Below are 94,224 nucleotides of genomic sequence, written 5' to 3'. Positions count from 1 at the left end.
ATCCGCACCCCCGGCGGGGTTCGCGGTCATCCGGAACCGGCGGACCTTGCCGACGCTCGTGCGGGGAAGTTCGTCGATGAGGTGCCAGGCCCGGGGACGCGCCTGGGGGGCCAGGTGCTCGGCCGCCCATCCGGCAAGTGTGCTGGGGGCCGGTGGTGAGGCGGGGTCCTTGGCGACGACGTAGGCGACCGGGACCTGGTCACGGACGGGATCGGGTCGCGCGACGACCGCGGCTTCGAGGACTCCGGGGGCCTGGGCGAGCACCGCTTCGATCTCGGTGAGGCTGACGTTCTCCCCGGAGACCTTGATGACGTCGTCGGCGCGGCCGACGAACCGCAGCGCACCCGTGGTCCCGTCGGCTTTGACCAGGTCTCCGGTCCGGAGCCAGGAGCCGTCGTCGCCGCCCGTGAAGCTGCGGCCCGTCGTGGCGGGATCATCGAGATATCCCTCGAACAGGTCCTCGCCGCGGACCCCGTGCACCAGCAGCATCCCCGCCTCGCCCGCGGCCACCGGCCGGCCTGTCACCGGGTCGACGACGGCGATCCTCCGCCCGCCGATCGGGTGGCCGATGACGTCGTGACGCAGCGGGTCGCCGGTATCGGCGGTCACCGCCGCCACCGTCTCGGTCATCCCGTACAACTGCCGGGGCCGGCAGCCGACGAGCCTGGCGAACTCCTCGTAGTGGTCCTGGCCGAGGCTCTGCGCGAACCAGACATGCTGCATCCTCAGCGGCGGCGGGTCGGCGGCCCGGCGCGCAAGAATCATCCGGATCGGCGCGGCGAACAGGCTCGCGTGGGTGGCTTCCAAAGCGTGTGCCTGCGAAAGCCACCGTGAGGCGGAAAAGCCGTGGGTGAGCGCGACGCCGGCACCCACCGCGATCGCCGGAGCGAAGCAGTAGTACTGAGCGTTCGCGTGGAAGAGCGGCAAGGTGACCAGCCAGCGGTGCTTGCCGCGCAATCCGGCCGCCGCCGACATCGTCTCGGCCACGTGGGCGTAGTTGCGCTGGGTGAGGACGACTCCCTTGGGTTCGGACGTGGTGCCCGAGGTGAACATGACGGCGAGCCGGGCCCCGGGATCGGCCGTCTCTGCCGTGGCACCGATCGGCTCACCGGTGAGAAGGGCACCGCCCGCCTGCACGTCGCCGGCGGTCTCCCGCAGTTCGAGCACCACCGGGACCGTGTCGCCGGCTCCGGCGCGGTAGGCCGCGGCGCGGTCGGTGGCGCAGATCCCCAGCACGGGTGCGGTACGGCGTACCTGGTTGGCCACGTCCCGAGCGGTCGACGCGGGGTCGACCGGGACCATCCAAGCCCCGAGCCGGGCCACCGCCAGCCAGGTCGCCACGAAGGCGGGGCAGTTGCGCAGAGCGACATGAACCGCGGCGCCCGGGCGTACACCGAGGTCGTGAAGCGTGCCCGAGGTGCGGGCGACCACGGCGTCGAACTCGCGGTACGTCCACGTCGTGGTGCCGGTTTCGTCGTGGAACAGCAGGAAGACCGAGTCGCCGTGCCGCCGGACGGCGGTCGACCAGCACTCGTGGAACGTCGTCGGGTGTCGGGGAACCATCGGTGCGCCTCCAGTCGGTCACCACGGATTGGCCGAGACGGCGGGACGGACCGCCCGGGGACGGCACCCTCCCGCCGGTGCCGCGTCAGTCCTTGTAGCCCGGGTCGGTTCGGTCGAGCTTGCGGATCAGGGACGGCCACTCGCGGTCCCCGGAGACGCCGAGGTCGTCCAGCCACTGCTGGACCGTCAGTTCTACGATGTCGGCGCCGGGCACGCGCAGCGGGCGGCCAGTGGCCTGCGCCATGAGCTGGGTCCTGGCGGCCTTGTCGAGGTAGAACATCTCGGTGAAGGCGTGACCGACGCTGCGGCCCACGGTCAGCGTTCCGTGGTTGCGCAGAATCAGGGCGGCGTTCTCGCCGAGGTCGGCGATGAAGCGCCGCTGCTCGTCCATCGTCAGGGCGATGCCCTCATAGTCGTGGCAGCCGATGCGGCCGTGGAACCGCATCGCGTGCTGGGTGAGGGGGAGCAGCCCCTCCTCCAGGATGCTCAGCGCCATTCCCGCCTCCGTGTGCAGGTGCATGACGCACCCCGCGTCGGCGCGGCTGCCGTGGATGGCGCCGTGGATGACGAACCCCGCCGCGTTCGGCCGGTAGGGGCTGTCCCCGATGACGTTCCCGGCCATATCGATCTTGACCAGGCTGGACGCGGTGATCTCGTCGAACCCGAGCCCCAGCGGGTTGACGAGGAAGTGGTGCCCGGGACCGGGGACGCGTGCGGAGATGTGCGTGTAGATCAGGTCGTCCCACCCGAACAGGGCGCACAGCCGGTATGCCGCGGCGAGGTCCCGGCGGACCGCCCGCTCCGCCTCGGTGATCGGACCGGTGTCCGGTACGTGCCCGCCAGGCAGGTCGAAGGTCGTGAAGTCTGCGGCGCCCGTGGTGGCCATGACGTCCCTCTCCGGCCGCCCGCCCGGCAACCAGTTGAACTAAACGTTTAGTTCAGTTTAGAGGGTTCGGCAGCGCTGTCAACGGTGTGCCTGCCTGCCGCCGCGAACTGCTCGACCGCACGTTGATCTGGAACCAGCGGCACCTGCTGCTTCACGCACTCCGCGAGTTCGAGACCCTCTACAACGAGCATCGGCCTCATCAGGGCAGGGTCGGCGGCACCCTCGCGGCGATGTGGGCCCTCAATGGTTGGGGATCACTGGCCGGGTCGGCGGATGCGCAGCGCCTCGACCACTGCGACCGCCTCATCCAGCATGTCGATGGGACAGCCCCAGTAGTCGTAGATGCCGCCGCGGGCCTGGTTGCTGCCGCAGATGACGAACACGCCGGTCCCGAGCTGGGCCTTGAGGTGAGTGGCCAGCCAGCCGACGAAGCCACTGTTGTCCTGATCGGCAGGGAAGTGAAAAGAGAAGACCCCGAACCGTTCGGCGCCGCTGTGCCCGTGCACGTGGGGGACCAGGCGGCTCCAGCTCTCCTCGTCGCGGATCACGGCAAGGGTGTCGGCTGTGAGCTCGGGGGCCTGGGCGGCAGGGAACTCCTCAAAGCACCAGGCGCCGTCGTGCACGATGACGTCGGCTTGAGCGATCACATCGCGCAGGCGGGCCTCCGTCTGCTCCGCGGTCTCCACACTGACGCTGACCATGGATGCCCCTCTGCAACCCGGCTTGCCCGACGATCGACCTCAACTCTGAGTACGGCTCGTTCATTTCGTCTCGGCCGGGTTCATCAAAGATGACGCTGCATGCACACCTCACCTTCCTCCTCCGACCGCTCCTGGATACAGCGACCTTCACAGGCACGGTCGGGTCGCCGAGAGACGTTCCGGTGGTGGGCAGAGCGTCGTCGAGAGCACAGCGGCCGCGCGGGACGTTGGCATGACACACCCGGCCCGACTTGCTTAACTATGGACGATCTTCTCGTTACTGTCGTACCCCAGGGTCGGCGAAGCGGTCACCGGAGGTAGCGATGAGGTCCGGACGGTGGATGCTCGTCGCCTGGCTGATCGTAGGAACGCTCGCTGCGGGACAGCGCGACTACTACACCCGATTTGACGGCAGCTGCGCCACAATCGCCACCATCGGAATCACCTGGGCCTCCGGTCCGCTCAACTACATCGGTCTCAACCCCACCGCCGACTGCAAGGTTCCCCAGCCGAGCGAATGACATGTCGGGCCCTACGACCGCGTCATCGTGATGCCGTCTAACGACATCTTGAGCTTCCCCCGTTGCGCGGACACCCGAGCTGAGTTGACCTTGATCAACTTGGACGATGCTCTCTGCCCGTGGGAGGGCGGGGTGCCGTCGGTAGGCGCGGCTCTCGTCACCTTCGGCGGCGCTTCTGGCGGCGTTGCTTGGAGGCGGGGCGCTGCGGCGGTGGCTTTTTACGGGCGGGCTGTTGCCGGGGATTGCGGCCGCGGGAGCTGTTGGGGGTGCGGCCGCGGACGATGCCGATCAGTTCCTCCATGAGGTCGGTCGTCTCGGCATCGAGCCAGGCCAGGCCGATCTGGGACTGAGGAGCGTCGGTCACGGCTCGGTAGGTGAGGTCTTTGCGGTGGTGGAGGCGGGCCAGAGACTGCGGGACCAGCAGGACGCCGGCTCCCGACGCCACCAACTCGATCGCGCCGGCGGTGCTCTCAGGACGGGTGAAGGCAGGCTGCCCGGGGCGGTCGTCCCAGGTCAGGACCTCGTCGAGTGGCTCGAACACGTCCTCGTCGGCGAGATCGGCGAGCTCCACCTCCTCCACTGCGGCCACCGCGTGATCCTTGGGCACCACGACGACGGTCGTCTCCAGATACAGCGGGATGACATGGAGGCCCTCGCGGTCGACGGGCAGGCGTACGAACGCAGCGTCCACGCCACCGTCCCGCAGCAGGGGGACGACCTCGGCCGCCGGCATCTGCAGCAGGCGAAGCGGAACCTCCCGGACCCGCTCGGCCCACACCCCGGCCCACTTCCCGGGCGTCACCCCCGGTACGTAGGCCAGCCGGAACTCACCATCGCTCACTCCGCCACCCTAGTCACGTCCAGGCAGTCCCCTCCCGCTGGCTACCCTTGAGGTCATGGGCACGTCCAAAGCAAAGACCCCGCAGACCATGAAGTCCGCGACCGCGGCCAAGAAGCTGGGGATCCTGCTGTCGGCAGCACCCGCCGAGTTCCAGGAAGGTCCTGTCTCCCGGGACGAATTGAACGCGCTCCAGGCCGACCCGCCCTCATGGCTGGCGAACCTGCGCCGTGAAGGCCCCCACCCCCGCCAGGTCGTCGCCGCCAAGCTCCGCGTCTCCGTCTCAGGTCTGGCCCGCGCCGGCATCACGGGCCCCCTCACCACGGCCGAGATCGAGGACCTGAAGGCCGAAAGGCCCGACTGGCTGGAACGCGAGCAAGCCGTCCAAGCCGAAGTCCGCAAGGAGGAACTCCGCCTCAAGCAGCAGCGCACCAAGGTCTGACACAGGGGATGCCCCCGGCCGCGCGCACCGCCGCCCCGCTGCTCGCAAGGTAGGCCGCGTGGGTCAAGACGCCTGCGGGGGCGAGGGCGCCCAGCGGTCTGCCAGCAGCCTGAAACTGGGCACATCGTCGAGCGATATCGAGTATTCGTAGGTCCGTTCATAGCCGATGCCACTGATGCGCCATCCGCCGTCCGCGCAGCGCCGATACGTCTCCTCGTAGAAGGCGGATCCGCGGATCAGCACCCGGAACGCCTTGGCGATGACGGTGTCCTCCAGGCACCAGGTGCCCTCGGCCCTGTCGCCGTCGACCCGGATCTCGGGTTGGCCCGCGAAGTGCACCGTGATGATCTCGGGACCGAGATTGTCGCGCATGTAGTCGACGATGGCATCGCGGCCTTCCAGACGCAGCGGCTCGCCGACCGCGTGTGTTCCGTAGGCGCCCAGAGCGTCCTCCGTGAGGGTGTCGGCGAACCCGTCCCAGTCCTTCAGGTCCAGGCAGCGCAGGTAGCGGTACTTCACCTGACGGATCTCTTCCAGGGCATTCAGATCCATGCGACGTAGCTTGCTCGACACCGCCGCCGTTGACAAGAACGCGTTCTAATTTCCGAGGCGTCCCTTCCGCTCGGCGTTCGGCAGACCGGATCACCCAGGCGAGACAACACCACCTCGACCAAGCCAGACCTCACCGATGCCACCCGCCACGTCCACTCCCGAGCATTTGGCCGGGAGCGAACCTACGGCGCAACGCCGGCCGATCTACGCCACTCCGGTGGTGTAGGGCGTGCGCCTTTGATGTCCCGCGCGGTCTTCAGCCATGCAGGGTGGGCCGGTAGATGAGCTCTTGGGTGTGGCCGTCGAGCGTCCGGCTCTCGATCAGCTCCAGGTCGAAGTCGGCCGCATCCTGGAAGATCGGGTCCACCCCGGTCTGACCTGTGATCACAGGGAAGAGCGTCACCTGGACGCGGTCGACCAGGCCGGCGGCCATCAGCGCCCGGTTCATCCGCTGCATGCGGGCGTACGCCTCGCCGAGCACCGCCGCCACCGCGGGCAGCGCCTGGTCGGGCATCTCGTTGGACGACAGCTTTACCGCGGTGGTCAGGCCGTACTCGGCCATCACGGCCTCGGGCGCGCAAACGGAATGGGTGTCGGGCCGTGAACCCGCTGGTCGCTCTCACTTCTCGATGCCATGCGGGCCTCGGCGTTGGCGGCAGTGCCGACTTCATCGTCCCGCTGCCCGGCACGCTGTCCCCATGGCCATGGGTCACACCCTGGCCGGGACCAAAGTCCCTACCGCGGCGAATCAGCGGACGGAAATTTCGGTCATCGCACTGTCGCGCACCGCGGACCTTTTCTGCGGATGCCGTTGCCGACGGTTGCGCAGGGTTGTCTTGGGCGCCGTCCGCATGATGCGTGCGGCGGCGGAGGCGTATGCCATGCCGGCCGCCAGGGAGACGAACAGGGCAAGGAGCCGGGAGTGCCCGTCCAGTAGCGGATAGACCTGCCAGTGGACGAGGTAGATGTACAGCGAGGCGCCGGCGAGGAGCCCGGCGAGGCGGTTGAGCGGGGCGCTGCTCGGCAGCGCGGGGACCCAGATCAGCAATGTCACGCCGCCGATGACGACGATCTCGCGCAGCGATTCGCCGGAGCCGAAGTATCCCGGGACGGTGGCGAGCGCGGTCACGGTCACCAGCGATCGTTGCGCGGCGGTGCCCGCCTTCGCCGCGGCCCACCCGAGGGGGAACAGCCACAGGGCGGTGACCGCGTCCGGGAGGTTCGAGAGGCCGAAGAAGTCGTAGCGGACGACAATGGCGGCAGAAAGCAGCGCGAGGGCAAAGCCGAAGGGCGCGCGGCGCTCCGCCCGGTCGAGGGCCGGGACGCTCAGCCACGCGGCCATCGCGAGCAGGAGGTAGACGATGACCTCGATGAACCAGTAATTGCTGTTGTGTCCGAACGCGCTCTTCAGCAGCAGGGCGTCCACCAGGTGGTAGTCGGTGGTGAGGAGTGCCGCGAGGACGAGCCAGACGACGCTCGGCACCGCGATCCGGTTGAGGGCGCCGAGCACGTGCCGGCGTCGTTCGCCGCGCCCGGACGAGGTGAGGTGGAACCGGGCGAAGTTGAAGCCCGCCACCGCGAGCAGCACGTGCGCCCCGCCCCGGACGGTGAAGAGTGAGATGTGCGATCCGGCTATGAGGACGATCGCGACGGCGCGCAGCAGGATGCCGGTCTCCAGGGTACGCCGCCGTGAGCGCCCGGCCGGGCGCCGCAACTCGCGGATGGGCCGGGTATGCCAGTCGGCGGGCAGCGTCCCGAGCACCTGCTCCAGCTTCAGCGACATCTCGACGTAGGACAGCGAGTCGCCGCCGAGGTCGACGAAGCTGTGATCCTCGGTGACGTCGGCCCGGTCGAGGATCTGCGCGTACAGGCGGACCAAGTCGGTGGCCGGCACCGGTTCGGGTCGCGCCAGTGCCAGCACGGCCCGGTGGTCGGGCTTGCCGGTGTGCAGCCGGGGCAGCTCGGACACCGGGTGCACGGCGATCACCCGTGCGGGCAGGCCGCACTCGGTCGCGACGAGCCGCGTGACGCGCCGGGCGTCGGCCCCGCCGGCCACTGCCACGGCCAAGCCCCTGTCGTCACCCGCGCAGAGCGCGGTGAAACCGTGCCGGGCGAGCATCGCCTCGATGCTCTGCGGGTCGATGCGCAGGCCGTAGAGCTTCAGGAACCGGCTGCGCCGCCCCACCACCTCGTACAGGCCGCCCGGCAGCAGCCGGGCGACGTCGCCGGTGCGCAGTTCGTGGACGGTGCGGCCGAGGGCGAGGTCGGCGGGGCCTTCGGCGTAGCCGAGCATGACGTTGGGGCCGCGGTAGACCAGTTCGCCGGTATCGGCGCCGGGCCAGTCGGGCAGCGGTTCGAGCCGGAACGCGCCGCCGGGAATGGGCACACCGATGGCCTGGGGGCAGGACGTCGCCAGATCGGGCGGAAGGTACGCCATCCGGGCCGTCGCCTCGGTCTGCCCGTACATGACGACCAGATCCCAGCCGCGCCGCCGCCCGAGGTCCGCGTAGTGCGCGACGCGGTCGGGCGCCAGCCGGCCGCCGGCCTGGGTGACGTACCGCAGATGCGGGAGCCGCATGTCGGCGAAGCCCACGCGGTCGAGGAGGTCGAAGGTGTAGGGAACACCGGCCAGCGCCGTCCCGCGCGCGTCGCGGAACAGCGTCCAGAAGCGGTCGTCGGTCACCGAGAAGTCGGTGAGGATCAGCCCGGCGCCGCGCAGCAGATGGCTGTTGATCACGGACAGGCCGTAGCAGTAGTACATCGGCAGGGTCGTGGCGGCGCGGTCGCCGTCGCGGATGTCCAGGTACTCGGCGATGGAGGCCGCGTTCGCCTGCAGGTTCTGCTGCGAGAGCCGGACGAGCTTCGGCGTCCCGGTGGACCCGGACGTGCTGAGCAGCAGCGCCAGCTCGGGGTGGAGGGTGTGCGCCGAGACCGCGCGGCGTTCGTCGAGCGTCCCGTCCGGAAAGGCCACGACGTCCGGGTCGTACCGGTCGACCAGGGACGACAGGGAACGGTCGTGCGGGACCAGCAGGACGGGATGCCCGGCCATCAGCGCCGCCAGGTAGACGACCAGCGCGTCCACCGTGTTGGCCCCGGCGAGCAGCACCAGGCGGCGTTCAGCGCCGAGCCGCTCGGCGGTGGCCGCCGCCCGCGCCGCCAGCTCGCGGTAGGACAGCACCCCGGCCACGGTGACGATGGCCGTTCGGTCCGCGTGCCCTCCCAGGTCATGGGCGAACGGGACCGGATGGGGCTCCAGATGGGGGCGACTCACACGCGCATCTTAAGTAAGGCTAACCTACATACCAACACCACCCCCCGAACGGCATCCCGAGGTAGGCCATGCGACACCCCCTGCGACGTTTCACCACCGCACTCGCTCTCGCGGCCGTCATCCTGCCGATGGGAGCGGCCTGCGGCCTCGGGTCCGACGCCGGCCTCATCATCTACTCCGGCCGCAACGAAGGACTCATCAAGCCGCTGCTGGACAGGCTGGAGGACGCCGTCGGCACCGGCGTCGAGGTCCGGTACGGCGCCAGCTCCGAACTGTCGGCGCAGATCCTTGAGGAGGGCGACGGTACCAAGGCGGACCTGTTCCTCTCCCAGGACGCCGGGGCGCTCGGCGCCCTCGCCAAGGCGGGACGCCTGGAGAAGCTTCCCCAGCCGACCCTCGACAAGGTCGCGGGGCGGTTCCGCTCCGGAACCGGCGACTGGGTCGGCCTCTCCGGCCGGGTCCGCGTCATCGCCTACAACCCGAATCTGGTCGCCAAGGCACCCGACACCGTCCGTGACCTCGTCAAACCGGAGTGGAAGGGCAAGATCGCCTACGCGCCGACCAACGCGTCCTTCCAGGCGTTCGTCACCGGCATGCGGGTCTTGGACGGCGACGACGTCACCCGCAAGTGGCTGGAGGGCCTGAAGGCCAACGGTGTGAAGGCCTACGAGAACAACATCGCCGTGCTGGACGCGGTGGATGCTGGGCAGATCGGCCTCGGGCTGATCAACCACTACTACTGGTACGAGCGGGTCGCGGAGAAGGGGGAGAGCGGTGTCACCGCCAAGCTCCACTACCTTCCCGGCGCCGACCCCGGTGCGCTGATCAACGTGGCGGGCGTGGGCGTGCTGAAGGGCGCCGCGCACCCCGCGACGGCGCAGAAGGCCGTCGACTTCCTGCTCTCCAAGGAGGCGCAGACCTACTTCAGCGACGAGACGAAGGAGTACCCGCTGGCGTCCGGGGTCACCAGCAACGTTCCTGGCCTGCCGCCGCTGGACTCCCTGAAGGGCCCCGAGATCGACCTCGGCGAGCTGGAGTCGCTTCAGGAGACCCTGACGATGCTCCGGGAAGCCGGCATGGTCTGACCCGATGGCCACCGCCCGCGCACCCTGGATGCTCCTCGCCCCGGCCTCCCTGGCCGGGGCACTGGCCTTGCTGCCGCTCGGATATCTCGCCGTCCGGGCGCTGGAGCGCGGCTTCGGTTTCGCCTGGAGCGTCGTCACCACCGAGGGCACCGCGCTGCTGCTCGGCCGGAGCCTGGCGCTGGCCGCCGCCGTCGTGCTGGCGTGCCTGGTCCTTGGCATCTCGCTGGCGTGGCTGACCGTCCGGACGGCGCTGCCCGCCGCCCGCGCCTGGTCGATCGTGGCCACACTTCCGCTGGCCGTGCCGAGCTACGTGGCGGCGTTCGCCTGGCTGTCGGCGGTGCCGGACCTGGCCGGGTTCGCCGGGTCGGCGGTGTCGCTGACGCTGGTCAGCTACCCGTACGTCTATCTGCCGGTCGCCGCGGCGCTGCGCGGCATCGACCCGGCGCAGGAGGAGGCGTCCCGGTCGCTCGGCATCGGCCCGGGCCGGACGTTCTTCCGCGTGACCCTGCCCCAGCTCCGCCCGGCGGCGGCCGGGGGTGGGCTGCTGGTCGCGCTCTACGTGCTGTCGGACTTCGGCGCGGTGTCGCTGATGCGGTACGACACGTTCACGCGCGGCATCTACACCTCCTACCAGGCCAGTTTCGACCGCACCCCGGCAGCGGCGCTGAGCGTCGTGCTCGTGGTGCTGACGGTGGCGCTGGTCGCGCTGGAGACCCGCACCCGCGGACGCCGCGGGCACGCCAGGACCGGGACGGGAACGGCCCGCCCGGCGGCGCCGCTGCGCCTCGGCCGCTGGACGGTCCCATCGCTGGGCTGGTGCACGGCGGTCGCCGCCGCGGCCGTCGTGTTCCCGCTGGCCACGCTCGCGTACTGGCTGGCGACGGGGAACCGCTCCACCTGGGACCCGGCGGGCCTCGTGCACACCGCCGGGGCCACCCTCGGCGCCGCCGCCGCCGGGGCCGCGCTCACCACCGTCCTCGCCCTGCCCGTCGGCGTCATCGCCGCCCGCCACCGGGGGCGGCTCCCGGCCCTGCTGGAGCAGGCCGCCTATGCCGGCCACGCCCTGCCCGGCATCACCGTCGCCCTGGCGCTGGTGTTCTTCGCCGTCCGGTACGCCAACCCGCTGTACCAGGAACTGCCGCTGCTGGTCTGCGCCTACGCGGTGCTGTTCCTGCCGCTCGCGGTCGCCGCGACCCGCGCCGCGGTCCTGCAGTCCCCGCCGGTGCTTGAGGACGTCGCCCGCTCCCTCGGCCGCGGCCCGCTGCGGGTGCTGCGCTCGGTCACCGTCCCGCTGGCCGCGCCCGGCGTCGCCGCCGGCGCGGCCCTCACGTTCGTGGTCTGCATGAAGGAACTGCCGGCGACCCTTCTGCTGCGCCCCACCGGGATGGACACCCTCGCCACCCGGCTGTGGACGGAGACCAGCGTCGCGTCCTACGCCGACGCCGCGCCGTACGCGGCCGCCCTGATCCTGCTCGCGGCCGTCCCCTCATACCTCCTCGGGAGGCGCACATGACCGATCTGCAGATCAAGGGCCTGACCAAGGCGTACGTCGAGGACACCAAGGTCCTGGACGGGCTCGACCTCACCGTCCCCGGCGGCTCGCTGGCCGCCGTCCTGGGCCCTTCGGGCTGCGGCAAGACGACCCTGCTGCGCGTCATCGCGGGCTTCCTCCGCGCGGACACCGGGACCGTCACCGTGAGCGGACGTCTTCTCACCGGCCCCGGCACTCACGTCCCGCCGGAGCGGCGCCGCATCGGCATCGTGCCGCAGGAGGGAGCACTGTTCCCGCATCTGAGCGTTGCCCGCAACGTCGCCTTCGGCGTCGCCGACCGGGCCGCACGCCGCCGGCGCACCGAGGAGATGCTCGAACTCGTCGGCCTCGCCGAGTACGGCGACAGGATGCCGCACGAACTGTCCGGCGGCCAGCAGCAGCGGATCGCCCTGGCCCGTGCGCTGGCGCCCGAACCTGCACTGGTGCTCCTCGACGAACCGTTCAACGCATTGGACAGCGCGCTCCGCGCCGGGGTACGGGCGGACGTCCGCGCCGCCTTGCGCGCCACCGGTGCGACCGCCCTGCTCGTGACCCATGACCAGCAAGAGGCGTTGTCGATCGCCGACCTGGTGGCCGTCGTCCGCAACGGACGCGTGGTGCAGTGCGGCTCGTCACATGACGTGTACAGCCACCCCGCCGATCCCTGGGTGGCCGGGTTCGTCGGCGACGCCGTTCTTCTTCCGGGGGACGCCGCGAACGGGACGGCGACGACCCCCCTCGGCCCGGTCGAGTTGCGCACCTGCGACGCGACCGTCCAGGGCACCGTGATCCTGCGGCCCGAGCAGCTACGGCTCACCGACCCCGGCGGCACCGCACCCGCCGGGACGGTGACCGACGTCCACTACTACGGTCACGACGCCATGATCACCATCGACGTCGATGGCCTTGACGCACCGGTCGACGTCCGCACCAACGGGCAGGTACACCTGCGCGTCGGCGACCGCACGGGCGTCCGCATCACCGGCCAGGCCACCCTCCACCCGGCGCCGCCCACCGCGAACGGCGCGGGCGAAGTGCGCACCAACGCCGTTTCGGGTTAGCACTCCCCGACGGAAGCATGACCGTTACCAGGAGATGAACAGGGCGTCCTGCGCCGGCCGACCGTTTGCAGACAGCGATCACCGAAGCGACCAGCGCAACCCGTGTCCCTTCTCGGCAGCACATGGGCGGCCGAGGACCGCCGCAGCGGCCTAATGAAAGCTGAGCCTCGATTCACCGTTGGTGGATCGGGGAGCCGCCGCTCCGCTCACTCGGGAGCCACCTGGGGACGCCGAGCGCCCGTGACCGGCGTGGAGGATCTCCTGTCTGGTTGCCGGGTGCGATGCTGGTCATCTGGTCCTCCCCCTCCTCATGAGCCGACGGCAGGTTCCATTTCTTAGGTATCCGTAAGAGCGCGGTCCCCAGGGACGCGCTAATCCTGCTCTCAGGTTGATCGGGGACAATGAGCGGCAAAAGCCTTGACTGGAAGGGGGCGGGCCGGCGTGCGAATCATGATCGCGGATGATGAGAGGGCCATCCGTGAATCGCTGGAGCGGGTGCTCCAGGTCGAGGGTTACGACACCAGCACCGTCGCCAACGGTCTCGCCGTGCTCGACGGGGTCCGGGGGGCCGGCGGTGACACGCTGGATCTGCTGATCCTCGACGTGATGATGCCCCGCCTCGGCGGGTTGGAGACCTGCCGGCGGTTGCGGGCCGCGGGTCGGGATCTGCCGGTGCTGATGCTGACCGCCCGTGATCAGGTCTCCGACCGGGTCGCGGGGCTGGACGCGGGCGCCGACGACTACCTGCCCAAGCCGTTCGCCACCGAGGAGTTGCTGGCCCGGGTGCGGGCCCTGCTGCGCCGGCGCACGCCGCCCGACGGGGAGTCGCAGGTCCTGTCGTTCGCCGACGTCCGGATCGATCCCGACAGGTTCGAGGCGTGGCGGGGCGAGCGGCCGCTGCGCCTGACCCGGACCGAGTTCTCCCTCCTGGAGGTCCTCGTGCGCAACGCGACCCGGGTCTTGACCCACGAGGCGCTGTTCGAGGCGATCTGGGGCTTCGACATGTGCGCCAGCGCCAACAACCTCCAGGTATACGTGAGCTACCTGCGCCGCAAGATGGAGGCCGAGGGTGAGCCGCGATTGATCTACACGCTGCGCGGCCTGGGATACACGTTGCGGGAGACTCCTCCGTGAGCAGGCCCGCCGGCCGGGAACCGCGCCGGCCGACCCGATGGTGGCGCCGGCGGTCCCTGCGGACCAGGCTGACGATGATCGCGGCGACGGCCATCGCGGTCAGCGTGTTCGTGGCCTTCCAGGTGGGCATCGAGCTCCTGAACTGGGAGCTGCAGGACACCGCCGAGAATCAGCTACGCGCCGACTCCCGCGTCCTGGCGACGGACGCGGAGCGCGCCGGTCTGGCGCAGGTCCAGCTACCGCCGTATCCCGGATCCGGTCAGCTGGTGCGGGTCATCCTGCCCGGCGGCTCGACCCGGACGCCGGCCGGCCAACCCGCGCTGCCCCCGGTCAGCGAGCACGCCGGGCGCGTGGCGCAGGGCGCGTCGGCCGACCTGATGGAGTCGAACGACAGCGACGGCTACTTCATCTACACGCTGCGGGCGGGCGACGGCGCGGTCCAGGTGGCCCGCGTCGCCGACGACAGCCCGATCACCCGGTTCGGGTTGGGCATGCTGCTGATCGGGCTGCTCTGCGTGGTCGGCGGCGCCCTTCTCGGGTGGGCCGTGGCGCGGACCGGGCTGGCACCGATCGACCGGCTGACCGCCGCCGCGGTACGTGTCGCGCGCACCCGGGATCTCGACGCCGACATCCCGGATGAGGGTGGTGGGGAGATCCGGCGGCTGATTCAGTCGATCAACGACATGCTCGCCGCGCTCCGGGACTCCCGGCGGGCCCAGCGGCTGCTCGCCGAGGACGCCGCCCACGAGCTCAAGACCCCGCTCACCAGCCTGCGCCTCAACGTCGAGCTGCTGGTCCGGCTCGATCGGCGCGGCACGCTGGACAGCGCACTGCCGGCGGAGAGCCGGACCCGGCTGCTCAACGATCTCGGCGCCCAGGTGGCCGAGTTGAGCACCCTTGCCGCCGAGCTGACCGACCTGGCGCGCGGTGACGTCAGCGACGAGAGCACCGAGCTGCTCGACCTCGCCGACGTGGTGGTGGCCGCCGCGACCCGGGCGCGTTCCCGCGTGCCCGACATCGAGGTCGCGCTCGACGAGACCTCCGTGTGGGTGAGCGGGCGTCCCGCTGCGCTCCAGCGGGCGGTGCTCAACCTCATCGACAACGCCGGCAAGTGGTCCCCCGCGGACCAGCCGGTCCAGGTCCGGCTCCGTGCCGAGGGCGCGTCGGCGGTGCTCGAGGTCGACGACGCCGGGCCGGGCATCGACGCCGCCGACGTACCGCGGGTGTTCGACCGGTTCTACCGTGCCGACAGCGCCCGGGCTTTGCCGGGATCCGGTTTGGGGCTGTCGATCGTGCAGCGGGTCGTCGATGCCCACGGCGGCCGGGCCACCGTCGCCCGCTCCGCACGCGGTGGCGCGCTGCTTCGGGTCGACCTTCCGGCCGCGGCCCCGCCCGCCCCGACCGCGCGGCTCACCGCCGGGTAGGACACCGCGGTGCGCTGACCCGCCCCGGGGGGCGCGGCGCAGGACAAGGGACGGCGGCCCTCGGGCATGGCCCCGCGCGGCTCACCGTCGGGGCAGGACACGGTGCGCCGACCCCAGCCCCGGCGCGCGGCGCAGGACCGAAGGGCGGCGGCCGTCGGGCCCATGAAAAGATCCGGGACGGGTCTGGGTCCCCGCCCCGGATCTCGTCCGTGCCGCCGCGTTTACCGTTGCAGCGCGGGCTGCTCGTCGTCGGCGAGCGACTGTTGACCGTCCGGCAGCTCCGCCGCTGGACGGGACAGCCGGCTCGGCCACCAGATCCGCCGGCCGATCAGCAGGGTGAGGGCGGGCACCAGGACCGACCGCACCAGCAGGGCGTCGAGCAGCACGCCGAAGGCGACCAGGAACCCGACCTCGATCAGCATCACCAGCGGAAGTGTGGTGAGGACCGCGAACGTGGCCGCCAGGACCACGCCTGCCGAGGTGATGACGCCGCCGGTGGCGGAGAGGGCTTTGAGCATGCCCTTTCTGGTGCCGAGACGCACGGTCTCCTCCCGGGCCCGGCTGGTCAGGAAGATGTTGTAGTCGACGCCGAGCGCCACCAGGAACAGGAATGCCAGCAGCGGCACCGAATAGTCGATGCCCTTGAACCCGAGGATCGTGTCGAAGACGAACACGCTGCCGCCGAAGGCTGCGGCGAATGAGACGATCACGGTGGCCATCAGGACCAGCGGGGCCACGATCGCGCGCAGCAGCAGCCCGAGGATGATCAGGACGACGGCGAGCACCAGCGGGATCACCAGCTTCTCGTCGCGGCTGGTGGTCACCTCGGTGTCAAGGTTCTCCGCACTCGGCCCGCCGACGATCGCGTCCGCCCCGCTCACCGCGTGCACGGCGGTGCGCACCCGCTTGATCGTCTCGTACTCTGCGGCGGTTTCCGGCGCGTCCGTCGGGAACGCGGAGATGTTGGCCCAGCCACCGCTGGTCTCCTCCGGGACGGCCAGGGCCACACCGCGAGTGTCCTTGACGATGTCGAGCACCCGCTCCTGGTGCGCCGGCCGCGTCAAGATCGTCATCGGCTGGCCGCCGAGCTCCGGGAAGTGCTGGCTGAGAACGGTGAAGCCGGTGACCGACTCCGGCGCGGACAGGAACTGGTCCTGCTCCCGCAGGGTGCCGGTGTTGCCCGCCAGCCCGATGGCGAGCATGCCGAGGATTCCGAACGAGCCGAGCGTCGCAACCCACCGGCGGCGGTTGATGGCGGTGCCGAGCCGTCCCCACAGCCCCGGCTTCTCCTCCACGGCCGTGCTGAACCGCGGGATGGCCGGCCAGAAGATCCGCCTGCCGAGCACCACGAGCACCGCCGGGAACAGCGTCAGCATGGCCACCAGCGCGCACAGGATGCCGGCCGCACCGATCGGGCCCAGCCCGCTGGTGCTGTTCAGGTCCGCGACGAGCAGGCAGAGCAGGCCAGCGACCACGGTTGCCGCGGACGCGACGATGGCCGGCGCCGCGCTGCGTAGCGCGTGGACCATCGCGACCCGGACGTTCTCGTGGTGGTGCAGTGTCTCCCGGTACCGGGAGATGAGCAACAGTGCGTAGTCCGTGCCGACGCCGAATACCAGAATCGTCAGCAGCGCCGAGTTCTGGCTGTTGACCACGATGCCGAAGCCCTTGACGAGCAGGTAGACGGTCGCCATCGCGGTCAGTGCGGCCGCGCCCACGGCCACCAGCGGGATCAACCACAACACCGGGCTGCGGTAGGTGAGGATGAGCAGGAGCGTGACGACGACGACGGTGGTGAGGAGGACCTGCAGGTCGATGCCGTCGAAGACGGCGTCCATGTCGCCGTCGATTGCGGCCGGGCCGGTCACGTCGAGTTCCAGGCCGGCGGGGCGGTCCTTCGCGGCGTCACGCAGCGGGCCGACGATGGCCTCCGGTTCGCCGTGGGTCGTGCTCACCGGGAGGGTGAACATCATCGCCTTGCCGTCGGTGGAGGATCTCGTCGGTGGGCCCTCGTCCTCGCCGCCGGCCGGGGCCGCCTCCTTCGGCGGGTACCGCTTGGCAAGGGTGCTGTAGTGGCGCTCGACCGTCGCGCGGTCGGCGTCGGTCATGCCGCCGGCGCGGTGGTACACGAAGACGAACGTGTTGTCGTCACCCCCGGGGAGACTGTCCTCCAGCACCGCCACCTTGGTGGACTCGGCACTGGCCGGCAGGGTCTCCGCGGCGCTGTCGGTGGTGACCGAGCTCAACTTTCCGCTCAGCGGCACCATGAACGCCGCCAGCACCATCCACAGGCCGATCACCAACCACGGCACCCACCGGCCGGCCAACCGACCGGCCGGCGCTTCCCCGGACGGCGCTGCGTTGACTGCCATCACTGGCCTCCTACATACGGGCTACATCGCTGATCTGACGCCTGCTTCCTACCGAGCGAACCTGAGACGACGGTTAAATACGGCGCTCAGGCCGGTTGGCCGAACCTGGAGTGCCCCTGCTTGGTTTCCTCCCTGCCAGACCCCGTGTGACACAAGGACGAACGAGTCGTAAGCAGGGCGAGGGGGATCTTCTTCACAGTGACGTTGAGGATGACCGACCTGGCCGGTTCGGCCGGGCATGGTAAAGCATTCAGCTCGGGTGCTTTGAGATGTCCCGCATCCGAGGGGGTTCGCGTTTGTGTCATATGCCATGGTCTCCTGTGGCAGTTCGCCGTAGGCTCCGGCGATATGACTCGCCGTGTCGGGCTCGTCATCGCACCGCTGCTGATCGTGGTTCTCGTTGGCCTGACAGGATGTGGAAGCGGTGGCAGCGCCCAAGGGTCGTACAAGCCGACGTTTCTTCCGTTCAAGATCAGCTATAGCCCCGGAAGCGGGTTGGTCGTCTCCGGAGACAAGTCGGTGGTGACGCCCCTGGGGGAGTTCTCGATCGGTGCCAAATACACCCTGCCAAAGCCGCCCGCCGATGCCATTCGTGTGGTGCTCCGTGACCGGTCCGCCGGCTTCGACGAGATTTACGATCTTGGTGGCCACGCCGGTGAGTTCGAGGCCACCCTGGACGGTACGACGAAGATCCAGGTTCATGACCGTACGGTGAGGATCGACGTCACGCAGGCTCAGGTAAAGAGCATCGAGTTCAAACCTGCTCAGGTGACGGCCGAGGAAGCCTCGCCCAATCTGCTGAATCAAGGAATCGACAGGTGGCAGCGCTACTGGGATGATGGGTTCTACAGTCCGCTGGCTTTGAGTCGATGGGCCTACGACGACTCGACCATGGGGAAGTGGTACGGCCTGGGCTTCGTTTGGTTCCTGATCCGGCTTTTGCTCGCACTCATCCTGGGAATTCTGGACATCGTACTTGTCTTGGTTTGCGTATTCGCGGCGTGCTTCTATGTCTTCTTTGGTGACACCGGGCGAAATATTGCCTACGGATTGTCGTGCCTGTTCGGATGCTTCGTCTTCTATTCCGTTCGAGTTCTCAGATGAGCATTGATGGGCATCCGCGGTGGCCTGCGTAAGGGGACGCCTTGGCTGCGCGGGACCGCGGGAGCGCGCTGGCCCTGTGGCGTTCTGCCACGGTCCACTGCGCGCTCCCGCGGTCCTCACGAGGCTGTGTTCAGCGTGGACTCAGGCGACCTGGACCGGGCGCACTTCAGTCCTTTGCCTTCCCATCGGCAGGTCTGCGGTAGTCGGAGCGGAATGGGGCGGGGGGCCAGGTAGGACTCGACCAGGGCCGCATCGTCTTGGGCGGTGACGGTCGTAATCTGAGCGCGTCAGGTCATCGGCGGCGATCGCGAAAGCGGTCCGCGTCACTTCGATGGCAAGCGCCTCGGGTCGTCGCTACCGCCTGCGCACCCCCCGTCCTCGTCAGCCGTGCGTTTCGGGTTCTTGCCGATCTCTCCGAGATGGGTGTTCCTGAAAGAGTCCGGCAGCTTCAGTCCGTACCCCAGGGCGCGGTCGACGCCGACGTGGAAGGCCCACGCGCAGGCGAGCACTCCGGCTGCCGTCGAAGTACCCGGGGACACCGGCTCGGTGGCGAGCGCGACCAACCCCGCCAAGGCCGGGAACGCGTAGTTGTGGACCGCGTTGTAGGTCGTGGCGCCGGCGGCGGTCGATCGCGCGTATCCCAGCATCGAGAGGTCGAACGCGAGAAACGCCGCAAGAATCACCCACCACCATTCGGGATACAGCATGACGACCGCGACGAGGGCGATGAGGGCCGCACCCGCTGCCTCGACCCGTTGTGTGATGTTGATCTGTCTGGTCATCGGTCAGCCGAGGAAGGCGAGCAGCGCGCTGTTGACCTCGTCGGCATGCGTCCAGAGCAGCCCATGCGGTGCTCCTTCGATCTCGACGTACTCGGCGTCGGGGAGAAGCGTGCGGAAGCGGCGCGCGGTGGCGTTGATCGGCAGGATGTTGTCGGCCGTTCCATGCAGGATCAGCGCCGGCTTGCCGCTGGCGCGCACCGCCTCGACGTCGTCGCGGAAGTCCTCGATCCACGATGAGACCACGGCGTACGCCGCCACGGGGGCACTGGAGACGGCCACGTTCCAGCTGCCGGCGACGGCGTCCTGGCCGATCCGCCCGCCGAGGTTCTCCTCGAGGTTGTAGAAGTCGGAGAAGAACTGGTTGAACCAGGCATAGCGGTCACCTCTCGCCGCTTCCTCGATGCCGTCGAACACGTCTTGCGGCAGTCCCTCGGGGTTGTCGTCACGGGCGAGGAGGAACGGCTCCAGCGAGGCGAGGAACGCGAGCTTGGCGACTCGCTCGTGGCCGTACCGCGAGACGTAGCGAGCAAGCTCCCCGGTGCCCATGGAAAACCCCATCAGCACGACGTCGCGGAGGTCGATGGTCTCCAACACCGTGTTCAGGTCGGCGGCGAAGGTGTCGTAGTCGTAGCCGGAGCCGACCTTCGACGACCGGCCGAATCCGCGACGGTCGTAGGTGATGACGCGGTATCCGGCGGCGAGGAGCTCGCTTGTCTGGCGCTCCCAGCTGTGGCCGTTCAGGGGGTAGCCGTGGATGAGGACGATGGGCTGACCCGTTCCCTGGTCCTCGTAGTAGATCTCGATCGGGGTGCTGTTCTCTTCTCCGACGTTGATGAATCCCATGATGAGTTCCTTCCTGGTTGACGTGGTCGGCCTGTTGTTGTGGATCAGCGCGAGGCAATGACACCGCCTGCGCGGCTGCCGCTCCGCGTTGAGGCCCGGACATCTCTCCGCTCGTCCAGGCGCTCATCGGCGTGGCTCCCAGCGGAAGAGCTTGCAGGCCAATGCGACAGCGACGGCGACCCAGGCCAGCGTGGGGACCAAGAGGGGCAGCGAGTCGGCGAGTGCGGTGCCCCCGTTCCAGGCATCCACGACCAGCTCGGTGGCGGCGCCGCCCGGGAGTGCCCGCTTCAGCAGGGTGAGCCCCTCGGTGCCGGTGATGCCGACCCAGCTCGCGATGGCGACGACTCCCAGGCTCACGGGCAAGGTGGTCACCTGTGCGTGCTCGGGGGAGCTCGTGAGCCCGGCAGTGGCCAGCGCCAGCCCGACCATCATGGCCAGGGTCGCCAGGATCGCCACCGCCAGCAGCGGGATCTGGGTGGGGCTGCCCGCGACCGCGCCGAACACGGCCAGGATCACGACGACCTGGACGAGCGCGATCACCGTGACGGGCAGGACCATCCCGATGAGGATGTCGGCGTCCCCTGCGGCGGTGGAGCGCAGCCGCTTGAGGAAGAGGTTCTGCCTGCGTGAGGCCAAGGTCGTCACCGCCGTGGTGTAGAGCCCGAACGCCATCACGGTGAACACCACTATCGCCGCGATGTAGCCGAGGCTCGCGCCATCGGCGAAGATCTCGTGTCGGTAGACGAAGAACCCGCTGACAGCAACCGGGATGAGCAGACCGGTCACCAGGACCAGCCGGTTCCGGAAGATCTGGATCAGCTCGCTGCGAGCGATCTCGAGCATGGCCGCTGTCCCTTCTTGGCGACGGGTGTCGTCATCCCGTTCGTGTGGTCGACCGACTCGTGGGCTCCGCGGAGTCGAGGGCGCGGAAGACGTCGTCGAGCCGGGTCGGGCCGGCTTCGAGCTCGCGCAGGTCGACCCCGTTGTCGTGTGCCCACTCCAGCAGCCGGTACAGGTCGTCCTGCAGGTTGAAGGTCTCGATGTGGAACGCCCCGTTAAGCGCACCCACGGTCGGCGGCTCGGGCGCGCCGGGCGGAAGTGCGAACCGGATGACCGCGGGAAGGGACTGGGTGAGCTCGGCGACCGTGCCCTCCTGCCGCAGCGCGCCCTCGTGCATGAGTCCGATGCGGTCGGCGCGCTGCTGGGCTTCCTCGAGGTAGTGGGTGGTGAGCACGACCGTGGATCCCTCGTCTCGCAATCTGTCCACGGCCGCCCAGAGCGAGTCACGGGACTGGATGTCCAGGCCCGTCGTGGGCTCGTCGAGGATCACGAGGTCGGGTCCGCCGTAGACGGCTGTGGCGAAGTCCAGACGACGCTTCTCGCCACCTGACAGCTGGGACACCCGGGTCGCGGCCTTGCGGGAGAGGCCGGCGATGCCGAGCACACGGTCGACGTTGTCGCGCCGTCCGCTCAGCCTGCCGACCAGGCCCACCGACTCCCGCACCGTCAGGTCCGGGGAGAAGCCGCTCTCCTGCAGCATGATGCCCATGCGTGGGCGCACCGCGCGCCGATCCCGTGGGCTCCCCCCGAAGATCCGCACCGTGCCCGAGGTGGCCCGACGGTGACCTTCGACGACCTCCAGGGTGGACGTCTTCCCCGCACCGTTCGTACCGAGCAGCGCGTAGAGCTCACCGGGCTCCACCTGGAAGGAGAGGTCACGGACGGCGGCGAAGTCACCGTAGGTGACGGTGAGACGTTCGACGTCGATCACGTGCGATGCGGGCATGAAGCCGTCCCTTTCGTTTCACGGTCGCCGGTGGCTCGCGGGTGAGCCCACTCCTCGGTCGAGGAGCCCCACTCCCGGGCCGGAGGGGCTTGGCGAACCGGTCAGCCCTGGTCTCGCCGCGGTACCATCAGGCTCGGGCATGATCGGGTGCCCTCGCATCGGTGGAAATCCCTGATGTCGTGCCCGGTGGGTCCCGCTCAGCACCGGAGCCGGGCCTCACAGCGAGTGCTCGCATCGGTGACAATCACGTAGTCCCTGTGCGCCGGGATGGAGAGGTACGCGTGGTGGACCTTGTCGGCCGGCGCACCGAACTTGAGGCGGTCGAGCGGCTGCTCGCCGAGGCGCGGGCCGGGCGAAGCGGGGCGCTCGCGGTGTTCGGCGAGGCGGGTGCCGGTAAGACGGCCCTGCTTGAGCATGCCCGCGCTGTCGCAGCCCAGTCGGGGTTCCGGGTGGAGAGCTCGGTTGGGCTGCAGGCCGAGACGCAGTTCGTGTTCGGAGCCCTCCACCAGTTGAGCACGCCACTCCTGGAACGGCTGGACGCATTGCCCGGGCCCCAGCAGACCGCCCTGCGGGTGGCGTTCGGGCAGGAGGCCGGTGCTGCGCCGGATCGGTTCCTGGTGGGGCTGGCCGTCCTCACCCTGCTGGCCGAGGTCGCCGAGGAGAGGCCGCTGCTGTGCGTCGTCGACGACGCACAGTGGCTTGACGAGGCGTCCGCGCAAGTGCTGGCGTTCGTGGCGCGCCGGGTGGCGGCCGAGCGAGTGGTGCTGTTGTTCTCGCTGCGCGACCCCGCCGACGACGGCGACCTCCGCTCGTTCGCCGGATTGCCCGAGCTCCGGCTGAGCGGGCTGACCGAGAGCGACGCGCGGGCACTGTTGGCCGCTGCGGTCCCGGTACCACTCGATGACGGTGTGCGCGACCGGGTAATCGCCGAGGCGCGCGGCAACCCGCTCGCGCTGTTGGAGCTGCCTCGGAGCGGTCCGCCCATGCGTCTGGCCGGCGGCTTCGAGCTGCCGGACGCCCTGAGCGTGCCGCGCCGCATCGAGGACGGCTTCCGGCGCCGCTCGGAGGGCCTGCCGGCCGAGACGCGGTTGCTGCTCCTGCTCGCGGCCGCCGAGCCGACCGGGGACGCGGCCACGTTGTGGCGCGCGGCCGAGGATCTGGGGATCGATCCCGCGGCGGCCGCACCCGCGGAAGCGGCCGGACTGCTGGAGATCGACAGCCGGGTGCGGTTCCGGCACCCGCTGGTGCGCTCAGCGGTCTACCAGGCCCGCGCGGAGCCGGACCGTCGACGCGTGCACGGCGCGCTGGCCGCCGCCACCGACCCGCGATCCGACCCGGACCGGCGCGCCTGGCACCGCGCGCGGGCAGTGCTGGGCACCGATGAGGCGGCCGCTGCCGAGCTGGAGAGCTCGGCCGACCGGGCGCGCGCCCGGGGCGGATCGGCTGCCGCGGCCGCGTTCCTGCAGCAGGCGGCCGCGTTGAGTCCGGAGCCTGCTCCACGAGCAAGCCGGGCTTTGGCGGCCGCGCAGGCCAAGCACGAGGCCGGTGCGTCCGAGACCGCCTTGGAGCTGCTGGCGATCGCCGCAGCCGGACCTCCGGACGCGCTGCAAGCCGCTCGCCTCGAGCTGCTGCGCGCCCAGATCGCCTTCCATCTCACGCGCGGCATCGAAGTTCCGGGGATTCTGCTGGATGCGGCGACGATGCTCGCCCCGCTCGACGCCGCGCTGGCCCGTGAAACGTACCTGCACGCTCTCGATGCCGCGATCATCACGGGCGGGGGCGCCGGGCACGGCGTGCGGGAGGTGGCCGAGGCCGCCCGCGCGGCACCGCGCCCGCCTGGGCCTCCAGGACCGTCGGACCTGTTGCTCGACGGCCTGGTGACGACCTTCACCCAGGGCTACGAGGCGGGCGTGCCCGGATTGCGCCGCGCACTGGAGGCGTTTCGCGATCACGAGCCCGGCGCCGGCGGCACGAACGGTGTCGAAGATCGCCGCTGGCTGTGGCATGCCGGCCGAACCGCGACCGCGCTCTTCGACGATGAGAGCCTCCACGTGTTGGCCGCGCGCCACGTACGGCTCGCCCGCGAGGCCGGTGCGCTGGTCACGCTTCCCGCCGCGCTCCTGTTCCAGTCCGTCGCGATGACGCTCGGCGGCGAGCTCGAGCGCGCGGGTGAGCTGGCCGCCGAACAGGCCGCGATCGCGGCCGCGACCGGGGCCGTCCCCCTGCTCCACGCACAGCTCATCCTGGCTGCCTGGCGCGGCCGTCGGGACGAGACCGCCGAGGTCCACACGGCCATCGTCCGGGACGCCGCCGACCGTGAGCGCGGCACCGAGACCTCCCTCGCGCAGTACGCGTTGGCGGTGCTGCACAACGGTCTGGGCGACTACCCCGCGGCGCAGGAGGCTGCGGCGCGCGCGTGCGAGTCCGACGAGCTGAGCCACAGCAACCTGGCGCTACCGGAGTTCATCGAGGCGGCGTGCCGTGCCGGTCGGCCGGAGCATGCCATTGGCGCGATGGACGAGCTCAGCTCGAGAACCCGCGCCAACGGCACCCCGTGGGCGCTGGGCCTCGCGGCCCGGTCGCGAGCCCTGATCACGGCGGGTCCCGCCGCCGAGGAGCACTATCTCGAGGGGATCGGACAACTCGGCGCCAGCACGATGGTCGGCCATCTCGCCCGCACCCACCTCGTCTACGGCGAGTGGCTGCGCCGGGAACGCCGACGCCAGGACGCCCGCGAGCAGCTCCGCATCGCGCATGAGCTCCTGGTGAACATGGGGGCGGAGGCGTTCGCCGCCCGCGCCGCCCGTGAGCTGCGCGCCGCCGGCGAGCACCCGCGCAAACGCACCGCCCAGCCCACCGACGCCCTCACCCCGCATGAGCTGCAGATCGCGCGGCTGGTGGCCACCGGGGCGACCTCGCGCGAAGTGGCCGCGCAGCTGTTCCTCAGTCCCCGCACGATCGAAGCCCACCTGCGCAACATCTTCCGCAAGCTCGACATCACCTCGCGTCGACAGCTGAAAGACCTGCGGCTCACCTGAAGGCCGTCGACACGCGGCAAGCCTGGTCGAGGACCCCGGGTCGCCGTCGCCACCGGGCAACGGGTCCCCGCAAGCCGGCTGACCACCCGATCAGTCCCACCTACCTAACCACCCCGGTCTGTCGGCATCAGGGACGTTCACCGACGCGAAGCGTCCGCCCTGCGCAGCAGCATCACCACTGAGACGAACCGCCGACCAGGAGGTGCGAGCATGACGAGGGGACTCACCGCGACCGGACGGGGGTGGCCCCGGCTGCGGGTCGATGACTGGACCGAGACCCGCGACACCCTGCACATGTGGACCCAGATCGTCGGCAAGATCCGGCTGTCGCGAGCACCGCTGGTCAACCATTGGTGGCAGGTCACCCTGTACGTCACCCCGCGGGGCCTGACCACCGGCAGCATCCCCGACGGCAACGGCCTCTTCGAGATCGAGTTCGACTTCGTCGGCCACCGGCTGGCCGTCCGCAGGAGCGACGGAGGCGCCGAGACCGTCCGGCTCGAGCCGAAGCCGGTGGCCCAGTTCCACCGGGAGACTCTGGCGGCGCTGAGCCGGCTGGGCATCCAGGTCGAGATCCAGGACCGTCCCAACGAGGTCGACCCGGCGATCCCGTTCGCCGAGGACACCGAGTACACCTCCTACGACCCCGAGGCCGCGCGCCTGTTCTGGGGTCAGTTGATCCAGGCCAACCGGGTGTTCGGCGAGTTCCGATCCCACTTCGTCGGGAAGGTCAGCCCCGTGCACTTCTTCTGGGGCGCGATGGACCTGGCCTGCACCCGGTTCTCCGGGCGGCCGGCGCCCGAGCATCCCGGCGGAGCCCCCAACTGCGGGGACTGGGTGATGGTGGAGGGCTACTCACGTGAGCTGAGCAGCTGCGGCTTCTGGCCCGGCGGAGGAGAGGAGGGCGCCTTCTACGCCTACGCCTACCCCGAACCCGACGGGTTCGCCGACTACCGGGTCGGACCCGAGGCGGCCTACTACAGCACCGCGAACGGCCAGTTCCTGCTGCCCTACGAAGCGGTGCGCACCGCCGAGGACCCCGACCAGGCGCTGCTGGAGTTCCTGCACAGCACCTACGAGGCCGCCGCCGAGCGCGCCAACTGGGACCGAGCCAGCCTTGAGGACGAACCCACCCGGTGGCAGGACCAACAGCGGCAACACTGACCCGATCCGCTCGACATGGCAGGCCCGGACATCTGCGCCGCGCACCCCCCATCCACCACGCAACAGGAGCACGACCATGGGTACGACGACACCGAAAGCAAAGGAGCATGCTGATGGCCACCCCAGCAACCCATGACAACCTGCCCGCCCCCGTCGAGGGGCTGATCCTCACGCACTTCCTCACCGTCCGCGACGTAGCCACCTCCCGGGACTTCTACGCCGACATCTTCGGCGGCGAGGTGGTGTTGGCCGAGAACCCGGGGATCGTGAAGATCGCCAACAGCTGGATCATCATGAACCCCGGCGGCGGCCCCACCCCGGACAAGCCGGACATCAGCCTGGCCGCCCCAGCCGCCCCGCAGCCCGGCGACACCGTGTCCAGCTTTCTCAACGTCCGCGTCGCCGACATCGGCGCGTTCTACGCCCAGGCCACCGCCAAGGGCGCCGAGTTCCTCACCGAACCCCTGGACCGAAAGGCCGAGCTCCGCTGCTATATGCGCGACCCCGACGGCTACCTGATCGAGATCGGCCAGGCCACCGGCATGCTCGAAGGAGTCTTCGCCGACCCGCCAGCCGACTCCGGACAGTAGACCCACACGGGCGTTACCTGCCCCCCATGGCCGGCGCGACGACGCCGAGCAGCACCACCACCCGCCTACCACCGCGGAAGGCCGAGACCGATGAGCAACGACGACACGAGCGACGGCGCCGCCGATAACACGCGCGACCGCGCCACCCAGGCCGCCGAGCTGGGGTGCGCGGCACTGGTGGACGCGATGGGCAGGGTCCACGGCCACCGGGCACACATCCTCGCCCTGACCAGCCCCGACCCGGCTCGACCACTGTTCGGGCCGGCCTCCACCCTCGCCTACCTGCCCTACCGCGACGACCTGCCCCAATCCGAGACCGGGTTCGCCGAGCTGTTCTACCAGGCCCTCGGCGCACAGCCGCAGGGACGAGTGCTGGTGCTCTCCAGCGGCGGCTACCCCGACGCATCCCTCGGAGGCGGCACCAAGCTCAGCCGCGGCGACCACCAGCAGATTGCGGGAATCCTCGCCGACGGGCGACTGCGCGACTTCACCCAACTGCGCGGCTACCGGTTCTCCACCTGGTGCCGCGGCGAGGCGACCCGGTGGGGCGGGGACACCGTGATGCCCTACGCGGCGGACGTCGCCGTCGAGATCGCCGGCGTCACGATCACCCCAGGCGACTACATCTACGCCGACACCGCCGGCGCAGTCGTGATCCCAGCCGTCAGCATCGACCGGGTCCTGGCCGAAGCACACACCGTCGAGGCCGAGGACACCCAGAGCGCCGAAGCAATCAGGACCGAGAAAGCCGAGGACTTCCGCCCCTGAGCGTCATCCGGCTCACCGCCATGACCAGCCGTTCCCCGGCCGGGCGCCCGGCAGGCCGGCGCCGGCGCGATCGCTCGCAGCGCGTCACCGGCCGCCACCGACCGGAACCCGCCGGAGATGATCAGCGGTATTCGGGATTGGCATCGTCGGGGCGCCAACCGGCGTCCCAGGCCGTGCGCTGGTTGCCGTAGGCCGGGACCCCGCCGGCGCGCCGGATCATCGACGCGAGGTGGAGCAGGTTGTAGGTCATGAACGTGATGTTGCGGTTGGTGAAGTCGTTGTCCGGGCCGCCGGAGCCCTCGTCGAGATAGGAGGGGCCGGGGCCGACCTCACCGAGCCAGCCCGCGTCGGCCTGGGGCGGGACGGTGAACCCGATGTGCTGCAGGCTGTAGAGGATGCTCATCGCGCAGTGCTTGAGGCCGTCCTCGTTGCCGGTGATCAGGCAGCCGCCGACCCGGCCGTAGTAGGCGTACTGGCCGCGCTCGTTGAGCACGCCGGAGTAGCCGTAGAGCCGCTCGATCACCCGGCGGGTCACCGAGCTGTTGTCGCCGAGCCAGATCGGTCCCGCGATGACCAGGATGTCGGCCGCCAGGACCCGGGCCAGCAGTGCGGGCCATTCGTCGGTGTCCCACCCGTGCTCGGTCATGTCCGGGCGGACGCCGGTGGCGATGTCGTGATCGACGGCGCGGATCTGATCCACGCCGACCCCGTTCGCCTCCATGACGGCCACGCTGCGGTCGACCACACCCTGGGTGTGGCTGCGCTCGGGGGAACGGTTGAGGGTGCAGTTGATGTACATCGCGCGCAGCCCGGTGAAGTCCGGTTCCTCGGTCACGGATGCGGTCATGGGTCCCTACCTTCTTCCTCGGGTGGTTCTCGGCATTCGTCGTCGACGCGGCGTCCGAGACCCCGGTCGCTTTCCTTCTGGCCGAGGCCGTCTCTGAAGAACGGCCTCCTGGTCTCCTCATCCGGGCTGCCGACCATGACGCGGCAGAAACGCGCCGGCGGACCCGCGACGTGCGCCTTCAGGTACCGCCGTCCGCGAGTCGGTACTGCAGCGCGCCCGAGGGGCAGCGCCGCACGACTTCGGACAGGCGGTCGGCAGGGGCACCGTCCGGCCGGATCCACGGGCGCCGGGCCGTGTCGAACACCTCGGGCAGACCACGGACGCATTCGGCGGCGTGCAGGCAGCGCATCGCCTCGAAGGTGACCGTGATCGACCGCCCCTTGTACACCTTCTTCTCGTTTCCACTGCTCATACCCGCCTCCGTCTATGTCGTGTCCGGCTGTTCAGTCGCTGGCCCTGGACGGTGCCGCGTTGTAGAGCAGGTCGTGGTACTCGGGGTGCTTGCGCAGCCAGCTGATGATGTAGGGGCAGATCACCAGCGCTTTCAGTCCTCGTTCGCGGATCTCGTCGAGCGCGGCGCGGGCCAGGGCGCCGCCGACTCCCCGCCCCTCGAAGGTCGGGTCGACCTCGGTGTGAGTCAGGACGATCAACTCGCTGGTCTCCTGGTAGTCGATGAATCCGGCGACCGTCGTCTCGCCGACGGACGCTTCGTAGCGTCGCCGGTCCGGATTCCTGGTCACGTTGACGTCGATGGACATCGTTCGTTGAACCTCCTGTTTCGGTGCTGTGACAGGTCGTCATCTCGGGTCGGCCGTTGGTTGCCCGGTGGCCGGACGAATCAGTCGGTAGCGCTTCCCGCCCGCCACGTGGAAGGTCAGATACTCGTCGGGCCAGAGGTCGTCCAAGCCCACGTTGCATTCATCGACCTCGATGACGGGACTGGCCAACACGACTGCCCTCTCACTTCGGAGCGTTGCGGTGTCCCCCAGACTTGCGCAGCTGACGCTCGTTCGCGTCGGGGAGAACTACCTAGCCCGGTCGATCCGAACTGGTTTCCCGACCTGGTTCGGGTGGACGGCCTGCCCTGGCCCCGGACCGGGCGGCCTTGGATCCGGAGTCCGGATCGCACGTCGGAACACGACCGGACCGGGGCCTGGTCGGGCCCCTCGCCACCCCTCACGCGGCGATCGTCATCCGGAGCTTCTGACCGTGGTCTGCCCGTCTGGTCAGGGAAGCTGCAGTTCTCTGAGCTGCCGGCGGGAGGTGATGCCCAGCTTGCGGAAGATGTTGCGGAGGTGGGCTTCGACCGTGCGCGGGCTGAGGAACAGTTGCGCAGCGACCTCCCGCGAGGTCGCCCCGGTGGCCACCAGCCGCGCGATGTGCAGCTCGTGGGCGGTGAGGGAGTCGGTCGGCTGGGCGGTCCGTTTGCGGGGATGCTCACCGGTGGCGCGCAACTCGCGGGCGGCGCGCTCGGCGAACGCCTCCATGCCCATGTCCGAGAGCTGCCGGTGGGCGGTGCGGAGCTGTTCACGGGCGTCCTGGCGGCGGCCCTCGCGGCGCAGCCACTCGCCGTAGACGAGGTGGGTGCGGGCGAGGAAGACGGCCCAGCGGCAGTTGGTGAGCCGTACGACCGCCTCGCGGTAGTGCTCCTCGGCGGCAGGACCGGTAGTGGTCAGCGCACGCGATCGCGCGGCCAGCCCCAGCGCGAAGTCCGTCCCACTGGCGCTGGCCCGGGAGCTGAGCTGCTCCAGCGCGGCTGCCGCACGCTCCGGCTCACCAGCGCGGGCTGCCGCTTCGACGAGCTCGGGAAGGGCCAGGCTGCTGTACGCCAGGTCGTCGTGCTCGCAAGGCGGTGTCGCGGCGGCGAGAGCGTCGTCGTAGTTGCCCAGGCCGTTGTGCAGCGCCGCCAGTGTGGCCTGGGCCAGATTGACCGTTGCGCCCTCACCCCGCTCCGTCGCCTCGTTGACCATGGCTGCGTACAGTTCCAGCGTTTCGGGCTGTTGGCCACGCCAGGCAGCCAGCATGAGCCGGGCGTTCGGCAGCGGCGGGGCACCGGTCGCCTGCGTGATCGCGGCCTCCTCGGCGGCCAGCTCGGCGGCACGGGCGAGCTCACCGGTGAGCACGAGTATCGAGGCGACGGCGTTGAGCGCGGCGGGCAGCGTGGACAGCGCGCCGGCCTCACGGGCGAGCCGGACCGCGCGGCAGGCCAGTACGTAGAGTGCCTCGTCATCCCACAGCATCGACGCGACATGGCAGGCCAGCCACAGCCAGCGGCGGTCGTCGTCGACGACTCGGGATTCGTGGTCGAGAAGTATCGCCAGTGACCGCTGCAGGGTGGGAACACTCGCCTCGAACCCTTGCGTGAACCTCGTGGCCAGCCCGTCCAGCAGCAGATCGACCGGCCGCGGCGGCGTCGGTGGTGAGGGCGCGTCGTGGGCGGCTTCGGCCGCCTCAAGGAGCCCGCAGCCGCGGGCGAGGTGACCGGCGTGGATCGCGGCATCAAGCGCGTGCAGGTAGGTTTCGCGGGCCAGCGTCGGGTCCAGGGGGGCGAGTGTCCTGGCGGCGTCGAGCAGCATCCCCGGAATGTCGCTGCCTCGCGTCAGGTGGAACGCGATCTGGGCGCGTAGCAACTTGAGCCGCGCCTGTTGCAGGGCGTCCAGTGGCCCGGTCGCGGCGACCGCCAGCAGTTTCAGGGCGGCCTCGGATGCGCCGGCGTCGTGCTTGGCGTGCGCGGCTTGGAGTGCCCGTGTCGCACGGGCGGCGGGATCGGGGGTCAGCTCGGCCGCGTGCTGCAGGAACGCGGCCGCAGCGGCCAACCCGCCGCGGGCACGGGCCCGGCCGGCAGAGCGCTCCAGCTCCGCGGCGGCTTGCTCGTCGGTGCCCAGCACCGCCTGTGCGTGGTGCCAGGCGCGCCGGTCGGGGTCGGACACCGGGTCGGTGGCGGCGGCCAGTGCGCCGTGCACACGACGCAGGTCCGGGGGCGTGGCCGCCAGGTAGACCGCCGAACGCACCAGCGGGTGACGAAACCGCACCAGGGTGTCGATCTGGAGAAGCCCGGCCGCTTCCGCCGGCGCGGCCGCCTCGGGGTCGATCCCCAGCCGTGCCGCGGCGCGCCACAGCAGCGCCGTATCGCCGGTCGGATCGGCCGCCGCGACCAGCAACAGCAGCCGCGCCTCGGCGGGCAGGCCGGCCGATCGGCGTTGGAAGCCGTCCTCGATGCGGCGGGGAACGCTCAGCACAGCCGGCAGCTCGAACCCTCCGGCCAGCTTCGCCGGGGGTGCCCCTCGGGGCAGTTCCAGCAGCGCCAACGGGTTGCCGCGCGCCTCGGCGAGGACACGCTCGCGCACGGCGTCATCCAGCGGTGTGTGCACGCCGGCGGTCATCAACGCCCGGGCGTCGGTCTCCCCGAGCCTGTCCAGGCGCAGTTCCGGCAACCCGGCGAACTGCTCGACGTCACCCTCGCCGGGGTCGCGCACCGCGACCACCAACGCCACCCGCTCGGCCTCCACCCGCCGTGCCACGAAAGCCAGGACCTGAGCGGACGCTTCGTCCAGCCACTGCGCATCGTCGACGAGGCACAGCAGAGGCCCCTCCTCGGCGACCTCGGCCAGCAGGTTGAGGACGGCCAGCCCGACCAGGAAGCGGTCCGGCGCGGTACCGGCTCTCAGTCCGAACGCCACGCCCAGGGCGGCCTGCTGCGGGTCGGGCAGCGCGTCCGCGCGGCCCAGCAGCGGCGCGCACAGCTGGTGCAGGCCCGCGAACACGAACTGCGTCTCGGACTCGGCTCCGACCGAGCTCTCCACCCGGAAGTCCGAGGGGGCCGCGGTCTCGCGGGCGTACTCGAGCAGGGCGGTCTTCCCGATGCCGGCTTCCCCGCGCAGCACAAGCGTCCCGCTGCGTCCGGCCCGTGCCTGCGTCAGCAGTTGTTCGACCGCCTCGCGCTCCGCACGCCGGCCCAAGAGGTCCGTCAGCTCCGCTCCCTTCGAGCGCGCACCGAATTAGGTGATTCTTACCTATGCGAACCACAGCACGCCAGGCCAGGGCTCGGAATACGGGCGTGATGACCGGCGAAAGACATCGGGGCTTCCACCGACGCGAGGGCACCGTGCCCGGCGCGACTCTGATGACACGGCACGAACCAGCGTTGACCGGGTCAGCAGAACCTTCTCGGCCCGGGCCTGACTCGTGACGCCACCGGCTCGTGAACACGGAAGGAAACACCATGCCGGCCACTCCCGTCATCGACGTCGAACGTCTGAACGTGACCTGCGATGACTTCGCCGCCGTCCGTGACCTGTCCTTCCACGTGCAGCGCTGCGAGTTCCACGCGTTGCTGGGCACGAACGGAGCCGGCAAGACGTCCGCCGCCGCCGTGTACGGCGGGCCCGAGCCACTCATCCTTGACGAGCCCACCACCGGGCTGGACATCCAGTCCCGCGACGCCCTCTGGGCCGCTGTCGACAGGCTGCGCGACGAGGGGTCCACGATCGTGCTCACCCCGAGGTGTTCTCCGAACTCGGCAGCCTCGGCTACATCGCGCTGGGAGCCGCGCCGATGAGCCTGACGTGCACCGGAGGAGCTCAGCCGGTCTCGGCGACACGATCACCATCACGATCTCTATCGGACGGCGGAGAAGGGCTGATGAACGCGGATCGAGTCATTGACGGTCGGTACGAAGTGGGTGACGTCATCGGTCGGGGTGCTACGGCCCACGTCCACCGCGGTCGCGACATCCGCTCGGGCCGTTCGGTTGCCATCAAGATGCTCCGCAAGGACCTCGTGCGGGATCCCGTGTTGCAGTCCCGCTTCGAGCGTGAAGCGATGACGGTGGCCGGTCTCAGCCATCCCGCCATCGTCTCCATCTACGACACCGGGCACGCGGAAGTCGGGGGTGGCTCGGAGGGCAGGGTCCGGGTTCCCTTCATCGTCATGGAGTACGTCGAGGGGCGGTCCTTGCGGGATCTCCTCAGGATGCGCGGGCTCACGCTCGACGAAACGATCCGGTATCAGGTCGGGATCCTCTCGGCGCTCGATTTCAGCCATCGAGCGGGCATCGTCCATCGCGACATCAAGCCGGCCAACGTGATGATCACGCCCGGGGGTGCGGTCAAGGTCGTGGACTTCGGGATTTCGCGTGCCACCGGCGGCCCGGCCACGACCCTGCCCCAGGTGTTCGTCGGAACTCCTTCGTACCTCTCTCCCGAGCAGGCGCGCGGTGAAGCCGTGGACACCCGCAGCGACCTCTACTCCGCAGGCTGCGTGCTCTACGAACTCCTGACCGGGCGGCCACCGTTCGTCGGAGACAACCCCCTCTCCGTTGCCTACCAACACGTCCACAAGCAGCCCGCGCAGGTCCGCACCGCCCGTCCGGCACTTGATGCCGTACTCGCGAAGGCTCTCGCCAAGGAGCGGGAGGACCGTTTCCAGGACGCGCGCTCGTTCGAGGAGGCGCTCTTGTCCGCGGTGGAAGACACCAGGCACGTCCACCGCGGCGCTCCTGTGCGCACCTTCGACACCGACGCGCCCTTGGAATTCGCCCAGAGCAGCCGCATCCCGCTCCACCCTGGCGGCGGGCTGTGGCGCAAGCTCGCCGGCGGACAGCGAGCCACCGCCGACGCGCGCGTCGCCAATGGCCGTACTGCGCCAGATCGGAGAACTGCGATGACCACCCCAGAGGCCCACCCGGGTCCCTACGTGTGCACCGGGGGCGACCTGCCAGGGCCGTGGGCGAAATGCGAGGGCAGGGCCCCGGTCGAGATCATCAGCGCCCGTGCCGTGCCGCTGGGTGGATTGCGCGCGATGAACGTGCGCCGCACACTGCCGCAACGGCAGCGTTCGTTGATCGGAGCGTGGTGCTTCGTCGACCACTACGGGCCGGACGACGTGGCGGCCACCGGCGGGATGGACGTGGCGCCGCATCCGCACACCGGGCTGCAGACGGTCAGTTGGCTGTTCGAAGGGGCCATCGCCCACATCGACTCCGGCGGCAACAGCGCGGACGTCCTCCCCGGAGAGCTGAACCTGATGACGGCCGGGGCCGGCATCTGCCACTCCGAGACCTCTGCCCCGGCCGCCGGCCGGCTCCACGGGGTGCAGCTCTGGATCGCCCTGCCGGAGGAGGTCCGGCACAGCGGGGGACGCGGGTTCGAGCGTTTCGTGCCCGAACCCGTCGAGTTCGCCGGAGGGTCCGCGCTGGTCTTCCTCGGTTCGCTTCTGGGTTCGCGGTCGCCGGTGAGCATGTACACGCCGCTGGTGGGGGCCGAACTCCGGTTCGCTCCCGGCGCTGAGATCGATCTCGATGTCGATCCCGGGTTCGAACACGGTCTCCTGGTGGACACGGGCGAGTCCGTCACGCTCGAAGGGGTTCACGTACCCAAGGACGCCATGGGCTACACCGGGGTGGGGTCGCAGACACTGCGCATCGCGAACGGCAGCGACGAACCGGCCAGGCTCGTGCTCCTGGGAGGTGTCCCCTTCGGCGAGGAGGTCGTCATGTGGTGGAACTTCCTGGGCCGCTCGACGGAGGAGATCAGGCAATACCGGGATGAGTGGGAGAACCACGGCGAGCGGTTCGGGCGCGTCGAAGGTTACGTGGGACACGGCGGCCCGGGAAAGAACCGCGACGGCATGGCGAGAATACCGGCCCCGGAGCTGCCCCAGGTCCGGATGCGGCCGAGGAATAACCCCCCGCCCCACGCACGGTTCGACGGCTGACCGACCCGGCTGGCGCTTGCCCCGCCTCGTCCCCGCGAACCACTGTGCCCGCCCCCACCGAGTTGGACACCAAGCCCCAGAGAGGTACCCGAAGTGACCGAACTACGGACCGACAGAACCGGCGCCCCCGTACATATCGCGCTCGACGAGACACGCGCCATCAGCGCCTACACCGTGCGCCTGGACGACGGAACGTTCGCCGGCCGTGCGGACTTCGTCGACCCGCCGGAGGCCGGCGGCGAGCGCATCTTCTTCCACACCGAGATCGCCGAGGAGTTCGGCGGTCGTGGCCTGGCGGGACTTCTCGTCCGCGAGGCGCTGGCGGACAGCATCCGCAAGGGCCGCATCGTCGTGCCCGTGTGCCCGCTCTTCAGCAAGCACCTGGACAAGCACGGCGAGGACTACAAGGCCGATGGCGGACGGTTCCGCCGGCCGAGACCGGCCGACCTCACGACCGTCAAGCAGGCGATCGAGGGTGGGGCGTGAACGCGGAGCGTCCCTACATCGCCCAGGACACCCCAAGGTGCACAGGGCGGCCGTCAAGGCGGCAGCGGCTTCCCGAATCGCAGCACACGAGACCGGACTCGGCGACGACACGATCGAGATGATCGACGTGTGCGACCGGGTCTCGATCGCCAGGGGCCACCCGGTGCTGATGAAGTAGGAGAACGGGGCCCGGCCGGCCTGGCGGCCGAGTGCCGTGAAAGGTGCTATGGCAACAGAGCCGGGCTGTCTCGAAATGGCTTGCCTCACCGCCGAGGCCGCTCAGCCTCGGCCTCTGAGTTTGTCGACATCGGACCGTGACGTGCAGAGGGACGGCCGCCGCTGCGGAGGCCGCTCACGCGTCGTCGGGTCCTGATCCCGAGGAGCGCGGTATGCGATCACCTATACCCGACTATCTCGCTGAGGTGTGCGAGGCCGTCGAACCCGACAGCTCCGGCGCGCCCGCGGACTACATCCCCGAGCTCGCAGCAGCCGACCCGGAGCGACTGGGTGTGGCCTTCGCGATGGTGGACGGCGCGGTCTACGCCGCCGGCGACGTCGATCAGGCGTTCAGCATCCAATCGATCTCCAAGCCGTTCGCCTACGCGCTCGCGCTGGCAGACCGCGGTTTCGACACCGTGCTGGACAAGATCGGGGTCGAACCATCGGGAGAGGCCTTCAACGAGATCTCGCTGGAACCAGGGACCGGCCGCCCGCTCAATCCAATGATCAACGCGGGCGCGATCGCCGCGCACTCCCTCGTCGGTACCGAGCAGATGGGAGCCGACGTCCGTCTGCAACGGATGATCGAAGGGCTGTCCGCATTCGCCGGGCGCAGCCTGGAGACCGATGAGTCGGTGTACACCTCGGAGATGGCACACGCCCATCGCAACCTCGCGATCGCGCATATGCTCCGAACCCACGACATCCTCACCCAGGACCCCGCAACAGTGGTCGAGGGCTACACCCGGCAGTGTTCAGTCCTGGTCACCGTGCGCGACCTCGCTGTGATGGCAGCGACCTTGGCCAACAACGGCGTCCACCCGGTCTCCGGACAGCAGGTGGTGCCGGGCCCGGTGGTGCGGCAGGTCCTGAGCGTGATGTCCACCTGCGGGATGTACGACTCCGCCGGAGACTGGGCGACCCAAGTAGGCATCCCCGCCAAGAGCGGTGTGGCCGGAGGGCTGATTGGGTCGCTTCCGGGGCAGGTCGGTATAGCCACGTTCTCCCCACGGCTCGACTCACACGGAAACAGTGTCCGCGGGGTCTCGCTCTTCGAACGCTTCTCCTCCGACATGGGGTTGCATCTGATGGAGGTCCCGGCACCGGCACGCGCGGTCGTACGCGGTACACGCGTAGTGGGCACGGGGGCAGCCGCGGGGAGGGTTGTGGAACTCCAGGGCGCGATCCGCTTCGCGGGTGCAGAGCGGCTCGTGCGCGAAATCGTGTCCATCGCGCCCAGTGAGCCCGGGATGGCTCTGGACCTCACACACGTCCACTCCATCGACGATGTGGCCCGCAGAATGCTGCTGGAGGTCGTGCGGCGGCTCACCCTCGACGGCCACGAGGTGTATCTGGTCGACCCGGAAGCGGTGGTGCCCGATCCCGATCCCGGCGACGGCGGCCGGGTTGTCACCGTCCGCACGGTGGAGGAGTTCGTGCGCTGTCGTGGAGGATGACCGACCGCATACTCGTCCGCGCACGTGAGCCCAGCCATGGATGCGAAGGGGACAACAGGTCCCCGGCGCTCGGACGGGGGCGACGGCCATGCGCTGGTTGCCGCGGCGCCCGCCCATGCCTCCGACGACCGCTACCGCCTGGCCCGACACCGGCGCCTCCTCGGCCGGCCTTGCTGGCGATGCCGGCGCCGACGGGCAGGGCCGTCAGGGCGACGATGGACACGAGCGGGGCCGGGATCGCCTTGGTGATCCTCGGGATCAGCACCATCAGCGCGAGCGCTGCGGCGACCAGCGGGTAGACCGGCCAGGGCACGTCGCGCAGCTCGGGCACCTGCGCCATGAAGATCAGGATGGCCAGGGCGTTGACGAACCCGACCATCACCGACCGGGGCGCGAACCGCATCAGCCGCGCGACGCCCAGGGACCCCAGGGCGATCCGCGACAAGACCCTGGACGCCTGAGTGCCTACCGATTCGCGGTGTCGTGTACTGGCAGGGCACGCAAGGCGGACATGAGCCGAGCCCAGCCCCTGCTTGAAGAAACGAGTTACACCCTTCGGAAAATCAGTTCTCCTCGTGTCGCTTCTTCCATTCGGCGACGACGGCCTTGACGTGTTTGCGGATGTCGTCGCTGCGGTCCGCGCTGCCGTTGATGTCACGGCACGCCTGGCCGTACTCGGCCCACAAGGCATCGTCGGCGAGGCGGAACTTTCGTTGTGGGCTGCCTGGTGTAGGCATGTCAGCCGTCCAGCTTCATGAGTAGCGAGCGCAGGTGGGGTGTTGCGGCGTTTTCTTGGCCGCGCTTCACCCACGCCGCGATGTGTTCGCTGACCAGCTCGGCGAGGCTCGCACACTCGTCGTCGCTGAGCTCAACCGTGGTCGTGGTGTTGGTCCGGCAGTCGTATGCCGTGAAGAGGATGTCTCCGACTGCCTGTTCGGCCGCGGGGGGCTTGCGGTTGCGCTGAGCATGCCAACCGGCACTGTTGTTGACGACGCCCCAAGCGTGCAGGGCTTCGTAGTTGGTGAGTTCGAGCCTCATGGGGCCGGTGCCTCTCGCTGCAGTGGTGTGGCCACACCCTACGCGGCCGCCCTACGGCTGTGGCCACACCCGTGGGGCGGGAAGCCCCTTGAACAACTCTTTCGGCTCACTCTCCGGCTACGCCGGCCTGAACCGTGCGGCTTTCCGGGCGGTGCGCCTCAGCTGGTGCGACATCCTCTCCGCCGGGCTGCTCACCGCGACCTACATCGACGTCCGCCGCCGCGACCTGCGCACCGTCCCACGAGCCACCGTCCACCGAACGATCGGCCCGATCAGGGTTTTCGCCGTGGTCGCGCCGACGGGCAGGACCGTTTTCGCGGTCCTGCCCGTCGGCGCTGTGTTCTTGGCGCGCGTTGTTAGAGCGCGCGGACCAGGTCGGCCTGCATGCCCTCGGGGCCGCGGATGGTTCAACCGCGCTGCGGCGCTCGCCCAGGCCGGTGACCCCGCCACGGTGCTGCGCGCGGTCGATGGCCTCGACCTGGACGGCTACCTCTACTTCCATTCGACCCGGGGCGAACTGCTGCGGCGTCTCGGCCGCGACGGAGAGGCCAGATCCGCGTATCGCCGGGCGCTCGACCTGGCCACGTCACCCCCGAGCGGAGGTTCCTGACCCGCCGCCTCGAACTCTTCTGACCCGGGTCGTCCCCTGAACGCGTGTTCGTTCCTCGCCTGGATATGAGCGACTACTCAGGCTGGGTGATTCAGCACGTCGAGGGCGGCGACGATCGCCGGATGCTCCTCCGAGCCTGACCTGATCACGGCCTCGATCGTGCGGCCCTTCTCCGGCAGCGGCAGGATCGCCACGCCGTCCGGCGGGTCGTCGCACAGCAGCCCGGGGAGGATCGTCACGGCCAGCCCCGTCGCCACCAGGGCCAGTGCCGACCGCAAATCGGTGTAGTCGTGCTCCAGCAGGGGCGTGAAGCCCGCGCTGTGACAGGCGTGCAACATGACGTCGCGGCAGGCGCTGGGCGGGGGTGTGGTGACCCAGCGCTCACGCCGGAGTGCCGCGACCCCCCGTTCCCCTGCGGCCGCTCGCAGCCTCTCCGGGACGGCGAGCGCCAGCGGGTCCTCGAAGAGCGTACGGGCGGTGAGTCCGTCGGGAAGGCCGGCCCCGAGGTGCCGGTAGCGGTAGTGAAGCGCCAGATCGAGGTCACGCCGCCTCAGCATCGGCAGGGCGTCCTCAGGCTCCGCCTGGATGATCCTCGGGCGCAGTCCCGGGTGGCGTTCGACCAGGGCGCCCGAGAGAGGGGCGGCCACCGGGGCGAGGGCGCTGGTGAAGCAGCCGATGACGAGCTCACCCGCGACCTGCCCGTCCGTGGCCCGCACGATGCCGTGCGCCCGTTCCAGTTCGGCGAGCACCCGCTCGCTCTGCCTGACCAGCGCGGCGCCGGTCGCGGTCAGGCTCACGGTGCGTCCCTCCCGGTGCAGCAGGACCGCATCGGCCTCGGTCTCCAGCGCCCGCAACTGCTGCGAGACGGCGGACGGGGTGACCTGATGCACGTCGGCGACCGCGGTGACGGTGCCGTACTCCGCCAGGTCGCGGAGCAGGATGAGGCGCCTCACGTCGAGCATGAGCTCATCTTAAAAGGACGTGCAGCATATGTAGCTGGACTCCACTGACCAATCTGGACGACCATCCGTCCATGAAGATTCTGCTCATCGGAGCCACCGGAACTCTCGGCCGTGCCGTCCACATGGTGCTGCGCGAACGCGGCCATGAGATCGTCACCGCTTCACGCACCGGCTCCGAGATTTCCGTGGACATCACCGACCCCGACTCCATCCAGGCGATGTACGAGCGGGCGGGGCGGATCGAGGCCGTGGCCAGCGCCGCCGGCGGCGTGCCGTGGAAGCCCTTCGCCGAGTTGAGCGCTCAGGATGTGCGGGACGGTCTCACCGGAAAGGCGTTCAGCCAGATCGAACTCGTCCGGCAGGGCAGCGCACGGGCGGCCGAGGACGGGTCCTTCACTCTCATCAGCGGTGTCCTCGTCCGCGATCCGCTCGTCCGCGGCTCGATGGCGTCAGTGGCCAACGGCGCCGTTGAGGCGTTCGTCCGAGCCGCCGCGATCGAACTGCCGCACCGCCAGCGGATCAACGCCGTCAGCCCCACCGTCTTCAGCGAGTCGATGGATCACTACGGCGACCTGTTCGCCGGCTTCGAACCCGTCCCGGCCGCCATGGCGGCAAACGCCTACATTCGCTCCATCGAAGGTCGTCAGACCGGCCAGGTGTACGAGATGTGACCTCTGTGAGCCGCCGAACTCAGTGACCTTCTGGACGGCCTCACCGCCGCGCCCGGCCGGCCGGCCGCGCTGGTGACGAGCAGGCGGGCCGCCGAGGTCTACGAATGCGCCACGAAGGGCTGCTCACCCTGCTCCATCGCCCTGGCCCAGTGGCTAACGATCGGCGGGTTCCGGAGGCCGGACGAAGGTCGCTTCGAACATGGCCCCGAGATGCTCGGCGGTGCGGGCGGCCGTCCAGCCGCGGGCGAGCAGACGTTTGAACAGGTCCGTGGCGATCAGAGACCACAGCATGTCGGCCGCCGTGTCGACCGTCCAGGGTTCGGCCAGGCGGCCCTCGTCGGCCAGGCGCCGGGCCAGCGCGCGGCAGCCGGCCATCTGCCTGGCGTCGATCGTCTCCCGGTAGCGGGCCGCGTCGGCGTCCACGTGCCGGACACGGTCGATCGCGCTGTCCACGGCCATCAGGCGCGGGTGGTAGGTGGCCAGGTGCCGCGCCCATTCCCGAAGCGCGGTGATCACGTCGGGCGCGTTGTGGACCGGGTCGAGCGACTCGGTGAGTCCCTCCTGTTGGGCCATGAAGTCGAACAGGGCGGTCACCAGCTCGGATCGGGAACCGAAATGCAGGTAGACGGCCTGCCGGGAGATTCCCGCATGGGCAGCGACGGCCGCGATGCTCAGCGCCTCGAAGCCGTCTTTCTCCAAGATGGCGCGGGTCGCCGCCAGTACCGCGTCCCGTGTCCGGCGGCTGCGCGCGTTCCGCGGATCTTTGATCTCTCTGGCCATGGGCTCCTTGCCAAAACTTGTCTCCGTGTCTACATTACCAACTTGACACAGTGACAAGTTTTTCGGGGGACTGGTGCGCGACGACGGCCTCGGTGCGCGGAACCGATGGTGGCTGGTCGCCGCCACGGGACTCGCCGTCTTCACGGCTCAGCTGGACGTGACCATCGTCAACGTCGCTCTGCCCACCATCGAGCACGACTTCGGCATCGGCACGAGCCTCACCGAGTGGGTCGTTCTGGGGTACGTTCTTCCGCTGATCGCGCTCAGCCTGCCCAGCGGGCGATGGCTCGACCGGGTGGGACGCCGGGAGGCGCTGACCTTGGCGGTCACCGGGTTCACCGCCGCCGGCGTCGCGGCCGGGCTCGCCCCGGGCATCGGCTGGCTGCTGGCGGCGCGGGTGGCGCAGGGCGCGTTCGGCGCCGCCCTGTTCGCGCTCGTCCCCGTGCTCACCACGATCGCGGTACGGCCTGAGGCGCGCGGACGTGCGATGGCGGTGGTGATGACGCTCGGGCCGCTGGGCGCGGTGGCGGGGCCCGCGCTCGGCGGGCTGGTCATCGAGTCGCTGGGCTGGCCTTGGATCTTCTACCTGAACGTTCCGGTGGGCCTGCTGGTCATCGCGATCGCGTGGCCCCAGCTGCCGCCGGGGCCGCGCCTGCGGCTGCCGGACCGGGCCTGGGCGGCCGAGACCGGGCTGCTCGGCACCGCCGCGGTCATGGTCATGCTGTCGCTGTCGCTCGCCGCCGCCGACGGGCCCGGGTGGTTCCCGCTGATCCTGGCCGCCGTCCCCTTCGTGCTGGCCTGGTGGCGGCTGCCGGCAGGGCGGCCGGTCCGTGAGCTGCTCGCCGTGCCGGGCATGGGCGCCCCGCACCTGGCGCTGCTGATGGAGATGGCGGCGGTCATGACCATCCAGTTCCTGATCCCGTTCCACCTGATGCGCGGGGGCGCCTCGCCCAGCGAGATCGGGCTGACCATGCTGGCGTTGCCGGCCGGTGTCATGGCCGCCGGACTGTGCGGCGGGCTGCTGTCCGACCGGCTGGGACAGGGCGGGCTCGCGGGGGCTGGACGGACCACCGTCGGCGGCATGTGCGTCCTGATCCTCGGCCTCGCCTCGTTCGAGACGTTCGGATACGAGCCCGTCCCGTCCCGGCTGGCCCTGCCGCTGGTCCTGGTGGGCGTGGGCGCCGGGCTGTTCGCCGGCCCGAATCAGACGATGGCCATGTTCCTGTCACCGCGGCACCTGCTGGCCACCACGGGCGCGACCACCAGCCTGGCTCGGCAGCTCGGCGTCGCCTTCGGCCCCGCGCTGGCGACCGTCACCTGGTCCCTTTCCGGCTACCGGTCCGTCCGCCCGGTCATCGGCGTGGCGTTCTGTCTCGCCCTGCTCGGCCTCCTGGCCCTGCTCCGACGGTCCCCGTCCGCCCCTGAAGGCCCCGCAACATCCGCCCCTCTTCCGGAACGAAAGGAACCGACACCATGACCAATGTCGCGATCATCTACTACAGCTCCACCGGCAACGTGCACGCCCTCGCCGTCGCGGCGGCCGAGGGCGCGGAGAAGGCCGGGGCCGAGGTGCGGCTGCGAAAGGTCACCGAACTCGCCCCCGCCCAGGCCATCGCCGGCAACCCCGAGTGGGCCGCGCACGCCGAAAGCACCAAGGACGTCCAGGAAGCCGTGGTGGAGGACCTGGTCTGGGCGGACGCGGTGCTGCTCGGCACCCCGACCCGGTACGGGGCGATGGCCAGCCAGCTCAAGCAGTTCATCGACACCACCGGTTCGGTCTGGAGCCGTGGACTGCTGGCCGGGAAGGTCTACGGCGCATTCGGCTCGGCAGGCACCGCGCACGGCGGCCATGAGAGCACCCTGCTATCCCTGCACAACGTCTTCTACCACTGGGGTGGGCTGATCGTCCCGCCCGGTTACACCGACGACATCCAGTTCCAGCTCGGCAACCCCTACGGCGTGTCCCACAGGAGCGGGGACGGCGGCCCCGGGGAGCCGGTCCTCGAAGGCGCCCGCTACCAGGCCAAGCGCATCACGCAGATGGCCGCGGCGCTCGCTCGGGGCCACGCCGCCTGACACCGTGCTCGGGAGCCGCACCGGCCCGCGTCCAGAACGTCGCACTCCGCCGTCCGGCCGGCTCACCCACATCCTTGCGTCCCAGCGGACCCACGAGCACCACACCGAGATCACTTGAGACAACCAGCCTGCCATGGAGCAGGTCTTCCCGGCATGCCGGGAAGACAGGAGCGACGCGCCGGCTGACCGGTGCCACCACCGCACCAGACGCTGCTGGAACTCACCGGCACCGACCACCAGCCGCCGCCACCGGCCGGCCCGCCTACCGCGACTTCCTGCCGAACCGACAACGAGCCGCCATGGACCGTTGGTGATCTCATGGCTTGCTCGGCGGCGGCCTCGCCTGACCTGCACGGACGAAGTTCTCGGCAAGTGCAGGGTCACCTGTCGGGGTCGCCAAGCCCGTGGAGGGGGCGCCGGTGGTCCAGGTGGTGGGTGCTCGTGTCGGACCGCAGGGCGTGTGCGCACCGTAGGAGGTTCTCGGCCAGCGACTTGCGGTCGACGGCGTCGATCTCGGCGAACATGATCGCTTCGATGTCGTCCAGCGCGCGGTCACAGCGCCGCAGGACGTCCAGGCCCCTGCCGGTGACCCGGGCGCGCAGCACGCGCCCGCCGTCCGGATGCGGATCGCGGCGGATCAGCTCGCGCCGTTCCAGGTCGCGGATGACCAGATTCATCGCCTGCGGCGTGACGAAGGCGATGCGGGCCAGCTCCGCCGACGACGGCCCGTCACGAAGATTCAGCTCGCTGAGCGCCATGTACTCGGTCGTGGTGACACCGTGCCGGGCCAGCGCATCGTCGAGACGGGCCCGGATACGTCGCTCCAACCGGAACACCAGATAGCTCACGCGCGGCTGCGGCGCACCGGCCGGCCGGGCCGGTGGGGGAGTGCGGCGGTCGGTCACCGGAAGACCATACCTCCGGCGCCTCCGGAACTGTTAGCCGTGAAAGTTTTCATGGATGCGTCGCAAGGATCTTGATATCAAGGCTCTTGATGCCAGCGGAAACTCGTTTCCCCTGATCTGATCGGCCGATGGACGTGATAAAGCGTTGACGCTGATCGACGCTCCACATATATTCCGGCAATTGATGCCGGTCCGCTGAAAATCACGGCACCAGCTCCCAGGCCCGAATGAAGGAGGGCGGATGAAACGACTGACGACCATGCTGGCCAGCGCATGCGCGGCGATGCTCTGTGCGGTCACGGCGGCCGTGCTGCCGGTACAGCACGCGGCGGCGGCCAGTCTGACGCAGGTCACTGGCTTCGGCGACAATCCGGGCAACCTGCAGATGCACGTTTACGTGCCCGACACGGCACAGACGTCGCCGGCGATCGTGATGGCGCTGCATCCGTGCGGTGGTTCGGGACCCGGCTTCTATTCGTCCAGCGAGTTCGCGTCCCTGGCCGACCGGTACGGATTCGTCGTGATCTTCCCGTCGGCGTCGAACAAGAAGTTCAACTGCTTCGACAACTGGTCCGACGCGTCGAAGGTACGCGGCGGCCGCACCGACCCCGTCTCGCTCATGTCAATGATCACTTATGCGGAGCAGCATTACGGCGGCGACCCGGATCGGGTGTTCGTGACGGGCAGTTCCTCGGGCGGCATGATGACCAACGCGATGGCCGCCCTGTACCCGGAGGTGTTCAAGGCGGGAGCGGCGTTCATGGGCGTCCCCTTCGCGTGCTTCCCCAACGAGGACGCCTACCAGCCCGGGGGCAACGCCTCGCCGTGCGTCGGCAAGACCGCGCAGCAGTGGGGCGACCTGGTGCGCCAGGCGAACCCCGGCTACGGCGGACCCTGGCCGCGGATGCAGCTCTGGCACGGCACCGCCGACAACGTCGTCTCCTACGCCGAACTGGCCGAGGAGATCAAACAGTGGACCAACGTGCACGGCCTGAGCACCACGCCCACCTCTACCGACACCCCGCGGTCCGGCTGGACCCGGCAGCGCTTCGCCGGTTCCTCCGGCACCGCCCCGGTCGAGGCGATCACCGTCTCCGGTGCCGGGCACAGCCTGCCGATGAGCGGCATGGCGCAGTACGCCGTCGAGTTCTTCGGCCTCGCCTCCGGCAACCCCACGACGCCCCCGCCGTCCGACTCCACCTGCCAGGTCACCTACACCGCCAACACCTGGAACAACGGCTTCACCGCGCAGCTCAGCATCACCAGCACCACCACCGTCAACGGCTGGACGCTGACCTGGGCCTGGCCGGGAGATCAGCACGTGACCAGCGCCTGGAACGCCGACGTGACCCAGTCCGGTGCCCAGGCCACCGCCCGCAACGTCCCCTACAACGCCACGATCGCCGCCGGAGCCGCCACGTCCTTCGGGCTTCAGGCCACCTATGGCGGGACGAACACCGCACCGACCGAGTTCAGCCTCAACGGCACCGAGTGCACAACAAGTCAGTAGTGAGCGCGGCCGACGTCTCGCCGCGTACGAACGGGCACTGCCGCGCGGCGGGGCCCGTGACGGCCGGGTACCGCGGGATGCGGTGCCCGGCCGTGCTGGGCCCTCCGCAACGTGACCCGCACGAACTTGAACCTCTCCTGGTGCTGACGGTCAGGCGGAGCGCGACCGGGACCGGCGGCCGGCAGGCGGCCGGTCCCGGTGGCGACTCCGGGGTCTCACCACCAGCTGAAGGCCAGCCAGGTCAGGAAGGGGGCGATGGGAATCGAGATGAGGCCGTAGATGAGCAGGTTGCGGAACAGGCGGGGCCGTGCCGAGGGTTCGGCGGCGCCGAGGATGAGGCCGCCGGTGATGCCGAGCGGGTTGATGTCGACCATCACCGAGGCCAGGGCGAGGGCGAGCACGCCGCCGACCGGGGACACGCCGTCGGCCACCAGCGGGGGCAGCAGCGGCATGGCGGTCACGAACACCGCGATGGAGCTGGCGGCGAAGGACGTCACCCCGGCGATGTAGCAGAGCACCAGCAGGCTGAGCATGGGCGACCCGTCCACCCGGAGCATGTCGCTGATCTGCTTGAACGCGCCCAGGTGCTGCATCAGGCCGACGTAGGTCAGCAGGCCGCCGATCAGCAGGACGACGTTCCACGGGATCCTGGAGACGATCTCGCCGGGTGGCAGGCGGAGCGCCAGCTGCAGGACCAGCGCCGCGGTGAGCCCGAGGTAGCCCACGTTCATGTCGAACCCGACCGAGAGGACGACCACGGCGAGCAGGCAGGAGACCGTGAGGGCGCGGACTCGGAACTGGTCCCGCGTCCCCGCGGGCGCCGGGGCGACGACCGTCGCCGTCCCGGCCGTGGCGGTGGACACGGAGGTTTTCGCCGGGGGCTCCGGAGCGGTGCCCTCCGGTGGGCCGCCATCAGTCGCCGCGCCGTCCGGCGCGAGGCCGTCCGGTGCGGCGGGACCGGACGGGGCGGCCACCCGGCCGGACGGAATCGCGCCGGTCCGTACGCCGACGAGCATCAGGGCCGTGCACACCAGCAGGCCGGTGATCAGGCCGCCGAGCAGGAAGGACACCGGCGCCGAGCCGGGGAGGGCGATGCCCTGCTCCTCGCTCAGCTCGCGCGCGGTGACGCCGTAGACGGCGAGCGGCGAGAGCAGCCCGCTGATGATCCCGGTGACGCCGAGGACGGCGGCGATCAGCGGTGAGACCCGGTACCGCGCGGCGAAGCCCAGCGCGATGGGGGAGACGATCGCGGTCGCGGCCGCGGGCAGGGTGCCGACGGCGGTGAGCACGGCGCCGATCGCGAAGGGGACCAGGACGATCAGCACCAGCCGGCCGCGGACCAGCCGCAGCATGAGGTCGAGCAGCCAGTCGAGTGTCCCGTTGAGATGGGCGGCGGCGAACAGGGCCGTCACCCCGACGATGAGGACGAAGAAGCCGGAGGGGAAGAATCCCGTCACGTCGTCCGTGGCCACATCGGCGGCGAGGCCGAGGAGGAACGCGGCGACCAGGGCGCCGAGCCCGAGGTCGAATGCGGGGATCAGGGTCGCCGCGAACAGCGCGACCAGCACGATGATGGACAGGGTGGCCATGGTCATGAGCACGCTCTTTCTCGGTCAGACCGCTCCTCGGTGGCGAAGTTCGTCGATCTCCGGTTCGGTGAGCCCGGCCAGGTCTCGCAGCACGTCGGTCGTGTGCTGGCCCAGCGCCGGCGCGGCGTCGCCGACGGTGGCGTCGAACCCGGAGAAGCGTCCGGCGGGCGCCTGCATGAGACGCGGGCGGCCGGTGCCTCCGTCCGGTACCTCCACCACCGATCCGCGGGCGCGGATGTGCGGGTCGGCGCAGATGTCCGCCGCCGAGTTCACCGGCCCGGCGGCCACCCCGGCGTCGAGGAGCAGCGCCATCAGCGGTTCGAGGTCGTGGGACGCGACGAACGCGGCGACCCGCGCCTCGATCTCCTCGCGGTGCTCCAGCCGGGCGGTCATAGAGTCGTGGACGGCGAGGTCCGCGGCGTCCATGACCTTGACCAGCCGGCGCCACATCTGCTCGGTCGACGCGGGCAGGGCCAGCCAGCGGCCGTCGCGGGTGCGGTAGAGGCTGTTCGGGCTGATGTGGGGGTTCTGGTTGCCCTGGCGCTCCCGGGTCTCGCCGGTCGCGCCGTACTCGGCGATGAAGTCCTCCATCATCCGCAGCAGCGGCTCGTAGAGGGGGATGTCGGCCAGCTGGGCCTCGCCGGTGATGTCCCGCTGGCGCAGCGCCAGCATGGCCGCGAACGCGGCGTAGATGCCGGTGACGCCGTCGGCCACGGGGTAGCCGGCGAAGACCGGCGGCTGGTCGGGGCCGCCTGTCCGGTAGGTCAGGCCGGCGAAGGCCTCCGCGACGCGGGCGAAGCCGGGACGGTCGGCGTAGGGGCCGGTGCGCCCGAACGCGCTCACATGGACCATCACCAGGTCCGGCCGGTACGCCCGCAGGTCGTCGAAGTCGATGCGGAACCGGCGCAGCGTCGCCGGGCGGAAGTTCGTCACGACGATGTCGGCGGCGGCGGCCAGCCGTCCGACCAGGCCGGCCGCCTCGGCGCGGTGCAGGTCGATCGTGACGCTCCGCTTGGCGCGGGCCAGCATCGCCCAGGCGACCGACTCGCCGTCTTCCAGCGGCGGATAGCGGCGCGCGGGGTCGCCGTCGGCGGGATGCTCGATCTTGATCACCTCGGCGCCGAACTCGCCGAGGAGCGAGGACGCCAGCGGGCCGGCCAGGATCGTCGACACGTCCAGGACGCGCACTCCGCTCAGCGGACCGGGCAATGGAATTCCTTTCACGAACGGTCCTGGGGGCGCGGACCGGAAATGGGTCTACGTCAAGATGCCCTGCGACCGGAGCACCGGGAAGACGTATTCGGCGCTCACCCGTGAAAGGTTTTCCTTCTATAGTGAGCCCGTGCGGGTGGAACGAGCGCGGTACTTCCTGGCCGCCATCGAGACCGGGTCGCTACGCGCGGCCGCCGCGAAATGCGGCGTCAGCCAGCCCACCATCGGGCAGCAGATCGGCCTGCTGGAGGAGGATCTCGACGTCGTCCTGCTCACCCGCAGCCGGCACGGCGTCCGCCCGACACCGGCCGGCCAGGCCCTGATGGAGCCGCTGGGACGCCTCGTGGCCGCCGAGGACGCGGTGCGCCAGTCGGCCATGGAGTCGAGCGGCGCCTACCGCGGCCGGGTCCAGATCGGCGGTGTCTCGGTGACCGCGGAGACGATCATCGCGCCGGTCGTGGGCCGGCTGCGGGAGCAGCATCCGGGGCTGCGGTTCACCGTCCGCGAGGGGGCCTCGGCCGCCATCGAATCAGCCGTGCTGGACGGGGGACTGGACTTCGGGGTGGTCACCATGCCGGGGACCCCGGCCGCGCCGGGCCTGCACCGGATACCGCTCATGTCCGCCCCGGTGGGGGTCTGCATGCGGGCCGACCATCCGCTGGCCGGACGCGGCCACGTCCATTGGCGCGACCTTGAGACCTGGCCCGTCGTCACCATGCGGGCGGGCACCGTCATGTGGGACATGCTGCACCGGCACGTGCCCGCCCCCGATGTCGTCGTCCAGGCCATGTCGGCGCGCACCGTCGAGGTGATGGTCGCCCAGGGGGTCGGGCTCGGCATCCTCGCCCGCTTCAACCCGTCGGCGGACATCGCCGACCTGGTCTGGCTTCCGCTGCGCGACGCGCCCCCCGTCCACGTGTGCCTGACGCAGCGGCGGGACGGCCGCCCCTCGCCGTCCGCCCTCATCGTCCGCCGCCTCATCCGGACCGAGGCCGACGTGCTTGCAGGCCCCGCCAGGCCGGTACCGCCGTGACCGGACGCGGCCGGTCCAAGATCTTGCGAATGGCTTCGACGACCTGCTCGGGCCGGAGCAACCTGCCGGAGAAGGACAGCGCCGACGCGGGGTCGGTGAGCTTGTCGTGGAGTATCGGGGTCCAGATCCCGTCCGGGCAGACGCAGGAGATGTCGATGTCCTTGATCCCGGCCGGGCGCAGGTCGGCGAGCGTGCTCAGGCTGAAGCCGATCGCGGCGTGCTTGGGCGCGCCGTACACCGCCTCGCCCGGGACCGCGGTCAGTCCCGCGAGGGACGCGATCGTTGACGCACACGGCGAACAGAGATGAGGTTGTCACGTGGTGACCTGCCAGGTCGGCCGGTTGCCACCTGTTGATGTTCACAGCCAATGACCAGGCCATGGCCACGACTCCCGCCTCGGAGGCCCTCCATGCACCGGCTCACCGTCCAGTACTTCTCCCCGGCCGACCCCGCCGCGTTCGACGAGCGATACGAGAGCGTGCACGTGCCGCTGGTCCGCGCGCTGCCGGGGATCGAGTCGTTCACCCTGGCGCGGCCGCGCCCGCTCCGGGGCGACGCGCCCTACCTCGTCGCCGAACTGTGGTTCGAGGACGCCGACGCGCTCCAGACCGCGCTCGGCAGCCCGGAGATGGCGGCGGCGGGCAAGGACGCGGCCACCTACGAGGTCGCCTCCGTGGTCATGTTCTCGGGTGAAGTGCGCGAGATGCTGTGACGGCCGTCCGATAACCGCCGCTGACGTTCACGTCCGCGCACGCCGGCGAGTTCACCGAAGCGCTGGACGACGTCCTCGAAACGGGCTGGTGAGGCGAGGCGTACTCCCGCGGGGGCAGTGCGCAAGTGCCCAAATGTCACAGCCAAGACTGGCACACAGTGTGTGGCGGAAGCGGTCGCGTTCGCGGCAGAATTACCTTGATGCCAAGATACTTGGCGCCGTCCGCTCGCCCACGGCCGCACTGGCAGACAGGCACCCCCCGGCCACCGGCGCGACGCCGCGCACCACGCGCTGGTGCGCGAGAGATGTGAGGTGCTTGTCATGATCGTTGGGGTTCTCAAGGAGGATTCGCCCGGCGAGCGGCGGGTGGCGGTGACGCCGGACACCGTTACCCGTCTGCAGAAACTCGGGTACGAGGTGATCGTCGAGTCCGGCGCCGGGGCCGGAGCCGGCTTTCCCGATGACCGGTACGAGGCCGCGGGCGCCGCCATCGGCGACGCGGTCGCCGCGGACGTGGTGCTGGGCGTCGACCCGCCCCCACCCGGGCGACTGGACGCACTGCGACCGGGAGCCGCACTGATCGGCCTGCTGAGCCCCCGGTTCAGGCCGGATCTGGTGGAGGACCTCGCCAGGCGTCCCATCACGGCACTGTCCCTGGACGCGGTGCCGCGGATCTCCCGGGCGCAGTCGTTCGACGTGCTCTCCTCGATGGCCAATATCGCCGGGTACCGGGCGGTGATCGAGGCCGCACACGAGTTCGGGCGGTTCTTCACCGGTCAGGTGACCGCGGCGGGCAAGGTGCCGCCGGCGAAGGTGCTGGTCGCGGGGGCCGGCGTCGCCGGGCTCGCGGCGATCGGCGCGGCCGGAAGCCTCGGCGCGATCGTCCGGGCCACCGACCCGCGGCCGGAGGTCGCCGACCAGGTGCGCTCGCTCGGCGGCGACTACCTCGCGGTCGCCGAGGCCGAGACCGGCGACGCACCGGACACCGGGTACGCCCAGGAGATGTCGGACGACTACAACGCCCGCGCCGCCGCGCTCTACGCCGAGCAGTGCCGTGACGTGGACATCATCGTCACCACCGCGCTCATCCCCGGGAAGCCCGCGCCGAAGCTGATCACCGCCGAGATGGTGGCGACGATGCGGCCGGGGTCGGTGATCGTCGACATGGCCGCGGCCAACGGCGGCAACGTCGAGGGCACGGTTCCCGGCGAGCGGGTGGTCACCGGGAACGGCGTGGTCATCCTCGGCTACACCGACCTGGCCGGGCGGCTGCCCGCGCAGGCGTCCCAGCTGTACGGGACCAACCTGGTCAATCTGATCGAGTCGATGACCCCGCAACGGGACGGCGAACTCGTCCTGGACTTCGACGACGTCGTGCAACGCTCGATGACCGTCGTCCGCGAGGGCGAGCTCACCTGGCCGCCGCCCCCGGTACCGGTGTCGGCGGCACCGGTGACCGCCCAGCCGGCGCAGCCGGACCCCGAGGGGGACGACGCGGACGGCGCGCCGAACCCGGCGCTGCGCCGGCTCGGCGCCGCCCTTGCGGCCGCCGGGCTGTTCGGCCTGATCGCGATATCGCCGGCGGCGCTGCAGGTGCACCTGACCGTGTTCGCGTTGGCCATCGTGATCGGCTACTACGTCATCGGGAACGTGCACCACGCACTGCACACCCCGCTGATGTCGGTGACCAACGCGATCTCCGGGATCATCGTGGTCGGAGCGCTGGTGCAGATCGGCGCGGGAAGCACGGCGATCACCGTGCTCTCACTCGCGGCGATCCTGCTCGCGAGCATCAACGTCTTCGGCGGATTCGCGGTCACCCGCCGCATGCTCGCCATGTTCATCAGGAGCTAGGCAATGACGGTCGCAACCGCGGCGACCGCGGCGTACATCGTCGCGGCGCTGTTCTTCATCCGCGCGCTGGCCGGGCTCTCACGGCACGAATCCGCGCGCCTGGGCAACACCTACGGCATGCTCGGCATGACCGTGGCGCTCGCCGCCACCGTCGCCCTCACCATCGACGGCGGCATCGGCCTCCCCGCGCTCGGGCTGCTCATGGCCGCGGTCGCGGTCGGCGCGCTGATCGGCCTGAACCGGGCCAGGGCGGTGGAGATGACCGCGATGCCCGAGCTCATCGCACTACTGCACAGCTTCGTCGGGCTGGCGGCGGTCATGGTCGGCTGGAGCGGCTACCTGCACGTCGAGCACCATCCCGAGGGGGCGGAGGCGGCGGCGCTCGCCCGCGAGGGCATGCTCGGCATCCACAGCGCCGAGGTCTTCATCGGCGTCCTCATCGGCGGCGTCACCTTCACCGGCTCGGTCGTGGCCTTCGGCAAGCTGTCGGGCAGGCTGAAGTCCGCGCCGCTGATGCTGCCGGGCAAGAACCTGCTCAACGTCGCGGCGGTCGTCGCGTTCTTCGCGCTCACCGTCGCCTTCGTCGTCGAGCCCCGGCCGTGGCAGCTCATCGCGGTCACCGCGCTGGCGCTGCTGCTCGGCTGGCACCTGGTCGCCTCCATCGGCGGCGGCGACATGCCGGTGGTGGTCTCCATGCTGAACAGCTACTCCGGCTGGGCGGCCGCCGCGTCCGGGTTCCTGCTCGGCAACGACCTCCTGATCATCGTCGGCGCGCTGGTGGGCTCCTCGGGCGCCTACCTGTCGGCCATCATGTGCCGGGCGATGAACCGCTCCTTCCTCTCGGTCATCGCCGGCGGTTTCGGCCTCGAGGCGGCCGCCGCGTCCGGCGCCGACCACGGCCGGCACCGGGAGATCACCGCCGAGGAGAGCGCCGAAGCGCTGGCCGCGGCCTCCTCGGTGATCATCGTTCCGGGCTACGGAATGGCCGTCGCCCAGGCACAGGTCCCGGTCGCCGCGCTGACCGCGCGGCTGCGTGACCATGGCGTCCAGGTCAGGTTCGGCATCCACCCGGTCGCCGGCCGCCTTCCCGGCCACATGAACGTGCTGCTCGCCGAGGCCAAGGTGCCCTACGACCTGGTGCTGGAGATGGACGAGATCAACGACGACTTCGGCGCCGCCGACGTGGTCCTGGTGATCGGCGCCAACGACATCGTCAACCCCGCCGCCGAGGAGGACCCCGCGAGCCCCATCGCCGGCATGCCCGTCCTGGAGGTCTGGAACGCCCGGCAGGTCATCGTGTTCAAACGCTCCATGGCCACCGGGTACGCCGGCGTCCAGAACCCGCTCTTCTTCCGCGACAACACGCACATGCTCTTCGGCGACGCCAAGGAGCAGGTAGCCGACATCCTCCAGGCCCTCAAACACCTCACGCCCCTGGCCGGCCGCCCCGAGGTCGTCTCGCGATCCTGACCACCACCGGGCGCACCGAGAGGACGCCGGGGCGGGAGCAGGCGCGACGCCGGCTCCCGCCCCGTGGGCGTGCGCTAGGACCGGCGGCGCAGCGCCGCACGCGCGGGCAGCGTGACCGCGAGCAGTGGGAGCCGTGTTTGCCCAGGTCAGGAAGGGTGGGTCGCGTGGGACTCGAACCCACAGCCTACGGATTAAAAGTCCGAAATTGTCGTGTCGGAACGGGTTGCACAGTGGCATTGTATGCCGAACCGTCCGCATCTCGCCCGATTTTCCTGCTGTCCAATGTTACTGCATGCCGATTAGTTTCAGAACTGCCGAGCCGACAACGAGCCGCCATGGGCTGTTGGTGATCGCGTGGCTTGCTCGGCGGTTACGGTGGGGGAGTGGCTGGCGCGGTGGCTACGCGATCATGCGGGTGCCGCTTCGACGCGTCGTCCGGTCGCCGTACTTAACCGGTTTAAATCGAGGGGATGTCGAGATCAATGCTAAGTGAGCTTGCCATTCTCGAGTTTTTCAAGTTCAAACTCAAGGTTCGTAGATATCTTTTCTAGAATGTATGGCACATAGAGGTGTACGGTCTCAAAATCAGAATCAATCGTCACTGGATCGAGAGGCTTATTGTCGTGGTAATAGTTGATGTAATCAACAATGATCTGTCGTTCATGGATGGGTAGCGCCTGGAAAGGGTCGCGCGCCATATGGTCGTGAGAGCTGGACAGGTGAATGAAGGTGCAGCCAAACTTGTAAACTATCTTCGGCCAGCCATCCGAAATTCCTGTATTGTCCACCATCTGTCTATCGAATACAGGTTTCCCTGAAGCGCCTCTCCAGCGCTCACCATTCACTGAGTCGGCAAGTAGTTGAGCCTGGCGTTCAGGTGGCTGTGAATTCAGGTAGATTACGCGGACCATTGAGTCAAGCTCTTGTCGCAGGATGCCTACGCTAATTGATCGCCAGCCATTTTCTATGACGACGGGCATAGCTTGCTGGTGCTCTACCGAGCGCTGTTGGACTTGCCGACAAAAGGTTCTTAGATCATTGCTATGTTCCGTGCCCATGGTGAGATGATAGTGATGAACGTTAGTCTCGGCTATGTATCAATCTGATCGGTCCTGGCCACATCAGGCCTGGCGCATTGGGGGCAGTAAGGATGCGGCATGTGAAGTGATGTGACCAAGCGCTATTGAGTGGCTTCGGGTCGTCATGATGAGTGCAGAAATTCTGGTCCGCTGGAGCGGCAGACGCATGGTGAGGCGGCTCAGGACGTCCAGCTGAGTAGCGGCCGGTGTCCAGAACCTGGGATGGGCTTGTCCGTTATGCGGTGAAAGGACTGGGTGGTCGTTGCGGGCCGCCCAGCATGAAGGCAATATCGCCTGGCTCCGACTCGGGAACTCCGAGTTCGAACCGTGTGCTTGCCGAAAACTATGTCCGTGCAGGTGAGAGACGTAGTGCCCGGCAGGCAGCGGCGCCGGGCTTGGCGGTTCCGGCCGGGCCATGACACCGCTGTGCCGCGGGAGGATGGGTGGCTGTGCTGTTGCGACTGGCCTACCTGACCGTGGCGAACACCTTCGCGGCCCTCCGCCTGCTCCCGATGACCGATCGGGACAAGGACGCTGAGATCTTGGTGCCACGGCATCCAATCACGGTGCTGGAACGCCAACTGGAGGCGACGAGGGTGCAGTTCACCGCTCCGGACTGGGCACTGCTCGCGGCGCTGCTGCACCCGTTGCGTCGCGGTGGGACTTCGGCGGATACGGCTCCTGGTACGGCCAGACACGGTGCTGCGCTGGCGCCGTGACCTGATCGCGGGCCTGCGCGCCGCCCGATCCAACCCCACAAGGCCGGGGCCGGCCACCGACCGTCCGCTCCATCCGGCTGCTGGTACTCCGCTTGGTGCGGGAGAACCCGGGCTGGAGCTATCGGCGGGTGCACGGTGAACTGCTGGTGCTCGGCGTCAAGGTCGCGGCCCCTACCGTGTGCAAGATCCTCAAGGAAGCCGGCATCGATCCGGGCGTCCGAGCGTTCCGCCACCACCTGGGCCGGGTTCCTGCGTTCCCAGGCCGAGGGGCTGCTGGCGTGCGACTTCCTGGAGACCGTGACCCTCATGGGCGCCCGCACGTACGTGCTGGCGGTCATCGAGCACCGCACCCGCCCGCATCCGGGTTCTGGGCGCCACCGCCCGCCCGACCGCAGCGTGGGTGACCCAGGCGGCTCGGAACCTGGTCATGGACCTGGAGGACGTGGGCTGCCGGGTGCAGTTTCTGATCCGTGACCGGGACGGCAAGTTCCCCGACCTGTTCGACACTGTCCTGGCCGATGCCGGCATCAGGGTGGTGCTGACCGGGGTGCGGATGCTCAGGATGAACGCGGTGATGGAAGGGTGGGTGCTGACCTGCCGCCGCGAGCTCCTCGACCGCACGTCGATCTGGAACCAGCGGCACCTGCTCCACGCCCTTCGCGAGTTCGAAACCTTCTACAACCAGCATCGGCCTCACCAGGGCATCGCCAACGCACGCCCCTTGAAGCCACTACCTCCACCGATCAGCGAACCCGACGAGATCGCCCAGCTGAACATCAGAAGAAGTCAACGTCTTGGCGGCATCCTGAACGAGTACCGGCATGCGGCTTGACGTGCACGGACGAGGTATTCGGCAAGCACAGGGCCTGGTGCGGCCCCGACATGGTCAGCAAAGTGCTCGGCGGCCTCGACGGCGACGCGAGCCTGCACGCCCGGCTCCGCTACGCCAGCGCTACCCCGCGGCCCCGCTGGCCCGTCCTGTCCGCTGGGGCCATCACCCGCCGCGCGGCGATGATCCCCGCGATGCTGTGGCCAGGCTGGACTCTGCGGCTGCTGCCGCGGTCTCGTCATTCCGCGGCCGAGGATGACGCGCCGCACAGTGCCACGTGCAGTTCCTTCCGGCGCGGCTGTGCCAGCTTCCTGCTGCTGCCCGGAGGGCCACCGCAGCTGAACTTCGAGTGCGCCAGCCCGCTGCTCGCCAACCACTCTTTCGACACCGACCGCAGCGCAGTGGAACGCATCATCTACCGCGAACGCGGCCTTACCCCGCTGGCGTCAGTACTGGCCCAACTCGCCTGCGCCCTGGACGAGCACGGCAGTCCCATCAACGACACGCGGCGCCGCGCGCTGTTCACCGGCCCGGAATCGGTCACCCTGGACCTTGACGCCTACACACGGCTGCGCCTCCAGCACGGCTGGAGCAGAAGCTACGCCCCCCGCCTGGCCGTGCTGCACTGGTACCTGCTCGTCCTGCTCACCGGCGAGCACCCCGCCATCCCCGGGGCGAGGAAGCCGTTCGGCTGGCACTGCACCAGCTTCCGCTACAGCGCACCTGGCCCGCTGCGTGCCTTCCTGCGCCAGCAGGCCGAGGCAAACCTCGCCCGGTACGGCATCACCGAGCCCCTCACCTGGGAACCGCCCGCCTGCTGGGTCACCTTGTAGGACTGGCCCGGCGCCGACCCCACCAGCCTCGCAGGAGACGAGGTCGCCGCCGTGCTGGCCGGGACCGGCTCCGTGCACGAGGCGGCCAGTGTCCTCGGCCTAACCGCCGAGCATGTCCGGCTGTACTGCGAGATTGCCGGCACCGGCCCGCCGCCCGCCACCGCCAACGGCCTGCCCGTCTCTCCTCCGCGGGCCGAAGTCCTCAGCCCTGCCCGGCTCCGGGACCTTTACGAGCACCAGAACCTGCCCATCACCGAGATCGCCGCCATGGCCGGCTGCGCCACCGCCACCATCCGCAGGCTCCTGCAGATCGACGGCGTGGCCCCAGCGGCCCACCTGTCGACGGCCGCCACCGGAATCGGGAATCACCCGGGAATGGCTGCACCGCGAGTACGTCGACAAGCTCCGCAGCATCGACACGCTCGCTCGCGAGCGTGTCGTCACCGCCCACTACCTGAAGAGCCTGGCCAGAAACTGGGGCCTGCCGATCCGCCGGCACAGCGACTTCAGCGGCATCGGCCACCTGACCCTGCCCGCACCGCCGTCACCCGCCATGTGCGCCGTCACCATGCGCACAGGCGCCCTCACCCGACTGGAACTGATCACCCGCATCCCCGGCCACGACAGCCTCGCCGCCGCAGCACGCGCCCTCTACGGCGGGCGCGACAGCGCCCTGCGCCAAATGGTCACCAAGATCGAGACAGCCGCCGGATTCCCCATCATCGACAGGTCCAGCACGCCTCTGTCCCCGACGGACGCCGGCCACGAATTCATCCGCGAAGCACTGCAGATCCTCCAGGTCGCACGGGAGCAGGCGGCAGCGCAGCCACATCGGGAGGGAGATGTGAGGAAGGCCGAGATCCCGCTCGGCCGTGCTGAGGTCTCTCCGCCGCCCGCTGATCGGCGTCGACGACATGGCAGCCGCCCGAGATGACACTCCTTGAATCAAACTCCACGCGGGGCCCGGTTTTGCCGTACTATGCAGGAGCATGCTCCATGATTCAGTTTGGCTTGCCTTGATTCGTTTACTGCGCAGGGAGGGCTGTGCCCGCTGGGGATGGGAATCTGCACGTGCTGCTCAGCAGGCGGCGTCGGCTCGGCGCTGAGCTGCGGCGGCTCCGTGAGCAGGCTGGGTTGCCTGGTCGTCAGCTCGCGGAGCAGATCGGCGTCAGTCAGTCGAAGATCTCGCGGATCGAGTCCGGCGCTACCCTCCCGACTATCCCGGAGGTGACCGGCTGGACGGCTGCGGTCAGCGCTTCCGAGGACGTGGCCAGCAGGGCGGTGGCGCTGGCCGAGGCCGCCTACACCGAGGTGCATCCCTGGGACGTGGCGATGCGCGGGCACGGCCACCTGCAAGACGATATCCAGCAGATTGAGGCCCGGTCCCGCGCCGTGCTGGTCTATGAGCCGACGCTGGTGCCCGGCCTGCTACAGACAGCGGAGTACGCCCGACGGGTGGTCGCCATGTTCGAACCGGCGTATGCCGAGCCCGACATACCCGGCGTGACCGCGAGCCGGGTGGACCGGCAGGCCGCGCTGTTCGACCCGGCGCGGGAGTTCGGCTTCCTCATCACCGAGGCCGCGCTCCGGTGGCGACCGGGGCCGCCCAGCCTGATGCTCGCCCAGCTTGACCGGATTGCCTCGGTGGCCACCCTTGGGAATGTCGTCATCGGGGTGGTTCCGCAGTCCGCGCGGGCGCTCACGCACGTGCCGCACGGGTTCGTCGTGATCGAGCCGGCCGACCCGGGGGCAGATGCGTTCGTCCTGGTGGAGACGGTGCACGCCAACCTCACCGTGAGTGACGCGGGACAGGTGGCCCTCTACCGGGCCCAGTGGCCGCTGCTGGAGCAGATGGCCGTCTACGGCCCGGACGCGCGCGATCTGCTCTCGGGCATCGCCGCTGACGTCCGCGCGCAGCCCGCCGAGGACGGCTTATGAGGACGGGTCATGAGCACGGGGGCACCCCGGGTGCCCGGCGAGGAGAACGCCGGGCACCCCGGGCCGGGGGGTCAGTGGGTGACGTGCCGCAGGATCAGCGCCGCCGTCCGCAGCACGGACGCGAGGAACTGCAGGACGGTCCGGGGCCAGGTGCCACCCCGGACGCGGCGCCGGAAGTCCGCGTACTCCCTCCTGCTGAAGACCAGCCCCGGCTGGTGCAGGTTCTTGGAGTCTCGGATGACCACTGCGTCCGCGATGTGCTCGACCACGACGCAGCCGCCGCCCCCGTTGCACGCGAGCCTGAACTCCGGCCAGTCGCCTTCCTTGCCCATTGTCTTTTCCCTTCTCGTCCTTGTCCGGGGAACTCCCGGCCAAGGACACGGTCTGCCATGCCGGTGCGCTCCTGGGTGCGCTGCCGGTTCGCTACGGGTGCGCAGGAGGTTCGTTGATCACTTTCGAGATCCTCAGCGGGGTCGCCGCGCGGCAGGACGGCTGGGCCGCCGAGCTGTCCCGGCAGCAGCAGCATCTGCTCGCGGTCCTGACGATGGCGGGGGGCGCGGTGGTCGGCAGGGAGCGCCTGGAGGAGGTCCTGTGGGACTTCAGGACGCCGTATCCGGAGCACGGGGTCGAGCGGGTGGCGTCCGAATTACGCCGTGAGCTGCGGCGGGCATCGCCCGATGGCGACCCGGTACCCGCACGCGATGGCGGCTACTGTCTGCCCGTCACGCAGGAGCAGGCGGATGTGCTGCGCTTCCGCGCCATGTGCGCCGAGGCTCGCCGCGTCGATGACGCGGAGAGCCTGGGGCTCATGCAGCGGGCGCTGCGGGAGTGGGGACCAACGGCGACCGGCCTGCACGGTGGGCACCCGTTGCGCGGTCTGCGCGGCCAGTGGGCCGACAACACCGGGCAGACGCTGCGGATGGAGTACCGGGACGCCGTGATCCACTGCCTAGCGCAGCGGATGAGCCGGCACGACCATGCGCTGGTGCTCGACGAATGCGAGCAGCGCGCCGCCAACGACCCGCAGGCGCTGCTGGACGCGGAGTTCGTCGAACTCTGGATGCGGGCGGCGAGCCACGCCGGGCACCCGGCCAGAGCCCACCAGATTTATCAGAAGGCAGCGAACGCGGCCGCTCACGCGGGCGATCGACTCGGCGCTTCCCTGTCCCGCCTGGAGGCGCATCTCAGGGCCGGCGGCAGCCGGAACGGGGCGCTGCCGGCGGCGGTGCCGCCGAAGGCGAGCGAGGAAGCAGGCGGGGAGCACGCGGAAGAGCAGCCAAGCGTTCGCTCCGGCGAGCCGTCACCGACGGTACGGGGCACGATCAACGTCGACGGCGTAGTCGCCGGTAAGGCCGTCGCCGTCGCGACCGGGCGCGCCGCTGGACACATCGAGGGCGACGTACGGGCCGGCAGCGTCGAAGCGGGCGGTGAGCTCATCGGGGTCGAGCTCAAGCAGGGGAGCTGACCGTGGAGCCGCAGGACGACCGGCCGTTCGAGGCGTTCATCCGTGACCGTACCGGAGTGAACTTCATCGATCGGCGCTGGATGGTGGAGGGCATCGAGTCCGCTGTCGCCGAAGACGCCTGCCGGTTCGTGCTCCTGACGGGAGAACCGGGTGCGGGCAAGACCACCCTGGCCTGCGGCCTCGCCAGAGACCGCGACGACTGGCTGCGGTACTTCATCGGACAGCCCGACAAGGGTGTCCACGCTCCCGGCGACGTGACGTCATTCCTGCTCTCGGTCGGGCACCAGCTCGCCCGGCGGCATCCAGCGGCATTCGCCCTGGAGCGGCTGAAGATCGTCGTCCAGATGGACATCGACCAGGTCGGACCCGGCGGGAGCGCCATCGGGGTCACGATCGACGACCTCGTCGTCTCCCCGTTCCACGAGACCGCCATGCATGCTGGCGACCCGGATCATTCCATCCTGGATGTAGAGCAGCGAGTCGGGCGCGTGGAAGGCGACGGCGTCGTTACCGGAGTGCGGATCGGAACGGCCCAGCTGGAGCCCCGGCTGCTGGAGCCCCACAACCTCGCCTACCTGGCGCTGTGGGCCCCCGCGAAGGTCCTGCTCGAGCAGAATCCAGCGGCCCGGATTGTGGTCCTGATAGACGGGCTCGACGACGCCGCCCGGTCCGGTGAGGGCGACGGGCTCATCAACTGGCTGAGCGCCGGAACTCCCCCGCCACCCAACGTGCGCCTGGTCATCACGTCCCGGCCGCACCGGGCGCTGGACCTGCTGGGTCGGCGTCCGATGCTCACCAGGATCGAACTCGACCTCGCCGACACGCGGGTTCGCGCCGACCTGGTCAAGTACGCCGAGACCGCGCTCGGCACCTCGCACGCGGAGCGGGAGCTGGCGGCCAACGGGCTCATTCCGGACCAGTTCCGGCAGCGGGTGGCGCGGCACGCGTCGGGAAACTTCCAGTACCTCGCGAGCTACGCGCACGCGCTGAATGACGCGTCCGCCGACCACAACGACGACCTCGTCGCCAAGCTGCTGAAGCTGGACGACTTCGGATCCGATCTCGCGGACATCTACGGCTTCTTCGCGGAGACCGCCCGCCGGGATATCGAGCAACTCGGCATGCAGCTCATCGAGGACCCGCAAGCGCCGACGGACACGGTCACGCCGGCGTGGGAGGGCGTCGGAAGACGCATCCTCGGCGTCCTCGCCGTGGCACGCGAGCCGCTGACCATCGAGCAGCTCACGGAGCTGTCCGGCGTCCGCGTCGAGATCGACTCGGTCGACGTGGTGGTGAGCCGGATGCGCTGGCTGCTCGACAGGCGCAACGACCGGCTCGCGTTCTTCCACGAGTCGATCGCCGAATTCCTGGTCAGCGAACGGGCGGCCCACGAATGCCCGGAATGCCACGTCCGTGAGGCCCTGTGGCACGGGCGGATCGTGCGTCACTACCGCGCGGGCGCCGACACGTGGGACGACGTCGACTGGCCAAAGGTCGACCGGTACGGCTTGGCGCACCTGGCGGCTCATGTGGAGCGTTCGGACAAGGACGGTGCGGGCGGCCTGGTGAGCCTGGCCTGCCCCGGACTGCGGCAGGCGATCCGGGCGGAGTTCGGGAACGACTGGCGGTTCATGGAACTCGCCGATCACGCCGCCGAACGAGTCTCGCGTGCCGGTGACCTGACGGACGGCTTGGCTCAGGTGGTGTACCTGGGGGTCATCCGCCATCAGGGTGCCCAGGCCGATGCCGCGCTTCCCCCCAAGCCGCTCGGCCTGCTGGCCCGGCGGGGGAGGCTCCGGGAGGCGCTGGATCGGGCCGCGACGCTCCCGCCATCGGTTCAGCGGTTCACGTCCATCCTGGAAATACTCCGCTATGCCGTGCCCGGCCCCGGCGATCCGTCGGTGGAGGACCTGATCGAGTTGCTGGTGGAGAACGCGGTCACCGTCGCAGGCGATCCCGGCGGCGACCACGGTCGCAAATCCTCCGCATGGGAGGCGATGAAGGCCGCGGCGCTGGTGCTCGCTCCACGAAACCTCGAACGTGCGCTGCGCCTGTGGCGGCACGGCGCGGAGACCATCGGGTCCGGCAAGGTGGCGCAACCGGACCCGCTGTACCGGGAGGCGGCCCGCGCTGCGGGCGACGGTCGACGGGCACGCGAACTGATCGCCCGTATCCGGGACGACCGCGACCGGGCGGATGCCTACCTGGACCTCGCGGATCGCGCCGCGGCCCCGGACGTGCGCTCGATCCTGCGCGAGGCGGAAGGGGCCCTGGCCCGTCTCAACCCAGCCGCGCGGCTTCCCGGGCTGGCACGGCTGGCCGCGCTGTGGAGACGGCACGACACGGGCGAGGCCACCGGCCGGCTCGCCGCGCTGCGAGCGGAGATGTTCGACGCGGCGGCCGGCGAGAAGTTCGCCACTAACGTCGCCGCGGCGGCCGCGGCGATCGCGGAAGACCGGATGACGGCGCGGATGCTGCTGGCGACGCTCGATGCCACGGTCCCCTGCACAGTCCGCGCCCCGGGTTTTCTCCATGGAATAGAGCTGTGGACCCAGTGGGGCGAACCCGCCAGGGCACGCTCCCTCGGCAACCGGCTCATGGCGGCGGCGGGGAACCGCGACGGATGGGCCAAAGTGCACGTACTGTCGACGCTGGATCCCACCGACCGCGCGACCGCGCTCCCGCTGATCGAAAAAGAATACGCCGCCATTCCCGCCGTGGCCGACACCGCGGGCTCGCTGGAGAACCTCTACCGGAACGAGAGCCTCCGGGACGCGGCCATGGAATTCGCCCGGCACGATCTTGCCCGCGCGGCCGAGGTCGCCAGGGAAATTTCTCAGACGAGATGGACCTCGTCGCTATTCGCCATTTCGGGCGCGGTCGATGATCGTGGTGTCCCCGAACTCGAGCGCGACGTGAATGCGGACAGATACTCCGTCCTGGCGGACATCGCCCATCGCTGCCTGGATGAAGGCGACCAGCGCGCGGCGGACCGGCTGGTCGACGAGATCACGGCTCGATCCGGCGACATCGAGGCGCTGACCGGAACGACATGGGTCTCCGCCTGCTATACGCGGAAACGTGCCCCGTCTGTCGGTCATGCCCCGCAGTTCGAGATGTTCCCAGTGCATCCCATCGGCGAGCAGCGTCCGATCCGGCACTACTCCATCGAGGGCGGCATGGCGATCTACAACCTCAGCCAGGACTGGTCCGCGTGCACAAAGAGATACTTCTACCGGGACCCGGCCGATGTCGTCCGCGCCGTCCGCACCGTCGCCGGAGGTCCGCACAGCCTGGCCAGGACTCTCCGCGTACTCGCCGAACACGAGGCGACCACCGATCTCGCTCGTGCGGCCCGGCTGATGCGGGCGATCACGGATCCGGGTGAGTGTGCGGTCGGCTTCGCCGGATTGCACCGGGCCGGGCACGCCCCCGACCACGGGCCCGCGGCGGAAGCGCTGTCACGCGAACTCGACCGGGCACTCGCGGAGCTTGAGCCATACCGCTGGCACGTCGAGATGGGTGACACCGACAGGCGAGCCTGGGCCTACGCGCGCCCCGATCATCAGGTCCGTTTCGAGGTCGCCGTCCGCTCGTACGGCTGCCGACGTCAAGACTGGGACGCGCTCAACGACCTCACGTTCCTCGAGCACACGATGCACATCTCCATGTGGACCTGGCTGTCGCGCTACTACGCGAACGAATCCATCGCGAGGCGGAGAGCGTACACACTCTTCGCCGAAGCCCACCAGAACCTGCTCCGGGCGGACGACGGTGACTGGCTGTTCGACATCGCGCGAGCACAGGCGGCCTACCAGGAATTCCGGATCAGCACGGCCGTTCCCGGCTACCGGTCCAATGCGGCACGGGTACGGATCGCCGATCCGCGTTACGGCGCAGTCGTCGACCTCGTGACGCCCGCACCTGGAGAACCGCTCAGCCCCGAGTTCAAGGCCAAGGTCGGCGACATGATCGGAAAGGGTTCGCTACCCGCGGCGGCCGGGCTCGTGGCCTTCGCCGCGGATGCCCGCCCGGAGTACTCCGCGGACCTTCGTGCGCTCGGCAACCAGATCATCGAAGCGGCCAGCCGCGAGGACCCGGCACGGCGAGTCGATGCCTTGTCCAGGCTCGCCGAAGCGCGGTCCCTGCGCGGACTTGTCGATCCGGCAGCGCTCTACTCCGAGACGGAACAAAGCGCTCCTTTCCGCTGGGAGACCTGGGCACTCGCCGACGTACGTGCCCGGCTGTTCCCGGTGCTCGTCGCAACCGATCCCGGTGCGGCGCTTCGCGCGCTGTATCAATCAGCGGCTGCTAGTTGGGGAGATGCCATGGGGCTGCTGGAGGCGGCAGCGGAACCGCTGACCGATGCCGCCGGGATCGAGGTGGCGGCCACTCTCGCGGACGCCATCCGGCGCGGGCTGGCATGCATGGCACCCGGCGGCACGATCCCGCCGGTTGTCGACGGGGTACGCCTTGAACGCCTTGCCGACAGCACCGAGGAGCGCCAGGCATGACAGCCGGCGAGACGATCCAGCGCGCGCACCGCGACATCCAGGAGATCTTCCGGACCCAGACCGCAGACCTGGCGAGGGCATGCGAACAGGCCCGGGACCGACTCGCCGCCGTCCCCTCACTCGACCCAGCCGACCGAGACGCCGAGGATGACTGGGACACGCTCACATCGGACCTGCGGGTCCTGCTCGGCTTCACCTCACAGACAGGCGTACCCATAGGGAAGCCAGAACAGTTCCGGGCTCTCGTGCTGGACCTGCTGTGGCATCTGCACACGAATAACCGGAGCGACCTCGGCGCGGTCCTGGCCCAGGACGTCTACCACCGCTGGAGCGCGGAACTAGGCATGCGGCATGCGGACCGGGTTAGCGCCGCCGAGTACTGCGCGCTGTGCCTGCTCGACATCGGCGACGGCAACACGGCGCTTCCCCTGCTGCGTGAAACGGTGCAACTGCGAACCGAAGCCCACGGCGCGAACCATGCGGTGACACTGCATGCGACCGCGGATCTCTGCAGGTGCTTCAATAACGTCGAGGACTATCACCAAGCGCTGCGGTTGAGCCAGGACACCGTAAGCGTCTGCACCCGCGTTCTCGGCGGCGACGACAGGACAACCTTGTACGCCACGACCCAGCTCGCCACCAGCCTCTTCGGGCTAGGCGAGTACGAGATGGCGCTCGCCACCTACCGGGACGTGCACGAACGAAACCGGCGCCTCTTCGGAACCGACAACCTGTCGACCCTGCTCGCGGCTGAAAATGTCGCGATCACGCTGCAGAAGATGGGTGACCACGAGACCGCCAGGGAGTTGAATACCGATGTGCTGCACCGGTACGAACGGCTCCTGGGCAAGAAAGACGACCGGACCGAACGGGTCCGCATCCGGCTGAGCGCGAACCTGGGGGCGCTTGGCCGCAAGGATGAGGCCAGTGCAGTCTACGGCCCCGGCCCTGACTTCTAGTGATGCTGAGCCCGAAGCGGTGGTGTTTCCGACTAGGAACCTTGGTGCTGACCGCGTGGGCGCGGCGACGGAAGACCTCCCACGCTCTGGCGTTGCGGGACGCAATTCGCGGATCGTGCCCGAGCCTCATTTCTCGTGATCATCCGGAACGCCAGCAAGGCATCATTGCTCACCCGTCAGAGTGCCGCAGGTCAGCGGCCGGCGAGTGCTCATGATCATCCGGACCCTACAGGGGGGTAGGTTCCGCGGAATGATGGACAATTCCGGGTCTTGGTGGACACGAGATGGACAATTCCGCGTTTCGGCGGTGTGCTTGCCGAAAATTACGTCCACGCAGGTGGAAGGCGTAGAGGGGTGCTCGGGCGCCGTGCTTGATCAGCTGCGAAACAGGCGGCGGCAGGGCGGTCGTCGCGGGATGATGGGCGGCTGTGTTCTTGCGACTGGCCTACTTGACCGCGGCCAACGCGTTCGCGGTGCTGCGTCTCCTGCCGATGACCGATCGGGAGAAGGACGCCGAGATTTTGGTGCTGCGGCACCAGATCACCGTGCTGGAGCGGCAACTCGACGGTGCACGGGTGCGGTTCACCGTTCCGGACCGAGCACTGCTCGCGGCGTTGCTGCACCGACTCCGTCCCAGCGTGTTACGGCGGATGCGGCTACTGGTGCGGCCGGACACGGTGCTGCGCTGGCACCGCGACCTGATCGCGGGTCGGCACGCCGCTCGATCCATACCCAAGCGGCCGGGCCGCCCACCGACCGTCCGTTCCATCCGCAGGCTGATACTTCGACTGGTGCGGGAGAACCCGGGTTGGGGTTACCGGCGGGTGCACGGCGAGTTGCTGGTGCTCGGCGTCAAGGTAGCCGCCTCTACCGTCTGGGAGATCCTCAAGGACGCCGGCGTTGATCCGGCACCTGAGCGTTCCGCCACGACCTGGGGCGGGTTTCTGCGCTCGCAGGCCGAGGCGCTGCTGGCGTGTGACTTCGTGGATACCGTGACCCTCGCCGGCGCCCGCATGTACGTGCCGGCGGTCATCGAAAATCGCACCCGCCGTGTCCGGGTTCTGGGCGCCACCGCTCACCCGACCGCTGCGTGGGTGACCCAGGCGGCCCGGAACCTGGTCATGGACTTGGAGGACGCGAGTTGCCGGGCACGGTTCCTGATCCGCGACCGGGACGGCAAGTTCCCCGAGTCGTTCGACGCCGTCCTGGCCGATGCCGGAATCCAGACGATGCTCACCGGGGTGCGGATGCCGAGGATGAACGCATTGACGGAACGGTGGGTGCAGACCTGCCGCCGTGAGCTCCTCGACCGGACTTTGATCTGGAACCAGCGGCACCTGCTCCCCGCACTAGGCGAGTTCGAGACCTTCTGCAACGAGCATCGCCCGCATCAAGGCATCGCCAATGCTCGCCCGTTGAAGCCGCTGCCGCCGCCGATCAACGAATCAGACCAGATCGCCTACCTGAACGTCTGAAGACGGCAACGTCTGGGCGGAACCCTCAACGAGTACGAACATGCGGCTTGACCTGCACGGACGAGGTTTTCGGCAGGGGCAGGGGTGGTGTCGCGTGCAGCAGGAGTGCGGCCTTGTGCCGTCTCTGGAGCCGGCCGCGAGGGCTCCCCCGGCCTGACCACCGGGTGAGCCGCTCAGAACGGCGGAGGAGTTCGAGGGTCAGCTCTTCTGCGCGAACGAGGCCCTTCGTTCGGACGCTGCCTCATCGCTGAACTTCGACCAGACACTGGTGTCCACGTCGAGTGCCTCGAGGAGGTAGGCGCTGACGGCGTCGGCCACGAGTGCGACCCGGGCCCCATCGGTGTCGGTCGTCTCGCTCACGGCCTCTCCGGCGATCCCGCCGAGCGTGTGCTCGCCGTCAGGGATCACCATGAGGCTCTTCGGCGCCGGGCTCAGCTCGTATGCGTCGAGGAACCACTCCGGTCCTCGCGTCGACATCTTCGACTGGTCCTTGTCGCCGGCGATGACGAGAGCGGGCGCAGTCATCGTGGTGTAGTCCGGCCGCATGAACGACAGGTGCTCTTGCGCGAAGGGCGTCAGGGAGTCGCCGGTCCCGGTCGCTGCGATCAGTACGCCGGCGGTGATGCCCTCGCACGAGAAGTCCTCCTCGGCGTTGCCGGCCGCGTCGAACACGCGAGCGCCGAGAAGCGCGCCGACCGTCTGGGCCCCCCAGGAGTGGCCCACGAGCGCCACTCGCGCCAGGTCGACCCGGTCGGCGAGTCCGGCCTCGCCGACGACCTGATCGAGATGGTCGAGGACTGCGCGGAGGTCGGCGATGCGCACCCGCCAGATGGATTGGAACCTCGGGTCGTCGAACCCGATGGCGTTGCGCCGTGAGTCGAGGTGGGTGGGCTGGACGACGACGAAACCTGCAGCCGCCCACCGGTCGACGAGCGGCTCGTAGCCGTCCATCGACCACGCGTTGCCGTGCGAGAACACGATGACGGGCAGGTTGTTGCCCTGCCTCGGTGCGGTGACCTTCACCTGGAGGTCCACGTCGCGCCCGTCGAAGGGCACGGCGATCGGCTTGACCGCGATGATCTGCTGCTGTGCTGGAGTAGGCATGTTGGCTTCCTGTTCGATGACGTACCTCAGACTTGGCGGAACGTCGTTCCGCCGGCATGCCGGTGGTCGACGTCGATGACGGGCGGAGCGTGCCTTGCGTTTCCTCGCCCTCGCCCGCTTGTCGGGGTGGACCCGCAGAGCGCCCCGGCCGGGGACGGTTCTTTTCCCCAGCCGGGAAGAGTTGGCCCAGCGGGTCAGCACATGTGGGCGCAATCAGGTTGGCGCAGACCATGACGCGTTCGCGTCAGTGACAACTACCGAATGCGCGCTGCCTAGACCTGGGCACGTGCGGTCGAGAAGACCTACGTGATCAGAGCTCGAAGTGGTCCTGAGTCCGTCGGCAACGGCAGTGTCGGTGGCGCGACACGTGCTCCTCGGTGGGGTTCTACGGGAGAAGTACGGATGCGACGTCTCGTCGGCCGAGGGCACTGTGATGTCGCAAGCGGCCACCAGCGGGCCACAGCAGCCTCCGGCGGATTGCGAGGAGCGAGCGCCGATTGCCCGGCAAAGGCCGGTACCCAACGCGAAGGGACAGTGATATGAGCAGTCCGGGATCCAACGTTGAGCATGCCGAAGACGAAGGGCCCCAGTTTCCGACCGGCATTGCGGACATCATCGTCAAGGTGCTGGGAGATCGTCTGGCACCCTTTGAGGGCACATTCCTCAACGCGCTCGATCCCAATGCCACCTTGGAGTACCCCTTTGGTGGGCTCCTGCCGTCGGTCACGGGCCGGAAGGCCATCGACGAGCTGTTCACCGTCGTCCCCCGGCAGGTTCGCGTCGAGAACGTAGTTCTCGACGCCTTCTACGAGGCGGCCGATGCAACGGTCCTGGAGTACCGGAGCACCCCTCGCATCGTGGCAACTGGGCAAGAATTCGATCAGCGCTACGTCATGATCGTGAAGACTGAGGCCGGAAAGATCACTCTGATGCGTGAGTACTTCGATCCCTCAGCAGTGGTCGGCTTCGTCAGTGACGAAGCCGAACCTGATCAAGCGGACAGCTGATGCCTGAGGCGACGATGCGGGCCCTGGTCCGCGACGCGAGCACCGAGGTTGGAGTCCGACTGGCCGCTAACGTCCCGGTTCCGGTGCCGGCGCCGAACGAAGCACTGGTGCGCACCAAGGCCGTCGGGCTGAACTTCGGCGAGGTGAACGCTGGCATCTTCGACCTGCCGGACGGCGTCGTGCCGGGCTGGGACTCCGCAGGCATCGTTGAGCGGGCAGCCGCAGATGGGTCTGGCCCGCCTGCCGGCTCGCTCGTCGTGACGCACTCCGGGCTCGGCGGCTGGGCGGAACTCCGAGCGGTTGCGACCACGTGGCTCGGTGTGGCCCCTCCTGATGCCGATGCCGCTTCCCTCGCCACCTTGCCCGTTGCAGCGACCACTGCCCTCCGGGCGTTGCAAATCACCGGCACGCTGGGCAAGCGCGTACTCGTCACCGGGGCCGGCGGTGGCGTCGGTCGATTCGCTGTGCAGCTCGCGCACCGTGGTGGAGCCCACGTCATCGTGTCGACCACATGTCCGACCGAGCTCGGACCACGACTCCGCGAGCTCGGCGCGGCCGAGGTCGTGAGCCATCCGAGCGACATCGATGGTCGAATCGACGGCGTCGTCGACCTGGTGGCTGGTGATCAGCTCGTCGCGGGCTACCTCGCGCTGCGAACAGGGGGCGTGCTGGTGGCGGTCGGGCACGCCACTGTGGCGGAAACGGTTTTCCCGATCGGTGCTTTCCATGCTCATGGCGGCCTCCACGACCGCCGGCTCGTGACTTTCCATTTGCACGGAGGTGCGCCACTAGGCGACGACCTCAGCCTGTTAGCAACGGAGGTCGCCGAGGGCCGGCTGGATGCCGAGGTGACTTGGCGCGGGCCGTGGGATGACCCCGAGACGCCATTCGCCCTGATCCGCCAGCGCACGTTGCACGGGAAGGCTGTCCTTGAGGTGGAAAATGCTTTGCGCCTGACTTAGCGATAGAGATCGGCGTGTCAATCAGACACATCCGACGGGTCCTCCAACCCCAACAGGAGGATCAGTGAGCGACTCTGTCGGGAATCTTGTGACTCGTCGGCGCGTCTCGATGGATGGCTGATGAGTGATCGACAAACTACCGCGGGTTCATGACGTCGCCCATGCACCCAAGGTGGTCACACGGGTCGGTTCGTGCCCGGTCTGGTGTTGAGATTCCAGAGCTGACCGCGCGGGTGGCGCGCGCCAGCGATCACTCCCGTAGATCAAGGTCTTGGTCAGGTCTCGGAGGATCGCGAGCTGCTCGCGGTCGAGAGCGCGGGTCATCGCCCTGGTGACGTGCCTCGCGTGGGCACGGCCGACGCGCCGCTGGACGTTCCGGCCCTCGGCGGTCAGCACGATCCGGCAGGCACGAGCGTCGTCCGGGTCATCGCGTCGCTCGACCAGCCCGCGCCTCTCAAGCCGCGACACCAGCCGCGAGACTCCTGCCTGGGTAAGCAGGGCATCGTCGATTAGGTCGGTGATCCGCAGACCCTCGTCCGCGCCCGCGAGCGCGTACAGGACGCCGTACTCCCGGGGCGGGAGACCGCCCCGGTCGCCGTCGCGCTCGAACTCGCGGGCCAGGGTGGCCTGCGCGCGGAACAGGGCCTCCCAGGACTCGTTCGCGAGCCGGATCGACGAGGCTGAGGGTCGCGCTGCGGCAGCCATCAGACCACCACGGGGAAGTGCGCTTCGACGCTGGGGTCGCTGTCCTGGTACGGCGAGCTGCCGGACAGGTTGTCCCCGCGGTTGGGGTTCGGCCGCGGCTGGCGCGTCTCGGCGTCGCCGTACTTGGCGACCACCAGCGACGCGTGCGTCGGGGCCTCGGGTACGTCGGGCGCCCGCCGCGACTCCATCTCCCTGCGGAGCACCGGCACGACCTCGGTGGCGAGCAGCTCGACCTGCTCCAGGGCGACCTCGACCGGCAGCCCGAGGCTGTCGACCGCGAACAGCTGGCGCTGGTAGTCGCCGAAGCCCTCCTGGAACGTGAGGGTCTTGTCGATGACCTCCTGCGGGCTGCCGACGGTCAGCGGCGTGCGCTCCATCCAGTCCTCCAGGCTCGACCCCCCGGAAGACGGGATAGGCCTCGAAGTAGGGGCGGAACCGCTCGACCGCATCCTGCGAGCGGCGGGCGATGAACGCCTGGCCGCCGAAACCGACGATCGCCTGGTCCGCGGTGCCGTGGCCGTAGTGCTCGAACCGCCGGCGGTAGAGGTCGACCAGCGGCTTGAAGTGGAGGTTCGGCGCGAGGATGTGGTTTGCGAAAAAGCCGTTGCCGTAGAAAGCGGCCTGCTCGGCGATCTCGGGCGTGCGGATCGAGCCGTGCCACACGAACGGCGGGACATCGTCGAGCGTTCGCGGCGTCGCGGTGAACCCCTGCATCGAAGGTGCGCGTACAGCGCTCCGCGCACAGAGCGCCCCGAGCTCCTCGCGCAAGCAGCGCCGGCGCAGCGAATCGCCCGGGGTTTCGTGGAGGCACTGGCTCGCGAACGGGTCCGAGGACCGCCGAGTCAAGTGAAGACCGGTGTCCGAGGCACCTACCTAGTCGCAGGTGGTCGGTGATGTTCACCGACGCGAAGACGTCACTCGGAGCAGCACGCTCGGGTCAGTAGCCCCGGTGTCCGGCACGGAGCCCACAGACCCTTTTCGTCACTTGTCAGAGGAGAGCTGACCACCCATGTCCACCGACATCACCGTGACCAACAACACCGGCAGGCAGCGCTACGAGGCCGTGGCCCGGTCATCGGGTCTCGCCGGTTACGTCGAATACCAAGAGACCAGCGAGTTGGTCGTGCTGACTCACACCGAGGTCGGCCCCGCCTTCGAGGGCCGAGGAATTGGCAGTGTGCTGGCCCGCGCCGCACTGGACGACGTCCGTGAGCGCCGGTTGAAGACACTGGTGATCTGCCCCTTCATCATCGGGTGGCTGCGCAACCATCCTGACTACCAGGACCTGCTCTTCAACGCACCCCCGTCCAAGGTCAGCGACTAGGAGTCGACATGGCAGAGCCAGCAGGAGGCGCAGCGGCCGTGACGCCCCAGTTCGACGGCCTGAGGGCCGTCTTCGTCAACGCGACGCTGAAGCGTTCGCCGGAGCCGAGCCACACCGACGGGCTGGTGGGTGTCAGCACGCGGATCATGGAGGAGCACGGTGTCGCGGTCGAGGTCATCCGGGCCATCGACCACGAGATCGCGACCGGGGTGTGGCCCGACATGACCGAGCACGGCGCGGAGGTCGACGAGTGGCCGACGATGTTCGAGAAGGTCCTGGCCGCAGACATCATGGTCCTCGCGGGGCCGATCTGGCTCGGCGACAACAGCTCGGTGATGAAGCGGGTCGTCGAGCGGCTCTACGGCTGCTCCGGCTTGCTCAACGACGTAGGCCAGTACGCCTACTACGGCCGCGTCGCCGGCTGCCTCATCACCGGCAACGAGGACGGCATCAAGCACTGCGCGATGAACCTGCTCTACAGCCTCCAGCACCTCGGCTTCACCATCCCGCCGCAGTCCGACGCGGGCTGGATCGGACCGGTCGGGCCGGGGCCGTCCTACCTCGATCCCGGGTCGGGTGGCCCCGAGAACGACTTCACCAACCGCAACACCACCTTCATGACCTACAACCTGATGCACCTTGCGACTCTGCTGCGGGACGCGGGCGGCGTCCCGGCCTACGGCAACCGTCGCAGCGAGTGGGACGCCGGCTGCGCCCCCGACCAGGCCAATCCAGAGCACCGATAGAGCGTCGACAGGAGAACACAGGCGAATCCCGACAACACACCGCAACCCTGGTCGCGCCTGCGGGTCGAGGATTGGACCGAGACCCGCGACACCTTGCACATGTGGGCACAGATCGTCGGCAAGATCCGGCTCTCGCAAGCCCCGCTGCTCAACCACTGGTGGCAGGTCACGCTCTACGTCAGCCCCCGCGGTCTGACCACAGGCGCAATCCCCCACCGCGGCGGACTCTTCGACTTCGAGGCGGCCCAGATCTTCTGGCGCCAATTGACGCAGGCGGACCGGGTGATGGGCGAGTTCCGGTCGCACTTCGTCGGGAAGGTCAGTCCGGTGCACTTCTTCTGGGGCGCCATGGACCTGGCGTGCACCCGCTTCTCCGGACGCGAGGCGCCGGCGCACCCCGGTGGGGCCCCCGACTGCGGCGACTGGGTGACGGGTGGGACCGGAAGCGCCTGGAGGACGACCCGTACCGGTGGCCGCAGCATCAAGCCGGCCTCAAGCGATGACCGACGGGACAGCTGAACGGAAGGTTCAACCATGACCACGATGACACAGAGAGTCGCCATCATCACCGGCGCGGGAAGCGCGCACGGTATCGGGTTCGCGGCAGCCCGTCTTCTCGGCGCCGGCGGAAGTCGGGTGGTGATCACGTCAACGACGGATCGCATCTTCGAGCGGGTCGCAGAACTGCGCGCCGCCGGCATCCGCACGGAAGGGGTGGTCGCGGACCTTACTGATCCCGCCGATGTGGATGGCGTCGTCGCGTGCGCGTCGGACTCGTTCGGCGGCATCGACATCCTCGTCAACAACGCCGGGATGACTTCCGTGTCCGGCTCGTACACGTCGGGCGCGATCGACGGACTGTCCCTTGACGACTGGCATGCCTCGCTCGATCGAAACCTGACCACGTCGTTCCTGATGATCCGCGGTGTGGCGCGCCTCATGCAGGCGGCCGGCTACGGCCGCATCGTCAATGTGTCGTCGGTGTCGGGGCCGGTTGCCGCTTATGCCGGCGATGTCGCCTATCACGCGGCGAAGGCCGGCGTTGTCGGACTGACGCGTGCGACGGCGATCGACATGGCTGCGGCGGGCATCACAGTGAACGCCGTCGCTCCGGGATGGATTGACACTTCATCCGCCTCCGACTACGAGCGGGTGTTGGGTGCGGCCACGCCCGTCGGCCGGTCCGGCACCGCAGACGAAGTAGCGCACGCGATCGCGTTCCTCGCTGATGAAGGCGCGTCGTACATCACGGGTCAGCTCATCACGGTCGACGGAGCGAACTCCATCAGCGAAGAGCGCGGGCGGTGAGACCCCCAGCGAAGCCGTCGCTCCGCTGCGACGAATCTGCGGTGTCCTCCTTCGCCCATGCGTGATGCCGCCCGCGTCAGCCGAAGCCGTCATCCACCGCTTCCATGGTGGGCTCCGGAGCAACGGCCGGCATACTCTCTGCGTCGAAGACCGACATGATGACCGCCGCGGTGCTGGTGAAGCCGATGGCGAGGGCGAGGAGGAGCGAAGGGACGAAGTCGCTCCGCGACGGGATCCAGCCGCCGAGGATCCACGACAGGACAGCCAGGGCCACCACCGCGAGCGAGGTGCAGATCTCGTTCGCGGCCAGCGCGGGGGACTTCCTCGTCGCGCCTTCCCCGCGCTCCGTGGCCTCCTGGACCAGGGTCTCGTGCAGTTCGGTCGTCTCGGCCTCCCGGCCCCGCCAGGCAGCCAGGATCAGTCGGGCGTTGGGCAGATGCGGGATGCCCGCTGCCTGCGTGATGGCCAGCTCCTCCGTCATCAACTCTGCGGCCCGGTCGAACTCGCCGGTCAGCACCAGCACCGAGGACAGGGCGTTGGGTGCGGGGGGGGGAGCGTGGTCAGCGCGCCCACCTGCCGGGCCAGCCTGACGTCGCGGCTGGCGAGGACGTAGATCGCCTCGTCGTCCCAGAGATCGGCCGCGACGTGGCAGCCCAGCCAGAGCCAGTAGCGCTCGTCGTTGTCGGTTGCAGGTTCGTTGGCGCGCAACGTCTCGAGCCTTCCTCCGCGACGCCCAGCAAAGCCAGCGCCGCGTCGGGATTCCCGGCCTCGTGCTTGGAGTAGGCGGCTTCCAGTGCCCGGTTCGCGCGCCGGTCGGGTGCGGCGTCATCTCGATGGCCAACTGCAGCAGGGCGGCCGCGGCGGCGAGCCCGCCGCGGTCGCGCGCGCGACCCGCCGACTGCTCGAGCTCGACCGCGACCTCCTCGTGAGGACCATGCGCTGCTTGGGCGCGGTGCCAGGCACGCCGGTCCGGGTCGGACCGGACGTCGGTCGCCGCTGCCAGCGCCGCATGCGCGCGGCGACGATCCGGTGGTGTCGCCACCCGGTAGACCGCTGAACGCGCCAATGGATTTGAGAACCGGACCCGGTGGTTGATCTCCACCAGACCGGCGGCTCTTACCGGAGACGCCGCCTCGCGAGCGATCCCGAGCCGCTCGGCCGAGCGCCACAGCAAGTCGGGGTCGCCGGTCGGCTCGGCCGATGCGAGCAACAGCAGCAGCTGCGTCTCTGCCGGCATCCGACCGAACGGCGTTCGAAGGACTGCTCCACCCGACGCGGCACACTGAGCACATCTGGCCCTCTCGAACCCACCTGCCAGGTGTGCCGGAGGAGCACCGCGAGGTAGCTCCATCAGCGCGAGGGGGTTGCCGCGTGACTCGGCGAGGATCCGGTCGCGCACCTCATCGTCGAGCAGGGTGGGGCCGTCGTGGCCAACAGCGTTCGCGCGGCGGTCTCGTCCAGCCCTCCCAGGCGGAGCTCGGGCAGCTCGGCGAACGGAGGCACACGACCCTCGCTCGGATCGCGCACCGCGAACACCAACGCCACCGGCTCCGCGGACACTCGCCGCGCCACGAACGCCAGCGTCTGGGCTGATGCCTGGTCCAGCCACTGCGCATCGTCGACGAGACACAGCAGTGGCCCGTGTTCGGCGACCTCGGCCACGAGACTGAGCACGGCCAGCCCGACCAGGAACGGGTCCGGCGGCGACCCGGCTCGCTGGCCGAACGCCACACCGAGGGCAGCGCGTTGGGGGTCGGGCAGGGACCCGACGCGGTCCAGCAACGGTGTACAGAGCTTGTGCAGACCGGCGTACGCGAAGTGCGCCTCGGCCTCGACCCCGACCGAGTCCTCCACCTGAACCCGAGGCCGGTCGCGGCGTGGCGCACGTGCTCCAGCAGTGCGGACTTCCCGATGCCCGCCTCCCCAGCCACCATCAGCGCGGAGCTGCGTCCGTCTCGGGCCCGGGCCAGCGTGCGCTCGACCGCTTCGCGCTCGGCCCGACGACCCAAGAGGTCCACCCTGCACTCCCGTCACCGTTCGCAGCTGTCCTGCCAGTGTCGCCGACGCCGAGCACCCCGGCCTAGCCCCTGCCCGTGGATCGGATGGCCGGGCAACGATGCTGAACTGCGTAGCCCTGGGACGACATCAGGGATCTCCACCGACGCGAACACGTCGCGGTACATACGAACCTGGTGGCAGACCGAACCCATTCGACCCGGGAAGACTTCTGATGAACGTTGCCCCTCCCAGCGCCACCGCCCGAAGCTGGATCGGCCTTGCCGTGCTGGTCCTTCCTCTGCTGCTGATCACGATCGACGGCACCGTCCTGATCCTCGGCCTGCCCGCGATCTCTGCCGACCTCAGCCCGACGGGCATCGAGCAGCTCTGGATGATCGACATCTACTCGTTGGTGCTGGCAGGCCTGCTCGTGGCGATGAGCACCGTGGGCGATCGGTTCGGACGGAGGCGGAACCTGCTCATCGGCTCGGTCGTCTTCACGATCGCGTCGGTCGTCGGCGCCCTGGCCACCACGCCGTGGATGCTCATCGGAGCACGTGCACTCCTAGGTATCGGCGGGGCGATCATGATGCCGTCGACCTTGTCCTTGGTGCGCAACATGTTCCTCGACCGGCAGCAGCGTCGATACGCGATGGCCGTGTGGGCAGCGATGGCGTCGGTCGGCGCGGCCGTTGGCCCCCTCGCGGGTGGGTGGGTCATCGAGACGTTCAGCTGGCAGGCGGCGTTCCTGATGAACATCCCCGTCATGGTGGTGCTGCTGGTCCTCGGCCCGCTCCTGCTGCCGGAGAGCCGCAATCCCAGCCTGCACAGCATCGACGTGATCAGCGTGGTGCTCTCCCTCGTCGGCATGGTCGGGGTCGTCTACGCCATCAAGACACTCACCGGTGGCAAGGACACCGCCCTCGGCATGAGCGCCCTTGTCGTCGGTGTGATCGCCGTCATCGCGTTCGTACGCCGGCAGCTCACCCTGCCGACGCCTCTGCTGGAGGTCCGACTCTTCCGGGTGCGGTACTTCCGCGGAGCTGTCATCGGGGACCTGCTGTCGATCCTCGCGATGGTGGGCGCCCTGGTCGCGCTCGTCCAGTACCTGCAGCTCGTGCTGGGACTCAACCCGCTTGAGGCATCCGTCTGGCTCATCCCCCAGGCCGTCTGCGCGGCCGCCGCCGCCTTCGCTGCCGCAATGCTAGTCAAGCGCTTCCTCCCCGCGTACGTCGTCGCTGTCGGACTCCTGATCGCCGCGATCGGGTTCGCGCTCACCGTCTTCCTGTCGCCGAGCTCGTCCCCTGCGCTGATCGCCACCTCGCTCGCGCTGGTCGCACTGGGGGCGGGGGTCGGACTTGCCTTGAGCAACGACATCATCATGAGCTCGGTGCAGCCTGAGCGAGCCGGACAGGCGGCAGCGACCTCGGAGACCGCCTACGAGCTCGGCACGACCCTGGGAACAGCCGTCCTCGGTGGAGTGCTCGTGGCTTGGTACACGCGTGTCGTCAGTTCCGAGATCGACGCGATAGACCTGCCGGGCCCACTCCGCGAACGCGCGTCGTCGACGATGGCCGAGGCCCAGGTCGTCGCGACCGAGGTCGACAGCGGCACCGGAGCCTCGGTCCTCGAGATCGCCGAGGCCGCGTTCACCGAAGCCATCACCGTCGCGGGCCTCGCCGGAGCCGTCATCATGGTCCTCACCGCCCTGTGGGCCAGCTTCACGCTCCGGGGTGCGGCCGCGCACAAGGACCTCGCGGCGGAACACGAGCTCGAGGTGGCGCACTGATCCACCGCGCGCACGTGGCGCTCGCCGGGAGATCCGGCCAAGAACAGCTAGCCCGCGCATCGACGGCATTCAGGTGAGCCGCAGACCCTTCAGCTGTCGACGCGAGGTGATGCCGAGTCTGCCGAAGATGTTGCGCAGGTGGGCTTCGATCGTGCGGGCGTCGCCTCGGTGGCGAGCTCGTCGGCTCGGGCGAGTTCACCCATCAGGACCGAGCTGATGGACAAGAAGCTCAACGCGGCAGGAAGGGTTGCCAGCGCACCGGACTCACGAGCCAGTTGGACGTTCCGGCGGGCCAGTATTTCGACCAGGTCCTCGTCGAAGATCGCTACGGCATTGCGTCCCGCGAGCCACAGCCACCGGTCTTTGCCGCGGTCCTGCCTGGGATCAGCGTGCGGACTGTCGCGAAACGCCTCCAGGGCGCGCCTCAGCCCCGGTGCTCCTGCTGCGTATCCCCTCGTCAAGGCCGTCGCAAGGCCGTCAAGAAGCAGGTCCGCGGGTCGAGCCGGTGCGTCAGGAGTGGGAGCGGTCAGCGCCGCTTCGGCGATGTGCACGGCATCGCCTCCGCCGTTGATGACTGCCGCATCGAGCGCGTGCAGGTAGGTCTCGCGGGCCGACGTCGGGTCGAGCGGGGCGAGCGTCTTGGCGGCGTCGAGCAGCATTCCCGGCACCTCGCTTCCGCGTGTGGTGTGGAACGCGATCTGGGCGCGCAGTAGCTCCAGGCGGCCGGATTGCAGGGCGTCCAGTGGCCCGGTGGCCGCGACGGCCAGCATTTCCAGGGCAGCCTCGGATGCACCGGCCTCGTGCTTGGCGTATGCGGCGTCGAGCGCGCGCTCGGCGCGGGTGCCCGGATCGGAGGTGAGCTCGGCCGCCTGCTGCAGGAAAGCGGCTGCGGCGGCCGCCCCGCCGCGAGCGCGCGCCCGGCCCGCCGAGCGTTCAAGCTCACCGGCCACCTCCTCGTCGGTGCCCACGGCTGAGGTCCCCGTCGTCGGTTGGGTCGCGCACGGAGAGCACCAGCGCTACCTCCTCCGCCGAAACCCGACGCGCCACGAAGGCCAGCACTTGTGCGGACGCCTCGTCCAGCCACTGTGCATCGTCGACGATGCACAGTAACGGCCGCTCCTCGGCGGCCTCGGCCAGCAGGGTAAGAGCGGCCAGCCCGACCAGGAAGCGGTCCGGAGCCGCACCGGCCCGTTGTCCGAACGCCACCTGCAGTGCGGACTGCTGGGGATCGGGCAGGGCGTCCAGCCGCCCCAGGAGCGGCTTGATCAGCTGATGGACAGCTCCGAACGCGAACTGCATCTCGGCTACCAGGCCGACCGAGGTCTCCACCCGGAAGCCCGACCGGACCGCGACGGAGCGGGCATGCTCGAGCAGGGCCGTCTTGCCTGCGCCGGCCTCGCCGCGGATGGCGAGCGCCCCGCTCTGCCCGGCCCGGGCTTCGGCGAGCAGACGTTCGACCGCTTCGAGCTCGGTGCCTCGGCCTATCAGGTCCAAAACGTGTTCCCCCTCCTAGCCGCCGGACTAGGTAATTACCACCGATGCGAGCAGCCTCTGTCAGGCCACGCTCAACCGCTGGGCGGCGCCCTCAGGGCACGACATCAGGGGTTTGCACCGACGCGAGGCCACACGTTCCTGCGCGAACCTGATGGCACGACGCTGACCGGCGCATCGGACGGCCCGGAACACGAGAGGAACCGCTCCATGTCTGCATGCTCTACATCGCCCGTGATCGACGTGGAACGTCTCACTGTCACCTACGGTGACTTCAGGCCGTCCGCGACGTGTCGTTCCACGTGCAGCCCGGCGAGCTCTACGCGCTGCTAGGCACCAACGGCGCCGGGAAGACCTCCACGCTGGAGGTCGTTGAAGGTCACCGTCGGGCCACCTCAGGCTCGGTGCGGATCTTCGGCAAGAGCCCGAAGGATCGGCGCGCGGTGCGCCCACGCACAGGCATCATGCTGCAGGACAGCGGCTTCTCCCCGGACCTGACGGTCGCGGAGTCGGTGGGCTTGATCGGCAGGTTGAGCGGGCGGCGAGACGACATCGACCGGGTGCTCGGCATCGCCGGCCTCTCCCGCAAGATCGACACCCTGGTCTCCCAGCTGTCCGGTGGTGAGAAGCGCCGCCTGGACTTTGCCACTGCCGCCTACGGGGGGCCCGAGCTGGTGATTCTCGACGAGCCCACCACCGGCCTGGACATCCAGTCGCGCGACGCGCTCTGGGCCGCTGTGGACAGGCTGCGCGACGACGGGTCCACCGTCGTGCTCACGACGCACTACCTCGAGGAGGCCCAGCAGCGCGCCGACCGCGTCGGACTCATGCACGAGGGCACGCTGCGCCGGGAGGGCACGGTGGCCGAGCTCACCCAGTCGCCTCCGTCGCTGATCCGGTTCGCGCTCCCTCCTGGTGCACCCGAGCCGCCCATGGTGGGTGCGCTCAACGGCGCCTTCCACATCGAGACGTTCAACCTGCAGGAAGACCTCCACCGACTACTGGACTGGGCACACGACGCCGGGGTGGAGCTGCTGCAGCTCGAAGCCGGCCCGACCCGTCTCGACGACGTCTTCCGCGCCCTCGACGCCGACTGAACCCACGAAGGGAATCAACACCATGCTCGTGATCGCTCGCAGTGAGCTGATCCAGATGTTCCGGAACCGGCTGGTCCTGGTCACCGGTCTGGTCATCCCGGTGGCCGTCAGCGGGTACTTCGTCTACGAGCACCAAACCTTCGCCGACCTGGCCAGCCTCGGCTACATCGCTGCGATCGTGCTATTCACCGTGATGGCTTTCGGCCTGTACACCACGGCGGTGACGACGCTGGCCTCGCGGCGACAGAACCTCTTCCTCAAGCGGTTGCGCTCCACCGTCGCGGGCGACGCGAACATCCTGGTCGGGCTGGTCCTGCCGATCACCGCCATCGCGCTCGCCCAGGCAATCGCGATCCTCGTCGTGCTGGGTGCGGTCGCCTCCAAACCGGCCGACATCCCGCTTCTCGCGGTGGCGATCCTGGCAACGATGGCGATGATGGTCGCACTGGCGCTGGCCACCGCGGGGCTCACGAACTCTCCGGAGCACGCCCAGGTGACCACCCTGCCGCTCAGTCTCGCGGTGATCGCCGTGGCCAGCTGGGTGGGCCTCTCCGGCACGGAGGACCTCGTCTACCTCAAGCGGCTCCTTCCCGGCGGTGCGGCCACCGAGCTGGTCGTCAACGCCTGGGACGGCGGCGTCCCCGTCGCCGACTCGCTGCCCCTCCTGGTGCCCACCCTGGGTTGGGTCGTCGTCGCCGTCGCACTGGCCGGCCGGCTCTTCCGCTGGGAGCCGCGCCGATGAGCACGCATCGTGTCCTCGCCGGACGCTACGAGGTCGGGGAGGTCATCGGCTTCGGCGGCACCGCCGATGTCCACCTCGGCCGTGACCTCGGCTCGGGGCGCCCGGTTGCCATCAAGGTGCTCCGCCGGGACCTCGCGCGAGATCCCTTGTTCCACTCCCGCTTCCGGCGCGAGGCGAAGTCGGTGGCCGGTCTCAACCACCGCGCCATCGTCGAGATCTACGACACCGGCTACGAGGAAGTCGAAGGCGGCTCCGCGCGCCAGGTCCGGGTCCCGTTCATCGTCATGGAGCACATCGCCGGTCGGTCGTTGCGGGACGTCCTGAGGAGCCGCCGCCTCACGCTCGATGTGACCATCCACGTCCAGGCCGAGATCCTCTCGGCGCTCGACTTCAGCCATCGAGCGGGCGTGATCCATCGCGACATCAAACCGGCCAACGTGATGATCACGCCCGAGGGCGCCGTCAAGGTGGTGGACTTCGGGATCGCGCGGGCCAGCGGGGATCCGGCCGCGACCCTGACCCATGCCCAGGTGTTCCTCGGAACTCCCTCGTACCTCTCTTCCGAGCAGGCGCGCGGCGAGACTGCGGACGTGCGCAGCGACCTCTACTCCGCGGGCTGCCTGCTCTACGAGCTCTTCACGGGGCGACCACCGTTCGTCGGAGACGACCCGGTCTGTGTCGCCTACCAACACGTCCACGAGGAGCCCCTGCGGGTCAGCGACTACGACCCCGACCTCACACCCGCGGTCGATGCCGTGCTCGTCAAGGCACTCGCCAAGGCCCGGGAGGACCGGTTCCAGGACGCGCGAACCTTCGCGGATGCGCTCCGGTCCGCTGGGCGCGGTCTCGGGCAGGACATGCCGATGACCCTCGCTATGAGCACCCAGACCGGCACGGCCGCACTGGCCTGCTGACCGCACGACACCTCAACCAGGAAGGAACAGATCATGGGATTCATCTCCGTCGGAGACGAGAACAGCACCCCGATCGAGCTCTACTACGAGGACCAGGGCGCTGGCCGGCCCATCGTCCTCATCCACGGCTACCCCTTGAGCGGTCACAGCTGGGAGCGCCAGACGCGTGATCTGCTCGCCGCCGGCTACCGCGTCATCACCTACGACCGGCGTGGGTTCGGCCAGTCCTCGAAGGTCGGCACCGGCTACGACTACGACACCTTCGCCGCCGACCTCCACACCCTGATGGAGAACCTCGACCTCCGAGACGTCGTCCTGGTCGGGTTCTCGATGGGCACGGGTGAGCTCGCCCGCTACGTTGCGAAGTACGGCACCGAGCGGGTCGCCAAGCTCGCGTTCCTCGCCTCCCTGGAGCCGTTCCTGGTGCAGCGCGACGACAACCCCGACGGCGTGCCGCAGAAGGTCTTCGACGACATCGAGGCCGCGGCGAGGGCCGACCGCTACGCGTGGTTCACCCAGTTCTTCCGGGATTTCTACAACCTCGAGGAGACCCTCGGGTCGCGGATCAGCCAGGACGTCGTCCGGGCGAACCGGAACACCGCCACCACCAGCGCCCCCGTCGCGGCGTATGCGGTCGTCTCGAGCTGGATCGAGGACTTCCGCGACGACGTCGAGGCGGTCCGCGTGGCCGACCTGCCGACGCTGATCCTCCATGGCACGGCGGACAACATCCTGCCCATCGACGTCACCGCGCGTCGCTTCCGCGCGCTGCTCCCCGACGCCGACTACGTCGAGGTCGAAGGTGCCCCGCACGGGCTCCTCTGGACGCATGCGGACGAGGTCAACAGCGCTCTGCGGGCCTTCCTCGGATGACCCGATGACCAGTCAGGTCAACCGGACCCAGCGGGCAGAGGCGGGGGCGGTGGCACTCATCGCCCTCGTCGCCGCGGTCATGCTCTATCCCGGTTGGTGGTGGGTGGTTCTCGTGGCCTTCCTCGTGTTCGACCTCTCGATGCTGGGCTACGTGCGATCGACCGCCGCCGGCGCCGCGACGTACAACATGGTCCATAACTACGCCTTCCCGGCTGTGGCGGGGTTGGCCGCACTCACTATGGAGCCGGTGTCTCCAGCCACGTCGACGGCGGCAGGAGTCATCGCCTGTGCGTGGGCCTTCCACGTCGGTGTCGACCGCGCCCTCGGGTACGGACTGAAGCTGCCGGACTCGTTCAGGAACACTCACCTCGGACGGATCGGCCGCGAAGGGAGCAGCGGTGGCCACTCCTGACCAGGTGCTGGAGAGCACGGGGCCGCAGAGTGGCCGGGTTAGTCGGCGCCGTCGGCGATGGCCCAGGGTCGCCGCCGGCGTCGCCGCGGTGCTCGTGGTCCTGGCCGGGATGGCTCTGGCTGTCTTCCACCACGGTCTCCCCTGGTGGAAGGGCGAGGGCGACCACAACCACGTCTACGAGAGTGACGTGGGTTCCCAGCGGTACCAGGTCCACCTCCCGCCGCAGTACGACGGCACCACGCGGCTGCCGGTCATCATGGCGATCCACGGTTGTGGGATGAGTGGCTTCGGATGGAACTCGATGAAGTCCACGACGCAGTTCAACGACCTGGCCGACCGCGAGGGCTTCATCGTCGTCTACCCGACGCAGCGGTTGTTCCGCAACGCGCTCAACTGCTGGAACTCTGCCGACCCACGTGACCAGCACCGCGACACCGGCGAACCCGCGCTCCTCGCCGGAGTCGCCCGAGAGGTGGTCGAAACCTACAACGCGGACCCGGACCAGGTGCACGTCGCCGGCGCGTCATCCGGAGCGGGCACGGCGGTCATCCTCGCAGTGACCTATCCCGACGTCTTCGCGACGGTGACGTCCGTAGCCGGCGGTGAGTACGGATTGAACCAGGTCGACCCCGATGACCCCGACGCCACGCCACCGGAGTACACCGCCCGTCAGGCGTGGTCCCAGATGGGCGACCGGGCGCGATCCGTGCCGCTGCTCGTCATCCAGGGCGAGGAGGACGACGTCGTCCCACCCCTCGTCGCCACCCGCCTGGTCGAACACTGGACCGCGGTGAGCGACCTCGTCGACGACGGAGTGCTCAACGACAGCCTGCAAATGGTCGAGGAGACCACGATCGTGCCCGAGGACGACGGTAGGCATGCCTACGAGCGCACCACGATCACCACCCAGGACGCCCCGGTCCTGGTCGAGTCGTACCTGGTCGACGACATGGGCCATGCATGGCCCGGCCCCGACGGCGAGGGCCTCTTCACCGATCACGCCGGTCCGGACGCCAGCGCCCTCGTCTGGGACTTCGCCCGACGCCACCCGAGAGGACCTTCGGAATGAGTGGAATCGTGCTCGTCACTGCGTACCCCGCGGCACACGCGTCAGGGGCCGGGCTGTGAGGTCCATGGTGCCCGACTACCTGGCCGAGGCGCTCGGGGACGTTGCAGCAGACACATCCGGTGCGCCTGCTGGGTATATCCCCGAGCTCGCAACAGCGGAGCCCGGTCACCTCGGAGCGGTGTTCGCCATGGCCGACGGTGAGGTCCTGTGCCGCTCGAAAACTCGGTTTCGGGTTGTGAACTGGGGTTTTGCTGCACGATCAGCAGAGTGACTGGGATCATCTCGAGGTGCTGTTGTCGTTGGTATACCGGTTGGTGAGGTGCTTGCTCGGCGTGCTGGAGGTGTTGGTCCGGTCTGATCTGTCGAAGAACGCCGAGCTGCTGGTGTTGCGTCATGAAGCCAGGGTCTGCGTCGTCAGTTGGGCGGTCGCCGGTTGCGGTGGGATCACCTCGACCGGCTCTGGTTGGCGGCGTTGTCCCGATTGGTGCACCGCCGCCGGTGGGCGGAGGTCTTCCCGGTCACCCCAGCCACGATCTTGCGCTGGCACCGCAGTCTGGTCGCCCGCAAGTGGACGTTTACCGACCGACGTCGGCCGGGGCGACCATCGACCGGGGTTTCGGTCAAGGCACTGATTCTGCGGATGGCGCGGGAGAACCCGACCTGGGGCCATCGGAGAATCCAGGGTGAGCTGGCCCGGCTCGGGTACGTGATCGGCGCATCCACGGTGTGGGAGATTTTGCACGCTGCCGGCACGTTTACGGCGTGCGTTGCCTCGGGCACGGGCGTGCGCCAGGTCGGCGTCGTAGATGCCCTGGTCGTGCGGACGTATGTTGCGCTTCAGCTCCCGCGAAACCGTCGACGGTTCCCGGCCCAGCCGACGCGCGATCTCGCGCACCCCGTGGCCATGCTCGCGCAGTGTGGCGATTCTCTGCCGCTCCAGCAGCGACAGGTACCGAGACGACCGGGACCCCTCGGCCACCCGGTCCGGGGGGATGCCGCCCCGCTCGGCCCGCCACCGGTATCCGGTCTTGCGGCCGATCCCCACCTGGCGGCACGCCTCAGCCGTCCCGACACCGGCGAGGATCAACTTCCAGTACTCGTCCTCTAGTTCCAACTGCCGCTTGCGTCCCCGTCGTCCCAACTCCACACCCCTTCACATACCAGGAGTGTTGCGACAAGTACTGGAACCCGCCCGTCGCCCGGGGGTCAGTTTTCACCCGTCGCCGACACTGGTGTTCATCGAGCACGGGACCCGCAGACTCCACCTGGGCGGCGTGACCGGGCACCCGACCAGGGCGTGGGCAGTGCAGCAGGCTCGGAACCTGGCTATGGACCTGGAGGAGCGCATCGACACGCTGAGGTTCGTGATCCATGATCGCGATCCGCTGTTCACCACCGCGTTCGCCGAGGTGTTCACAGCCGACGGGCTGCGGACCATCACCACCCTGCCGAAGACGCCACGCATGAACGCCATCTGTGAGCGCGTCATCGGAACCCTCCGCCGCGAGATACTGGACCGGCCCCTGATCCTCGGCGAACGCCACTTGGCGATGGTGCTCCGTGAGTACCTGATCCACTACAACCGCCACCGGCCGCACCAATCCCGGCAGCAGCGCCCACCGGACATCGAAACGCAGCCGATCCGGGAGGCGCCCGAACCCATCGACCTACGCCGCATCCGCCGAAAACGCGTCATCACAGGCATGATCAGCGAATATCACCACGCCGCGTAAGCCCTGGTCAGAGCGCGAAACTCAATAATCGAGCGGGACACCGTGCCGCCACAGCCCGCTCCGTGCCAGTCCGGTTCGGGATCGCCGAGCAGACAACGAGCCGACACAGTCTGCCAGCGACCGGGGCGTCGGCCCCATGGGTACACCAGGGCCTAGCCAATGGTCGGCCGCTCAGACCGCTGCCTCCACCGATTACCGACCCGACCGAATCGTCAGCTTGGACCTACGAAGTAGGCAACGTCTGGGCGGGATTCTCAACGAGTTCGATCAGGCTGCTTGATCTGCATGGACGTAGTTTCCGGCAAGTACAGCGTTGAGGAAGGGTTTACCTGATCACGCGAGCTCTTGTCGTTGTACTCGATCGATGAACCAATGGAGAGTGCTGATCACCACGTCCAACACGGCAGGATCGGTCAGGAGTGAGTTGGGGAAGCTGGGGAACAGATCGAGCTTGGCTTCGGGGATCTCGATCTGGGGTGCTTGGTTGAGGCGTCGGCGCAGCTCCCCGCGCATCTGAGGGTCGTCGAATGGGGTCCTCCGCTTGAGGGATCTGAAGGGGACCTCTGTGACTTCGGGGTAGATGTTCAGCATCCAGTAATCGGTGCCGTCGTGCTTGAGGTAGGGGGTGCAGCGCCCCGTGGCGGAAGTGCCGTACCAGAACGTTCCCGCGAGCTTCGTCCACCAGCCGATCACGTCCGAGACAGCGCGGGAGATGTCAGGCCCCCCTCGTTCTGCGAGTTGTCGGTGGAATCGGTGTTGATGCTCGGTCAGGCTGGCGGGGTCGACGTCCTGAAGTTCTGATGTGGAAAATTCTGCGACGTCCGGAAGGTCGAGTAGGTCTGCGAGTTCCACGGCGTTGACGCGTTTGTTGAGGTCGGCGTGGCCTTGCTCATCGAAATCGATGCCCTCTTCAGTGAGGACCTCTCGGGCGGTGCGGGTGTTTGCTTCGTCTGGTCGGGTGATTTCCTCGGGCGGTGTTCCGTCGTTGGTGAGGACTCGGTGGGCGTTGGGCAGCGGCGTGGTGGAGACGTGTACTGCTACCGGCATGGGGGCCGAGCCGGCTACCTGGGCGAGTTCGGTGTAGGTCGTCCATGTTCCGGATGGGATCGCGGCCATCGCGTCATGCAACAGCGTCCAGTCGCGCCGCGGGCTTGTTCCGCGTGACTGTTCGTCTGGGCCCGGCCAGATCGCGAGGGCGCGGGAGGCGAGGTCATCAGCACGGGCCAGAATCTCTGTCCTCCTCCATCGCGGCTGCTGAACGATCGCGTGTGTCATCGCGATGCCGGTCTGGCTGAGCCGGTCACGCTTGTCTCTGTATGCCATGTCGCCCAACTCGGAGTTATATGCGGTGAGCGTGAGATTACCGAGGGTGTGGACGAGCTCCCGGTGCGTTCTGGCCGGGTCTTCGCCGTCTGCCGCCAGCTCGGCACGCCAGGCGTCGGTGAGATGCTGCGGCATGACATGTTCGATGGTGATCTTCTTGGAGGTCAGCAGGACCGGTTCGCCGCGGTCAAAGGTATCGGCCAACCGGCGTAGCACGAGCTTCCGCTGTATGGCCTGCCCTCGCCAGTAGAAGGCGTTGGTGCGGATTGCGTCTCGCAGTTCCTCGTCGGTAGGCCAGTACAGCCGTTCGGGCGACAACTCGATCCGGACCGTCTCGGCCACCGTATCGTCGGTCAGCCGACCGGTCAGCCGCTGGAAGATCCGGTTCAGGTTCTTGGTGGTTACCCCGGCGATCATGCGGCGCACGAAAAAGCTTTCGATGTAGCTCAGCGCCTGAGCCACCTCGTCAGACGGTACGCCGTCTTCGCGTAGCTCCAGCAACCGCATGATCGCTGGGTAGGCGGTCGTGGCGCGCCACTCGTTCAGGAAGGCCAGATGGTCCCTCGTCGGCTCGTGTGCTTCCTTGGTCGGGCTGAGGATGACTTCCAGATGACGGGCCCGGCGCGCAAGCTCAGCGACATAGGCTTCCACTTCTGCTTCGTCGCTGGAGGCTTCTCTCAGGATCTCCTGGTGACCGAGGTAGGCGTCGGCGTAGGTGGCCTCTTCGCCTCGGTCCAGGACCAGAACCTGGTACATCAGCGTCTCGAGGGCCTTGGTACCGTGCTCGCTTCGTAGCCGCTCTTGAAAGGGGTACCAATATTTGCGGTACACCTCCTCGCCGCGGGTCGGCAGGCACATAAAGACGTAGTTGCGGATGAGGTCGACGGGACTGAGCGGCAGTCCGGTGTTGTTAAGCGATTCGAAGATCCGAAAGGCGTTGTCGCCCTTCTCGACGACAATCTGAACGAGAGCCAGGTGATCCAGAACCACCTCCTCGATCCGGCTGACGTCATGCGGGTCGGCCGGGGCGTCGATGTCGATGAGCCGGGCGCGGAAGAAGCGGTACGCGTCGCCGATGGCGCCACTCGTCTGCCCGTCGTGATCGCCCTCGATGCATGCGATCATTGCCGACCGGTCGACCTGCGTCGGCAATAGCCGGTAGCGCATGTTGCCGCGCTTGAACTTATTGATCAAGTGGAGCTCGTTGATGCGTTCGATGTGCAAGGGATCCTCAGCGGCTTGGTGATCGCGTATCGCACAAAGCGCGATCATCAAGGTGGTCAGTCGTTGCTGCCCGTCGACAACGACCCACTGCGACAGCGAGGGGCTGAGAGCGGGGCCAGGCGCAAGCACCACCGACCCGAGGAAGTGGGACTTGGGGCGGCCGTCCGCAAGCGCACGCTCTTGATCCACAACGTCGTTCCACAACGTGTCGAGATGGCGGAACCCCCACGAGTACGTGCGCTGGTAAAGCGGGACGACGAACTGCTGCTCGCCGCCGATCAGCTTACGCAGAGTGGTCTCTTCCGCCTTCATCCCACTTCCCTCCAGGAGCGTCTGCCCGGGATCTGCATGCGCGCACCAGGCACATGCATTCTCCATCCCCTCGCCGACATCTCGCCGGTGAAACGGCAACCGATAGCCGAGATCGGCCAGTCTCGCCATCGCTGGTGGATCTCAAAGCTCTGAGTAGGCGAACCGCCCCGGGTCGGCGGAGGTGATGACGTCCCCCGTGTTTCGTGGTGTCGTGATACCGGAACCTCATGCGAGCAGTTGGGTTGAGTGGAGTCTTTCGTACTCGATCGGGACGAGCATCCCAGGGCGCTGTGGCGGCGTCGGCGATTGTGAAAGACCACAGCGTTCGCCGACGACACCGTCCCGGTGCCCGACGGGGCGGCCATCGCCGTCGCGGACCCGCTGCACCGTGCTCCGGCTGGAGCGGCGCGGCCGGTACTGCGGCTCCGTGGACTTCAATGGCGGGATCTCCCGTCTCGTCCCTCCGATCGTCGCCGCTCTACGCCGTCGTCACATTGCCCTGGGGCCCGGGCGCCTATCCGAGCCCGGGCCCAAGGGCAGGGGATGTCAGTGGAGCTTGCCGGCAGCGTCTTGGACGCAGGCGCGGGGTACGAAGAACCAGTTGGAGGCGTGGGTGTTAGACCCCGCGTTTCGGCGGACCGCGCTGTTGTGAGACGCCCCGGCTTCCGTGATGGGAAGCAAGCCAGGGGAGTTCGCGTCGCCCTGGCCCGAGGCTGTGCTGTCGTGCTCGGTAGGCCAGTCTGTCGCTGTCCGTGATGGTCAATGCATCGATGGCCGCCCACCCTGCCCCTATGAGAAGAGCGAGGAGTGCTGGTGGTGTGTACCGGCGATACGGCTGCGAGGATCCCGGGACCGGCCGCGCGATGGGCCGCAGTGCCCGCGGTTGGCGGCCGAGCGCCACCATGGCAGCTGGTACCTGCGACTGGAGTTGGGAACGGGGATGGACGGTCGCCGGCGCCGTGTCCGCCGTGGCGGTTTCCAGACCCGTAAGTCCGCGTTGGAGGCGTTGGTGCGGTTGCGTGGCCCGGCCGGGAGTCCGCTCACTGTGGCCCAGTGGCTGCAGCGGTGGCTGGACGACCACCAGATTGACCTGCACGGACGAGGTTTTCGGCAGGGACAAGGTTTGCGGTCTCCAGGAAGTCACATGCCAGCAGCGCCTCGGCCTGGGAGCGCAGGAAGCGGGCCCAGATGGTGGCGGACCGCTCGGGTGCCGGATCGACGCCGGCGTCCTTGAAATTCTTGCAGACGATGGAGGTCGCGACCTTGACGCCGAGAACCAGTAGTTCGCCGTGCACCCGCCGGTAGCCCCAACTCGGGTTCTCCCGTACCGGCTAAGGACGAGAGCCCGGATGGAACGGACGGTCGGCGGGCGGCCCGGACGCGCGGGTATGGAGTAAACAGCGTGCCGACCCGCGATCAGGTCCCGGTGCCAGCGCAGGACTATGTCCGGCCGCACGAGTCGACCATCCACCACCGGCCCAAGGCCTTCAATCATCGGGGCGGATGGCTGGCCAGATGCGTTGCCCAGCTTGGAGTATCCGATGCCAAACAAGATTCATATCGTTGCACGGGGCTCAAAGGGCTTCTTCCTTGATACATGCATAGTCAATACCAACAATGAAGGGGCATCAATCCTCTATGACGATCCCTGTGCCTCTTGAACAGTACCTCGGTGCCCCAACTGCCGATCCACCGGTCGTAGACTGGCAAAAGGTGATGCGCCAACTCGGGACCGATCTGCCGAGCGATTACAAAGAACTGGCCAATCGCTACCCTTTGTTGATGATTGATGAATGGCTTCCCATTTTGCACCCGGGAACACCAGATCCGCCAGGTAACGAATATGGCCTCGTAAATCTGGTGCGCTACGCAACTACTCAGAGTCGGTTTGTTGCTAACCTCACCCCCACTCTGCTCTATACCTACACCCCAAGCCAAGGTGAGGGTGTAGAGGAAGTGAGATCGATAGCAGCGAACGATTTCCCTTTTCCCATCTATCCCGATGCAGGTGGTCTGATGGCTTGGGGGATGCCGGAAGATGGGAGCAGATGCTGCTGGCTCACACAGGGGTCGCCAGATGAATGGACCGTCGTTGTTGCGTCGGAACCAGAATTCTGGCATTACCGAGGATCCATTACAGAATTTCTAGTCGATATTCTAGTCCGACGGGTACAGTGTCGCGCCTTCCCAGAAGGCTTTCCAATCGGGGACAGTCTGCATGTTGAGCAAATATTTGACTGATACTCCAGCCGCATTTAGTGATCGATGACGCGTCGTTGTCGTTGGTAGTGGCAGCGGCGGGCGCGGGCTTGGTGGCGGTCGGCTGCGACCCGGCCAGCAAGGCGTTCTACCGGCGCAAGAAGGACCAAGGGAAGACCCACCGCCAAGCCGTACTCGCGCTCGCCCGACGACGCGTCAACGTGCTGCACGCCTTGCTCCGCAACCGCACTCCCTGCAACCCCGGCCACACAGCAGCAGCGGCTTGACAGACGCATTAGAGAGCCACCAGGCGAAGTGGTAGTACACCCCGAGCGAGGCGGCAGGTCATGCGGCAGGTACTCCCACCCGCAGCCGGTGCGTTCCTGGTACAGGATCGCATTGATGATCTCCCGCATCGGATACCGGCCTGAATGCCCTGACACCGAGGGGTGCCGCGCCTTCCACGCCGCGATGACCGGCTCGATCAACGCCCACCACTCATCGGACAGATCACTCCGATACGACTTACGCGACCTCTCGCCCTCGACCCCCATGCCACCCACAGCCACCCGGCAAAGACCGAGCGTCAACAGGCGGCAACGAAACCCTCACCAGCCCGGCAACCCACATCGGGGCAATCCCTAACAAACAACCCTCTTAGACCCACGGGTTAGTGCACACCTTGCGAAGAGCAATCACGCGGAGTCGTGTGCAGCCTTCAGCCGCAAGGGTGCTGGCCTGCCTCACGACTTGAAATATAGCCTCAGGTTTCGATGAAGGGGTCGACGTACAAGAGGTGTAAATGCCGTGGTGCGGACGGAAAGGAACTCGCTTCCCGCTGTCCGCAGCTGCGTCACGAGGACGGCGCCTGGAATCCGCGGCACGGTACCTGGTACTTCTACCTGGAACTCGACGCCGCTCCGGGCGGCAAACGCCGCCGGATCCGCCGGGGCGGGTTCAGCTCGCAAGCGGACGCTGAGAACGCTCTGGAGGATGCCCGTTGCCGGGCGTTGCGCGGCTTGGATCCGGGCGTGCGGTACACCGTCGGGCATTACCTCGACGAGTGGCTGGTCGGCAACGGCGGTCTGCGCCGCAGTACCCGCAAATCCTATGGCGAGCACATCGAGTACTACCTCAAACCCCACCTGGGCCACATCGAACTGGACCAGCTACGCGTTGCGCATCTGAACGAGATGTTCGCCGCGATCGACGCCGACAACAAGCGCATCCTGTGGGCGGCTGGGGAACGCCGGCGATTGCTTGCTGCGACTCAGCAGGCATGGCGCTCTGGGGACAAGGCCGCGCACAGAGCCGCTCACGCCGAACTCGCCGGGCTTCCGCCTCACCGTCGGACGGTCGGGGCAGCGACCATGCAGCGCATCCGCGCGACGCTGCGGTCGGCTCTGGCGGATGCGGTACGGCAAGGCCTGGTCGCGGTTAACGTGGCGAAGTTGACCAAGCTCCAAACAGGCAAGCGGCCCAAGGCACTGGTGTGGACCAGCGAACGCGTCACCGCGTGGCAGACCGGCCTTGAGCGGGAACTGGCGGAGCGGGAACGAGCCGGTGGCCGTACGGTCAATGCGTTCAAGGTCTGGGTGTCGCTACCGCGCCCTTCGCGGGTGATGGTGTGGACACCCGAACAGATCGGAGCCTTCCTCGATCACGCCGCAGACCACCCTTTGTACGCGCTGTTTCACCTGATGGCGTTCCGGGGGCTGCGCCGCGGGGAGGCGTGCGGGCTCGCATGGCCGGACCTCGATTTGGCCGCGGCGTCGTTGGCCGTCCGGCAGAACCGCGTGAAGATCACCTACCAGGAGATCGAGGACGGCCACCCCAAGACCGACGCCGGCGACGACACGATCCCACTCGACTCCGGCACCGTCACCGTGCTCGAAGCCCATCGTCGGCGGCAGGAACAGGCCAGGACCGAGTGGGGCCAGGCGTGGCAGGAATCAGGAAAAGTGTTCACCCGGGAAGACGGTTCGGCGCTGCACCCTGACCACGTGACCGATGCGTTCGCCCGGCTCGCCTACGGTGCCGGACTGCCACCCATTCGCCTGCACGATCTTCGCCATGGCGCCGCGACGTTGATGCTCGCCGGTGGCGCGGACATGAAGCTGGTTCAGGCGCTGCTGCGGCACTCCTCGCTCGCCATCACCGCCGACACCTACACCAGCGTCCTCCCCGAAGTCGCCCGCCAAGCCGCAGAAGCCGCCGCAGCACTGGTTCCAAGGAAGATCCCAGCTCAGGAAGCCCGGCCCTCCGTCCTCCCCACGTCCTCCCAGAACGAGAAGGAGTAGCCCCTCACCGCGTGCACGTGACGTGTATCCGCAAGCCACATAGGCGATGCGGTGAGTGGGTCGCGTGGGACTCGAACCCACAGCCTACGGATTAAAAGTCCGGAGCTCTGCCAATTGAGCTAGCGACCCGTTGTGCAAGGGTACCGAGATCGCCGGGGGGTTTGCGACGGGGTTAGGGGG

General features: G+C 68.9%; 87 protein-coding genes, 2 tRNA genes and 5 pseudogenes. 53 read left to right on the top strand and 41 right to left on the bottom strand.

Annotated elements, in window-relative coordinates:
• From E1289_RS04015 to E1289_RS04000, 3 genes are all read right to left on the bottom strand, one after another.
• Positions 1-1,563 (bottom strand): AMP-binding protein (locus E1289_RS04015; protein WP_131975372.1); only part of this gene is annotated, 1,563 nt, incomplete at its 3' end.
• 85 nt (positions 1,564-1,648) lie between these two features.
• The gene (locus tag E1289_RS04010) at positions 1,649-2,449 is read right to left on the bottom strand and encodes a class II aldolase/adducin family protein (RefSeq protein ID WP_131975370.1); all 801 of its coding nucleotides are present in this window, start codon (positions 2,447-2,449) and stop codon (positions 1,649-1,651) included.
• Positions 2,450-2,703: 254 nt separating this feature from the next.
• Positions 2,704-3,150, bottom strand: a complete 447-nt coding sequence (locus E1289_RS04000) for a DUF6196 family protein (protein WP_131975368.1) — start codon at positions 3,148-3,150, stop codon at positions 2,704-2,706.
• Between the two features lie 341 nt (positions 3,151-3,491).
• Between E1289_RS04000 and E1289_RS03995 the strand changes: the two genes are divergently transcribed.
• Positions 3,492-3,671, top strand: coding sequence for a hypothetical protein (locus E1289_RS03995; protein WP_243712594.1), 180 nt, complete (start codon positions 3,492-3,494; stop codon positions 3,669-3,671).
• Positions 3,672-3,828: 157 nt separating this feature from the next.
• On the opposite strand, the gene E1289_RS03990 is transcribed toward E1289_RS03995, so the two are convergent.
• Positions 3,829-4,512 carry a LysR family substrate-binding domain-containing protein gene (locus E1289_RS03990; protein WP_243712593.1) on the bottom strand — a complete coding sequence of 228 codons (684 nt, stop codon included), beginning with the start codon at positions 4,510-4,512 and terminating at the stop codon, positions 3,829-3,831.
• Between the two features lie 55 nt (positions 4,513-4,567).
• On the opposite strand from E1289_RS03990, the gene E1289_RS03985 reads away from it, so the two are divergent.
• On the top strand, positions 4,568-4,951 hold the full coding sequence (locus E1289_RS03985) for a DUF5997 family protein (RefSeq protein ID WP_131975364.1): 384 nt from the start codon (positions 4,568-4,570) through the stop codon (positions 4,949-4,951).
• Positions 4,952-5,014: 63 nt separating this feature from the next.
• On the opposite strand, the gene E1289_RS03980 is transcribed toward E1289_RS03985, so the two are convergent.
• The 3 genes from E1289_RS03980 to E1289_RS03970 all read right to left on the bottom strand — a co-directional run bounded on the left by E1289_RS03980 (position 5,015) and on the right by E1289_RS03970 (position 8,774).
• Complete coding sequence (locus E1289_RS03980) at positions 5,015-5,503, bottom strand: nuclear transport factor 2 family protein (protein WP_131975362.1); 489 nt, start codon at positions 5,501-5,503, stop codon at positions 5,015-5,017.
• A gap of 256 nt (positions 5,504-5,759) precedes the next feature.
• Positions 5,760-6,065, bottom strand: coding sequence for a dihydrofolate reductase family protein (locus tag E1289_RS39400; protein ID WP_243712592.1), 306 nt, complete (start codon positions 6,063-6,065; stop codon positions 5,760-5,762).
• A 186-nt stretch (positions 6,066-6,251) separates the two neighbouring features.
• Complete coding sequence (locus tag E1289_RS03970; RefSeq protein WP_131975360.1) at positions 6,252-8,774, bottom strand: AMP-binding protein; 2,523 nt, start codon at positions 8,772-8,774, stop codon at positions 6,252-6,254.
• A gap of 68 nt (positions 8,775-8,842) precedes the next feature.
• Here E1289_RS03970 and E1289_RS03965 point away from each other — a divergent pair, with 68 nt between their 5' ends.
• The 5 genes from E1289_RS03965 (at position 8,843) to E1289_RS03945 (ending at position 15,009) form a co-directional block, all read left to right on the top strand.
• Positions 8,843-9,859, top strand: a complete 1,017-nt coding sequence (locus E1289_RS03965) for an iron ABC transporter substrate-binding protein (RefSeq protein WP_131975358.1) — start codon at positions 8,843-8,845, stop codon at positions 9,857-9,859.
• Between the two features lie 4 nt (positions 9,860-9,863).
• Entirely contained in the window at positions 9,864-11,372 is a 1,509-nt protein-coding gene (locus E1289_RS03960) for an iron ABC transporter permease (RefSeq protein ID WP_131975356.1), read from the top strand.
• Positions 11,369-12,451 carry an ABC transporter ATP-binding protein gene (locus tag E1289_RS03955; RefSeq protein ID WP_131975354.1) on the top strand — a complete coding sequence of 361 codons (1,083 nt, stop codon included), beginning with the start codon at positions 11,369-11,371 and terminating at the stop codon, positions 12,449-12,451. Before E1289_RS03960 ends, E1289_RS03955 begins: the two co-directional genes overlap by 4 nt.
• A gap of 441 nt (positions 12,452-12,892) precedes the next feature.
• On the top strand, positions 12,893-13,585 hold the full coding sequence (locus tag E1289_RS03950; RefSeq protein ID WP_131975352.1) for a response regulator transcription factor: 693 nt from the start codon (positions 12,893-12,895) through the stop codon (positions 13,583-13,585).
• The gene (locus E1289_RS03945; RefSeq protein WP_131975350.1) at positions 13,582-15,009 is read left to right on the top strand and encodes a HAMP domain-containing sensor histidine kinase; all 1,428 of its coding nucleotides are present in this window, start codon (positions 13,582-13,584) and stop codon (positions 15,007-15,009) included. Before E1289_RS03950 ends, E1289_RS03945 begins: the two co-directional genes overlap by 4 nt.
• Positions 15,010-15,230: 221 nt before the next feature.
• Here the strand turns inward: E1289_RS03945 and E1289_RS03940 are convergent, their stop codons facing one another.
• On the bottom strand, positions 15,231-17,381 hold the full coding sequence (locus E1289_RS03940; protein ID WP_131975348.1) for an MMPL family transporter: 2,151 nt from the start codon (positions 17,379-17,381) through the stop codon (positions 15,231-15,233).
• 348 nt (positions 17,382-17,729) lie between these two features.
• Here E1289_RS03940 and E1289_RS03935 point away from each other — a divergent pair, with 348 nt between their 5' ends.
• Complete coding sequence (locus E1289_RS03935) at positions 17,730-18,485, top strand: hypothetical protein (protein WP_131975346.1); 756 nt, start codon at positions 17,730-17,732, stop codon at positions 18,483-18,485.
• Positions 18,486-18,808: 323 nt separating this feature from the next.
• On the opposite strand, the gene E1289_RS03930 is transcribed toward E1289_RS03935, so the two are convergent.
• The 4 genes from E1289_RS03930 to E1289_RS03915 form a co-directional block, all read right to left on the bottom strand.
• Positions 18,809-19,267, bottom strand: a complete 459-nt coding sequence (locus E1289_RS03930; RefSeq protein WP_131975344.1) for a DUF4260 domain-containing protein — start codon at positions 19,265-19,267, stop codon at positions 18,809-18,811.
• A 3-nt stretch (positions 19,268-19,270) separates the two neighbouring features.
• Complete coding sequence (locus E1289_RS03925) at positions 19,271-20,110, bottom strand: alpha/beta hydrolase (RefSeq protein ID WP_131975342.1); 840 nt, start codon at positions 20,108-20,110, stop codon at positions 19,271-19,273.
• A gap of 123 nt (positions 20,111-20,233) precedes the next feature.
• A complete protein-coding gene (locus tag E1289_RS03920; protein WP_131975340.1) occupies positions 20,234-20,953 on the bottom strand; it encodes an ABC transporter permease in 720 nt (239 codons plus the stop codon).
• A 31-nt stretch (positions 20,954-20,984) separates the two neighbouring features.
• Positions 20,985-21,896 (bottom strand): ABC transporter ATP-binding protein, encoded by a 912-nt coding sequence (locus E1289_RS03915; protein ID WP_131975338.1) that lies wholly within the window; start codon positions 21,894-21,896, stop codon positions 20,985-20,987.
• Positions 21,897-22,177: 281 nt separating this feature from the next.
• Between E1289_RS03915 and E1289_RS03910 the strand changes: the two genes are divergently transcribed.
• From E1289_RS03910 to E1289_RS03895, 4 genes are all read left to right on the top strand, one after another.
• On the top strand, positions 22,178-24,934 hold the full coding sequence (locus E1289_RS03910; protein WP_207928775.1) for a LuxR family transcriptional regulator: 2,757 nt from the start codon (positions 22,178-22,180) through the stop codon (positions 24,932-24,934).
• Between the two features lie 210 nt (positions 24,935-25,144).
• Positions 25,145-26,098, top strand: a complete 954-nt coding sequence (locus tag E1289_RS03905; RefSeq protein WP_131975334.1) for a DUF5996 family protein — start codon at positions 25,145-25,147, stop codon at positions 26,096-26,098.
• A 113-nt stretch (positions 26,099-26,211) separates the two neighbouring features.
• Positions 26,212-26,688: a VOC family protein gene (locus tag E1289_RS03900; protein WP_131975332.1), complete on the top strand. Its 477-nt coding sequence runs from the start codon at positions 26,212-26,214 to the stop codon at positions 26,686-26,688.
• 90 nt (positions 26,689-26,778) lie between these two features.
• Entirely contained in the window at positions 26,779-27,456 is a 678-nt protein-coding gene (locus E1289_RS03895) for an RraA family protein (RefSeq protein ID WP_131975330.1), read from the top strand.
• 121 nt (positions 27,457-27,577) lie between these two features.
• Here the strand turns inward: E1289_RS03895 and E1289_RS03890 are convergent, their stop codons facing one another.
• The 4 genes from E1289_RS03890 to E1289_RS03875 form a co-directional block, all read right to left on the bottom strand.
• The gene (locus tag E1289_RS03890) at positions 27,578-28,303 is read right to left on the bottom strand and encodes a flavodoxin family protein (RefSeq protein WP_131975328.1); all 726 of its coding nucleotides are present in this window, start codon (positions 28,301-28,303) and stop codon (positions 27,578-27,580) included.
• A 178-nt stretch (positions 28,304-28,481) separates the two neighbouring features.
• Positions 28,482-28,715: a (4Fe-4S)-binding protein gene (locus E1289_RS03885; protein WP_131975326.1), complete on the bottom strand. Its 234-nt coding sequence runs from the start codon at positions 28,713-28,715 to the stop codon at positions 28,482-28,484.
• A 31-nt stretch (positions 28,716-28,746) separates the two neighbouring features.
• Complete coding sequence (locus E1289_RS03880) at positions 28,747-29,061, bottom strand: GNAT family N-acetyltransferase (protein WP_131975323.1); 315 nt, start codon at positions 29,059-29,061, stop codon at positions 28,747-28,749.
• Between the two features lie 468 nt (positions 29,062-29,529).
• A complete protein-coding gene (locus E1289_RS03875; RefSeq protein ID WP_131975321.1) occupies positions 29,530-32,262 on the bottom strand; it encodes a LuxR family transcriptional regulator in 2,733 nt (910 codons plus the stop codon).
• 263 nt (positions 32,263-32,525) lie between these two features.
• Between E1289_RS03875 and E1289_RS03870 the strand changes: the two genes are divergently transcribed.
• The 6 genes and pseudogenes from E1289_RS03870 (at position 32,526) to E1289_RS03855 (ending at position 37,179) form a co-directional block, all read left to right on the top strand.
• Positions 32,526-32,861, top strand: a complete 336-nt coding sequence (locus E1289_RS03870; RefSeq protein WP_347813564.1) for a hypothetical protein — start codon at positions 32,526-32,528, stop codon at positions 32,859-32,861.
• Positions 32,858-33,715, top strand: a pseudogene (locus E1289_RS39395) (protein kinase); the annotation flags it as partial. The gene E1289_RS03870 and the pseudogene E1289_RS39395, both read left to right, overlap by 4 nt.
• A 249-nt stretch (positions 33,716-33,964) precedes the next feature.
• Positions 33,965-35,017, top strand: coding sequence for a pirin family protein (locus E1289_RS39390; protein WP_165970332.1), 1,053 nt, complete (start codon positions 33,965-33,967; stop codon positions 35,015-35,017).
• Between the two features lie 93 nt (positions 35,018-35,110).
• Positions 35,111-35,503: a GNAT family N-acetyltransferase gene (locus E1289_RS03860; protein ID WP_131975317.1), complete on the top strand. Its 393-nt coding sequence runs from the start codon at positions 35,111-35,113 to the stop codon at positions 35,501-35,503.
• A gap of 37 nt (positions 35,504-35,540) precedes the next feature.
• Positions 35,541-35,681, top strand: a complete 141-nt coding sequence (locus E1289_RS37975) for a hypothetical protein (protein WP_165970331.1) — start codon at positions 35,541-35,543, stop codon at positions 35,679-35,681.
• Between the two features lie 211 nt (positions 35,682-35,892).
• Complete coding sequence (locus E1289_RS03855) at positions 35,893-37,179, top strand: glutaminase (RefSeq protein ID WP_131975315.1); 1,287 nt, start codon at positions 35,893-35,895, stop codon at positions 37,177-37,179.
• Positions 37,180-37,742: 563 nt separating this feature from the next.
• Here the strand turns inward: E1289_RS03855 and E1289_RS37970 are convergent.
• On the bottom strand, positions 37,743-37,916 hold the full coding sequence (locus E1289_RS37970; RefSeq protein WP_165970330.1) for a hypothetical protein: 174 nt from the start codon (positions 37,914-37,916) through the stop codon (positions 37,743-37,745).
• A gap of 1 nt (position 37,917) precedes the next feature.
• A complete protein-coding gene (locus E1289_RS03845) occupies positions 37,918-38,217 on the bottom strand; it encodes a hypothetical protein (RefSeq protein WP_131975313.1) in 300 nt (99 codons plus the stop codon).
• 88 nt (positions 38,218-38,305) lie between these two features.
• Between E1289_RS03845 and E1289_RS38870 the strand changes: the two genes are divergently transcribed.
• On the top strand, positions 38,306-38,827 hold the full coding sequence (locus E1289_RS38870) for a hypothetical protein (RefSeq protein ID WP_207928773.1): 522 nt from the start codon (positions 38,306-38,308) through the stop codon (positions 38,825-38,827).
• A gap of 77 nt (positions 38,828-38,904) precedes the next feature.
• Here E1289_RS38870 and E1289_RS03835 read toward each other — a convergent pair whose 3' ends face one another.
• Positions 38,905-39,789, bottom strand: coding sequence for a LysR family transcriptional regulator (locus E1289_RS03835; RefSeq protein ID WP_131975311.1), 885 nt, complete (start codon positions 39,787-39,789; stop codon positions 38,905-38,907).
• Positions 39,790-39,860: 71 nt separating this feature from the next.
• Between E1289_RS03835 and E1289_RS03830 the strand changes: the two genes are divergently transcribed.
• Complete coding sequence (locus tag E1289_RS03830; RefSeq protein ID WP_131975309.1) at positions 39,861-40,460, top strand: short chain dehydrogenase; 600 nt, start codon at positions 39,861-39,863, stop codon at positions 40,458-40,460.
• A gap of 153 nt (positions 40,461-40,613) precedes the next feature.
• Here E1289_RS03830 and E1289_RS03825 read toward each other — a convergent pair whose 3' ends face one another.
• Positions 40,614-41,240 (bottom strand): TetR/AcrR family transcriptional regulator, encoded by a 627-nt coding sequence (locus E1289_RS03825; RefSeq protein WP_131975307.1) that lies wholly within the window; start codon positions 41,238-41,240, stop codon positions 40,614-40,616.
• Between the two features lie 73 nt (positions 41,241-41,313).
• Here E1289_RS03825 and E1289_RS03820 point away from each other — a divergent pair, with 73 nt between their 5' ends.
• Together E1289_RS03820 and wrbA are read left to right on the top strand one after the other, a co-directional pair.
• Complete coding sequence (locus E1289_RS03820) at positions 41,314-42,717, top strand: MFS transporter (protein ID WP_131975305.1); 1,404 nt, start codon at positions 41,314-41,316, stop codon at positions 42,715-42,717.
• Positions 42,714-43,316 carry an NAD(P)H:quinone oxidoreductase gene (wrbA, locus tag E1289_RS03815; protein WP_131975303.1) on the top strand — a complete coding sequence of 201 codons (603 nt, stop codon included), beginning with the start codon at positions 42,714-42,716 and terminating at the stop codon, positions 43,314-43,316. Before E1289_RS03820 ends, wrbA begins: the two co-directional genes overlap by 4 nt.
• Positions 43,317-43,696: 380 nt before the next feature.
• Here the strand turns inward: wrbA and E1289_RS03810 are convergent, their stop codons facing one another.
• Positions 43,697-44,221 carry a MarR family transcriptional regulator gene (locus E1289_RS03810; RefSeq protein ID WP_243712591.1) on the bottom strand — a complete coding sequence of 175 codons (525 nt, stop codon included), beginning with the start codon at positions 44,219-44,221 and terminating at the stop codon, positions 43,697-43,699.
• Positions 44,222-44,462: 241 nt separating this feature from the next.
• On the opposite strand from E1289_RS03810, the gene E1289_RS03805 reads away from it, so the two are divergent.
• Entirely contained in the window at positions 44,463-45,731 is a 1,269-nt protein-coding gene (locus tag E1289_RS03805; RefSeq protein WP_131975301.1) for a PHB depolymerase family esterase, read from the top strand.
• A 215-nt stretch (positions 45,732-45,946) separates the two neighbouring features.
• Here E1289_RS03805 and E1289_RS03800 read toward each other — a convergent pair whose 3' ends face one another.
• Together E1289_RS03800 and E1289_RS03795 are read right to left on the bottom strand one after the other, a co-directional pair.
• Positions 45,947-47,326, bottom strand: a complete 1,380-nt coding sequence (locus tag E1289_RS03800; RefSeq protein ID WP_131975299.1) for an SLC13 family permease — start codon at positions 47,324-47,326, stop codon at positions 45,947-45,949.
• Between the two features lie 18 nt (positions 47,327-47,344).
• Complete coding sequence (locus tag E1289_RS03795; RefSeq protein WP_165970329.1) at positions 47,345-48,529, bottom strand: CoA transferase; 1,185 nt, start codon at positions 48,527-48,529, stop codon at positions 47,345-47,347.
• Between the two features lie 133 nt (positions 48,530-48,662).
• On the opposite strand from E1289_RS03795, the gene E1289_RS03790 reads away from it, so the two are divergent.
• Positions 48,663-49,565, top strand: a complete 903-nt coding sequence (locus tag E1289_RS03790) for a LysR family transcriptional regulator (RefSeq protein WP_165970328.1) — start codon at positions 48,663-48,665, stop codon at positions 49,563-49,565.
• On the opposite strand, the gene E1289_RS03785 is transcribed toward E1289_RS03790, so the two are convergent.
• Complete coding sequence (locus tag E1289_RS03785; protein ID WP_207928778.1) at positions 49,510-49,845, bottom strand: SDR family NAD(P)-dependent oxidoreductase; 336 nt, start codon at positions 49,843-49,845, stop codon at positions 49,510-49,512. The two genes, E1289_RS03790 and E1289_RS03785, sit on opposite strands and share 56 nt — an antisense overlap.
• A 129-nt stretch (positions 49,846-49,974) precedes the next feature.
• On the opposite strand from E1289_RS03785, the gene E1289_RS03780 reads away from it, so the two are divergent.
• The 3 genes from E1289_RS03780 to pntB all read left to right on the top strand — a co-directional run bounded on the left by E1289_RS03780 (position 49,975) and on the right by pntB (position 53,601).
• Positions 49,975-50,277, top strand: a complete 303-nt coding sequence (locus E1289_RS03780) for an EthD family reductase (protein WP_131975293.1) — start codon at positions 49,975-49,977, stop codon at positions 50,275-50,277.
• A 321-nt stretch (positions 50,278-50,598) separates the two neighbouring features.
• Complete coding sequence (locus E1289_RS03775; protein ID WP_131975291.1) at positions 50,599-52,131, top strand: Re/Si-specific NAD(P)(+) transhydrogenase subunit alpha; 1,533 nt, start codon at positions 50,599-50,601, stop codon at positions 52,129-52,131.
• Positions 52,132-52,134: 3 nt separating this feature from the next.
• Positions 52,135-53,601, top strand: a complete 1,467-nt coding sequence (gene pntB / locus E1289_RS03770; RefSeq protein WP_131975289.1) for a Re/Si-specific NAD(P)(+) transhydrogenase subunit beta — start codon at positions 52,135-52,137, stop codon at positions 53,599-53,601.
• Positions 53,602-53,757: 156 nt separating this feature from the next.
• Here pntB and E1289_RS37965 read toward each other — a convergent pair.
• Together E1289_RS37965 and E1289_RS03765 are read right to left on the bottom strand one after the other, a co-directional pair.
• Positions 53,758-53,866 (bottom strand) — tRNA-Lys (locus E1289_RS37965).
• 220 nt (positions 53,867-54,086) lie between these two features.
• Positions 54,087-54,659 (bottom strand): hypothetical protein, encoded by a 573-nt coding sequence (locus tag E1289_RS03765; protein WP_131975287.1) that lies wholly within the window; start codon positions 54,657-54,659, stop codon positions 54,087-54,089.
• A gap of 464 nt (positions 54,660-55,123) precedes the next feature.
• Between E1289_RS03765 and E1289_RS38865 the strand changes: the two genes are divergently transcribed.
• From E1289_RS38865 to E1289_RS03745, 5 genes are all read left to right on the top strand, one after another.
• Positions 55,124-55,399 carry a hypothetical protein gene (locus E1289_RS38865; protein ID WP_207928772.1) on the top strand — a complete coding sequence of 92 codons (276 nt, stop codon included), beginning with the start codon at positions 55,124-55,126 and terminating at the stop codon, positions 55,397-55,399.
• A 427-nt stretch (positions 55,400-55,826) separates the two neighbouring features.
• Positions 55,827-56,231, top strand: coding sequence for an integrase core domain-containing protein (locus E1289_RS38860; RefSeq protein WP_207928771.1), 405 nt, complete (start codon positions 55,827-55,829; stop codon positions 56,229-56,231).
• Between the two features lie 50 nt (positions 56,232-56,281).
• Positions 56,282-57,061 (top strand): hypothetical protein, encoded by a 780-nt coding sequence (locus tag E1289_RS03755; RefSeq protein ID WP_131975285.1) that lies wholly within the window; start codon positions 56,282-56,284, stop codon positions 57,059-57,061.
• Between the two features lie 553 nt (positions 57,062-57,614).
• Complete coding sequence (locus tag E1289_RS03750) at positions 57,615-57,995, top strand: LysR family transcriptional regulator (protein ID WP_131975283.1); 381 nt, start codon at positions 57,615-57,617, stop codon at positions 57,993-57,995.
• Between the two features lie 137 nt (positions 57,996-58,132).
• Positions 58,133-58,999, top strand: a complete 867-nt coding sequence (locus E1289_RS03745; RefSeq protein ID WP_243712589.1) for a helix-turn-helix transcriptional regulator — start codon at positions 58,133-58,135, stop codon at positions 58,997-58,999.
• 71 nt (positions 59,000-59,070) lie between these two features.
• On the opposite strand, the gene E1289_RS03740 is transcribed toward E1289_RS03745, so the two are convergent.
• Positions 59,071-59,331, bottom strand: coding sequence for a DUF397 domain-containing protein (locus tag E1289_RS03740; protein WP_131975279.1), 261 nt, complete (start codon positions 59,329-59,331; stop codon positions 59,071-59,073).
• Between the two features lie 113 nt (positions 59,332-59,444).
• Between E1289_RS03740 and E1289_RS03735 the strand changes: the two genes are divergently transcribed.
• Complete coding sequence (locus E1289_RS03735) at positions 59,445-60,464, top strand: hypothetical protein (protein ID WP_131975277.1); 1,020 nt, start codon at positions 59,445-59,447, stop codon at positions 60,462-60,464.
• 260 nt (positions 60,465-60,724) lie between these two features.
• On the opposite strand, the gene E1289_RS37960 is transcribed toward E1289_RS03735, so the two are convergent.
• Positions 60,725-61,027 carry a hypothetical protein gene (locus E1289_RS37960; RefSeq protein WP_165970327.1) on the bottom strand — a complete coding sequence of 101 codons (303 nt, stop codon included), beginning with the start codon at positions 61,025-61,027 and terminating at the stop codon, positions 60,725-60,727.
• 225 nt (positions 61,028-61,252) lie between these two features.
• Here E1289_RS37960 and E1289_RS03730 point away from each other — a divergent pair, with 225 nt between their 5' ends.
• From E1289_RS03730 to E1289_RS03720, 3 genes are all read left to right on the top strand, one after another.
• Positions 61,253-64,978 (top strand): hypothetical protein, encoded by a 3,726-nt coding sequence (locus tag E1289_RS03730; protein ID WP_165970326.1) that lies wholly within the window; start codon positions 61,253-61,255, stop codon positions 64,976-64,978.
• Entirely contained in the window at positions 64,975-65,937 is a 963-nt protein-coding gene (locus E1289_RS03725; protein ID WP_131975273.1) for a tetratricopeptide repeat protein, read from the top strand. Before E1289_RS03730 ends, E1289_RS03725 begins: the two co-directional genes overlap by 4 nt.
• Before the next feature lie 449 nt (positions 65,938-66,386).
• On the top strand, positions 66,387-67,412 hold the full coding sequence (locus E1289_RS03720) for an integrase core domain-containing protein (protein ID WP_207928770.1): 1,026 nt from the start codon (positions 66,387-66,389) through the stop codon (positions 67,410-67,412).
• Between the two features lie 198 nt (positions 67,413-67,610).
• Here E1289_RS03720 and E1289_RS03715 read toward each other — a convergent pair whose 3' ends face one another.
• Positions 67,611-68,516, bottom strand: coding sequence for an alpha/beta fold hydrolase (locus E1289_RS03715; protein WP_131975269.1), 906 nt, complete (start codon positions 68,514-68,516; stop codon positions 67,611-67,613).
• Positions 68,517-69,055: 539 nt separating this feature from the next.
• Here E1289_RS03715 and E1289_RS03710 point away from each other — a divergent pair.
• The gene (locus tag E1289_RS03710; RefSeq protein ID WP_131975267.1) at positions 69,056-69,523 is read left to right on the top strand and encodes a nuclear transport factor 2 family protein; all 468 of its coding nucleotides are present in this window, start codon (positions 69,056-69,058) and stop codon (positions 69,521-69,523) included.
• Complete coding sequence (locus E1289_RS03705) at positions 69,523-70,485, top strand: zinc-binding dehydrogenase (protein WP_243712588.1); 963 nt, start codon at positions 69,523-69,525, stop codon at positions 70,483-70,485. The genes E1289_RS03710 and E1289_RS03705 overlap by 1 nt, the downstream gene beginning before the upstream one ends.
• Before the next feature lie 147 nt (positions 70,486-70,632).
• Here the strand turns inward: E1289_RS03705 and E1289_RS03700 are convergent, their stop codons facing one another.
• The gene (locus E1289_RS03700; RefSeq protein ID WP_131975265.1) at positions 70,633-71,190 is read right to left on the bottom strand and encodes a MarR family winged helix-turn-helix transcriptional regulator; all 558 of its coding nucleotides are present in this window, start codon (positions 71,188-71,190) and stop codon (positions 70,633-70,635) included.
• Between the two features lie 122 nt (positions 71,191-71,312).
• Positions 71,313-71,916 (bottom strand): annotated as a pseudogene (locus E1289_RS39385) (LLM class flavin-dependent oxidoreductase); the annotation flags it as partial.
• A gap of 283 nt (positions 71,917-72,199) precedes the next feature.
• Between E1289_RS39385 and E1289_RS03690 the strand changes: the two are divergent.
• Genes E1289_RS03690 through E1289_RS03675 form a run of 4 tightly spaced genes read left to right on the top strand, consistent with a single transcriptional unit; the run spans position 72,200 to position 74,568 of the window.
• Positions 72,200-72,514 carry a GNAT family N-acetyltransferase gene (locus E1289_RS03690; protein ID WP_131975263.1) on the top strand — a complete coding sequence of 105 codons (315 nt, stop codon included), beginning with the start codon at positions 72,200-72,202 and terminating at the stop codon, positions 72,512-72,514.
• Positions 72,515-72,522: 8 nt separating this feature from the next.
• Positions 72,523-73,260, top strand: coding sequence for a flavodoxin family protein (locus E1289_RS03685; protein ID WP_131975261.1), 738 nt, complete (start codon positions 72,523-72,525; stop codon positions 73,258-73,260).
• Positions 73,261-73,317: 57 nt separating this feature from the next.
• Positions 73,318-73,779 (top strand): DUF5996 family protein, encoded by a 462-nt coding sequence (locus E1289_RS03680; RefSeq protein ID WP_279486734.1) that lies wholly within the window; start codon positions 73,318-73,320, stop codon positions 73,777-73,779.
• Between the two features lie 15 nt (positions 73,780-73,794).
• Positions 73,795-74,568, top strand: a complete 774-nt coding sequence (locus E1289_RS03675; RefSeq protein WP_131975259.1) for an SDR family NAD(P)-dependent oxidoreductase — start codon at positions 73,795-73,797, stop codon at positions 74,566-74,568.
• Positions 74,569-74,644: 76 nt separating this feature from the next.
• On the opposite strand, the gene E1289_RS03670 is transcribed toward E1289_RS03675, so the two are convergent.
• The 3 genes from E1289_RS03670 to E1289_RS38840 all read right to left on the bottom strand — a co-directional run bounded on the left by E1289_RS03670 (position 74,645) and on the right by E1289_RS38840 (position 76,422).
• Positions 74,645-75,091, bottom strand: coding sequence for a hypothetical protein (locus E1289_RS03670; protein ID WP_131975257.1), 447 nt, complete (start codon positions 75,089-75,091; stop codon positions 74,645-74,647).
• Positions 75,079-75,276, bottom strand: coding sequence for a hypothetical protein (locus E1289_RS38845; protein WP_207928767.1), 198 nt, complete (start codon positions 75,274-75,276; stop codon positions 75,079-75,081). Before E1289_RS38845 ends, E1289_RS03670 begins: the two co-directional genes overlap by 13 nt.
• Positions 75,277-75,918: 642 nt before the next feature.
• A complete protein-coding gene (locus E1289_RS38840; protein WP_243712586.1) occupies positions 75,919-76,422 on the bottom strand; it encodes an ATP-binding protein in 504 nt (167 codons plus the stop codon).
• Between the two features lie 376 nt (positions 76,423-76,798).
• On the opposite strand from E1289_RS38840, the gene E1289_RS03660 reads away from it, so the two are divergent.
• Positions 76,799-78,355, top strand: a complete 1,557-nt coding sequence (locus E1289_RS03660) for an MFS transporter (protein ID WP_165970325.1) — start codon at positions 76,799-76,801, stop codon at positions 78,353-78,355.
• Between the two features lie 89 nt (positions 78,356-78,444).
• Here the strand turns inward: E1289_RS03660 and E1289_RS38835 are convergent, their stop codons facing one another.
• Positions 78,445-79,323, bottom strand: a complete 879-nt coding sequence (locus E1289_RS38835; protein WP_207928765.1) for a hypothetical protein — start codon at positions 79,321-79,323, stop codon at positions 78,445-78,447.
• Positions 79,295-79,849 (bottom strand): ATP-binding protein, encoded by a 555-nt coding sequence (locus tag E1289_RS38830; protein WP_207928764.1) that lies wholly within the window; start codon positions 79,847-79,849, stop codon positions 79,295-79,297. The genes E1289_RS38835 and E1289_RS38830 overlap by 29 nt, the downstream gene beginning before the upstream one ends.
• A gap of 287 nt (positions 79,850-80,136) precedes the next feature.
• On the opposite strand from E1289_RS38830, the gene E1289_RS03650 reads away from it, so the two are divergent.
• From E1289_RS03650 to E1289_RS03625, 6 genes are read left to right on the top strand one after another with little or no spacing between them, the layout of a single operon-like run.
• Positions 80,137-80,943, top strand: coding sequence for an ABC transporter ATP-binding protein (locus E1289_RS03650; protein ID WP_347813563.1), 807 nt, complete (start codon positions 80,137-80,139; stop codon positions 80,941-80,943).
• 22 nt (positions 80,944-80,965) lie between these two features.
• Entirely contained in the window at positions 80,966-81,685 is a 720-nt protein-coding gene (locus E1289_RS03645; protein ID WP_131975253.1) for an ABC transporter permease, read from the top strand.
• A complete protein-coding gene (locus E1289_RS03640) occupies positions 81,682-82,599 on the top strand; it encodes a protein kinase (protein ID WP_131975251.1) in 918 nt (305 codons plus the stop codon). Before E1289_RS03645 ends, E1289_RS03640 begins: the two co-directional genes overlap by 4 nt.
• A 33-nt stretch (positions 82,600-82,632) precedes the next feature.
• On the top strand, positions 82,633-83,472 hold the full coding sequence (locus tag E1289_RS03635; RefSeq protein ID WP_131975249.1) for an alpha/beta hydrolase: 840 nt from the start codon (positions 82,633-82,635) through the stop codon (positions 83,470-83,472).
• Positions 83,473-83,476: 4 nt separating this feature from the next.
• A complete protein-coding gene (locus E1289_RS03630) occupies positions 83,477-83,884 on the top strand; it encodes a DUF4260 family protein (RefSeq protein WP_131975247.1) in 408 nt (135 codons plus the stop codon).
• Positions 83,871-84,953, top strand: a complete 1,083-nt coding sequence (locus E1289_RS03625) for a PHB depolymerase family esterase (RefSeq protein ID WP_131975245.1) — start codon at positions 83,871-83,873, stop codon at positions 84,951-84,953. Before E1289_RS03630 ends, E1289_RS03625 begins: the two co-directional genes overlap by 14 nt.
• A gap of 829 nt (positions 84,954-85,782) precedes the next feature.
• On the opposite strand, the pseudogene E1289_RS39380 reads toward E1289_RS03625, so the two are convergent.
• Positions 85,783-85,914 (bottom strand): annotated as a pseudogene (locus E1289_RS39380) (helix-turn-helix domain-containing protein); the annotation flags it as partial.
• A 367-nt stretch (positions 85,915-86,281) separates the two neighbouring features.
• Between E1289_RS39380 and E1289_RS38820 the strand changes: the two are divergent.
• Positions 86,282-86,686, top strand: a complete 405-nt coding sequence (locus E1289_RS38820) for an integrase core domain-containing protein (protein ID WP_207928762.1) — start codon at positions 86,282-86,284, stop codon at positions 86,684-86,686.
• Positions 86,687-87,019: 333 nt separating this feature from the next.
• Here the strand turns inward: E1289_RS38820 and E1289_RS03600 are convergent, their stop codons facing one another.
• Together E1289_RS03600 and E1289_RS38815 are read right to left on the bottom strand one after the other, a co-directional pair.
• A complete protein-coding gene (locus E1289_RS03600) occupies positions 87,020-89,674 on the bottom strand; it encodes a DUF262 domain-containing protein (RefSeq protein ID WP_131975241.1) in 2,655 nt (884 codons plus the stop codon).
• Positions 89,675-90,585: 911 nt separating this feature from the next.
• Entirely contained in the window at positions 90,586-90,840 is a 255-nt protein-coding gene (locus tag E1289_RS38815) for a hypothetical protein (protein WP_207928761.1), read from the bottom strand.
• 343 nt (positions 90,841-91,183) lie between these two features.
• Between E1289_RS38815 and E1289_RS03590 the strand changes: the two genes are divergently transcribed.
• Positions 91,184-91,786, top strand: a complete 603-nt coding sequence (locus tag E1289_RS03590; protein WP_131975239.1) for a hypothetical protein — start codon at positions 91,184-91,186, stop codon at positions 91,784-91,786.
• Between the two features lie 95 nt (positions 91,787-91,881).
• A pseudogene (locus E1289_RS39375) lies at positions 91,882-92,031 on the top strand (IS110 family transposase); the annotation flags it as partial.
• Positions 92,032-92,076: 45 nt separating this feature from the next.
• Here E1289_RS39375 and E1289_RS39370 read toward each other — a convergent pair.
• A pseudogene (locus tag E1289_RS39370) lies at positions 92,077-92,265 on the bottom strand (transposase); the annotation flags it as partial.
• Between the two features lie 252 nt (positions 92,266-92,517).
• On the opposite strand from E1289_RS39370, the gene E1289_RS03575 reads away from it, so the two are divergent.
• Complete coding sequence (locus E1289_RS03575) at positions 92,518-94,044, top strand: site-specific integrase (RefSeq protein ID WP_131975237.1); 1,527 nt, start codon at positions 92,518-92,520, stop codon at positions 94,042-94,044.
• A gap of 56 nt (positions 94,045-94,100) precedes the next feature.
• On the opposite strand, the gene E1289_RS03570 is transcribed toward E1289_RS03575, so the two are convergent.
• Positions 94,101-94,173, bottom strand: a tRNA-Lys gene (locus E1289_RS03570).
• Positions 94,174-94,224 lie beyond the last annotated feature (51 nt).

The organism is Actinomadura sp. 6K520, from assembly GCF_004349245.1.
Classification (GTDB): Bacteria; Actinomycetota; Actinomycetes; order Streptosporangiales; family Streptosporangiaceae; genus Spirillospora.
This window is presented reverse-complemented; position numbering and strand designations above follow the sequence as displayed.

Excerpts from the sequence above, each read along its gene's own strand:
- E1289_RS04010 (WP_131975370.1), bottom strand. The coding sequence starts at position 2,449 with ATGGCCACCACGGGCGCCGCAGACTTCACGACCTTCGACCTGCCTGGC.
- E1289_RS04000 (WP_131975368.1), bottom strand. The coding sequence starts at position 3,150 with ATGGTCAGCGTCAGTGTGGAGACCGCGGAGCAGACGGAGGCCCGCCTG.
- E1289_RS03995 (WP_243712594.1), top strand. The coding sequence starts at position 3,492 with ATGCTCGTCGCCTGGCTGATCGTAGGAACGCTCGCTGCGGGACAGCGC.
- E1289_RS03985 (WP_131975364.1), top strand. The coding sequence starts at position 4,568 with ATGGGCACGTCCAAAGCAAAGACCCCGCAGACCATGAAGTCCGCGACC.
- E1289_RS03980 (WP_131975362.1), bottom strand. The coding sequence starts at position 5,503 with ATGGATCTGAATGCCCTGGAAGAGATCCGTCAGGTGAAGTACCGCTAC.
- E1289_RS39400 (WP_243712592.1), bottom strand. The coding sequence starts at position 6,065 with ATGGCCGAGTACGGCCTGACCACCGCGGTAAAGCTGTCGTCCAACGAG.
- E1289_RS03965 (WP_131975358.1), top strand. The coding sequence starts at position 8,843 with ATGCGACACCCCCTGCGACGTTTCACCACCGCACTCGCTCTCGCGGCC.
- E1289_RS03960 (WP_131975356.1), top strand. The coding sequence starts at position 9,864 with ATGGCCACCGCCCGCGCACCCTGGATGCTCCTCGCCCCGGCCTCCCTG.
- E1289_RS03955 (WP_131975354.1), top strand. The coding sequence starts at position 11,369 with ATGACCGATCTGCAGATCAAGGGCCTGACCAAGGCGTACGTCGAGGAC.
- E1289_RS03940 (WP_131975348.1), bottom strand. The coding sequence starts at position 17,381 with ATGGCAGTCAACGCAGCGCCGTCCGGGGAAGCGCCGGCCGGTCGGTTG.
- E1289_RS03935 (WP_131975346.1), top strand. The coding sequence starts at position 17,730 with ATGACTCGCCGTGTCGGGCTCGTCATCGCACCGCTGCTGATCGTGGTT.
- E1289_RS03930 (WP_131975344.1), bottom strand. The coding sequence starts at position 19,267 with ATGACCAGACAGATCAACATCACACAACGGGTCGAGGCAGCGGGTGCG.
- E1289_RS03925 (WP_131975342.1), bottom strand. The coding sequence starts at position 20,110 with ATGGGATTCATCAACGTCGGAGAAGAGAACAGCACCCCGATCGAGATC.
- E1289_RS03920 (WP_131975340.1), bottom strand. The coding sequence starts at position 20,953 with ATGCTCGAGATCGCTCGCAGCGAGCTGATCCAGATCTTCCGGAACCGG.
- E1289_RS03915 (WP_131975338.1), bottom strand. The coding sequence starts at position 21,896 with ATGCCCGCATCGCACGTGATCGACGTCGAACGTCTCACCGTCACCTAC.
- E1289_RS03905 (WP_131975334.1), top strand. The coding sequence starts at position 25,145 with ATGACGAGGGGACTCACCGCGACCGGACGGGGGTGGCCCCGGCTGCGG.
- E1289_RS03900 (WP_131975332.1), top strand. The coding sequence starts at position 26,212 with ATGGCCACCCCAGCAACCCATGACAACCTGCCCGCCCCCGTCGAGGGG.
- E1289_RS03895 (WP_131975330.1), top strand. The coding sequence starts at position 26,779 with ATGAGCAACGACGACACGAGCGACGGCGCCGCCGATAACACGCGCGAC.
- E1289_RS03890 (WP_131975328.1), bottom strand. The coding sequence starts at position 28,303 with ATGACCGCATCCGTGACCGAGGAACCGGACTTCACCGGGCTGCGCGCG.
- E1289_RS03885 (WP_131975326.1), bottom strand. The coding sequence starts at position 28,715 with ATGAGCAGTGGAAACGAGAAGAAGGTGTACAAGGGGCGGTCGATCACG.
- E1289_RS03880 (WP_131975323.1), bottom strand. The coding sequence starts at position 29,061 with ATGTCCATCGACGTCAACGTGACCAGGAATCCGGACCGGCGACGCTAC.
- E1289_RS03870 (WP_347813564.1), top strand. The coding sequence starts at position 32,526 with ATGCCGGCCACTCCCGTCATCGACGTCGAACGTCTGAACGTGACCTGC.
- E1289_RS39390 (WP_165970332.1), top strand. The coding sequence starts at position 33,965 with ATGACCACCCCAGAGGCCCACCCGGGTCCCTACGTGTGCACCGGGGGC.
- E1289_RS03855 (WP_131975315.1), top strand. The coding sequence starts at position 35,893 with ATGCGATCACCTATACCCGACTATCTCGCTGAGGTGTGCGAGGCCGTC.
- E1289_RS37970 (WP_165970330.1), bottom strand. The coding sequence starts at position 37,916 with ATGCCTACACCAGGCAGCCCACAACGAAAGTTCCGCCTCGCCGACGAT.
- E1289_RS03845 (WP_131975313.1), bottom strand. The coding sequence starts at position 38,217 with ATGAGGCTCGAACTCACCAACTACGAAGCCCTGCACGCTTGGGGCGTC.
- E1289_RS03835 (WP_131975311.1), bottom strand. The coding sequence starts at position 39,789 with ATGCTCGACGTGAGGCGCCTCATCCTGCTCCGCGACCTGGCGGAGTAC.
- E1289_RS03830 (WP_131975309.1), top strand. The coding sequence starts at position 39,861 with ATGAAGATTCTGCTCATCGGAGCCACCGGAACTCTCGGCCGTGCCGTC.
- E1289_RS03825 (WP_131975307.1), bottom strand. The coding sequence starts at position 41,240 with ATGGCCAGAGAGATCAAAGATCCGCGGAACGCGCGCAGCCGCCGGACA.
- wrbA (WP_131975303.1), top strand. The coding sequence starts at position 42,714 with ATGACCAATGTCGCGATCATCTACTACAGCTCCACCGGCAACGTGCAC.
- E1289_RS03805 (WP_131975301.1), top strand. The coding sequence starts at position 44,463 with ATGAAACGACTGACGACCATGCTGGCCAGCGCATGCGCGGCGATGCTC.
- E1289_RS03800 (WP_131975299.1), bottom strand. The coding sequence starts at position 47,326 with ATGACCATGGCCACCCTGTCCATCATCGTGCTGGTCGCGCTGTTCGCG.
- E1289_RS03780 (WP_131975293.1), top strand. The coding sequence starts at position 49,975 with ATGCACCGGCTCACCGTCCAGTACTTCTCCCCGGCCGACCCCGCCGCG.
- E1289_RS03775 (WP_131975291.1), top strand. The coding sequence starts at position 50,599 with ATGATCGTTGGGGTTCTCAAGGAGGATTCGCCCGGCGAGCGGCGGGTG.
- pntB (WP_131975289.1), top strand. The coding sequence starts at position 52,135 with ATGACGGTCGCAACCGCGGCGACCGCGGCGTACATCGTCGCGGCGCTG.
- E1289_RS03765 (WP_131975287.1), bottom strand. The coding sequence starts at position 54,659 with ATGGGCACGGAACATAGCAATGATCTAAGAACCTTTTGTCGGCAAGTC.
- E1289_RS38860 (WP_207928771.1), top strand. The coding sequence starts at position 55,827 with ATGGACCTGGAGGACGTGGGCTGCCGGGTGCAGTTTCTGATCCGTGAC.
- E1289_RS03755 (WP_131975285.1), top strand. The coding sequence starts at position 56,282 with ATGGTCAGCAAAGTGCTCGGCGGCCTCGACGGCGACGCGAGCCTGCAC.
- E1289_RS03750 (WP_131975283.1), top strand. The coding sequence starts at position 57,615 with ATGTGCGCCGTCACCATGCGCACAGGCGCCCTCACCCGACTGGAACTG.
- E1289_RS03740 (WP_131975279.1), bottom strand. The coding sequence starts at position 59,331 with ATGGGCAAGGAAGGCGACTGGCCGGAGTTCAGGCTCGCGTGCAACGGG.
- E1289_RS03730 (WP_165970326.1), top strand. The coding sequence starts at position 61,253 with ATGCTCACCAGGATCGAACTCGACCTCGCCGACACGCGGGTTCGCGCC.
- E1289_RS03725 (WP_131975273.1), top strand. The coding sequence starts at position 64,975 with ATGACAGCCGGCGAGACGATCCAGCGCGCGCACCGCGACATCCAGGAG.
- E1289_RS03715 (WP_131975269.1), bottom strand. The coding sequence starts at position 68,516 with ATGCCTACTCCAGCACAGCAGCAGATCATCGCGGTCAAGCCGATCGCC.
- E1289_RS03710 (WP_131975267.1), top strand. The coding sequence starts at position 69,056 with ATGAGCAGTCCGGGATCCAACGTTGAGCATGCCGAAGACGAAGGGCCC.
- E1289_RS03705 (WP_243712588.1), top strand. The coding sequence starts at position 69,523 with ATGCCTGAGGCGACGATGCGGGCCCTGGTCCGCGACGCGAGCACCGAG.
- E1289_RS03700 (WP_131975265.1), bottom strand. The coding sequence starts at position 71,190 with ATGGCTGCCGCAGCGCGACCCTCAGCCTCGTCGATCCGGCTCGCGAAC.
- E1289_RS03690 (WP_131975263.1), top strand. The coding sequence starts at position 72,200 with ATGTCCACCGACATCACCGTGACCAACAACACCGGCAGGCAGCGCTAC.
- E1289_RS03685 (WP_131975261.1), top strand. The coding sequence starts at position 72,523 with ATGGCAGAGCCAGCAGGAGGCGCAGCGGCCGTGACGCCCCAGTTCGAC.
- E1289_RS03675 (WP_131975259.1), top strand. The coding sequence starts at position 73,795 with ATGACCACGATGACACAGAGAGTCGCCATCATCACCGGCGCGGGAAGC.
- E1289_RS03660 (WP_165970325.1), top strand. The coding sequence starts at position 76,799 with ATGAACGTTGCCCCTCCCAGCGCCACCGCCCGAAGCTGGATCGGCCTT.
- E1289_RS03645 (WP_131975253.1), top strand. The coding sequence starts at position 80,966 with ATGCTCGTGATCGCTCGCAGTGAGCTGATCCAGATGTTCCGGAACCGG.
- E1289_RS03640 (WP_131975251.1), top strand. The coding sequence starts at position 81,682 with ATGAGCACGCATCGTGTCCTCGCCGGACGCTACGAGGTCGGGGAGGTC.
- E1289_RS03635 (WP_131975249.1), top strand. The coding sequence starts at position 82,633 with ATGGGATTCATCTCCGTCGGAGACGAGAACAGCACCCCGATCGAGCTC.
- E1289_RS03630 (WP_131975247.1), top strand. The coding sequence starts at position 83,477 with ATGACCAGTCAGGTCAACCGGACCCAGCGGGCAGAGGCGGGGGCGGTG.
- E1289_RS38820 (WP_207928762.1), top strand. The coding sequence starts at position 86,282 with ATGGACCTGGAGGAGCGCATCGACACGCTGAGGTTCGTGATCCATGAT.
- E1289_RS03600 (WP_131975241.1), bottom strand. The coding sequence starts at position 89,674 with ATGGCGAGACTGGCCGATCTCGGCTATCGGTTGCCGTTTCACCGGCGA.
- E1289_RS03590 (WP_131975239.1), top strand. The coding sequence starts at position 91,184 with ATGACGATCCCTGTGCCTCTTGAACAGTACCTCGGTGCCCCAACTGCC.
- E1289_RS03575 (WP_131975237.1), top strand. The coding sequence starts at position 92,518 with ATGAAGGGGTCGACGTACAAGAGGTGTAAATGCCGTGGTGCGGACGGA.